Annotated in this window: 95 protein-coding genes (1 of these 95 cut by a window edge); 41 read left to right on the top strand and 54 right to left on the bottom strand. The window is 63.4% G+C overall.

What is annotated here, in order from left to right:
- Positions 1-384: 384 nt before the first annotated feature.
- Entirely contained in the window at positions 385-1,659 is a 1,275-nt protein-coding gene (locus tag NKJ35_RS01835) for an amidohydrolase family protein (RefSeq protein WP_352644553.1), read from the bottom strand.
- Between the two features lie 27 nt (positions 1,660-1,686).
- Positions 1,687-3,531, bottom strand: a complete 1,845-nt coding sequence (gene ilvD / locus NKJ35_RS01830) for a dihydroxy-acid dehydratase (RefSeq protein ID WP_352644551.1) — start codon at positions 3,529-3,531, stop codon at positions 1,687-1,689.
- Between the two features lie 288 nt (positions 3,532-3,819).
- Between ilvD and NKJ35_RS01825 the strand changes: the two genes are divergently transcribed.
- A complete protein-coding gene (locus NKJ35_RS01825; RefSeq protein WP_254816135.1) occupies positions 3,820-4,293 on the top strand; it encodes a VOC family protein in 474 nt (157 codons plus the stop codon).
- Positions 4,294-4,463: 170 nt separating this feature from the next.
- Here the strand turns inward: NKJ35_RS01825 and NKJ35_RS01820 are convergent, their stop codons facing one another.
- The 4 genes from NKJ35_RS01820 to NKJ35_RS01805 all read right to left on the bottom strand — a co-directional run bounded on the left by NKJ35_RS01820 (position 4,464) and on the right by NKJ35_RS01805 (position 7,446).
- A complete protein-coding gene (locus NKJ35_RS01820; protein ID WP_502904603.1) occupies positions 4,464-6,062 on the bottom strand; it encodes a peptide chain release factor 3 in 1,599 nt (532 codons plus the stop codon).
- Positions 6,063-6,221: 159 nt separating this feature from the next.
- Positions 6,222-6,524, bottom strand: a complete 303-nt coding sequence (locus NKJ35_RS01815; protein WP_352644547.1) for a DUF1127 domain-containing protein — start codon at positions 6,522-6,524, stop codon at positions 6,222-6,224.
- A 108-nt stretch (positions 6,525-6,632) separates the two neighbouring features.
- Positions 6,633-7,148, bottom strand: coding sequence for a hypothetical protein (locus NKJ35_RS01810; RefSeq protein ID WP_352479870.1), 516 nt, complete (start codon positions 7,146-7,148; stop codon positions 6,633-6,635).
- 16 nt (positions 7,149-7,164) lie between these two features.
- Positions 7,165-7,446, bottom strand: coding sequence for a DUF4242 domain-containing protein (locus NKJ35_RS01805; protein ID WP_254816139.1), 282 nt, complete (start codon positions 7,444-7,446; stop codon positions 7,165-7,167).
- A gap of 188 nt (positions 7,447-7,634) precedes the next feature.
- On the opposite strand from NKJ35_RS01805, the gene NKJ35_RS01800 reads away from it, so the two are divergent.
- Positions 7,635-9,452 (top strand): winged helix-turn-helix domain-containing protein, encoded by a 1,818-nt coding sequence (locus tag NKJ35_RS01800; protein ID WP_352644545.1) that lies wholly within the window; start codon positions 7,635-7,637, stop codon positions 9,450-9,452.
- 23 nt (positions 9,453-9,475) lie between these two features.
- Here the strand turns inward: NKJ35_RS01800 and NKJ35_RS01795 are convergent, their stop codons facing one another.
- Both NKJ35_RS01795 and NKJ35_RS01790 read right to left on the bottom strand, forming a co-directional pair.
- A complete protein-coding gene (locus tag NKJ35_RS01795; RefSeq protein WP_352644578.1) occupies positions 9,476-10,366 on the bottom strand; it encodes a haloalkane dehalogenase in 891 nt (296 codons plus the stop codon).
- A 31-nt stretch (positions 10,367-10,397) separates the two neighbouring features.
- Entirely contained in the window at positions 10,398-10,988 is a 591-nt protein-coding gene (locus NKJ35_RS01790; protein ID WP_352644543.1) for a TetR/AcrR family transcriptional regulator, read from the bottom strand.
- Positions 10,989-11,105: 117 nt separating this feature from the next.
- Between NKJ35_RS01790 and NKJ35_RS01785 the strand changes: the two genes are divergently transcribed.
- The gene (locus NKJ35_RS01785) at positions 11,106-12,182 is read left to right on the top strand and encodes an NAD(P)/FAD-dependent oxidoreductase (RefSeq protein WP_352644541.1); all 1,077 of its coding nucleotides are present in this window, start codon (positions 11,106-11,108) and stop codon (positions 12,180-12,182) included.
- On the opposite strand, the gene NKJ35_RS01780 is transcribed toward NKJ35_RS01785, so the two are convergent.
- Together NKJ35_RS01780 and NKJ35_RS01775 are read right to left on the bottom strand one after the other, a co-directional pair.
- The gene (locus NKJ35_RS01780; protein WP_352644576.1) at positions 12,176-13,549 is read right to left on the bottom strand and encodes an amidase; all 1,374 of its coding nucleotides are present in this window, start codon (positions 13,547-13,549) and stop codon (positions 12,176-12,178) included. The two genes, NKJ35_RS01785 and NKJ35_RS01780, sit on opposite strands and share 7 nt — an antisense overlap.
- A 173-nt stretch (positions 13,550-13,722) precedes the next feature.
- Entirely contained in the window at positions 13,723-13,938 is a 216-nt protein-coding gene (locus tag NKJ35_RS01775; protein ID WP_023717932.1) for a DUF6356 family protein, read from the bottom strand.
- Positions 13,939-14,053: 115 nt separating this feature from the next.
- Between NKJ35_RS01775 and NKJ35_RS01770 the strand changes: the two genes are divergently transcribed.
- The 3 genes from NKJ35_RS01770 to NKJ35_RS01760 all read left to right on the top strand — a co-directional run bounded on the left by NKJ35_RS01770 (position 14,054) and on the right by NKJ35_RS01760 (position 15,750).
- Positions 14,054-14,524, top strand: a complete 471-nt coding sequence (locus NKJ35_RS01770) for an Lrp/AsnC family transcriptional regulator (RefSeq protein ID WP_352644540.1) — start codon at positions 14,054-14,056, stop codon at positions 14,522-14,524.
- Positions 14,525-14,608: 84 nt separating this feature from the next.
- Entirely contained in the window at positions 14,609-15,094 is a 486-nt protein-coding gene (gene dut / locus NKJ35_RS01765; protein ID WP_352644538.1) for a dUTP diphosphatase, read from the top strand.
- Positions 15,094-15,750, top strand: a complete 657-nt coding sequence (locus NKJ35_RS01760) for an HAD family hydrolase (protein WP_352644535.1) — start codon at positions 15,094-15,096, stop codon at positions 15,748-15,750. The genes dut and NKJ35_RS01760 overlap by 1 nt, the downstream gene beginning before the upstream one ends.
- A gap of 33 nt (positions 15,751-15,783) precedes the next feature.
- On the opposite strand, the gene NKJ35_RS01755 is transcribed toward NKJ35_RS01760, so the two are convergent.
- The gene (locus NKJ35_RS01755; protein WP_352644534.1) at positions 15,784-16,368 is read right to left on the bottom strand and encodes a TetR/AcrR family transcriptional regulator; all 585 of its coding nucleotides are present in this window, start codon (positions 16,366-16,368) and stop codon (positions 15,784-15,786) included.
- 81 nt (positions 16,369-16,449) lie between these two features.
- On the opposite strand from NKJ35_RS01755, the gene NKJ35_RS01750 reads away from it, so the two are divergent.
- From NKJ35_RS01750 to NKJ35_RS01735, 4 genes are all read left to right on the top strand, one after another.
- Positions 16,450-16,860: an SRPBCC family protein gene (locus NKJ35_RS01750; protein WP_254816146.1), complete on the top strand. Its 411-nt coding sequence runs from the start codon at positions 16,450-16,452 to the stop codon at positions 16,858-16,860.
- A 221-nt stretch (positions 16,861-17,081) separates the two neighbouring features.
- Entirely contained in the window at positions 17,082-17,792 is a 711-nt protein-coding gene (locus NKJ35_RS01745) for a hypothetical protein (RefSeq protein ID WP_352644532.1), read from the top strand.
- A 77-nt stretch (positions 17,793-17,869) separates the two neighbouring features.
- Positions 17,870-18,673: an isocitrate lyase/PEP mutase family protein gene (locus NKJ35_RS01740; protein ID WP_352506934.1), complete on the top strand. Its 804-nt coding sequence runs from the start codon at positions 17,870-17,872 to the stop codon at positions 18,671-18,673.
- A 14-nt stretch (positions 18,674-18,687) separates the two neighbouring features.
- Positions 18,688-19,686 carry a proline racemase family protein gene (locus tag NKJ35_RS01735; RefSeq protein WP_352644531.1) on the top strand — a complete coding sequence of 333 codons (999 nt, stop codon included), beginning with the start codon at positions 18,688-18,690 and terminating at the stop codon, positions 19,684-19,686.
- On the opposite strand, the gene NKJ35_RS01730 is transcribed toward NKJ35_RS01735, so the two are convergent.
- Together NKJ35_RS01730 and NKJ35_RS01725 are read right to left on the bottom strand one after the other, a co-directional pair.
- A complete protein-coding gene (locus NKJ35_RS01730; RefSeq protein ID WP_352644530.1) occupies positions 19,683-20,378 on the bottom strand; it encodes a sulfate transporter family protein in 696 nt (231 codons plus the stop codon). The two genes, NKJ35_RS01735 and NKJ35_RS01730, sit on opposite strands and share 4 nt — an antisense overlap.
- A gap of 83 nt (positions 20,379-20,461) precedes the next feature.
- Positions 20,462-21,352, bottom strand: a complete 891-nt coding sequence (locus NKJ35_RS01725) for a DMT family transporter (protein ID WP_502899816.1) — start codon at positions 21,350-21,352, stop codon at positions 20,462-20,464.
- A 208-nt stretch (positions 21,353-21,560) separates the two neighbouring features.
- On the opposite strand from NKJ35_RS01725, the gene NKJ35_RS01720 reads away from it, so the two are divergent.
- Positions 21,561-22,553 (top strand): adenosine kinase, encoded by a 993-nt coding sequence (locus NKJ35_RS01720; RefSeq protein WP_352644526.1) that lies wholly within the window; start codon positions 21,561-21,563, stop codon positions 22,551-22,553.
- Between the two features lie 14 nt (positions 22,554-22,567).
- Here NKJ35_RS01720 and NKJ35_RS01715 read toward each other — a convergent pair whose 3' ends face one another.
- Complete coding sequence (locus NKJ35_RS01715; RefSeq protein ID WP_352476062.1) at positions 22,568-24,847, bottom strand: NADP-dependent malic enzyme; 2,280 nt, start codon at positions 24,845-24,847, stop codon at positions 22,568-22,570.
- 202 nt (positions 24,848-25,049) lie between these two features.
- On the opposite strand from NKJ35_RS01715, the gene mutS reads away from it, so the two are divergent.
- Positions 25,050-27,698 (top strand): DNA mismatch repair protein MutS, encoded by a 2,649-nt coding sequence (gene mutS / locus NKJ35_RS01710; RefSeq protein WP_352476081.1) that lies wholly within the window; start codon positions 25,050-25,052, stop codon positions 27,696-27,698.
- A gap of 84 nt (positions 27,699-27,782) precedes the next feature.
- On the opposite strand, the gene NKJ35_RS01705 is transcribed toward mutS, so the two are convergent.
- The 3 genes from NKJ35_RS01705 to NKJ35_RS01695 all read right to left on the bottom strand — a co-directional run bounded on the left by NKJ35_RS01705 (position 27,783) and on the right by NKJ35_RS01695 (position 31,671).
- Entirely contained in the window at positions 27,783-28,628 is an 846-nt protein-coding gene (locus tag NKJ35_RS01705; protein WP_352644524.1) for an aldo/keto reductase, read from the bottom strand.
- Between the two features lie 109 nt (positions 28,629-28,737).
- Entirely contained in the window at positions 28,738-29,124 is a 387-nt protein-coding gene (gene copM, locus NKJ35_RS01700) for a CopM family metallochaperone (protein ID WP_352455040.1), read from the bottom strand.
- A gap of 42 nt (positions 29,125-29,166) precedes the next feature.
- Positions 29,167-31,671: a heavy metal translocating P-type ATPase gene (locus NKJ35_RS01695; RefSeq protein WP_352644522.1), complete on the bottom strand. Its 2,505-nt coding sequence runs from the start codon at positions 31,669-31,671 to the stop codon at positions 29,167-29,169.
- Between the two features lie 228 nt (positions 31,672-31,899).
- Between NKJ35_RS01695 and NKJ35_RS01690 the strand changes: the two genes are divergently transcribed.
- From NKJ35_RS01690 to NKJ35_RS01670, 5 genes are all read left to right on the top strand, one after another.
- Positions 31,900-34,698 (top strand): [protein-PII] uridylyltransferase, encoded by a 2,799-nt coding sequence (locus NKJ35_RS01690; protein ID WP_352644520.1) that lies wholly within the window; start codon positions 31,900-31,902, stop codon positions 34,696-34,698.
- Between the two features lie 46 nt (positions 34,699-34,744).
- Entirely contained in the window at positions 34,745-36,343 is a 1,599-nt protein-coding gene (gene murJ / locus NKJ35_RS01685; protein WP_352644519.1) for a murein biosynthesis integral membrane protein MurJ, read from the top strand.
- A 281-nt stretch (positions 36,344-36,624) separates the two neighbouring features.
- The gene (gene trpS, locus NKJ35_RS01680; RefSeq protein ID WP_352644518.1) at positions 36,625-37,701 is read left to right on the top strand and encodes a tryptophan--tRNA ligase; all 1,077 of its coding nucleotides are present in this window, start codon (positions 36,625-36,627) and stop codon (positions 37,699-37,701) included.
- A 183-nt stretch (positions 37,702-37,884) separates the two neighbouring features.
- Positions 37,885-38,376 (top strand): universal stress protein, encoded by a 492-nt coding sequence (locus NKJ35_RS01675; protein WP_023717912.1) that lies wholly within the window; start codon positions 37,885-37,887, stop codon positions 38,374-38,376.
- Positions 38,377-38,654: 278 nt separating this feature from the next.
- Positions 38,655-39,224 (top strand): NifU family protein, encoded by a 570-nt coding sequence (locus NKJ35_RS01670; RefSeq protein WP_023676386.1) that lies wholly within the window; start codon positions 38,655-38,657, stop codon positions 39,222-39,224.
- 155 nt (positions 39,225-39,379) lie between these two features.
- On the opposite strand, the gene NKJ35_RS01665 is transcribed toward NKJ35_RS01670, so the two are convergent.
- The 4 genes from NKJ35_RS01665 to NKJ35_RS01650 all read right to left on the bottom strand — a co-directional run bounded on the left by NKJ35_RS01665 (position 39,380) and on the right by NKJ35_RS01650 (position 41,075).
- Positions 39,380-39,997 (bottom strand): L,D-transpeptidase, encoded by a 618-nt coding sequence (locus NKJ35_RS01665; RefSeq protein ID WP_254816165.1) that lies wholly within the window; start codon positions 39,995-39,997, stop codon positions 39,380-39,382.
- Between the two features lie 337 nt (positions 39,998-40,334).
- Positions 40,335-40,460, bottom strand: a complete 126-nt coding sequence (locus NKJ35_RS01660) for a hypothetical protein (RefSeq protein ID WP_352644516.1) — start codon at positions 40,458-40,460, stop codon at positions 40,335-40,337.
- A complete protein-coding gene (locus NKJ35_RS01655; RefSeq protein ID WP_352476055.1) occupies positions 40,461-40,589 on the bottom strand; it encodes a hypothetical protein in 129 nt (42 codons plus the stop codon).
- 159 nt (positions 40,590-40,748) lie between these two features.
- Positions 40,749-41,075, bottom strand: coding sequence for a GYD domain-containing protein (locus tag NKJ35_RS01650; RefSeq protein ID WP_352476054.1), 327 nt, complete (start codon positions 41,073-41,075; stop codon positions 40,749-40,751).
- 153 nt (positions 41,076-41,228) lie between these two features.
- Between NKJ35_RS01650 and NKJ35_RS01645 the strand changes: the two genes are divergently transcribed.
- Together NKJ35_RS01645 and NKJ35_RS01640 are read left to right on the top strand one after the other, a co-directional pair.
- Positions 41,229-41,528 (top strand): DUF1330 domain-containing protein, encoded by a 300-nt coding sequence (locus NKJ35_RS01645; protein WP_023717905.1) that lies wholly within the window; start codon positions 41,229-41,231, stop codon positions 41,526-41,528.
- A 201-nt stretch (positions 41,529-41,729) separates the two neighbouring features.
- The gene (locus NKJ35_RS01640; RefSeq protein ID WP_352644515.1) at positions 41,730-41,891 is read left to right on the top strand and encodes a hypothetical protein; all 162 of its coding nucleotides are present in this window, start codon (positions 41,730-41,732) and stop codon (positions 41,889-41,891) included.
- Between the two features lie 48 nt (positions 41,892-41,939).
- Here the strand turns inward: NKJ35_RS01640 and NKJ35_RS01635 are convergent, their stop codons facing one another.
- The gene (locus tag NKJ35_RS01635; protein WP_352644513.1) at positions 41,940-42,218 is read right to left on the bottom strand and encodes a hypothetical protein; all 279 of its coding nucleotides are present in this window, start codon (positions 42,216-42,218) and stop codon (positions 41,940-41,942) included.
- Positions 42,219-42,713: 495 nt separating this feature from the next.
- On the opposite strand from NKJ35_RS01635, the gene NKJ35_RS01630 reads away from it, so the two are divergent.
- Positions 42,714-43,973: a hypothetical protein gene (locus NKJ35_RS01630; protein WP_352644512.1), complete on the top strand. Its 1,260-nt coding sequence runs from the start codon at positions 42,714-42,716 to the stop codon at positions 43,971-43,973.
- 465 nt (positions 43,974-44,438) lie between these two features.
- On the opposite strand, the gene NKJ35_RS01625 is transcribed toward NKJ35_RS01630, so the two are convergent.
- Positions 44,439-44,864, bottom strand: coding sequence for a transposase (locus tag NKJ35_RS01625; RefSeq protein ID WP_352644511.1), 426 nt, complete (start codon positions 44,862-44,864; stop codon positions 44,439-44,441).
- 110 nt (positions 44,865-44,974) lie between these two features.
- On the opposite strand from NKJ35_RS01625, the gene NKJ35_RS01620 reads away from it, so the two are divergent.
- Positions 44,975-45,475 (top strand): MmcB family DNA repair protein, encoded by a 501-nt coding sequence (locus NKJ35_RS01620; protein WP_352476080.1) that lies wholly within the window; start codon positions 44,975-44,977, stop codon positions 45,473-45,475.
- A 268-nt stretch (positions 45,476-45,743) separates the two neighbouring features.
- On the opposite strand, the gene NKJ35_RS01615 is transcribed toward NKJ35_RS01620, so the two are convergent.
- From NKJ35_RS01615 to NKJ35_RS01575, 9 genes are all read right to left on the bottom strand, one after another.
- Positions 45,744-46,193 (bottom strand): nuclear transport factor 2 family protein, encoded by a 450-nt coding sequence (locus NKJ35_RS01615; protein WP_352644510.1) that lies wholly within the window; start codon positions 46,191-46,193, stop codon positions 45,744-45,746.
- Entirely contained in the window at positions 46,190-46,663 is a 474-nt protein-coding gene (locus NKJ35_RS01610) for a carboxymuconolactone decarboxylase family protein (protein ID WP_352476047.1), read from the bottom strand. The genes NKJ35_RS01615 and NKJ35_RS01610 overlap by 4 nt, the downstream gene beginning before the upstream one ends.
- 111 nt (positions 46,664-46,774) lie before the next feature.
- On the bottom strand, positions 46,775-48,289 hold the full coding sequence (locus tag NKJ35_RS01605) for an alpha/beta fold hydrolase (protein ID WP_352644509.1): 1,515 nt from the start codon (positions 48,287-48,289) through the stop codon (positions 46,775-46,777).
- A gap of 142 nt (positions 48,290-48,431) precedes the next feature.
- On the bottom strand, positions 48,432-48,737 hold the full coding sequence (locus NKJ35_RS01600) for a formate dehydrogenase subunit delta (protein WP_352644508.1): 306 nt from the start codon (positions 48,735-48,737) through the stop codon (positions 48,432-48,434).
- Positions 48,727-49,557, bottom strand: a complete 831-nt coding sequence (gene fdhD / locus NKJ35_RS01595) for a formate dehydrogenase accessory sulfurtransferase FdhD (protein ID WP_352644507.1) — start codon at positions 49,555-49,557, stop codon at positions 48,727-48,729. Before fdhD ends, NKJ35_RS01600 begins: the two co-directional genes overlap by 11 nt.
- Before the next feature lie 3 nt (positions 49,558-49,560).
- Positions 49,561-52,473, bottom strand: a complete 2,913-nt coding sequence (gene fdhF, locus NKJ35_RS01590) for a formate dehydrogenase subunit alpha (RefSeq protein ID WP_352644506.1) — start codon at positions 52,471-52,473, stop codon at positions 49,561-49,563.
- Positions 52,474-52,485: 12 nt separating this feature from the next.
- Positions 52,486-54,042 (bottom strand): formate dehydrogenase beta subunit, encoded by a 1,557-nt coding sequence (locus NKJ35_RS01585; RefSeq protein WP_352644504.1) that lies wholly within the window; start codon positions 54,040-54,042, stop codon positions 52,486-52,488.
- On the bottom strand, positions 54,039-54,518 hold the full coding sequence (locus NKJ35_RS01580; protein WP_352644503.1) for a formate dehydrogenase subunit gamma: 480 nt from the start codon (positions 54,516-54,518) through the stop codon (positions 54,039-54,041). Before NKJ35_RS01580 ends, NKJ35_RS01585 begins: the two co-directional genes overlap by 4 nt.
- Before the next feature lie 133 nt (positions 54,519-54,651).
- Positions 54,652-55,551: a LysR family transcriptional regulator gene (locus NKJ35_RS01575; RefSeq protein ID WP_254816176.1), complete on the bottom strand. Its 900-nt coding sequence runs from the start codon at positions 55,549-55,551 to the stop codon at positions 54,652-54,654.
- 193 nt (positions 55,552-55,744) lie between these two features.
- Between NKJ35_RS01575 and NKJ35_RS01570 the strand changes: the two genes are divergently transcribed.
- Positions 55,745-56,386: a DUF47 family protein gene (locus NKJ35_RS01570; RefSeq protein WP_352644501.1), complete on the top strand. Its 642-nt coding sequence runs from the start codon at positions 55,745-55,747 to the stop codon at positions 56,384-56,386.
- Positions 56,386-57,390, top strand: coding sequence for an inorganic phosphate transporter (locus tag NKJ35_RS01565; RefSeq protein ID WP_254816178.1), 1,005 nt, complete (start codon positions 56,386-56,388; stop codon positions 57,388-57,390). The genes NKJ35_RS01570 and NKJ35_RS01565 overlap by 1 nt, the downstream gene beginning before the upstream one ends.
- 38 nt (positions 57,391-57,428) lie before the next feature.
- Here NKJ35_RS01565 and NKJ35_RS01560 read toward each other — a convergent pair whose 3' ends face one another.
- Positions 57,429-57,806 (bottom strand): VOC family protein, encoded by a 378-nt coding sequence (locus NKJ35_RS01560; protein WP_352644573.1) that lies wholly within the window; start codon positions 57,804-57,806, stop codon positions 57,429-57,431.
- 195 nt (positions 57,807-58,001) lie between these two features.
- On the opposite strand from NKJ35_RS01560, the gene NKJ35_RS01555 reads away from it, so the two are divergent.
- The 4 genes from NKJ35_RS01555 to chrA all read left to right on the top strand — a co-directional run bounded on the left by NKJ35_RS01555 (position 58,002) and on the right by chrA (position 63,717).
- Entirely contained in the window at positions 58,002-59,186 is a 1,185-nt protein-coding gene (locus NKJ35_RS01555) for an Mrp/NBP35 family ATP-binding protein (RefSeq protein ID WP_352644499.1), read from the top strand.
- Positions 59,187-59,421: 235 nt separating this feature from the next.
- Entirely contained in the window at positions 59,422-61,227 is a 1,806-nt protein-coding gene (locus NKJ35_RS01550; protein ID WP_352506072.1) for an IlvD/Edd family dehydratase, read from the top strand.
- Positions 61,228-61,498: 271 nt separating this feature from the next.
- Positions 61,499-62,332 (top strand): chromate resistance protein ChrB domain-containing protein, encoded by an 834-nt coding sequence (locus NKJ35_RS01545; protein ID WP_352644497.1) that lies wholly within the window; start codon positions 61,499-61,501, stop codon positions 62,330-62,332.
- Positions 62,329-63,717, top strand: a complete 1,389-nt coding sequence (gene chrA, locus NKJ35_RS01540; protein ID WP_352644495.1) for a chromate efflux transporter — start codon at positions 62,329-62,331, stop codon at positions 63,715-63,717. Before NKJ35_RS01545 ends, chrA begins: the two co-directional genes overlap by 4 nt.
- Before the next feature lie 3 nt (positions 63,718-63,720).
- Here chrA and NKJ35_RS01535 read toward each other — a convergent pair whose 3' ends face one another.
- Together NKJ35_RS01535 and pdxR are read right to left on the bottom strand one after the other, a co-directional pair.
- Positions 63,721-65,310, bottom strand: a complete 1,590-nt coding sequence (locus tag NKJ35_RS01535; protein WP_352644494.1) for a trimethylamine methyltransferase family protein — start codon at positions 65,308-65,310, stop codon at positions 63,721-63,723.
- 192 nt (positions 65,311-65,502) lie between these two features.
- Positions 65,503-66,996, bottom strand: coding sequence for a MocR-like pyridoxine biosynthesis transcription factor PdxR (gene pdxR, locus NKJ35_RS01530; RefSeq protein ID WP_352644493.1), 1,494 nt, complete (start codon positions 66,994-66,996; stop codon positions 65,503-65,505).
- Positions 66,997-67,249: 253 nt separating this feature from the next.
- Between pdxR and pgi the strand changes: the two genes are divergently transcribed.
- Positions 67,250-68,893, top strand: a complete 1,644-nt coding sequence (gene pgi / locus NKJ35_RS01525; protein ID WP_352644492.1) for a glucose-6-phosphate isomerase — start codon at positions 67,250-67,252, stop codon at positions 68,891-68,893.
- A gap of 5 nt (positions 68,894-68,898) precedes the next feature.
- Positions 68,899-69,621 (top strand): HAD family hydrolase, encoded by a 723-nt coding sequence (locus NKJ35_RS01520; RefSeq protein WP_254816188.1) that lies wholly within the window; start codon positions 68,899-68,901, stop codon positions 69,619-69,621.
- On the opposite strand, the gene NKJ35_RS01515 is transcribed toward NKJ35_RS01520, so the two are convergent.
- A complete protein-coding gene (locus tag NKJ35_RS01515; protein ID WP_352644490.1) occupies positions 69,605-70,339 on the bottom strand; it encodes a class I SAM-dependent methyltransferase in 735 nt (244 codons plus the stop codon). The two genes, NKJ35_RS01520 and NKJ35_RS01515, sit on opposite strands and share 17 nt — an antisense overlap.
- A gap of 7 nt (positions 70,340-70,346) precedes the next feature.
- Positions 70,347-71,978: a long-chain-fatty-acid--CoA ligase gene (locus NKJ35_RS01510; RefSeq protein WP_352644488.1), complete on the bottom strand. Its 1,632-nt coding sequence runs from the start codon at positions 71,976-71,978 to the stop codon at positions 70,347-70,349.
- 16 nt (positions 71,979-71,994) lie between these two features.
- On the opposite strand from NKJ35_RS01510, the gene NKJ35_RS01505 reads away from it, so the two are divergent.
- The 6 genes from NKJ35_RS01505 to NKJ35_RS01480 are packed head-to-tail and all read left to right on the top strand — an operon-like array spanning position 71,995 to position 78,073.
- The gene (locus NKJ35_RS01505; RefSeq protein WP_352644486.1) at positions 71,995-72,792 is read left to right on the top strand and encodes a hypothetical protein; all 798 of its coding nucleotides are present in this window, start codon (positions 71,995-71,997) and stop codon (positions 72,790-72,792) included.
- Positions 72,789-74,381: an ABC transporter substrate-binding protein gene (locus tag NKJ35_RS01500; protein WP_352644484.1), complete on the top strand. Its 1,593-nt coding sequence runs from the start codon at positions 72,789-72,791 to the stop codon at positions 74,379-74,381. Before NKJ35_RS01505 ends, NKJ35_RS01500 begins: the two co-directional genes overlap by 4 nt.
- Before the next feature lie 58 nt (positions 74,382-74,439).
- A complete protein-coding gene (locus tag NKJ35_RS01495) occupies positions 74,440-75,447 on the top strand; it encodes an ABC transporter permease subunit (protein ID WP_352644483.1) in 1,008 nt (335 codons plus the stop codon).
- A 1-nt stretch (position 75,448) separates the two neighbouring features.
- Complete coding sequence (locus NKJ35_RS01490; RefSeq protein WP_352644482.1) at positions 75,449-76,366, top strand: ABC transporter permease subunit; 918 nt, start codon at positions 75,449-75,451, stop codon at positions 76,364-76,366.
- Positions 76,367-76,370: 4 nt separating this feature from the next.
- A complete protein-coding gene (locus NKJ35_RS01485) occupies positions 76,371-77,246 on the top strand; it encodes an ABC transporter ATP-binding protein (protein ID WP_352644480.1) in 876 nt (291 codons plus the stop codon).
- Complete coding sequence (locus NKJ35_RS01480; RefSeq protein ID WP_352644479.1) at positions 77,243-78,073, top strand: dipeptide ABC transporter ATP-binding protein; 831 nt, start codon at positions 77,243-77,245, stop codon at positions 78,071-78,073. Before NKJ35_RS01485 ends, NKJ35_RS01480 begins: the two co-directional genes overlap by 4 nt.
- A gap of 22 nt (positions 78,074-78,095) precedes the next feature.
- Here the strand turns inward: NKJ35_RS01480 and NKJ35_RS01475 are convergent, their stop codons facing one another.
- The gene (locus NKJ35_RS01475; RefSeq protein ID WP_352644478.1) at positions 78,096-79,016 is read right to left on the bottom strand and encodes a LysR family transcriptional regulator; all 921 of its coding nucleotides are present in this window, start codon (positions 79,014-79,016) and stop codon (positions 78,096-78,098) included.
- Positions 79,017-79,109: 93 nt separating this feature from the next.
- Here NKJ35_RS01475 and NKJ35_RS01470 point away from each other — a divergent pair, with 93 nt between their 5' ends.
- The gene (locus tag NKJ35_RS01470; protein WP_352644476.1) at positions 79,110-79,982 is read left to right on the top strand and encodes an NAD(P)H-dependent oxidoreductase; all 873 of its coding nucleotides are present in this window, start codon (positions 79,110-79,112) and stop codon (positions 79,980-79,982) included.
- Here the strand turns inward: NKJ35_RS01470 and NKJ35_RS01465 are convergent.
- The 16 genes from NKJ35_RS01465 to NKJ35_RS01390 all read right to left on the bottom strand — a co-directional run bounded on the left by NKJ35_RS01465 (position 79,913) and on the right by NKJ35_RS01390 (position 96,870).
- Entirely contained in the window at positions 79,913-81,205 is a 1,293-nt protein-coding gene (locus NKJ35_RS01465; protein WP_352644475.1) for a cysteine desulfurase-like protein, read from the bottom strand. The genes NKJ35_RS01470 and NKJ35_RS01465 overlap by 70 nt on opposite strands.
- A gap of 71 nt (positions 81,206-81,276) precedes the next feature.
- Positions 81,277-81,951, bottom strand: a complete 675-nt coding sequence (locus NKJ35_RS01460; protein WP_292656040.1) for an amino acid ABC transporter permease — start codon at positions 81,949-81,951, stop codon at positions 81,277-81,279.
- Positions 81,952-82,052: 101 nt separating this feature from the next.
- Positions 82,053-82,844 carry an ABC transporter substrate-binding protein gene (locus tag NKJ35_RS01455; RefSeq protein WP_352644474.1) on the bottom strand — a complete coding sequence of 264 codons (792 nt, stop codon included), beginning with the start codon at positions 82,842-82,844 and terminating at the stop codon, positions 82,053-82,055.
- 178 nt (positions 82,845-83,022) lie between these two features.
- The gene (locus NKJ35_RS01450) at positions 83,023-83,418 is read right to left on the bottom strand and encodes a RidA family protein (protein WP_254816235.1); all 396 of its coding nucleotides are present in this window, start codon (positions 83,416-83,418) and stop codon (positions 83,023-83,025) included.
- A gap of 73 nt (positions 83,419-83,491) precedes the next feature.
- The gene (locus tag NKJ35_RS01445) at positions 83,492-84,640 is read right to left on the bottom strand and encodes an acyl-CoA dehydrogenase family protein (protein WP_352644473.1); all 1,149 of its coding nucleotides are present in this window, start codon (positions 84,638-84,640) and stop codon (positions 83,492-83,494) included.
- A gap of 237 nt (positions 84,641-84,877) precedes the next feature.
- Entirely contained in the window at positions 84,878-85,690 is an 813-nt protein-coding gene (locus tag NKJ35_RS01440; protein WP_352644472.1) for an enoyl-CoA hydratase family protein, read from the bottom strand.
- On the bottom strand, positions 85,687-86,157 hold the full coding sequence (locus NKJ35_RS01435) for a MarR family winged helix-turn-helix transcriptional regulator (protein WP_254816232.1): 471 nt from the start codon (positions 86,155-86,157) through the stop codon (positions 85,687-85,689). Before NKJ35_RS01435 ends, NKJ35_RS01440 begins: the two co-directional genes overlap by 4 nt.
- Positions 86,151-86,924, bottom strand: coding sequence for an SDR family NAD(P)-dependent oxidoreductase (locus tag NKJ35_RS01430; RefSeq protein WP_352644471.1), 774 nt, complete (start codon positions 86,922-86,924; stop codon positions 86,151-86,153). Before NKJ35_RS01430 ends, NKJ35_RS01435 begins: the two co-directional genes overlap by 7 nt.
- Positions 86,921-89,215, bottom strand: a complete 2,295-nt coding sequence (locus NKJ35_RS01425) for a bifunctional salicylyl-CoA 5-hydroxylase/oxidoreductase (RefSeq protein WP_352644470.1) — start codon at positions 89,213-89,215, stop codon at positions 86,921-86,923. Before NKJ35_RS01425 ends, NKJ35_RS01430 begins: the two co-directional genes overlap by 4 nt.
- Before the next feature lie 143 nt (positions 89,216-89,358).
- Positions 89,359-89,958 (bottom strand): VOC family protein, encoded by a 600-nt coding sequence (locus tag NKJ35_RS01420; protein WP_352644469.1) that lies wholly within the window; start codon positions 89,956-89,958, stop codon positions 89,359-89,361.
- Positions 89,959-90,038: 80 nt separating this feature from the next.
- Complete coding sequence (locus tag NKJ35_RS01415) at positions 90,039-90,869, bottom strand: ATP-binding cassette domain-containing protein (RefSeq protein ID WP_352644468.1); 831 nt, start codon at positions 90,867-90,869, stop codon at positions 90,039-90,041.
- Entirely contained in the window at positions 90,862-91,752 is an 891-nt protein-coding gene (locus NKJ35_RS01410) for an ABC transporter ATP-binding protein (RefSeq protein WP_352644467.1), read from the bottom strand. The genes NKJ35_RS01415 and NKJ35_RS01410 overlap by 8 nt, the downstream gene beginning before the upstream one ends.
- A complete protein-coding gene (locus tag NKJ35_RS01405; RefSeq protein WP_352644466.1) occupies positions 91,749-92,597 on the bottom strand; it encodes an ABC transporter permease in 849 nt (282 codons plus the stop codon). The genes NKJ35_RS01410 and NKJ35_RS01405 overlap by 4 nt, the downstream gene beginning before the upstream one ends.
- Entirely contained in the window at positions 92,590-93,597 is a 1,008-nt protein-coding gene (locus NKJ35_RS01400; RefSeq protein WP_352644464.1) for an ABC transporter permease, read from the bottom strand. The genes NKJ35_RS01405 and NKJ35_RS01400 overlap by 8 nt, the downstream gene beginning before the upstream one ends.
- Positions 93,598-93,661: 64 nt before the next feature.
- Positions 93,662-95,188 carry an ABC transporter substrate-binding protein gene (locus tag NKJ35_RS01395; RefSeq protein ID WP_352644462.1) on the bottom strand — a complete coding sequence of 509 codons (1,527 nt, stop codon included), beginning with the start codon at positions 95,186-95,188 and terminating at the stop codon, positions 93,662-93,664.
- Positions 95,189-95,295: 107 nt separating this feature from the next.
- A complete protein-coding gene (locus tag NKJ35_RS01390; protein WP_352644460.1) occupies positions 95,296-96,870 on the bottom strand; it encodes a phytoene desaturase family protein in 1,575 nt (524 codons plus the stop codon).
- Positions 96,871-96,987: 117 nt separating this feature from the next.
- On the opposite strand from NKJ35_RS01390, the gene NKJ35_RS01385 reads away from it, so the two are divergent.
- The 5 genes from NKJ35_RS01385 to NKJ35_RS01365 all read left to right on the top strand — a co-directional run.
- Positions 96,988-97,779, top strand: coding sequence for a cyclase family protein (locus NKJ35_RS01385; protein WP_352644459.1), 792 nt, complete (start codon positions 96,988-96,990; stop codon positions 97,777-97,779).
- 303 nt (positions 97,780-98,082) lie between these two features.
- Positions 98,083-99,654: a phytoene desaturase family protein gene (locus NKJ35_RS01380; RefSeq protein WP_352644457.1), complete on the top strand. Its 1,572-nt coding sequence runs from the start codon at positions 98,083-98,085 to the stop codon at positions 99,652-99,654.
- A complete protein-coding gene (locus NKJ35_RS01375) occupies positions 99,654-100,133 on the top strand; it encodes a MarR family winged helix-turn-helix transcriptional regulator (protein ID WP_352493744.1) in 480 nt (159 codons plus the stop codon). The genes NKJ35_RS01380 and NKJ35_RS01375 overlap by 1 nt, the downstream gene beginning before the upstream one ends.
- A 45-nt stretch (positions 100,134-100,178) precedes the next feature.
- Entirely contained in the window at positions 100,179-102,332 is a 2,154-nt protein-coding gene (locus NKJ35_RS01370) for a thiamine pyrophosphate-dependent enzyme (RefSeq protein ID WP_352644456.1), read from the top strand.
- Positions 102,325-102,971, top strand: partial view of an indolepyruvate oxidoreductase subunit beta family protein gene (locus NKJ35_RS01365; protein WP_352644455.1) — the start only. 943 nt of this gene lie beyond the right edge of the window; only the first 647 of its 1,590 coding nucleotides appear in the window; it begins with the start codon at positions 102,325-102,327; its stop codon lies beyond the right edge, outside the window. Before NKJ35_RS01370 ends, NKJ35_RS01365 begins: the two co-directional genes overlap by 8 nt.

Here is a 102,971-nt window from a genome sequence, read left to right as displayed (position 1 = left end):
CCGTGTAACCTCGGAGCCGATCCAGCGCATCAGCGCCTTGTGGCCCTTGGCCGTGTTGTCGAAGCGGCGGCTCTCGCCGTCGGGAAAGCGAAAGGCGTCCAGCGCCTCTTTCGAGATGTCGACGCCAATGGTAATGTCTGTCATCTTTTGCCGTGCCTCTGCTTGTCATGCGCAGCTCAAACTGCGCGTATCCGTTCAGGCCTTCGGGAAAAGACGAGGGTGATCAAACTTTAGCTCGGCCCTCAAATGGCCAGCGCGTCGACGATCCATCCCTCGCCGCTGAGGAGAGAGCTGCTACTCTCTCCCAGCGATTCATTCTCGCCTCTTTGCAATGAAAGTCATAAGACAAGCGCGTCGCATGAGGCCGGTCGAGCGCGACGCGCTTTAAGCGTGGCGCCGGTTCACCGTGCCCGGCCTTCCGGCGATCGAAAGCCGCGTGTCCTGCCGGCTGCGCTCGGCCACCATCTTGCCCCTGGCAATGACGCAGAGACGCTCTGGGCGCAGCCGCAGCGCCTCGACCGGGTTGCCGGCATCGAGAACGACCAGGCTGGCGCGCTTGCCGACCACCAGGCCAAGGTGATCGAGGCCCATGATGGCGGCATTGACGTTGGTGACCATGTCGAAGCAGCTCGCCATCTCGGCCGGGCTCGACATCTGGGCGACGTGCAGGCCCATGAAGGCGACGTCGAGCATGTCTGCGGTGCCCAGCGAATACCAGGGGTCGAGCACGCAATCCTGGCCCCAGCCGACGCGGATGCCGTGCGCCAGCATCTCCTTGACCCGCGTCAGGCCGCGGCGCTTGGGAAAAGTGTCGTGGCGGCCCTGCAGCATGATGTTGATCAGCGGATTGGGGATCGCCGAAACGCCGGCCTCGGCAATCAGCGGCAATAGCTTCGAAACGTAGTAATTATCCATCGAATGCATCGATGTCAGGTGCGAGCCGGCCACTCTGCCCTGCAACCCGAGCCGCTGCGTCTCATAGGCAAGCTGCTCGATGTGGCGCGACAGCGGATCGTCAGTCTCGTCGCAATGCAGGTCGACCATCAGGCCGCGCTTGGCCGCGATCTCGCAGAGCTCGGTGACGGAGCGCGTGCCGTCGGCCATGGTGCGCTCGAAATGCGGGATGCCGCCGACGACATCGACGCCTATGTCGAGCGCCCGGATGGTGTTGCTGCGCGCCGTCGGCGAGCGATAGAAGCCGTCCTGCGGGAAGGCGACCAATTGCAGGTCGATATACGGCGCAACGGTCTTCTTCACGTCGAGCAGCGCTTCGACCGCCAGCAGGCGGTCGTCGCAAACATCGACATGGGTGCGGATGGCGAGCAGGCCCATCGACACCGCCCAGTCGCAATAGGCAAGCGCACGATCGCGCACCGCCTCGTGGGTCAGAAGCGGCTTCAGCTCGCCCCACAGCGAAATGCCTTCGAGCAACGTGCCAGAGACATTGATGCGCGGAATGCCGAGCGAGAGCGTTGCGTCCATATGGAAATGCGGATCGACGAAAGGCGGCGAGACCAGATTGCCACGGGCATCGATCGCCGTGCCGGCGCTGACGTTCAGCTCGGGCTCTATCGCTGCGATCGTTTCGCCGACGATGCCGATATCGGCGATCCTGCCGTCCGGCAGCGTGCCGCCGCGCACCACAAGGTCGAAATCCATCTATCGTTACCCCTTTGAAGAGTATGCCTATTCCGGCACATACCGCACCGCCCCCTTGGCGGCACTTGTCGCCATCGCCGCATAGGCGCGCAAGGCCGTCGTCACCTTGCGCTTGCGCTTTTCCTCGGGCTTCCAGGCAGTCGTTCCCCTGGCGTCCATCGCCGCGCGACGGGCGGTGAGCTCCGCGTCGCCGACAGCAAGCCTGATGGTGCGGTTGGGGATGTCGATCTCGATCGTGTCGCCTTCCCTGACCAGCCCGATCAGCCCGCCTTCAGCCGCTTCCGGCGAGACGTGGCCGATCGACAGGCCGGAGGTGCCGCCGGAAAAACGACCGTCGGTGATCAGTGCGCAGGCTTTGCCGAGGCCCTTCGATTTGAGATAGCTGGTCGGATAGAGCATTTCCTGCATGCCGGGGCCGCCGCGCGGGCCTTCATAACGGATAACGACGACATCGCCGGCCTTGATCTCGTTCGACAGGATTGCCTTGACGCTGGCGTCCTGGCTTTCGAACACTCTTGCCGGGCCGGTGAATTTCAGGATCGATTCATCGACGCCGGCCGTCTTCACGATGCAACCGTCGAGCGCGAGATTGCCTTTCAGCACGGCAAGGCCGCCATCCGTTGAGAAAGGATGTTCGGCCGAGCGGATGACGCCCGTCTTGCGGTCGAGATCGAGATCGTCCCAGCGGCGGTCCTGGCTGAAGGCGACCTGCGTCGGCACGCCGCCGGGTGCCGCCAGAAAGAAGTCGCGGACATTCTGGCTTGAGGTGCGGGAGATATCCCAATGATCGAGCGCTTCGCCGAGGCTTGCGGTGTGCACCGTCGGCAGGTCGCGGTTGATCAGCCCGGCGCTATCCAACTGGCCGAGGATCGCCATTATGCCGCCGGCGCGGTGGACGTCCTCCATGTGGACGTCGGCCTTGGCCGGAGCCACCTTGCACAGCACCGGCACCCGCCGCGACAGCCGGTCGATGTCCTCCATTGTGAAGTCGACCTCGCCCTCATGTGCTGCGGCGAGGATGTGCAGCACGGTGTTGGTCGAGCCGCCCATGGCGATATCGAGCGTCATGGCGTTCTCGAAAGCGCCTTTCGACGCGATGCTGCGCGGTAGCGCGGTGTCGTCGTCCTGCTCGTAATAGCGCTGGGCGAGATCGACGATCAGATGGCCGGCCTCGACGAACAGGCGCTTGCGGTCGGCATGCGTCGCCAGCGTCGAGCCGTTGCCGGGCAGCGACAGGCCGAGCGCCTCGGTCAGGCAGTTCATCGAATTGGCGGTGAACATGCCCGAGCACGAGCCGCAGGTCGGACAGGCCGATCGCTCGATGATCTTGACGTCCTCGTCGGACACCTTGTCGTCAGCGGCCGCGACCATGGCGTCGACCAGGTCAAGCGCCTGGCTTTTGCCGGCGAGCACCACCTTGCCGGCCTCCATCGGTCCGCCGGAGACGAAGACGGTCGGGATGTTGAGGCGCAGCGACGCCATCAGCATGCCCGGCGTGATCTTGTCGCAATTCGAGATGCAGACCATGGCGTCGGCGCAATGCGCGTTGACCATATATTCGACCGAGTCGGCGATCAATTCTCGCGACGGCAGCGAATAGAGCATGCCGTCATGGCCCATGGCGATGCCGTCGTCGACGGCTATGGTGTTGAATTCCTTGGCGACGCCGCCGGCCTTTTCGATCTCGCGGGCAACCAGCTGGCCTAGGTCCTTCAGATGGACATGGCCGGGCACGAACTGGGTGAAGGAATTGACCACGGCGATGATCGGCTTGCCGAAATCCGAATCCTTCATGCCGGTGGCGCGCCACAAGCCGCGGGCGCCGGCCATGTTGCGGCCATGGGTGGTGGTGCGGGAACGGTAGGCGGGCATTGAACTGTCCTTGCTGTCTGCTCGCGCCGCACAGGCGCGGAAAACCGGAATTGAGCCGCAGGCCTTATAGACGCCAAGCTCTGGTCTGGCCACAATTTTGCGCTGCGCCAGGGTGCGGAACGAGCGCCAGCCAGAGACGCAGCCGGTCCAGGCCGTAAAAAGTCAGAGGTGCTGTCGGATCGGGTTTTGCTCGAGCGTCCTTGGGCAGACGGCGGGGCCGGGCATCAATCGCCAGCCGGCCGTTTTGCGAGTGAAAACAAAGCCAAAACCAGTCCGAGGAGCAAGAGAATGCAAAAGATCACCCCCTGCCTGTGGTTCGACGACCAGGCCGAGGAGGCCATGAACCATTACATCTCCATCTTCAAGAATTCGAAGGTGCTGAGCGTGATGCGCTGGCCCAAAGGCAGCGGCGATAATGAGGGCAAGGTGCTGATGGTCTCATTCGAGCTCGACGGCGTTCAGTTCCAGGCGCTCAACGGCGGGCCGCAATTCAAGTTCACCCAGGCAGTCTCGCTCTCCATCGACTGCAAGACGCAGGAAGAGGTTGACTATTTCTGGGACAGGCTCATCGCGGGCGGTGGCGAACCCAGCCAGTGCAGCTGGCTGAAGGACAAGTTCGGCCTCTCCTGGCAGGTCGTTCCCGAGCAGTTGCCCAAGCTGCTGCTGGACCCCGACAGGGAAAAGGCCGGCCGGGTGATGCAGGCGATGATGCAGATGAGCAAAATCGACATCGCCAAGATCGAAGAGGCAGCCAGGGGGTGAACGAACGCGGTCTTGCCTTCCCCCTGTGGGAGAAGGTGGATCGGCGCGAAGCGCCGAGACGGTTGAGGGATGTTGGACGGAATGAGACGTTGGTGTTTCCTGGAACACCCCTTATCCGTCGCCCTCGGCGACACCTTCTCCCACAAGAAGGGGACAAGGGAAGGGGCGCATCAGGCCGCTTTGTCGCGGACCTGATAATCCTTTACCGCCGCAAAGCGGATCGCCTTCCAGCGTTCAGCCTCGTAATTGAGCGAGAAGGCGTGCTGGGCGAGGAACACCGGATCGTTGTCGAGATCGCGAGCAATGTCGCCGCGATGCGCCTCGATGAAGCGCTGGAGCTCGGCCTTGTCGTCGGCCGAGATCCAGCGGCAGACCGAAAAGCGCGACATCTCGAAATCGACCGGCAATGTGTATTCGAAGTTCAGCCGTTCTTTCAGGACATCGAGCTGCAGGGCGCCGACGACGCCGACGATGGCCGGCGAGCCGTCCTCCGGCGAGAACAATTGCACGACGCCTTCCTCGGCCATCTGGTGCAGCGCCTCCTTGAGCTTCTTGGCCTTCATCGCGTCGCCGAGGCGGACGCGGCGCAGGATTTCCGGCGCGAAATTCGGCACGCCGCGAAACAGGATCTCCTCGCCTTCGGTCAGCGTGTCGCCGATGCGCAGCGTGCCGTGGTTGGGAATACCGACGACGTCGCCGGCAAACGCCTCGTCGGCGGTGACGCGGGTGCGGGCGAAGAAGAATTGCGGCGCCGACAGGCTCATCGGCTTTCCTGTGCGCACCAGCTTGGCCTTCATGCCGCGCTCGAGCTTGCCGGAGCAGACGCGGACGAAGGCGATGCGGTCGCGGTGGTTGGGGTCCATATTGGCCTGGATCTTGAAGACGAAGGAGGTCATCTTGTCCTCGGTCGCGTCGACCTTGCGCGTGTCGGCTTCCTGCGCGCGCGGCGGCGGCCCATAGGCGCCGAGCGCCTCGATCAGGTCGCGCACGCCGTAATTGCGCAGCGCCGAGCCGAAATAGACCGGTGTCAGATGGCCTTCGCGGAAGGCTTCCAGATCGAGCGGGCGGCAGGCCGCGCGTGCCAGCTCCAGCTCCTCGATGAAGGCCTCCCGGTCGTTCTCCGGCAAGAGACCGGCGACACGGTTGGAATCGGGGCCGTTGACCGGCGTGCGCTCCTTTTCGGCGTCGCCCTTGCGAACCGCGTTCAGCGCCAGATGGTAGGTCCCGGAAAAGGTCTTGGCGCGGCCGATCGGCCAGGTGATCGGTGCGGTATCAAGCGCCAGCTTCTGCTCGATCTCATCGAGGATGTCGAACGGGTCGCGGCTTTCTCGGTCCATCTTGTTGACGAAGGTGATGATCGGGATATCGCGCAGCCGGCAGACCTCGAACAGTTTCAACGTGCGCGGCTCGATGCCCTTGGCGGCGTCGATGACCATCACCGCGCTGTCGACCGCCGACAGCGTGCGATAAGTGTCGTCGGCGAAATCCTCGTGGCCGGGCGTGTCGAGCAGGTTGAAGACAGTGCCCTCATATTCGAAGGTCATCACCGAGGTGACCACCGAAATGCCGCGCTCGCGTTCGATCTTCATCCAGTCGGACCGGGTCTGGATGCGGTCCTTCTTGGCCTTGACCTCGCCGGCAAGCTGGATCGCACCGCCGAACAAAAGCAGCTTTTCGGTGAGCGTTGTCTTGCCGGCGTCGGGGTGGGCAATGATCGCGAAAGTGCGGCGGCGCGATACCGCTTGTTCGATGTATTCAGCCAATTTCATGGAATCCTGTCTGTGGCGCGGGCTTTTAGCAGCGCTTTCTCCGCCTGTCGACGGTTTTGGGCTAATGGGCTCGGCCGAAGGGACATGCCGGTTTGTCGTTGCGACCGAATGGACGATAGGACCCTGTCCTAACGAGCCAACGGCACAGATTGCGGCTGTTCAGATGAGAAGATACTCTCCCGCTATGTCCACGCTACCATGATTTGCTTCTGGTAAGGGTGGCTGGTGGCCGACGCCCCTGCCGCCGAGCCAGGTAATCGACTGGATCTCCGAGCGGTTTATGCCGATGTCGCGCAACAGGTAGTCCGGCAGTTCGTAAAGCAATGCGCGGTCACGCCGGATGCGGATGATGCGGGCTAAGGCGCGTGGAACGGCGAGCCACATTTCGACGATTGCGGCGACGAACCGCGAACTATCGGGATGATCGGCGATTAAATCCGGCTCTGTATGTCCGATCAGCATGGCAATATTTCCTGTGGTTCGAGGGATGGGAGACACGGTTCCGAGATGTCGGCCGCGGAATGTTGGGAGAGCCATGCAATGGCCCTCCTGGGCGCTGCGTAACACCAGTCAAGACATGTCGTGTTCGCAGCTCACATAAGGGTTCCAGTCGGCGAACATGCCGGCCGGATTGTGCCGCCAGTGCCAGACGTGAAGCTCGTAGTAGGGGTCCACGGGATGAACGCCCACCGTCGTCTTGCGCTGGAGAGTGCGTCCGAGAAACTCGGGAACACCCTTGCCCTTCCAGTCCTTCTCGAAGACTATATATTCCATGCCAACGAGCTGCATGGAGCCGTCGGGCTCAGGTTCGTAGGTCAGCACGTCCGGCTCGCCGAGCACCAGCTTGCCGTCACCGGCACGACCGGGATGAATGAAGTGCACACCCATCGTGCCGTGCTCGTCATGTGTCGTGCATTCGAACAACTGCTGGTAACCGTCGGCTTTGGCGACCTCGATGCTGAGGTATTTGGCCGCCATCTCCCGCGACCGGTTGAGGACCGGGTCAGGTATGTCATGGGCATCCGCCGCGCCGCAGAAGAATGCCGAGATTGCCACGGCAAGCACAATATCTGAAAAGAGCTTCACGATCCGTCCCTCCCTGCTAGGCCTGCGCGTAGGCGGTCGTTGGATCGAACAGGCGCTTCACCTGCGTGATCTTTGTGGCCGGGAAGCCGCTCATCTTGGCATGGCGTTGGATGATCGCTTCGTCCTTCGCGAGGTAGACGCAGAACGTTTTGTCATCCGCAACGAACGACTCCACCCACTGGATTTCCGGGCCGAGTTCGGCAAGAACAGCGTTCGAAGCCTTGGATGCCTCGCGAAGCTGCTCTCGCTCGAAAGTGCCGACCTTCGGAATGTCCCTTTCAATGATGTACTTATGCATTTTCCTAGTTTCCTTGTGTTGGGTTCAAATGTCGCCGGACGGCGATCGCTGCCGATGACATCCCCGGGGCTGCTGAGCTAAAATGCTCCTTGGCCGGCCAGGCACATGAAGAATGACAGGAGGGGCGGCCAACAGTCCTTACGCCGCTCTTATCTTCTTCTGATCCTTTGCCCATTGTCGTAGGAGGAATGCTGCCGATGGGGATGTATTGCTTCGGTGACTTCGAGCTGAACGAGGAAGCTCGCGGTCTTCGCCTCGCCGGCAGGGAGATCGAGGCGCAACCTCTGGTCTTCGATTTCCTCGCCATTCTTCTGCGCCATCGGAGCCGGGCTTTGAGCAAGGAAGAGTTGCTCGAAACCCTGTGGCCGGGCGTCACGGTGACCGAAGCCTCGCTGCAGCGTGTTGCCAGCCTGGCTCGCAGCATTCTTCGCCAGGGCGGCATGGAAACGGCACTGCGCAACCTGCCGCGGTTCGGCTACCGGATGTGTCTCGATCCGCCAGCCGTTTCGGAACGAGCGCCGACTCTCCCTGATCCGTCGACTGCGCATTCGAGCGCTAGCTTGCAGATCTTGGCCGCGCGGGCGGCTGCTTCGGCCAGGAAATGGTATGAGGCCGCGGCTTTGTTCGCCGAAGCGGACACTGCCGACGAGCTGGTCACCGCCGATCTCGAGGAATGGGCGCTGGCTCTGGAATGCATGGGGCGGCCGGCCGAAGCCATCCCGCCGCTGACGCGTGCCGTGCGGGCATACAGCATTGCTGGGCAAGGTTCGAGGGGCGCTGCTCCGGCAATCACACTTGCGCGGATCCACCTAGAGCGAGGAGAGCTTGCCGTCGCCAAGGGCTGGCATCAGCGCGCGGCAGCATTGATCGGCACCGCCACCGATAGCCGGGAGCACGGCCTTTGGTGTTGGATGGGGTCGCGGATCAAGGCAGCGGACGCGGAACCGGAACAGGCGCTGGCGTTTGCCGAGCAGGCCTGCGTCGTCGGCAAACATCTGGAAGATCCGGTCGTGGAGTCGCTCGGCCTTGTCTATCGCGGTTTTTTCAAGCTTTGCCTTGGCGACACCCAATCCGGACTGGAAGATCAGGACGCCGCCGCCGCCCTCGGTTTGTCCAGCGACGTCGATCCGGTGGTCGGCGGAATTCTCTATTGCAACGTCCTTTGGGCCTGCCGAAATTTCGGCGACTGGTCGAGAGCAAACCAGTGGACCCTCGGTTACGAGAATTGGTGCAGGGGCCACGGGCTAGAGGATCTGTCGGGCTCGTGCCGGTTGCATCGGGCCGAGGTGCTCGGCGTGCACGGCACGCTGAAGGAAGCGGAAGCATTGGTGCGCACCGCCCTCAACCAACTTGCGCTCGATGCGCCTTGGGCGATGGGCGACGCGTTGCGTGTGTTAGGCGACATCCATCTTGCCGCAGGGGACCTCACCGAGGCGGAAGCTGCGTATCGTGGCGCCCATGCGGTCGGCTGGGACCCTCAGCCGGGCCTTGCATTGCTGCAGCTCGAGCAAGGACAGGCAGAAGCCGCGTTCAGCGCTCTCGAGCGGTCCCTGATCGGGTCCGCCTGGCCGACCTTGCAGCGCCGGGGTTTGATTCTCGCCACTCTGGCAAAGGTGGCGGCACGAACGGATCGACTGGAGCGCGCGAAGCAGGTCATCGCCGAACTGGAAACCCAGCCACAGCGCTGGCCGATGGCATCTATCCGGGCGCTCACCTCGGAAGCCAAGGCCGAGCTTTTCATACGGGAAGGCCGCTTGGCCGAGGCCATTGGAGAACTGCAAGTTGCATACTCGCGCTGGAATGAGATCGGTTCGGCGGTTAATGCCGCCGACGCCCGGCTCTCGCTTGCGGCTTTGCTCATTCAACTGGGTGATCGCACCGGCGCAGAATTGGAACTTGGCACCGTGCTGACGGTCGCAAGGAAAGTCGATTCGTCACGGCTTATGCGCCGATACGAAACCTTGAAGGCGCTGCTCGGCGGCACAAATAGAGAGGCACCCGCGTAAGAAGCTGCGGCGGCGTGATAACGTCACGCCGGTTCGGCGGCATGGCTCTCGAAGGCTATCTCGGGAATCCACTCGGCAATGGCGGTACCGATCCTGTCGGCATGGTCCTCCTGCAGATAATGCGCGCCGGGTCCGAGATCGATCAACCGGCAGTTCTTTAGGCCGGCTGCGAATTCCCGTGCCGCCTGCGGCGAGACGAGGGCGCCCGGATCGCCTGAGAAAAGCAGCTTCGGGTAGGAGGAAGCCCGGAGCGCCCGATGGTCGTTCTCACTGATGGCGGCGACGTCGGCAGGCTGGCCTTCGATCGGCAGGTCCCGCGGCAGCCGCAGAATCGGCTTGCGCGATCGTGGCGTCGGGAACGGCGCCCGGTAGGCGGCCATTTCTTCATCGCTCATGGTGCGCAGCACAGCGGCCGGCAGCACTTTTTCGACGAAGACGTTGTCTTCCAGGACAAGCTTTTCACCGATGCCAGGCGTGCGCATTGCCTTGAACAATTCGCGCGCCTGCGGACGCTGGTGGAAATCGTCCCAGCTCTCGAAGGGGCGGATGAATTCCATGAAGGCGAGGCCGAGGATCCGCTGCGGCCGCCGGGCGGCGAGATGGAAGGCAAGGGCGGTACCCCAGTCCTGCGCGACGACCACCATGTCGGTGATGCCAAGCGTCTCGATGAAAGCGTCGAGATGGCGGACGTGGTCGAAGAAGCGATAGTCGATGTCCGGCTTGCCGGATTGGCCATAGCCGATCAGGTCGGGCGCTATGCAGCGGCCGAACGGCGCTACATGCGGGATGATGTCGCGCCAGATGTAGGACGACGTCGGGTTGCCGTGCAGGAAGAGTACTGTCGGGCCAGCCGTGCCTGCCTCGGCATAGGAAATGGTGGAATCGAGTACCGCGACTTGCGAGCGCGGCAACATTCTGCGCTTTTCGAGTTTCGGGTTCACCGGATCAGCTCCTTTTTGCGAAGACTGTTTTGAAGACGATGTTCTTGAAACGCTCGAGCGGTTCGGGACTGCGCTCCATCTTCATGCGCAGCATCGCGCCTTGCCAGGAACTCAAAAGGAAGTCGGCGAGATCCTCGGCATCGAACGCGTCGGTGATATCGCCGGCCGCCTGGCCCTCGGCGATGCATTCGGCAAAGGGCTTGCGCCAGCGTTCGAAAATGGCGACGAGTTGCAGCCTCAGCGCCTCACTGTGAGCTGCCGTCTCGAGGCTGAGATTACCGATCATGCAGCCCCGTGCCCAATCATGCGCCTCCAGTTTCGACGTGATGATTTCGAGATAGCGGCGCAAGCGCCCGACCGGAGGCGTGCCGTCCCGGGCGAGGGCCTGCTCCACCAAACCGCTCACATAGGCGAAATAGCGGTCCAGCACCTCGCCGGTGAACGCCTCCTTGGAGGCAAAATGATTGGTGAAGGACCCCGGGCGGGCATCGGCCGCGGCGACGATGTCGCGTACGCCGGCGGCCGAATAGCCGGAACTCCAGATGGTCTTGAAACCGGCGTCGAGAAGTTTTTCGCGAAGTGAATGTCTAGCCATGCCGGTATAATACGTACGTACGTATTAAAGTCAAGAAGCATATTTTATACCGCGCGCTCTTGGCAGAACCCACGGGCAATGGCATCGCAGTGGTGGTGTTGGAACGAGGAGTGAAGCATGGCAGCGGCGAGACAAGTCATCGTCATCGGCGCCGGCATCATCGGCGCCTCCATCGCCTGGCACCTGACCAGAGCCGGAGCAAAGGTGACGGTCATTGCCGGCAGCGGCACCGGCGGCGTTGCGACACCGAATTCCTTTGCCTGGATCAATGCCAGCTGGGGCAATCCAGAGCTGTACTTCCGGCTGCGCGTTCGCGCTATGGCCGAATGGACGCGGCTGGCGAACGAGGTGCCCGGCATCCCGTTGCAATGGTGCGGTGGCCTGTGCTGGGACCTGCCCGCGGCCGAACTGGAAGCCTATGCCGCCGAACATTCCTCATGGGGCTATGGCATCGAGCGTGTCGACCGTGCCGGAGCGGCCCGCATCGAGCCCAATCTGGCCGAACTTCCCGACTTCGCCCTTCATGTCGCCAAGGAAGGTGTCGCCGAGCCGGTCGCCGCCACGCAAGCACTGCTGGCCGACGCCGGACGGCGCGACGCGCGGCTGCTGACGGGAGTTACCGCGACCGCGCTTGTGCAGGCCAACGGCAGGATTGCCGGCGTCGATACATCCGGCGGGCGGATTGCTGCCGACGAGGTGGTGATCGCGGCCGGAGCCGGCTCTCCGGCACTAGCGGCAACAGCCGGGATAGAACTGCCGATCGAGACGCCACCCGGCTTGATCGTGCACTCGCGCCCCTACGAAAAGCTGCTCAACGGGCTGGTGATCGGCGACCGCCTGCATATGCGCCAGACAGCGGAAGGCCGCGTCATCGCCGGCTCGGATTTCGGCGGCGCCGATCCCGGCATGGATGCCGCGGCCACCGCCCGCGACCTGTTTGCGGCGATGAAGGCGATGCTGCGCGGCGCGGATGGGCTGGAACTCGATTTCCACACCATTGGCTACCGGCCGACGCCGGTCGATGGCTTTCCCATCATAGGCCGCGCCGAAGGCACGGGCGGCGTCTACGTCGCCGTTATGCATTCCGGCATCACGCTGGCGCCGGCCGTCGGCCTGTTCGCCGCCCGCGAAATCCTCGACGGCGAGCGCGATCCGCTGCTTGATCCCTACGGACTGGCGCGGTTTACTCAATAACCGGGTGGGCGGCGAAAGCCGCCGGCCAGCGGCTCGATGGCCCTGGCGATCCCGAGCAGGCGCGACTCCGACCAGCGTTTGCCAACAAGCTGTAGTCCTACGGGCAAGCCGTCGCGATCCTGTCCGCAGGGCAGCGACAGTGCCGGATGGCCGCTGTAGTTGAACACCGCGCCATAGGCCGGCAGCATCCAGTAGCTTTGCTTCTCGCCGTCGACCTCGATCGGCGTTCCCGGCTCGCAATGCGGGAAGGCGGTGACCATGGCGACCGGGCACAGCAAGGCGTCGCAACGGTCGAAGAACCGTTCCCACGCCAGGATGGAGCGGTCGCGGCGGGCGAGCGCCTCGAACCAGCGCGAGACCGGCGTCGGATTCTCCGGCGGTTCGGGCTGCGCCGCCTCCAGCATCATGCCGATCAGGACGCCGCCCTGCTTCAGATCGTCGTGCAGGTCGAGCTCCGGCAATTCGGCTTCCTCGACGATGGCGCCCGCAGCCTGAAGCTCTTTTGCCAGACTTTCGACCGCCGCGCTGATCTCGCCGGCCACTGGAAAGCCCGGAAAGGACGGCGCGACGGCAATGCGCAAATTTTTGAGGTCCAGCTCCGGCATGGTTTCGACCGGTACCGGCGCAAGGTCGGTATCGCTTCCATCCGGGCCGGCAATGAGGCCGTAGATGAGCGCCAGGTCCTCGACGCTGCGCGCCAGCGGTCCGAGGCAGGACATCAGCCGCACGCTGCGCGGCGCCCCGCCTGGATCGGGGAAGGCGCCGGCGAGCGAGACGCGGTGCTCGGTCGGCTTGAGGCCGTAGACGCCACAAAAGGCGGCCGGCAGCCGGATCGAATCCTGCATGTCGGTGCCGACCTCGAACGGCGTCATACCGGTGCTGAGCGCCGCCGCCGCACCGCCGCTGGAGCCGCCGGCGGTGCGCTGGAGATCCCAGGGATTGCCGGTGCGGCCGAATAGCGGATTGCTCGACTGCCAGTCACCGAGCATTGTCGCCACGTTCGTCTTGCCCACCAGTATGCCGCCTGCCGCCTTTAGCCGGGCAACGACCGAACTGTCTGCCCTCGGGGCATAGTCGGCGAAGGCCGGGAAGCCGACGGTGGTTCTCATGCCAGCGGTTTCGTGCGTGTCCTTCAGTGTGAACGGCAGGCCATGCAGCGGCCCAAGTGCCTCGCCGCGCGCCTGCGCTTCGTCGGCTTTCTGCGCTCGAGCGCGAGCCCCCTCCCTGTCGAGCGTGACGACAGCATTGGCCGCCTCATTGTGCCTGTCGATCTGCGCCAGATGCTCGTCCAGCACTTCTATTGCGGAAACCGTACGGTCGCGGATGGCCGCGGCCAGTTTGGTGGTCGAGGAAAAGACGATATCCATCATGACTGCTCCGGGCTATCGCGCCGCGCTCCTCAAAATGGCGGATTGCGGCGCGGCTTCAAGCCTGGCTCGGTATTTCGACGACGGCGGCGCTTGATCGGGATTGCGCTGCCGGGATCCGTTGAGCGTCGGCGCTGTCCAGCAGGCCTCGCCGCGATCGGCACCTCTACGGCTTACCGTCCTCTGTTATGCGTCCGTTCGTAGAGCTCACGGATGATGCCGCTTGCCGTGGTCTCGAACAGAAACGGCAAGAAAGCATGAATGAGCGCGGCAAAGGCCGCCATGAACAATCGCGACGAGAACCATGCGGCGAAAGCCATATGGCCGAAATAGCTCTCGCCGACCGCGGCCGGGTGAGAGGTGAAAAGTCTTGCGAGCCGTGCTGTCATGTCGATCCCTCCTGCCGGCATGAAGAGCCAGCGATCAATATCCTGCCACGGCTATCAGGTTCGTAGGTCTCAAATTGTCCTTGTCTAAAGCCACATTTTGGGACAAACATCCCACATGAGGGCGGAAATCGACGAAATAGACCGGAGATTGCTGGCCGAGCTGCAACGCGACGGCACGCTGTCCGTCGACCAGCTCTCGGCAAGAATATCGCTGTCGCGCAATGCCTGCTGGCGCCGGGTCAAGCGGCTGGAGGAAGACGGCATCATTACCGGTCGGGTGGCGCTGGTCGACGCCGACAAGCTCGGACTCGGCCTTTCGGTGTTCATCCTGATCCGCACCTCGAACCACGATCCCGACTGGCTGCAAAGATTCCGGGCGGCGGTGACCGGCTTTGCCGAGATCACCGGCGCCTACCGCATGTCCGGCGATCTCGACTATGTGCTGCGCGCCCGCGTCGCCGACGTGAAGGCCTATGACCGGCTCTACCAGCGGCTGATCGCCAAGGTGGCGCTGTCGGACGTTTCGGCCTCTTTCGTCATGGAGGAGATCAAGGAGACCACGGTCGTTCCGATGGAACTGCGCTGAGGCGGAACTGCGCTGAAAGAAAGCCGTTGATAGCATTGCCGCCGAGTTGACTGAACCAGCGTTCGCGACGATAGGATCAGCCTTATGCGCGCAGCACCTTATCCTACCTCCGTCATCGGTCCGGCTGTCGGTTTCGTCAGGCTGCCGCATGGCGAGGGCTTGCCGCTTCCCGCCTATGAGAGCTCGGGCGCCGCCGGCATGGACCTGCGCGCCGCCGTCCCCGACGACAGGCCGCTTTTGATCCTGCCGGGAAAGCGCGCGCTGGTGCCGACCGGGCTGGTCCTGGAAATTCCGGAGGGCGTCGAAGGCCAGGTCCGGCCGCGTTCGGGCCTCGCTTTCAAGCACGGGCTCACCTGCCTCAACACGCCGGGCACCATCGACAGCGACTATCGCGGCGAGGTCAAGGTGCTACTGATCAATCTCGGCGACGAAGATTTCGCGGTGACGCGCGGCATGCGGATCGCCCAGATCGTCTTCGCCCCGGTAACGCGGGCGACCGTCGAGGAGCGCACATTGGCCGGCGGCACGGCGCGCGGCTCGGGCGGCTTCGGATCGACCGGCACCGCTTGATGAAAATACCCAAACTCGTCATCTTCGATTGCGACGGGGTTCTGGTCGATACCGAGAACCTCGCCAATCGGCGCCTCGCCGAATGGTTGACTGCGGCAGGCTTTCCGGCCAGCTTCGAATATTGCCGCAAGAATTTCTCCGGCCGCAGCATGGTTTCGGTGCAGAAGGAAGTCGAGGCGACCGGCGTCAGCCTTGGCGCCGATTTTGTCGAGCGCTGGAACGCCGGCCTGCCGGACCTGTTCGCACATGGCGTTGAGGCCATCCCGTACGTTCGCGAGTTCATCGAAACCGTGCACGCCGCCGGCATCGCCACCTGCGTCGCCTCGTCGGCACGGGTACCGAAAATGCACATCACACTCGGCCAGACCGGGCTGCTGCCGCTGTTCGAGCATGCGCTGTTCAGCTCGACCATGGTCTCGCGCGGCAAGCCGTTCCCCGACCTCTTCCTGCATGCGGCAGCGACGATGGGCTTCGCGCCCGGCGACTGCATCGTCATTGAGGACAGCGTCGCCGGGACGACAGCCGGCATCGCCGCCGGCATGCGCGTCTATTCCTACCACGGCGACCCGCTTTCCGACCGCGATGGACTGATCGAAGCTGGCGGCATCCTGTTCGACGACATGCGTGAACTGGCCGGGCTGGTGCCGATCCACTGATCGCCTTTGCGCAAGCTGCATGCGCATCCGGTCTCAGACCGGGCGTGGGGCTCCAAGTACTCGGTCGACCGTGTCGCGTATGAGGCTGCGCAGATTGGCCGGCCTGTCGAGATGACTGACGACAAGGAGGCCGTCGGCCGCCACCGTTAGCGCGTCCGCTGTGCGGTCCGGATCGGGATTTGCGTCCGCGATCAGCAGATCCCTGAGGATACCCCACTTCCAGTGACGATGCTTATCGATCGCCTGGCGAACCGGGCTGCTGGGGTCGGGATATTCAGCGGCGGCGTTCTGAAACGGGCAGCCGCGGTAGCCCGGCTGATCTGCCGCATCAGCGATGAGATCGAATATCACAAGGATCATCGGGCGAGGTGGCCGCCGGCCAAGGCGCGCGATTGCCGCCCGTCCTCCCTTGCTGAGCTCCTCGATGTAGGCGCGGACGAGATCGTCCTTGGCTGCGAAATGATGATAGAACGTCGCCTTGGCAACGCCGGCCTCGGCGATGATGCGGTCGATGCCGACTGCGCGCACCCCCTCCAGAGAAAACAGCGCGGTCGCCGTATCGAGGATGCGACGGCGCGCAAGACTTTCGGGACGATCGTTGATTCGGGCTGCGGACATGCCTTGACTATATAGCAGACAGGTCTGTATACATCCATATGTAGACAGACAGGTCTACCTACTAATGAAGGAAAGGCGAACATGGCTTCGATAGTCAGGGAAATCATCGTAGATGCTTCACCGGAAAGCGTATGGGCGACGGTCGGCGACTTCGCCGGCGGCGCCCAACGGATAGCCCCAGGCGTTTTCGTCGACTGCAGGGTGGATGAGGACGACGTACGGGCCCTTACTTTCGCCGACGGCAAGATTGTGCGAGAGCGGCTCATCGCCCGCGACGAGCAGAGCCGGCGCATCGTGTGGGGATGGCTCGGCGATGAGGTCACCCACGATAACACCTCCATGCAGGTCTTTGCCGAGGGCGAGGGCCGGAGCCGCCTGGTCTGGATCCATGACACTCTGCCAGACGAACTCGGCGCGTGGCTCGCAGCCGCCATGGATCAGCTGGTGCCTGTTTTCCAGCAGACCTTGGCGACCGAAGCCAAACCAACATAGCGGGGTAACGCCAGGTGTTTCCTCTTGGCCGCAAAATGCTCTAGCTTGCGCGCGCCCGACATAACGAGCGCGCGCATGGCCTTCTGCTGGTTCGTTTCATCCTTGCCTGCCTGCTGCTGCCTTGTCTTTGGACGACGGCCAGCGCCGAGGCCGTCAGTTTCCCGGAGCTCGGCAGCGCTGTCCCCGGCCACGGCGATGTCACCTATCTCGACCTCGCCAGGATGGTCATTCCCGATCTGGCCGCGGACAAGGACGGCTTTTTCCGGGGTTCGACGCCGATCGAGATGCGCCACATCGCTGGTCCGGACTACGGCGGCTCCCCGCCGGCGACGTCGGGTCTTTCCAACGCCGGCGTGCTCGGCATCAAGGCCGGCGGCAAGGAGCGGCTAGCCATGCTGTTCGACCTTGGCGACTCGCCTGACAGTGCCGAGGGCTATGCCGTGCTGGCACTCTACGACATCACCGGCAAGCCGGCGCTGCTCGACGCGGTCAATGTCGCCGTCGACCGCATCACCTATCTTCGCGATCCGGGCAAGCTGGCAATCGGGCCTGGTGACGACGCTATCATCAGCATGAGCATGCATTTCAATTCGAGCCAGGGCTATGGGATCACGCCGCTGATCATGGTCCGCAACGACAGGTTCGAGCTGATCGACATGATCTACACGTTCGACGAAAACCTCTGCACTCATAGGAGGACACAGACTGCGGCGTTCCAGGTGATCGCCGACGGCCAGCCTTATGCAGCCATCAAGGTCACAGTGACCGACGCGACGCTACCGGGAGAAGAAAGCTGCGACGGCCAGCCGCCGCCAGAGGCGTCTTCGCGCGACATTTCCGTCACCTATCATTGGAACAAAAATGCTTCGCGCTACGTCAAGGATTCCGATGCGCTGGACCGATTGGCAGATGACAACGCCAAACGCTTCTGAGCCAACCGCATTTGTTTGCCCGGCGCCTTCCGCCGGGCTAGAATTTGCCTCACATTCTGTACTGGAGGGGAGCATCCATGGACAAAGGTAAGATTTTTCGCGACCTGCATGCCTCGATCTTCGTCATGGCCAATTCCTGGGACGTCGGGACGACCAAGCTCTTGGCTTCGTTCGGCTTCAAGGCGCTGGCCACGACCAGCGCCGGCTTTGCCTTTTCGCGCGGCCTGCCCGATGGTGCGGTGACGTTCGAGGCGATGATCCATCATTGCCGTGAAGTGTCGGCGGCGACCGGGCTGCCAGTTTCGGCCGATCTCGAAAAGGGCAAGGGCGACAGCGCAACAAGTGCCGGCGAGACCATCTTCGCCGCCGAGGCGGCTGGCCTCGCCGGCTGCTCGATCGAGGACCATACTGGCGAGCCCGACAAGCCGATCTATGATTTTGCGCATGCCGTCGAGCGCGTCGCGGCGGCTGCAGAAGCGGCACGGGCACTGAAACGCGATTTCGTCTTCACCGCGCGGGCCGAGAATTTCCTGTGGGGCAAGCCCGATCTTGACGATACGATCAAGCGGCTGCAGGCCTTCGAGAAGGCCGGCGCCGACGTGCTCTATGCACCGGGGCTGGGCGACATCGAGATGGTTCGAACCGTCTGCTCGGCGCTGACCAAGCCGGTCAACGTCATGGCCAGGCCCGGCTTCACCATCGCCGACCTGGCCACGGCGGGGGTAAAGCGGGTCTCGCTCGGTCCATGGCTCACCAATTTCGCCTTCGGCATGCTGGAGACCGCGGCGCGCGAGATCCAGCAGGATGGCACCTTCGGCTTCACCCGCGCCGCCATGCCGTTCGGCAAGCTGCAGGCGCTGTTTGCCAAATCTTCAGCCTAGGTCGGGCCCGGCGAATGACCCTCACCGTCGTCGACATGCACACCGGCGGCGAGCCGCTGCGGATCGTCACCGGCGGCTACCCCGACATCCCCAAGGGCACGATCCTCGAAAAGCGTGCCTATGTGCGCGACCATCTCGATCATCTCAGAAAGGTCCTGATGTTCGAGCCGCGCGGCCATTACGACATGTATGGCGCGCTGCTGGTGGAGCCCGACCTGCCGGGCGCCGACCTCGCGGTGCTGTTCATGCACAATGAGGGCTATTCGACGATGTGCGGCCACGCCATCGTCGCGCTCGGCCGCTACGCCGTCGACGAGCGGCTGGTGGCGCCACGCGAGCCGTTGACGACCGTAAACATCGAGGCGCCGTGCGGGCTGATCTCGGCTGCAGTCGAGGTGAGGGATGGCAAGGCCGGTGCGGTGTCCTTCGAAAGCGTGCCGGCGTTTCTGTTCGCCCGCGACCGCCGGATCGAGCTGCCGGGCTATGGTCCGGTCGGCTTTGACATCGCCTATGGCGGCGCCTTCTATGCGCTCGCCGACTGCCGCCAGTTCGGGCTGGAATTCGGCAGGAACCGGGTGCGCGATTTCGTCGATGCAGCGACCGCGTTGACCAATAAGCTCAAGGCCGAATTGCCGCTGTCGCATCCCGACCATGCCGATCTCGCCTTTCTCTACGGCACCATCCTGACCGACGGCCAGGATGCGTTCTCCGATACGCCGACCAAAAACATCTGCGTTTTCGCCGAAGCCGAGGTCGACCGTTCGCCGACCGGCTCGGGCGTCACCGCGCGGCTGGCGGCAATGCATGCCAAGGGGCAAATCGAGATTGGCCGGACGCGGCTGTTCGAGAGCATCGCCGGCTCGCGCTTTTCCGGCGCGGTCGCACGCACGGCCACAGCCGGGCCGCATGATGCCATCATCGCCCGCGTCGGCGGCCGCGCCTATTACTCAGGACGTGCCGAATTCATCGTCGAGGACGATGATGAACTGGGCAGGGGTTTCCTGCTGCGCTAGCTCCCTTCCCGCGCCGAGATCGCCTTGTGCAGATGCACCATCATGGCGGCGGCGAACAGCGGCGTCAAAAGATTGAGCAGCGGCACGGCCAGGAAAGCGGCGACGACCAGCCCGGCCAGGAATACGGTGACCGCATGCTTTCTGCGCAGCGCCCTGGCCTCGGCCTCCGGGCGAAAGCGCATGGTGGCGAACTCGAAGAACTCGCGCCCGAGCAGATAACCGTTAACGATGAAAAAGGCGGCGATGTTGATGCCCGGCACCAGCAGAAGCAGCAGAGCGATGATGTTGCCGAGGATGACGACGCCGAAGAACCTGATCGCCAGCACCAGCGAGCGCAGCGCCGGCACGGCGCGGCCGGGCGGATCGTTGGGATAGTCGGTGCGCTCGACCACTTCGGCGACGTCGTCAAGGAACAGGCCGGCGATGATCGCCGTCACCGGCGCGATAAAAAGCGCCAGCCCCAGCGCAAGGCCGACGCCGGCGACGAAGGCGCCCAGCCATCCGGCCCAGGAGGGAAGGGCGGGCAGCCATGCATCGATCCACGGCCAGGCCAGCCATTCGAACAGGCTCTTTATCCCGAACCACAGCGCCGCCAGCGCCAGCAAGGTCAGCCCCAGCGTCTTCACGAACACGGAACGGAATTCGGGCGAGAACAGCCGGCTCAAGGCGGCGCGGGCGGCGTCGAGGATCACGGCGTTTCCAATTCCATGTCAAACATGCCCGTGGCTGATATCTCCGAATAGGCGGAGACCGCCCGAGTCGCAAGCGTGGCTTCCTAGCGCGCGACCTTCGCCTGGGGAATGGTCATCGCCGCCACGCCGACGACGACCAGGGCCATTCCCCACCACGCGCTCGGACCAAGGCTTTCGCCAAGGAACACGGCTCCGATAGCAACGCCGATCGGCACCCGCAGATAGGCTTGCGAGGTGGTGCCGACGGAGCCCAGCGTATGGAGGAGGCGGAAATAGATCGAGAAGGCCAGCGCGGTCGAAAACACCGAAAGCCCGAGCAGCGCAAGGACCGAAGTTGTCGATGGCGCCAGGGTCCATGGCCGGTCGAACGCAAGGCTCAACGGGATCAGCATCGCGGCGCCGCAGAGCATGGAACCGGCGGCCGGCACCATCGGGTCGAGCCCCCTGAAGCCGCGGCCGAAAACGGCGGCGCCGGCGTAGCAGATCGTCGCTGCGACCACGGCAAGTTGCGGCAATAATTGCTGTCCGAGGCCGCCTAGCGCCGGGGCGCCGACAACGAGGCATATTCCGGCGATTCCCGCCGCGACACCGAACAGCTTGCGCATGGTTGCCGGTTCATGGCGGGTGATGAGGGCGGTCAGCAAGAAGGTGAAGATCGGCGAGGTCGCATTCAGGATCGTGGCCAGCCCGGCATCCAGCGAGCGCTCGGCCCAAGCGATCAGCGTGAACGGCACGACGCTGTTCAGGCATGCCTGGAATGCAAACCGGCGCCAGCTTGCGGCATCACCCGGCAAGGCCAGCCCGCGCCAGCGGATCAGGGCGAACAGGATGCCACCCGCGACCAGGGTTCGCGCGGCGATCAGCGTTACCGGCGGGATCGTCGCGACGCCGATCTTGATGAAGCTGTAGGATGCGCCCCACAGCAGCGCCAATACGACGAGCAGCAGCAGTTCGATCCTCGTGTCGGTTTTCATGGACATGGCCGGCTGGAACCTCTGGGCATCGCTCATCTCAGCGATGCTTGTAAGCCAGGCACGCGGGAAATGCTTCGGCCGCCATCCAACGATGGTCGCTATGCTGACATTCGTCGGATCGCCGCTAGGCAAAGCCGCATCAAACCGCTAGACCCGCCCGCGCCCGGCGTGGCAGAAAGCCGGTGGCTTTTGTCGGAGACATGAATTGATGCCGGACTATGACGTGCTTTGTATCGGAAATGCCATCGTCGACATCATCGCCCAGTGCGACGAGGCGTTCCTGGAGACCAACGGCATCATCAAGGGCGCGATGAATTTGATCGACACAAGGCGCGCCGAACTGCTCTACAGCCGCATGGGCCCGGCCATCGAAGCCTCGGGCGGCAGCGCCGGCAACACGGCGGCGGGCATTGCCTCCTTCGGCGGCCGCGCCGCCTTCTTCGGCAAGGTCTCCAACGACGCGCTCGGCGAAATCTACGCGCATGACATCCATGCCCAGGGCGTCGCCTTCGACACAAAGCCGCTCAACGGCGAACCGCCGACGGCGCGCTCGATGATCTTCGTCACGCCGGACGGCGAGCGCTCGATGAACACCTATCTCGGCGCTTGCGTCGAGCTCGGCCCGGAGGACGTCGAGGCCGACAAGGCGTCGGGCGCCGCCGTCACCTATTTCGAGGGCTATCTGTGGGACCCGCCGCGCGCCAAGGAAGCGATCCGGCAGACGGCGAAACTCGCCCACGCCGCCGGGCGCGAAGTGTCGATGACCCTGTCGGACTCGTTCTGCGTCGACCGCTACCGCGACGAGTTCCTCGATCTGATGCGCTCCGGCACCGTCGACATCGTCTTTGCCAACAGCCACGAGATCAAGTCGCTCTACCAGACATCGTCCTTCGACGAGGCGCTGGCGCAGATCCGCAAGGACTGCAAGATCGCCGCCGTCACCCGCTCGGAAAAGGGCTCGGTGATCGTGCGCGGCGACGAGACCGTCACCATCGAGGCGACCAGGATCCGCGAGCTGGTCGACACCACCGGCGCCGGCGACCTCTACGCCGCCGGCTTCCTCTACGGCTATACGCAAGGCCGCAGCCTCAAGGATTGCGGCGATCTCGGCTCGCTGGCCGCCGGACTGGTCATCCAGCAGATCGGCCCAAGGCCAAGGCAGAATTTGCGCCGAGAGGCCGAGCAGGCGGGGTTGTTGTAGCCGCTACGCGCTCCTCAAGCTCCCGCGCTATACGCCGCGATCGCCGCCATATTGACGATGTCTGAGTCCTTGGCATTGAGCGAGACGATCTGAACCGGCTTGTTCAGGCCGACCAGCAGCGGGCCGATGACGGTCGAGCCGCCGAGCTCCTGCAGCATCTTGGTCGAGATCGAGGCCGAGTGGAAAGCCGGCATGATCAGCACATTGGCCGGACCGGTGAGGCGGATGAACGGATATTGCGCCATGGCGCGGGCGTTGAGCGCCACGTCGGCGGCCATTTCGCCGTCATACTCGAAATCGACGCGGCGCTTGTCGAGGATGCGCACCGCTTCCTGGACGCGCTCGGAGCGCTCGCCCTGCGGATGGCCGAAGGTCGAATAAGCGAGCATGGCGAGCCTCGGCTCGTAGCCCATGCGGCGGGCAAAGCCGGCGGCCTCCTCGGCGATGTCGGCGATCTGTTCAGCATTCGGCATGTCGTGCACGGCGGTGTCGGCAACGAGGACGGTGCGGCCCCGCGCCAGCACGATCGACACGCCGATAACGCAGTGCCCGGGCCTTGCGTCGATGACGCGGCGGATGTCATCGAGGGCCGTCGAATAGTTGCGGGTGACGCCGGTGACGATGCCGTCGGCATCGCCCAGCGCCACCATGCAGGCGGCGAAATGGTTGCGGTCGTTGTTGATCAGCCGCTGGCAGTCGCGGAACAGGAAGCCTTTGCGCTGCATGCGCTCGTAGAGATAGTCGGCGTAGACCGAGTTGCGCCGCGACAGCCGCGCATTGATGATCTCGATGCCTTGCTTGCCGAGGTCGATGCCGGCGTTGCGCGCGTTTTCCTTGATGATGTCGTCGCGGCCGAGCAGGATGGCGGTGCCGAGCCGCTGGTTCACATAGGAGACGGCGGCGCGCATCACCTGCTCCTCCTCGCCCTCGGCAAAGACGATGCGCTTGGGCTGGCGGCGCACCCGGTCGTAGATGCGCTGCAGCGTCGATGCGATCGGGTCGCGGCGGGCGGAAAGCTCCTGCGCGTAGCGGTCCAGATCGAGGATCGGCTTGCGGGCGACGCCGGAGTCCATCGCCGCCTTGGCGACCGCGATCGGGATCGCCGAGATCAGGCGCGGATCGAACGGCACCGGGATGATGTAGTTTGGACCAAATTTCGGCCGCATGCCCTGATAGGCGGCGGCGACGTCGTCGGGCACGTCCTGGCGCGCCAGTTCGGCGAGCGCTTTGGCCGCGGCGATCTTCATGTCGTCGTTGATGGTGGTTGCCCGCACATCGAGCGCGCCGCGGAAGATGTAGGGGAAGCCAAGCACGTTGTTGACCTGGTTGGGATAGTCGGACCGCCCCGTCGCCATGATGGCGTCGGTGCGGATCTCGGCGACCTCCTCCGGCGTGATCTCGGGGTCGGGATTGGCCATGGCGAAGATGATCGGGTTCTTGGCCATCGACTGCACCATCCTGGTGGTCAGCGTGCCCTTGGCCGAGAGGCCGAGGAACACGTCGGCGCCGTCCAGCGCTTCGGCCAGCGAGCGCGCACCGGTTTTCACGGCGTGCGCCGATTTCCACTGGTTCATGCCTTCGGTGCGACCCTGGAAGACCACGCCCTTGGTGTCGCATAGGATGATATTTTCTGGCGCAAAGCCCATCGCCTTCATCAGTTCGATGCAGGCGATGCCGGCAGCGCCGGCGCCGTTGCAGACCATTTTCGTGGTCTTCATGTCGCGGCCGGTGATTTCCAGCGCATTGATCAGGCCGGCGGCCGAAATGATGGCGGTGCCGTGCTGGTCGTCATGGAAGACCGGTATGTCCATCAGCTCGCGCAGCCGCTGCTCGATGATGAAACACTCCGGCGCTTTGATGTCCTCAAGGTTGATGCCGCCGAAGGAGGGGCCGAGAAAACGCACGCAGTTGATGAATTCGTCGGCATCCTCGGTGTCGACCTCGAGATCGATGGAATCGACGTCGGCGAAGCGCTTGAACAGCACCGCCTTGCCTTCCATCACTGGCTTCGAAGCAAGCGCGCCGAGATTGCCGAGGCCAAGGATGGCGGTACCGTTGGAGATGACGGCGACCATGTTGCCGCGAACCGTATAGTCGAAGGCGCGGCTCGGATCCTCGGCGATGGCGAGAACCGGCACGGCAACGCCCGGCGAATAGGCGAGGCTGAGATCGCGCTGCGTCGCCATCGGTTTTGTTGCGACGATCTCCAGCTTGCCCGGACGTCCCATGGCATGGAATTCCAATGCCTCCTGGGCGCTGACGGAGGGCCCGTTGCTTTCGGATTTCTTGGCCATAATGCTTTCGGTTCCTCGCCCGTACGGCACCGCTTGAGATGGGTGCGCATGCTTTCTTTTGTGGAAGGTTCGGGATTAAGGCTACACTTCGCCGCTGTAAACCGCCAAGCATGGCCTGGAAAATTTTGGAAGCAGCTTCTTGAACGACGAGACGCCCATTCGAAGCGACAATGCCACGCCGGCCTTCGCGCCGGCGACGCCGATGATGGAGCAGTATATCGAGATCAAGGCGGCGAACCCGGATTCGCTGCTGTTCTACCGCATGGGCGATTTCTACGAGCTGTTCTTCGACGACGCCGAGAAAGCAAGCCGGGCGCTCGGCATCGTGCTGACCAAGCGCGGCAAGCACCAGGGGCTCGACATCCCGATGTGCGGCGTGCCGGTGCATGCCGCCGACGATTATCTGCAGAAGCTGATCGGCCAGGGGTTCCGCGTCGCCGTCTGCGAGCAGATCGAGGATCCGGCGGAGGCCAGGAAGCGCGGCGGCAAATCGGTGGTGCGCCGCGACGTGGTGCGGCTGGTAACGCCCGGCACCATCACCGAAGACAAATTGCTGGCGCCGTCGGAATCGAGTTTTCTGATGGCGCTGGGACGGGTCAAGGGCGGGGTCGAGCATTCCTTTGCCTTGGCTTGGATCGAGATCTCGACCGGTGTCTTCCGCGTCGCCGAGACCACCGCCGACCGGCTGCTCGCCGATGTCTTCCGCGTCGACCCGCGCGAGCTGATCGTCGCCGAGCCGGTGTTTTACGACCCGGAGCTGAAACCGGTCTTCGACGTGCTCGGCCGCGTCGCCAGCCCGCAGCCGCCGTCGCTGTTCGATTCGGCTTCGGCCGCCGGCCGCATCGCCCGCTTCTTCGAGGTGGCGACCCCCGACAGTTTCGGCTCGTTTTCGCGCGCCGAGCTGTCGGCGATCTCTGGCGTCATCGCCTATGTCGAAAAGACGCAGAAAGCCGAGCGGCCGCCGCTGTCGCGACCGGAGCGCGAGGAGCAGGGCTCGACGCTGTTCATCGACCCGGCGACGCGCGCCAACCTGGAACTGCTGCACACGCTGTCCGGCAGCCGCGACGGATCGCTGTTCAAGGCGATCGACCGCACGGTGACCGGCGGCGGTGCAAGGCTGCTCGCCGACCGGCTGATGGCGCCGCTGACCGATCCGGCGGCAATCGCTGCAAGGCTGGACTCGGTGTCGTTCTTCCGCTCCGAGACGCGCCTTTGCCAGGCGGTGCGGGCAAGCCTGAAAAGCGTTGCCGACATGCCGCGCGCGCTGTCCAGGCTGGCGCTCAACCGCGGCGGCCCGCGCGACCTCGGCGCGCTGCGCGCCGGTTTCGAAGCGGCCGGCGCCATCGCCGAACTGTTCGGCCAAATCGCCTTGCCGGGCGAACTGGCCGCGGCGTTGGGAGCTATCAAGACGCTGCCCAATGAACTGGCGGCGCATCTGGCGCAGGCGCTGAGCGACGAGCTGCCGTTGCTCAAGCGCGACGGCGGCTTCGTCCGCGGCGGCTACCACGCCGAACTCGACGAGATGCGGGCGTTGCGCGACGAGTCGCGAAAAGTGATCGCCGGGCTGGAGCGCTCGCTGATCGACGAGACCGGCATCCGCTCGCTGAAGATCAGGCACAACAATGTGCTGGGCTATTATATCGAAGTCACCGCCAATCATCATGCGCTGATGACCGGCAGCGACGGCGCCAGGGCGCGCTTCATCCATCGCCAGACCATGGCCAACGCCATGCGCTTCACCACCACCGAACTCGCCGAGCTGGAAACCAAGATCGCCAATGCGGCCGACCGGGCGCTGGCGATCGAGCTTGCCGCTTTCGAGGCGCTGACGGCGCAAGTGGTCGGCCACGCCGACAGGATCCGTGCCGGCGCCGAAGCGCTCGCCGTGCTCGACGTTTCGGCCGCACTTGCCTTGCTTTCCGAGAGCGAGGCCTGGTGCCGGCCGTTGGTCGATGCGAGCCTTGCCTTCGAGATTTCGGGCGGACGCCACCCGGTGGTCGAACAGGCGCTGCGACGTTCCGGCGAAGGCCCGTTCGTCGCCAATGATTGCGATCTGTCGCCGCAAGGCGATGCCAAGACCGGCGCGATCTGGCTGCTGACCGGCCCCAATATGGGCGGCAAGTCGACCTTCCTCAGGCAAAACGCGCTGATTGCCATCCTTGCCCAGACCGGCTCTTTCGTGCCCGCGGCATCAGCCCATATCGGCGTCGTCGATCGGTTGTTTTCGCGGGTCGGCGCCTCCGACGACCTGGCGCGCGGCCGCTCGACTTTCATGGTCGAGATGGTCGAGACGGCGGCGATCCTCAACCAGGCAGGCGAGCGCGCACTGGTCATCCTCGACGAGATCGGCCGCGGCACCGCCACTTTCGACGGCCTGTCGATTGCCTGGGCGGCGGTCGAATATCTGCACGAGAAGAACCGCTGCCGGGCGATCTTCGCCACGCATTTCCACGAAATGACGGCGCTGGCCGGGAAACTTGCACGGCTCCACAACGTCACCATGCGGGTCAAGGAATGGGAAGGCGACGTGGTTTTCCTGCACGAGGTCGGCAAGGGTGCGGCCGACCGTTCCTACGGCGTCCAGGTGGCGCGGCTGGCCGGCCTGCCGGAAGCCGTCGTCGGCCGGGCCAAGGAAGTGCTGCACCAGCTCGAAGCCGGCGAGGTCTCGGGCAAGGCCAACCGTCTGGTCGACGACCTGCCGCTGTTTTCGGTGGCGGCGCAGCGGGAAGCGTCGAAGCCGGCGAAGAGTGATGGGCTGGGTTTGGCGCTAGCGGAGATCAATCCCGACGAGATGACGCCAAGGGAGGCGCTGGAGGCGCTGTACAGATTGAAGGGGATGCTGGCGAAGTAGGGCTTCTGCAATCGGAGCGGCGTCGGCGAAACCGCCAATCTCCCCCTCGAGGGACCCACGAGGGGGAGATTGGCAGCTTCACCCTCAAATCATCGCCAAGCCCGACTTCCGCCTCGGCGGTGGGAAGGCGCGGTCGATTTCGGCGAAATCTTCGCTCGTGAGCTCGATGTCCAACGCCGCGACATTCTGCCGGACATGCTCCGGGCGGCTGGCCTTCGGAATGGCGATCACGCCCTCCTGCGCCATCACCCATGCAAGTGCGATCTGCGCCGGCGTCGCACCGTGGCGGGCGGCGATGGCATCTAACCTGGCGTTGCGCGCCAATACCCCCTGATCGACCGGCGAATAGGCCATCAGCGGCATGCCGCGTTGCCGGCTCCACGGGGCGAGGTCGAACTCGACGCCGCGCTGCGACAGATTGTAGAGCACCTGATTGATCTGGACGTTGCCGCCGGCCGGCAACCGAACCAGCTCTTCCATCTCATCGGTATCGAAATTGCTGACGCCCCAATGGCGGATCTTGCCGGCCGCCTTCAACGCTTCGAACGCCTCTACCGTTTCCATCAAAGGAACGCTGCCCGGCCAATGCAAGAGATAGAGATCGATGCGGTCGGTGGCGAGATGCCTCAGCCTGTTCTCGCAGGCCCGTTTCACGCCGGCGCGCGAGGCATTGGACGGCAGCACTTTGGAGACCAGGAAAACCTCGTCGCGGTGCCCGGCGATGGCCTCCGCCACCACCTGCTCGGCACCGCCGCTGGCATACATTTCGGCGGTGTCGATCAGCGTCATGCCGAGATCCAGCCCGAGCTTCAGGGCATTGGCCTCGTCGGCGCGGCGGCGGCCGTCCTCGCCCATCTTCCAGGTGCCCTGGCCGAGCACCGGCACGGCTTCGCCGCAGGGCAGGGTGGTCGTTCTTATCGTCGATGCCATGGCATGCTCCAGTCCGAGGCCCGGATAGCACCATAGCCGCCAAGGGAAATCCAGGTGAAGCAGAAATCCAGGTGAAGCCTCTCGCCCGGATTCCCCGACAGCGTGACGCCTACTTCACCGGATGGGCGGCGAGCCAGTCCTGCATCTGCTTGATCTCGGCTTGCTGCGCGGCGATCACTGCTTCCGCCAGCTTGCGGATTTCCGGATCCTTGCCATTGGCGAGCTCGATCTTGGCCATATCGATGGCCGCCTGGTGATGCGGGATCATGCCGCGGGCGAAATCGACATCGGCATTGCCGGAATATTCGATTGCCATCATGTCGGTATGCATCTTGTCCATCGCCGCCTTGTAGCCCTCGGTCGAGGGGCTCTGCGCGCCCATTGCGCCCATGTCGTGCTTCATCTCCTCGGCTTGTGCCGGAACGCTTTCGAGGAAAACAGCAAGCAGCATTCCCGCCGCCATCATCAGCAGCACGATCTTCTTGGCCAAGGTCATTCATCGTCTCCTTTTTGAACAGGGTCTATCTGGAAGTTTTACTCAGAGTTTCAACGTCCTGAGCCGCAATGCGTTGGCGATGACCGAAACCGAAGACAGGCTCATCGCCGCCGCCGCGAGCATCGGCGACAACAGCGTGCCGGTGAGCGGATAGAGCACGCCGGCAGCGACCGGCACGCCAAGCACATTGTAGAGGAAAGCGAAAAACAGGTTCTGGCGGATGTTGCGGATCGTCGCGCGGGCCAGCGTCCTGGCCCTGACGATGCCGTTGAGATCGCCCTTGACCAGCGTTATTCCCGCGCTTTCGACCGCAACATCGGCGCCTGTGCCCATCGCGATGCCGACATCGGCGGCGGCAAGTGCGGGCGCATCGTTGACGCCATCGCCGGCCATGGCGACGCCCGCACCGCCGGCACGCAATTCCTCGACCAGCGCGTTCTTCTGTTCGGGCAAAAGCCCGGCACGCACCGCGTCGATGCCGAGCTTGGCGGCGATGGCCTTGGCGGTGCGCTCATTGTCGCCGGTCGCCATGACGATCTTCAGCCCGCTGTCATGCAGGGCCCTGATCGCCTCGGCGGTGGTCGCCTTGATCGGATCGGCGACGGCAACGAGGCCGGCGAGCTTGCCTGCGACAGCGACGAACATCGCGGTCTTGCCGTCGGCCTGCAGCGCCTCGGCGCTGGCCAGGACCGAAGCCGTCTCGATGCCGAGATCGGCCATCATCGCGGCATTGCCGAGCGCCACTTTCTGTCCCGAGACCGTGCCGGAAACGCCCTTGCCGGTGACGGCCTCGAAACCGCTCGCGTCGGGGACCTTCACGTCGCGTTCGTGGGCGCCGTCGACGATAGCCTCGGCCAGCGGATGCTCCGAGCCTTTTTCCAGCCCGGCGGCGAGCGCCAGCAGCTCGTCCTGTGCCATACCCTCGACGGCGACGACGTCGGTCAGTCGCGGCCGGCCTTCGGTCAGCGTTCCCGTCTTGTCGACGATCAGCGTATCGACCGAGGCAAAGCGTTCGAGCGCCGCCGCTTCCTTGATCAGCACGCCGGCATGCGCGCCGCGTCCGGTGGCGGTCATGATCGACATGGGCGTGGCAAGGCCGAGCGCACACGGACAGGCAATGATCAGCACCGAGACTGCCGCGACGATGGCAAAGACCAGGCTGGGTTGCGGTCCGATGATCGCCCAGGCGACGAACGCAATGATCGCGACCAGCACGACGGCCGGGACGAAGTAGAACGAGACGCGGTCGGCCAGCCCCTGGATCGGTGCGCGTGAACGCTGCGCCTTGGCGACCAACTCGACGATGCGTGCCAGCGTCGTCTCGGCGCCGATCTTATCGGCGCGCATGACCAGCGAGCCGTTCTTGTTGAGCGTGCCGCCGGTGAGGTTGTCGCCCTCGGTCTTTTCGACCGGCAGCGGCTCGCCCGTGATCATCGATTCGTCGATGGAAGAGCGCCCTTCGAGCACGATGCCGTCGACCGGCACGGCGTCACCTGGGCGGATGCGCAGGCGGTCGCCGGCCTTGACCGTATCGAGCGGCACGTCGTTTTCGGAACCGTCCGCGCCGATCAGCCGCGCCGTCGTCGGCGCCAGGTCGAGCAGCGCCCGGATCGCCGAGCCGGTTTTCTCGCGGGCGCGCAATTCCAGCACCTGGCCGAGGAACACCAGCGCGACGATTACCGCCGCCGCCTCGAAATAGACCGGCACGGTGCCGTCATGGCCGCGGAACTGGTGTGGAAAGAGGCCCGGAAACAGTGTGGCGACGATGCTGTAGAGATAGGCGGCGCCGACGCCGAGCGAAATCAGCGTCCACATATTGGGGCTGCGGTTGAGGATCGAATCCCAGCCGCGGTGGAAGAACGGGAATGCCGCCCACAGCACCACCGGGCTGGCCAGCGCCAGTTCCAGCCAGACCTTCGCGCGGTCGTCGATGAAGGCCTGGAACGTCAGGCCGAGCATCGGTGCCATGGCGATGACCAGCAACGGCACGGACAGCACTGCGCTCACCCAGAAGCGCCTGGTGAAGTCGACCAGTTCCGGGTTCGGACCCTCGTCGCCGTTAGGCACCCCTATCGGCTCCAGCGCCATGCCGCAGATCGGGCAGGAGCCGGGCTTGTCGCGGATGATCTCCGGGTGCATCGGGCAGGTGTATTGCGTACCCTTGGGCATCGCCTGCGGCGCCGGCCTGTCGCCGAGATACTTTGCCGGCTCGGCCTCGAACTTCGCCTGGCAAGCGGCGGAGCAGAAATAAAAACCCTGGCCCTCGTGCCGCAAAAAGTACCTGGCCGTGGCGCGGTCGACGCTCATGCCGCAGACGGGATCGTTGGCCGTCAGGTATTTTTCCGGCTCGGCGATGAATTTCGAGCGGCAGCTTTCGCTGCAGAAATGATAGCGATGGCCGTCATGCTCGGCGGTCGGCTTGCCGGCAGCCGGATCTACGGTCATGCCGCAGACCGGATCGCGGACGACGGCGTCCGCAGCAGAGGTGGCGCCTTTTGCCGAGCAACAGCTGCCATGGGCGTGATGATGGTGGTCGGAATGCGTCATGCCGAAAGCCCCTGTATTTCGATGTTGCGGCGGAGGTAGTGCTTCCAGTAACTGGAAGGTCAAGGGCCGATTTTCGATTTTTCGCAGCCAATCCCAAACCGAACCGGCTGCGGGCACGAGACGATCGTCCAGTTCCACCGCTGCGGAGAACGCGTCCGTCAGCCCCATACCCAGCGCCGCGAAAACGCGCTATAGACGCCGCCGAAACGGCGAGGCCGAACGGCATCTATGGCAAGAATATCACTGAAGCTCGAGGAATTGGTCGACGGCGAGGCCTTGCGTCGCGAGATGACCGAAGTGACCGCGGCCACGGCAGGCGACGGTTCGGGCAAGGCCGCGCGCAGCGGTGTTCTCAAGCTCCTCAAAAGCCAACTCGCCGACGGCCGCACGGTCGCCGAACGCATGCTGATGGACGACGGCAGCGGCACCGCCTGCGCCGCCCGGCTGTCGCATCTGATGGACGAGATCATCCGCGCGCTCTACGATTTCGCCGCCACCCACGTCTATCGCGTGAAAAACCCGTCATCCGCCGAGCGCATGGCGGTCGTCGCCGTCGGCGGCTACGGCCGCGGCACGCTGGCGCCGGGCTCCGACATCGATCTCCTGTTCCTGCTGCCCTACAAGCAGACGCCGTGGGGCGAGCAGATTGTCGAATACATGCTCTACATGCTGTGGGATCTGGGGCTGAAGGTCGGCCACGCCACGCGCAACATCGACGAATGCCTCAGGCTGTCGCGCACCGACGTCACCATCCGCACCTCGATCCTGGAAGCGCGTTTCCTATGGGGCGAGCAAAAACTCTATGACGAGCTTTTGCAGCGCTTCGACCACGAAGTGGTGCGCACCACCGGCCCCGAATATGTCCAGGCCAAGCTCGCCGAACGCGACGAGCGCCACGCCAAGGCCGGCGAGAGCCGCTATCTGGTCGAACCGAACGTCAAGGACGGAAAGGGCGGCCTGCGCGACCTGCAGACGCTGTTCTGGATCGGCAAATATTTCTACCGGGTGCGCACCGGCGAGGAACTGGTCGACAAGGGTGTCTTCACCGACGCCGAATACAGGGAATTCCAGAAGGCCGAGGACTTCCTGTGGGCGGTGCGCTGCCACATGCATTTCCTCACCGGCAAGGCCGAGGAGCGGCTGCATTTCGACATCCAGCGCGACATTGCCGAGCGGCTCGGCTACACCACCCATCCCGGCCTGTCGGCGGTCGAGCGCTTCATGAAGCACTACTTCCTCGTCGCCAAGGACGTCGGTGACCTGACCCGCATTTTCTGCGCCGCGCTCGAGGAGGAGCAGGCCAAGCATGTGCCGGGCTTCAACCGCATTTTCCTCACCTTCTCGCGGCGCAAACGCAAGCTCGCCGGCACGGCCGACTTCATCGTCGACAATCACCGCATCAACATTGCCGACGACGAGGTGTTCGAGCGCGATCCGGTCAACCTGCTCAGGCTGTTCTGGTTTGCCGACAGGCACGGCCTGGAATTCCACCCCGATGCGCTGAAGCTTCTCACCCGTTCGCTCGGCCTCGTCGGCAAGGCGCTCAGGCGCGACGAGGAGGCCAACCGGCTGTTCCTCGATATCTTGACCTCGGACCGCAACGCCGAGCTCAACTTGCGGCGCATGAACGAGGCCGGATTGCTTGCTAAGCTAATCCCGGACTTCGGCAAGATCGTCGCCATGATGCAGTTCTCGATGTACCACCACTACACGGTGGACGAGCATTTGATCCGCTGCATCGGCGTGCTGGCCGAGATCGAACGCGGTGACGGCGAAAAGGTCCATCCGCTCTCCCACTCGCTGATGCCGGGGCTGAAGAAGAGCCGCGAGGCGCTCTATGTCGCCGTGCTGCTGCATGACGTCGCCAAGGGCAGGCCGGAGGACCATTCGCAAGCCGGCGCCAGGATCGCCCGGCGCATCTGCCCGCATATGGGGCTCTCGCCGGCCGACACCGAAACGGTCGCCTGGCTGGTCGAGAACCACCTCGTCATGTCGATGACGGCGCAGACCCGCGATCTCAACGACCGCAAGACGATCGAGGATTTTGCCGCCATCGTGCAGTCGGTCGAACGGCTGAAGATGCTTTTGGTGCTTACCGTTTGCGATATTCGTGGCGTCGGGCCTGGGGTCTGGAACGGCTGGAAGGGCCAGTTGCTGCGCACGCTCTACTACGAGACCGAGCTTTTGTTGACCGGCGGGTTTTCGGAGGTGTCGCGCGCCAAACGGACGGCGGCGGCGCGCGAACAACTCGCCGAAGCGCTTGCCGACTGGCCGGAAAAGGCCCGCAAGCGTTATGTCGGCCAGCACTACGAGAACTATCTGCTGGCGGTCGATCTTCCCGACCAGCTCCGCCATGCCGAATTCATCCGCGAAGCCGACCATGCCGGCAAGAAGCTCGCCACCATGGTGAAAACCCACCAGTTCGAGGCGGTGACCGAGATCACCGTGCTGGCGCAGGACCATCCGCGCCTGCTCTCGGTGATTGCCGGCGCCTGTGCTGCGGCCGGCGGCAACATCGTCGACGCGCAGATCTTCACCACCTCGGATGGTCGGGCGCTCGACACCATCCTGATCTCGAGGGAGTTCGACCGCGACGAGGATGAGCGCCGCCGTGCCGAGCGCGTCGGCCGGCTGATCGAGGACGTGCTGTCGGGCAAGAGCTGGCTGCCTGAAATGATCGAGAAGCGCACCAAGCCGCGGCGCGGCGCCAAGGTTTTCCGTATCCCGCCACGTGCCGAGATCCGCAACACCCTGTCGAACCGGTTCTCGGTGATCGAGGTCGAGGGGCTGGATAGGCCGGGCCTTCTGTCGGAGATCACCGGCATGTTGTCGGACCTGTCGCTCGACATCGCCTCGGCCCACATCACCACCTTCGGCGAAAAGGTTATCGACACGTTCTACGTCACCGATCTCACCGGCCAGAAGATCGACAGCCCGTCGCGTACGGCGACCATCCGCAACAGGCTGATCGCGGTGCTCGAGGGCACGGCGTCCGAGCGCGGCAAGACCAAAACGGCCGCCGAGTGACTGTCACCTTCCATTTGCCCCAATTCCACAGGCAGTCTTCAAGCGCATGAGCCTTGTCAAGAAATTCGCCACGGTCGCTTCCGGCACGCTGATGAGCCGGGCCCTCGGCTTCGGCCGCGAGATGCTGATGGCCGCCGCACTCGGCACCGGGCCGATCGCCGACGCCTTCAACGCCGCCTTCCAGTTCCCCAACACCTTTCGCCGGCTGTTCGCCGAAGGCGCCTTCAACGCCGCCTTCGTGCCGCTGTTCGCCAAGGAGATCGAGACGCACGGCACCGACGGCGCCAAGCGTTTTTCCGAAGAGGTGTTCGGCGTCTTGTTCACGGCGCTTCTGGCGCTGACCATTGCCATGGAACTGGCGATGCCGCTGATCGTGCGCTACCTGGTGGCGCCGGGCTTTGCCGACACGCCGGGAAAATTCGAAACTACGGTGGCACTGGCGACCGTCATGTTCCCCTACCTGATCTGCATGTCGCTCGGCGCCATGATGGCCGGCATGCTGAATTCGCTGCGCCGCTATTTCGCCGCCGCGGTGGCGCCGGTGTTCCTCAACGTCATCCTCATCGCCGTGCTAGCCTATGCCTGGTACAAGGGTTCGGACGCCCGCACCGTTGGTTTCGGCCTGGCCTGGGGTGTGCTGGCGGCCGGCCTGGTGCAACTGGCGATCGTCTGGGCGGCGGTGCGCCATGCCGGCATCTCGATCGGCTTCCGCCGGCCGAAGATGACGCCGAACGTCAAGCGGCTGCTGATCCTGGCGCTGCCGGCGGCGATCACCGGCGGCATCACCCAGATCAACCAGCTGATCGGCACCGCGATCGCGTCGGCGCAGGACAGCGCGGTGTCGTCGCTGGCCTATGCCGACCGCGTTTACCAGCTGCCGTTGGGCGTCGTCGGCGTCGCCGTCGCCATCGTGCTTCTGCCGGAACTGTCGCGGGCGCTGAAGTCAGGCAATCTGGGCGAAGCCGCCAATCTGCAGAACCGCTCGGTCGAGTTCACCTTGTTCATGACCTTGCCGGCGGCGGCCGCCCTGCTGGTCATGTCCGAGCCGATCGTGCGGCTGGTCTATGAGCGCGGCGCCTTCGCCGCCAACAATTCGACGCCGACGGTCGCGGCAATACTGGCGATCTTCGGCCTTGGCCTGCCGGCCTTCGTGCTGATCAAGGCGTTCACCCCAGGCTATTTCGCCCGCGAGGACACGCGCACACCGATGATTTTTGCCGCCATCTCGGTGGCGGTTAACATTACGACGGCGCTGACGCTGTTTCCGACGATGGGCGCGCCCGGCATTGCCGTTGCCTCCGCCGTCGCCGGCTGGGTCAATGCGGCGATGCTGCTCGCCGTGCTGATCCGGCGCGGCCATTGGGGCCGCGACGTGCCGCTCATGAAACGCATCCCGCGGCTGGTGCTGTCGGCGGCGGTGATGGCCGCGGCGCTCTATTTTGCCGAACACTGGTTCGCCGCAAGTCTCGGCTCCGGCTCGCCGCTGGTGATCAAGGCGGTAACCCTGCTTGCGCTCGTCGCCGGCGGGGCGCTGCTTTACTTCGTCACCGCCTTCGCCACCGGCGGCGCCGATTTCGGCATGATCCGCCGCAATATCGGGAGGAAGGCGTCCCAGCCGGTCAAGGAGCAATCTCCGGATCCGTGAGGGGGAAAATTCATCAGCGCCAATTTTGTTCTTGCTTTGTGCCGGCAGCTATGCTACTAATCTCTGTATGGTGCTAATTGGCTCCAACGACCCGCCCACCGAGGCGGGTTTTTATTTCTGGTCGGCGCCATCCCTCAAACAGCCTTCTGTTCGGCCGACGTCAAAGCCTGCGCGCCCTGGCCAACGCCCCTCTTGATCGTCTCCTCGCTCTCGTCCATAAGCGCGCCGTCGCAAGACTTTCGCCGCGCGCGAAACGGCCCTCCACAAGCCAGGGAAACACCATGACCGATCAGCCCGCCTTCAAACCGCTCGTCTTTTCCGGCGTCCAGCCAACCGGCAATCTGCATCTCGGCAATTATCTCGGCGCCATCAAGAAATTCGTCGCCCTGCAGGACACCTCCGACTGCATCTACTGCGTCGTCGACCTGCATTCGCTGACCGCACAGCTCGTCCATGAGGATCTGCAGGACCAGACGCGGTCGATCACCGCGGCGTTTCTCGCCTCCGGCATCGACCCGACCAAGCACATCGTCTTCAACCAGTCGCGGGTGATGCAGCACGCCGAGCTTGCCTGGATCTTCAACTGCGTGGCGCGCATCGGTTGGATGAACCGCATGACGCAGTTCAAGGACAAGGCCGGCAAGGACCGCGAGAACGCCTCGCTCGGCCTGCTCGCCTACCCCTCCCTGATGGCCGCCGACATCCTCGTCTACCGCGCCACCCACGTGCCGGTCGGCGACGACCAGAAGCAGCATCTGGAGCTGACCCGCGACATCGCGCAGAAATTCAACAACGACTTTTCGGACCGCATCGCAGCGCTTGGCGTCGGCGTCGAGATGCAGGTCGGCGAAGAGAGGGTGAACGGCTATTTCCCGCTGACCGAGCCGGTCATCGGCGGCCCGGCGGCACGCATCATGTCGCTGCGCGACGGTTCGAAGAAGATGTCGAAGTCCGACCCGTCGGACCTGTCGCGCATCAACCTGACCGACGATGCCGACGCCATCTCGAAGAAGATCCGCAAGGCCAAGACCGACCCGGAGGCTTTGCCCGGCGAACTGGACGGCCTTGCCGGCCGGCCGGAAGCGGAGAACCTCGTCGGCATCTATGCCGGCCTCGCCGAAATATCGAAAGAGGCGGTGCTGCAAGAGTTCGGCGGCCAGCAGTTTTCGGTGTTCAAGCCGGCGCTTGCCGATCTCGCCGTGGAAAAGCTGGCGCCGATCGCCGGTGAGATGCGCCGCATCTCCGGCGACCGCGCCTATGTCGACGCGGTGCTGCGGGATGGCGGCGAGCGTGCCGGCACATTGGCCGAAGCGACCATGAAGACCGTGCGCGACATTATCGGCCTGCTGCAAGGCTGATGCATGTCGCGCAAAGTGTGTAGCGGTTTGCGATAACGACATGCATAAAACAAGAACCTGAAGCGCGTCGCTGGTCGAACGCGACGCGCTTCAAGCCGCACCAATATCGCCACCGCCGCCTGTCGCTTGCGGGCGGGCTGTGGCGGTGGCAGATTGCGACCGAAACCATCGAACAGGGTGAATATGGTCTCCAAACGCCTCAGCCGCGAAGCCGGTCATCGCCGTAAGTTCCTGGCGATCATCGACGACACGCCGGAATGCGAGCGCGCCGTCGCCTATGCCTCGAAGCGGGCGCAAAGCACGGGCGGCGTGCTGGTGCTGCTCTATGTCATCGAGCCGGATGATTTCCAGCACTGGCTGGGCGTCGAGAAGATCATGCGCGAGGAGGCGACCGCCACGGCGCGTGCCGCACTCGACAGCTATGCCAACAAGGTGCGCCAGAAGCTCGGCATCGAGCCGGAACTGGTGGTGCGCGAAGGCAAGCCGACCGAAGAGATTCACAAGCTGATCGAGGAAGACCAGGACATCGCCATCCTGGTGCTGGCGGCAGGCGCCGGCAAGGAGGGGCCGGGGCCGCTGGTCGGCGCGGTCGCCGGCAAGGGCGCCGCCTTTCCGATTCCCGTCACGGTGGTGCCGCAGAACCTGTCGGACGAAGAGATCGACAGCCTCGCCTGAGATGCGCTGATATTCAGGTGAGGCCGGCCTGCAATTGGCGGCTTCCTGCGCTTCCGGTGCTCACGTACCAAAAGTACGCTCCGCTCCGGTTCTCGGAACCCATCATTTTCGGCTCGGCCTGACCTGAATCTCAACACATCTCCAAGCGTTTCAGGGCGCTAGCAAAACATTCCGCCAGCCAGCCGTTCCCGGCGATGGCTTTCGCTTGAATGTCGGGCGGATAAAGCCTAATTAGAACTATTCCAAACTAGCTGCCCGAAACGGGCACGGAGACGGCCATGTTCATCCAGACCGAGTCGACGCCAAACCCGGCGACGCTGAAATTCCTGCCCGGCAAGGAAGTGCTGCAAGAAGGCACCGCCGATTTCCGCGATGCCGACAGTGCCGCGACGGCTTCGCCGCTGGCCGGCCGGCTGTTCGAGATTCCCGGCGTCACCGGCGTCTTCTTCGGCTATGATTTTATCACCGTGACCAAGGACGGCCCCGACTGGCAGCATCTGAAGCCGGCTATCCTCGGCGCCATTATGGAGCATTTCATGTCCGGCGCCCCGGTGATGGCCAAGGCCGGCCCCGCCGCCGAGACCAGCCAGACCGGCGAATTCTACGACAAGGCCGACGAGGAGCTGGTCGTCACCATCAAGGAGCTGCTCGACACGCGGGTGCGCCCGGCCGTGGCCCAGGATGGCGGCGACATCACCTTCCGTGGCTTCGAGAACGGCACAGTGTTCCTGCACATGAAGGGCGCCTGCGCCGGCTGCCCGTCGTCGACGGCGACGCTGAAGCACGGCATCCAGAACCTGCTCCGGCACTTTGTGCCGGAAGTGCAGCACGTCGAACAGGTCTCCTGATGCGCCGTTCCATTGTCAACATCGATAGACAACAAAAAACCGGGCAAAAGTGCCCGGTTTTCTGTTTGCGACGTCTGTGTGTTGCCTAGACGGTCCGCGTATAAAGCTCTTCTTGTCTGACCATGGTCTTGTCCGAAATCCCACTGATCATGGTCTTACAGAACGATGACCTTGGCGCCGACCGAGGTGCGGTCGTAGAGGTCGATAATGTCCTGGTTCATTAGCCGGATGCAGCCCGACGACATCGCCTTGCCGATCGAATTCCATTCCGGGCTGCCATGCAGGCGGTAGCCCATGTCGCCGCCCTTGTTGAACAGGTACATGGCGCGCGCGCCGAGCGGGTTCTTCAACCCCGGCTCCATGCCGCCGGCGAACTTGGCCAACTCCGGCTGCCGCTTGATCATCTGCGAAGGCGGTGTCCAGGTCGGCCATTCGCGCTTCAGCGCGATACGGGCGGTGCCGTGCCATTCGAAACCCTCACGGCCGACGCCGATGCCGTAGCGCATCGCCTGGCCGTCGCCCATGACGAAGTAGAGAAACTTGTTCTGCGTATCGACGATGATGGTGCCCGGCTTTTCCTTGGTGTCGTAGTCGACGATCTGCCGGCGGTATTTGAACGGCACCTTTTCGATCGGAACGCGCGGCAGGTGATAGCCGGCATCGGTCACCGCGCCGTAATTGTTAGTGAAGATCTGCGAGCCGATGGTGCTGCAACCGGCGACAGCCGTCGACAGCGCCAGGGCCGCGACGATTGCAAGTGACTTCATGCGCATGAAAAGGTCCGATGCCCTGCCCAAACTACAGCGGCTCGAGTCGGCCGCTTTTTCATCTTCATTCATGCTGGCATTTGCTTTGCTTGCCAAGCGGGCGATGCCTATATCCTTGGGCTTGCGTGCTGGTAAACCTGCGACTATGGTATTTCGGCAACAGCCCCCGCAGGATTATGTTGCAAAATCAATGGGCCAAGAACAAGAACCAGGAGACGAGGACATCACCGTGAATGTCGGTGACGCTGCCTGGCGCTCCGGCCTGCGGCCAAGACCATACGTTGCTACGAGGAGATCGGCCTGAGACGCGGCCGCCGCAGGAGATAATCCTGACGGGCCGGGTTCAATAAAGGACGCCGCGAAGCACGGTCCAAGCCAGAAGCCCGAACGTGCCAATCACCACCAATGCGCCAAGGACCGTGCCGATCTTTTCAGGCAGTCCATCGGGGCGACCAGGATTGTCGGCCATTCAACTATCGATCATGACGTAGGCGGCACCAAACACGGCAACGATGATTGCCCCAAGCACCGCCCATCCTCTGATGGCTGAGCGGATTTCCTCCGGCGTCGCTGATTTCCGGACGTCATCTTCCGTCATCTAATGCTCCTCGTAGAATCCATGGTCGACATTGAAAGCGCAAGCTGCCGGCGCTGCCAAGAGCCGCAGCGGACTGTTTTGCGCAAAAGTTTAGGAACGTGCGCCGTTCGCGAGCAAGCGTTACCTAGCCTTCCACATTCCGCAAAGCGCGGGCGGCGGTCACGATCCCGGTGGGCGATACCGGATCGACTTCGCTTTCCCAAGCGCCTCCATCGTCTCTTCGACACTTAGCAGCACGGTGGTCTCGTACGAGCTGAGTGCGCCGCCGGCGCCAATGGCAAGCATGACCGATGCCATCGACACGTTGTCCGGCGCCTCCCACAGGTTCCAGCCATCGTACTCTCCGAAGGCATACCAGAACCCGTGCAGCTTTCCGCCGACCGACTCGATGTAGGACCGGGCAGCCTCGCGTCTATCCTCGGGATTATCCATCAAGCGCGCCCAGGTTTCGGGCCTGTAGCTGAATCGCGTGAGATACATCGGCATGGTTCGTCTCCTCCCAGAGCTGCCCCCACGAGGATAGTTAAGCGCCGCAATCCGGGAGAAGGCGAGTCGTTTCCGAGGCGTAGTACCGCTGGCTTAGTTGCGGGGCCGCTAATAGACCTGTTTCAATTGCCTTTCCCAAGGGGAGTAAGGTCAATGGCCGCATATCTTATTGCCGATGTCGACATAACCGACGCCGCCGTTTTCGAGGAATACCGCCGGGATGTGCCGGCAACCGAAGCCCGCTATGGGGGGAGGTACATCGCTCGCGGCGGAGCCACCAAAGTTCTGGAAGGCGATTGGGAACCTCATCGCCTCGTCATTGTCGAGTTCCCTGACATGGCTTCCCTCCTGGCATGGTACGACTCTCCAGAATACGGCCGCCTCAAAGCCATCCGCGAACGCTGCGCGAAAACCAGGATCATTGCTCTCGAGGGCATGATGCCGGTTAGCTGAGGGCCGGGTTTCAATGAGGTAATCGCCCTCAAAAGGCGATTATATATTTGATAGACCCGGCATCTTGTAGGAATATAATCCGTAAATCCGGTATCCGACTAAAGGACCGAGGAGATGGGAATTACCTGTGTCCGGCAGGGCAGCCGAACGGAAAAGACTAGCGATGCTGTTGAGGGCAGGATTCGCCGAGCTGGACCTGTTGTGACCATTACCTTTGATACCAGCGGTATGGAGCGGGGAACACACTGGTCCGTCCAAATCGATGCCGAAAGCTTTGAGAAATTGGCCTTGGCAATGGCGAAGGCCGCACCGGACGTGGCAGCCAAAGCTTTTGAAACGGCACTGGGCGCTACCCACCCTTAGGGGAATGGCGGGCGGCAACTCAAAGAGCCGCCGCTCGTTGTCAATTTGTTAGGCGACGTTTGCCCATGCTTTGACAAGGGCATTTCCATCGACAAGGAATTTCGTCCATGCCGCACTCTTGGCTTCGATCACCATTAGAAGGTCCTCGGGACCGAGAATGGTTTTCACCCGATCACGAAGCTCCGCAGCCGTACCGCGATAATCAACCCACCATACTGTTTCGAGGATTCGGCCCCGGTTTGCGACCAGCGCCTTCAGGAAATCGTCCATCTCCTTGTGAGACGGACGAGGGCCGTTCACGTCATACGTAATAACGAAGTTCGCCATTCCAAAAGTTCCTTTGTCTGGAGCCTTTGGGCGGGTTGACAGCGAATCGCTGGAGAGGCATTTTGCCCCTGTGTCGCCGATCTGCCACAAACCCGACCAAAGGTTTTGCGGTTATCGACACGGAGCCGGGGTGCCAGCCCCGGCTTTGTCGTATCGAGAATCAGCATTTGCTGATCTATCGGAAACTAAAGGCGACTCGTTTTCTGCCGTCAACGCCAAGATGTCAGGATTGTTCAGTATGGAGCCATATCCTGACTCGCCGACATGAATCTTGGGGAAAAGCGGCTACTAGGCGGGCTTGTTCTTTGGTTTGTCGTCCTTCGGCAGCAGCGGCGCCTTGCCGTCCTTAGGATGCGCCCCCTTCTCCACTTTCTTCAACACGCGGTCGAAGGCTTCCTCTGACAGTCAGTTTCCAGTTCGCGGGCCGCTTCTTTGAATTTCTCCAATTGACTTTGTTTTGTAGCTGCCATTGTTTACGTCTCCGGGGGGGGCAGGATGCAAGAAATTGAAGCTCAACAAAAGCTCAAACCATTTTTGGATAGTAACCCAAAATCGGGAGTGAAGAAACTAACACTGTCCGGCGAGGACGTTCTCGCGGTTGTCAATCCGTGGGGAGACCCCGCGCTAATTATCAGTCTTGAGGACGACGACGACGCAATTATTCCGGCGCTTAACAGCCTTGTTTTCCCGGAGCGGCTTTCCGCGATTTTCCATGTCGGAAGCAAGCAACTTGAGGTTCTTTGGACCGCTTTTGCGCTAAGCCAGAATAATAGTCAGGTATTTGGTCGTTCGTTCGAATTTTACTATAACAATAAGACGTATAATTGCGGCTTCCGAAAAGCCAGCGACGAATTGTTGACTATCTCTGGTGCAATGAAGCCGATTGGCGCGTCCGAAAACGGATATCGAAACACTCTATCGTTTATCAATTATCGCATGTCTCTGGAACTTGATGAAGAATTGGACAAGCGTTTCGGCACGCCGTCATGTTTTTACATAGATGGAATTGATTACTCAGAAGATACGATAGTTGAGTTCTTGAATTGCCTGAATTTCTATATGTCTTACTATGATGCATTGACCCCCCGCGTCATAATCCACCCGCCGCAGCTGCCAAAAGCCCTTAGTGAAGTAGGGATTCGATATCGTTACGACAAATTCCCTGCGCTGATTTCGGCCCGCCCCTTGGATCCAGAATTGCTTCAATTCTGGGGCGCAACGGACAATGCGGAGCCGGCACGTAAGTTTCTTTATGCCTACCGCATCATAGAGCATTCTGCTTTTTTCTTCGTCGAAAGCGCTCCTAAAATCGCCGTCAGAAAAGCGCTGATGATGCCTCACGCACTCGACGATATCAGCGGTACGGCTGACCGCGTGCTGGCGGCAGTCAGGTCTTCAACGATAAATGAGTATCAGCGTTTCGAATCCGTCATGGCGAAGGCTGTAGACCCGCAGATTCTTTGGAAGTTCATCGAAGTCAACGTTGAAATGTTCTCCAAGACCGAGACGTTTGACGGCGGTTTTGAGATCGGCGCCCTTATCGCAGGCACCCAGAGCAAAGACGATTTTATGAACAATGGTGTTCGGAATATCTGCAATTCGGCCCGCAAAATACGAAACGCCCTTGCCCACGGTCGCGAAGACAAGAACGCAACGGTCATTCTCCCCACTAGATCGAATTATGAGAAACTTCGCCCATGGTCCAACCTGATTGTTAGGGCGGCCGGAGAAATTATTCTATACGAGCACGCCTAGCGGGAATACGGTTTCAATTCGTTAACCTATTTGCAAAGGGTTTTCTTGTATGGCATGGTCTCAGCAACTATGTTGAGGGCAACTTAGTTTCGCTCCGAAGGGCAATACGGAGAACACGTCAATGACCATTGGTGGTTAAAGAAACCCGCCCCTCACAAGGGCGGGTTTCGCGTTTCATGGCCGCTTCCTTTTCGCCTTTTGGTATTTCCAGAGGCGAAGGCTCAGTTGACAGGCTTGCGATAGTGTTCCTTCTTGGCCTCAAGCAGGTTGCCGGTACGCAAGGCGCTTGCCCTTGGCACCCTTCAAGGCAATGAGCGAGCGAATGTTGTCCTCAATGCTCATGGCCGAACAGTTCGAATAGCGGAAATCGAAACTCTGCCAGCGTAACCACGGTGTTCTTGTGGGCGCCGCCGCCACGCTTCACCGGGGTGTCAGTCAAGCGACCGATATAAGGTCTCGTCCACTTCAACAAACTTGCCGTTGCGGCCCAAGCGGGGTGAAGTCATCCGAGCGCATGGCTTCGCGAATGCGGTGCGACAAGGAACCAAGCCGCCTTGTAGGTGCATTCGAGAACGCGGTGCAACTGGAAATGCCCTTCATTGACGAACACATGAGGTGGATGGCCTGCAACCACTTGTGCAGGGGCAGGTGGCTTTCCTCGAAGATCGTGCCCATGCGAACTGTGAACTGGCCACGGCAAGCCGAGCACTGTACAGGCTCAACGCCGTTCGGGTTCTTCTTGGAAGACTTGGAGCGGACGCCGGCCAGCTTGTAATGCTTGTCCATTGATCCGCAGTGATGGCAGACGGAACCCTGCGGCCACAGCATACCCTCTACATGCTCAAATGCGGCGGCTTCGTCGTAGAAGTAGGGGCGGGACAAAACGGACATGGCGATAACTTCTTGGATTCGTTATCGCTCATCCCGTTGGGGTTTGTCGAATATATAACCGCCGCAAAAACCGGGTTCAAACCGTGAACAAAATCTGGCATGGTGCGGCCATGCCGATCATCTCACCGATTCCCCTCAACCCGCTCATCGACGGCCGCCAGTCGGAGCGTGCCATGCTGGTCAGGCGTGGCGTGCAGCGTCTGCTCAAGGACATGGGCGCGCATGTCTTGCCCGAACTGTCGCTGGCCACCGGGCGGCGCGCCGACCTCGTGGCGCTGACCCGCCAGGGCGACATCTGGATCATCGAGATCAAATCCTCGCTCGAGGATTTCAGGGTCGACCGCAAATGGCCGGACTACCGGGTGCATTCCGACCGCTTGTTCTTCGCCACCCATCCCGGCGTACCCCAGGAAATCTTTCCGGAAGAATGCGGCTTCATTCTCTCCGACGGCTATGGTGCCGAGATTTTGCGCGATGCGCCCGAGCACCGCATGGCGGCGGCAACACGCAAGGCGCTGATGCTGAGGATCGCGCGCGCCGGTGCCGCGCGGCTGCTGGCGGCGGAACTTGCGGGTGTGTCGGTGCCGGCGCTGGAGGGTGAAAGCGAGTAGGATTTCGTTCGCCGTAATGGAGGGTTGCGCTACCCGGCTGCCGCAACCTGCTCCCGTGCACCGCAGCGGATTCTTGCGACGAAGACCCCCACCCCTAGCCCCTCCCCACAAGGGGGAGGGGAACTTCGCAGCGGCAGCGCCACTTAGCATTAACTTCGACAATTCTAGCCGAAACAGCAGCGGCATCGTCTCCCTCCCCCTTGTGGGGAGGGGTTAGGGGTGGGGTACGCGGCCTGGCAAATGCCATCTGGTACCGAACATGGCCGCCTCACTCGTCCCACGCCTGCACGACGGTCTGCCGCGCGATCTGGCCGTTCTTCAGCTCCAGCATCGCCGCGCAGAACACCTTGGTCCCGTCCGGATAAGCGCACGCCTGGGTGAAGGCGAGATTGTTGCCGTCGGCGATGGTGGTGTCGACCTTGTGGGTCATCGCCCGGCTGCAGATGTCATCCCAGAACGTGGTGATCGCCGCGCGCCCGCGGATCTCGCGCGGCTTGCTCGGCGGGTTGTTGCGGTCGATCACCCGCACCAATGCGTCGTCGGCATAGAAGCTCGCCAGCAATTTTCCATCACGGCCCTCGATTGCCTTCTTGATCGCCGCGCCGTCTACCGCCTGTGTCTTGGTCAGCATTTTGTCCTCCATGGGCCCGTCTTGACGATCGGGCGGTTGCTTGATCAGCCGCTGCCCGGCGCTCGCCGCCGGGCAGCGGTTTTTCACTGCGACTTCGCCTTGACGGCCGCGAACACCTCATCGGACTGCTTCTTGAAGGTGGCGAGATCGATCTGGCTGCCGTTGAGCATCGTCGACCAGTGGCGCACGATCGCGGCCATCGCCACCGCCTCCTTGATTTCCTCGTCGCTGGCGCCATTGAGCTTGGCCGCCTGCGTGTGGAAATAGATGCAGTACTGGCAGGGGATCTGCGAGGCGACGGCGAGGCCCATCAATTCCTTGGTCTTGCCGTCGAGCGCGGTTTTCGGGTTGAGCTGCACGCCCTTGATCTCGGCCCAGGCGCCGGCGACAGCGACGTCCGGCAGCGTCTTGAACATGTCCGGCACCGAGCCGAGCGTTGCCTGGATGTCCTTGTAGGCGGCCGTCGCCGAGGCGTCCTCGGCCTTGGCAGGAACTATCGCCAGCAGCGCGCCAACGCCTGCCGCCAGCACCAGCGATTTGAGTGTCGACTTCAGCATTTTATTTCTCCCTTCGCAGCGCCTTTCCCGGCGATATCCGCCTGGCCTGCATGGGACGAAGTGATAGCGCTCAGGCATGCCCAGCCGCTTCGCCCGAAAGCGCCATGGCTGCTATGGCCCGTGCGGGCCAGCGTGCCGGGCCGAGAACGCCGCCGCCGCCGCCCGCGACGGCAGGTCCAGCTTGAGCAGAATATTGGCGACGTGGCGCTTGACCGTGTGTTCGCTCAGCCCGAGTTCGGCGGCGATCGCGGCATTGCTCTTGCCGTCGGCAATGAGGTTCACCACCTCGCTTTCGCGCGCCGTCAGTGCGGCCGGCTCGGCAGCCTTGGCCTTCGGCCGGAAGGTCGGCTCCAGATGCTGTTCCGAGGTCGCCTGCACCAGCGCCAGCGGCTCATCCAGCTCGTCAAGTGCGATGCGCCCGGCGTTATTGAAATGAAGGCCTGAACCGGCAGCGAGGTCGGCGACCAGCCGCGATGCGATTATGTCGCCGCGCCCGGCATGCGCGGCAAGCTGCATCGTCACGCGCGCAATCAATCCCGTTGGCGGCCCACGCAACTCGACCTCGCCGACATGCACGCCCTGCGCGTTGGCGACGCCGATTTCCTGCGCCGCATCGCGCAGCGCCGCCGCGCAGCGTACGGCCCGCGCCGGGCCGTCGAAGCACGCCATCATCAGCTCGCCATGCGTGCCGGCCGGGCGGCCGCCATGGCGCCCGACCAGCAGGCGCCATGTTTCCTGAAAACGCTGGCTGCGCTCGCTCCACATGCGGTCGCCAAGCCGCGCCGTGTCGTAGATCCGGGTGACCAGAAGTGCTGCCAGCACTCGTTCCACCTCGGCAACGGCGCGCGCTCCGGTCAGGAATTCCTCGATCACATCAGCCACCCGGTCGACATCGCCGGTCCAGATCGGGTGGTCGCGCCCGGGTACCTCGACCAATCGCGAATTCGGGATCTTCCTTGCCAGGAAGCGGCTGGCCTCCGGGTCGACGCGTGCATCGTTTCGGCGGTGGACCAGCAGCGTCGGCGCGCTGATCGCCGCCAGCACGCCGCGCACGTCGATTGCTGCATTCATGCGGGCCAGGGCGATAGCCGCCGTCGGGCTCGCCGACAGCCGCTCGAAGCGCGCCCACCATGTGGCGAAACGCGGATCGTCGACGCGACCGGGCGCGAAATGCGGCAGGGTGGCGCCGGTGCCCCATGCGGTCTCCGCCGTCGCGATGAAGGCCTCGAGGCGTTCCGGCGGCATCACCCATTTGTGGAAATGCGCATAGCCGCCATAAAGCGCCAGCGCCCGCGTCCGCTCCGGGTAGGTGGCGGCGAACAGCATTGCCATCGGCGCACCTTCCGAAGCGCCGAGCAAGGCGGCGCGGCCGCTGCCGGTCGCATCCATCACGGCGCGCACATCGTCCATGCGGGTTTCGAGGCTGGGCAGGTGGTGGACATCGACGCGGTCGGACAGGCCGGTGCCGCGCTTGTCGAACAGGATCAGCCGTGAGAACGCGGAAAGCCGCTTCAGCAGCCGGCTGTAGCCCTCGTCTTCCCAGTGCAGGTCGAGATTGGAAATGAAACCCGGCACGAAGACGAGATCGAGCGATCCCTGGCCGACCACCTGATAGGCGATCCGCACGTCGCCACTGAGCGTATCGAGTTTCGATCGGCCTCACGAATTGTCCGCCCGACCCGACGATTTCTTATCGCCGGATCATAGCAGAGCCGCGCAGCTTGCGGCAGATGAAACTTTAGCGCGAGTGAATGTGGGCCGGCGACGCCTACTTCTGTGACGCGGCGGTCTCGATGTTCGCTCCGCCGACGCTAAAACCTGCGCCCTCCGGCGCGCCCGGCCGCTTGATGTGTGGCGCGGCCGCGACGACAAGCTCGTTGAAACCTTCGCCGCCGCTGTCAAGCATCTCGAACAATTGCCGGCGCATTCTAGGCTCCCAGAACTTGTTGATGTGCTCGGCGACGCCGGCAATGCCTTGCTCGCGCGGCTTGGAGTGGAAAAAGGCGGCGATCTGGTTGGCCATGCGAACCAGCTTTTCGCTGGTGCTCATGAGATGGCCTTCGTCATGCGACATGCTTGGCAACTCCGGAAACCACGCGGTCAGGATGGGTGAAAATATCGAAATCATCGCCGCGCACCAGCGCCACCAGCGTCATGCCGGCGTCGTCCGCGGTGCGGATGGCAAGTGCGGTCGGCGCCGAGACGGCGATGATGACGGCAGCACCGATTGCCGCCGTCTTCTGCACCATCTCGACCGAAACGCGCGAGGTGACGACGACGGCACCGCTGGCACCGTCGATACCGGCCCTGGCCAGCGCGCCGGCCAGCTTGTCCAGCGCATTGTGGCGGCCGACATCCTCGCGGGCCATGACGACGCCCCTGTCGGGAACGTAAAAACCGGCGGCGTGGACGGCACCAGTTTCGGCGTGCAGCGGCTGCACCTTCGACAGCAGCTTGACCGAACGGACGATGTCGTTGGCCTGAAGCGTAAGTGTTGACGCACCGACCGAGTTTACCGAGCGCATCGCCTCCTCGATCGATTCGATGCCGCACAACCCGCAGCCGACCGGGCCGGCCAGCCGTCTGCGCCGCGCTTCGAAGCGGGTGTTGGCCTGGTCCTTCAGCCGGATCTGGATGTCGATGCCGGCGCCGTGATCCTCGACCTCAATGGCTTCGATCTCGTCCGGCAAGGCAATGATGCCTTCGGTCAGCGAGAAGCCGAGCGCGAAATCCTCGAAATCGGCCGGGCTTGCCATCATCACCGCATGCGTGGTGCCGGCAAAGGAGAACGCCACCGGCGTCTCTTCCGGCACCATCCGGTTGGCGGCCGCGGTGCCGCCCGCGCGGCGCGCCAGCCGCGAGATCTGCGCAATGGCTTTGCGGCGCGCGGTCAAGGACTACTCCGCCGCTTCCAACTTCGCGATACGGCGGCTTTGCTTTGCCTGCTCGTCATAGTCGCGCTGCCATTCCGACGGGCCGTTGGACGCGCCCACCTGCACCGCGGTCACCTTGTATTCCGGGCAGTTGGTCGCCCAGTCGGAGAAGTCGGTGGTGATGACGTTGGCCTGGGTGTCGGGATGGTGGAAGGTCGTATAGACGACGCCTGGCGACACCCGCTCGGTGATCAGCGCGCGCAGCGTCGTCTCGCCGGAGCGGCTGGTCAGCCGCACCCAGTCGCCGTCGCGCAGGCCGCGATTTTCGGCGTCGTGCGGATGGATCTCCAGCCGGTCCTCGCTATGCCAGACCACGTTCTCGGTACGCCGGGTCTGCGCGCCGACATTGTATTGCGACAGGATGCGGCCGGTGGTCAGCAGCAGCGGGAAGCGCGGCCCGGTCTTCTCATCGGTCGCGACGTATTCGGTGCGGATGAACTTGCCCTTGCCGCGCACGAAGCCGCCAATATGCATGATCGGCGTGCCCTCCGGCGACTTCTCGTTGCAGGGCCACTGCACCGAGCCCACTCTGTCGAGGAGGTCGAAGGAAACGCCGGCGAAGCTCGGCGTCGTCTTGGCGATCTCGTCCATGATCTGCGACGGATGCGTGTAGGTCCAGCCGAGGCCGAGCGCCTTGGCGAGTTCCTGCGTCGTTTCCCAGTCGGCATAGCCGCATTTCGGCTCCATCACCTTGCGCACCATGTTGATACGGCGCTCGGCATTGGTGAAGGTGCCATCCTTCTCGAGGAAGGTCGAGCCGGGCAGGAAGACATGCGCGTAGTTGGCCGTCTCGTTGAGGAAGAGGTCGTGCACGACCACGCATTCCATCGCGGCAAGGCCGGCGGCGACATGCTTGGTGTCGGGGTCCGACTGCAGGATGTCCTCGCCCTGCACATAGAGCCCCTTGAACGAGCCGTCGACGGCGGCGTCCAGCATGTTGGGGATGCGCAGGCCGGGCTCGTCGTCGAGCTTGACGCCCCACAGGCTCTCATAGATCGCGCGCACGGCGTCGCCTGAAATGTGGCGATAGCCGGGAAGCTCGTGCGGGAACGAGCCCATGTCGCAGGAGCCCTGCACATTGTTCTGGCCGCGCAGCGGGTTCACGCCGACGCCCGGCCGGCCGATATTGCCGGTCGCCATGGCGAGGTTGGCAATGGCGATGACGGTGGTCGAGCCCTGGCTGTGCTCGGTCACGCCGAGGCCATAATAGATCGCGCCGTTGCCGCCGCGGGCGTAGAGCCGCGCCGCGCCGCGTATGTCGTCGGGATCGACATTGGCAAGCTGGCCGACGACCTCCGGGCTGTTTTCCGACAGTGCCACGAACGACGCCCAGTCCTGGAACTCGTCCCAGTCGCAGCGCTCGCGGATGAAGGCCTCGTCGAACAGGCCTTCGGTGACGATGACATGGGCAAGTGCCGTCAGCATGGCGACGTTAGTGCCCGGCTTCAGCGGCAGATGGTACTGAGCCTCGACATGGGCCGAGCGCACGATGTCGGTGCGGCGCGGATCGAGCACGATCAGCTTGGCGCCCTGTCGCATGCGCTTTTTCATGCGCGAAGCGAACACCGGATGCGCATCGGTCGGATTGGCGCCGATCAGCAGGATGACGTCCGTCTGCTCGATCGAATCGAAGTCCTGCGTGCCGGCTGAGGTGCCGAAGGTCTGGCCGAGACCATAGCCGGTCGGCGAATGGCAGACCCGGGCGCAGGTGTCGACATTGTTGTTGCGGAAGCCCTGCCGGACAAGCTTCTGGACGAGGTAGGTCTCCTCGTTGGTGCAGCGCGAGGAGGTGATGCCGCCGATCGAGGTGCGGCCGTACTGGTATTGGATGCGGCGGAATTCATTCGCCGTGTGGGTGAGCGCCTCTTCCCACGAAACTTCGCGCCACGGATCACTGACCCGCTCGCGGATCATCGGCTTCAGGATACGGTCCTTGTGCGTCGCATAGCCATAGGCGAAGCGGCCCTTGACGCAGGAGTGGCCGTGGTTGGCCTTGCCTGCCTTGTAGGGCATCATGCGGATGACCTCGTCGCCCTTGACCTCGGCCTTGAACGAGCAGCCGACGCCGCAATAGGCGCAGGTGGTGACGGTCGAGCGCTCGGGCAGGCCTTTCGCCAGCACGGTCTTTTCCCTCAGCGCATCGGTCGGGCAGGCCTGCACGCAGGCCCCGCACGACACGCATTCGGAATCGACGAACGCCTCGTGCATCCCGGCCGAGACCCTGGATTCGAAGCCGCGGCCCTCGATGGTCAGCGCGAACGTGCCCTGCACCTCCTCACAGGCGCGCACGCAGCGCGAACAGACGATGCACTGTGCCGGATCGTAGGTGAAATAGGGGTTTGATTCATCGCGGGCGATGTAGTCGATCGTCAGCGAGCCATGCCCGGGCGCCACGCCGTTTTCCTGCTTCACGTGGTTGCGGCCGTCCACGCCGTAGCGGTTCTCGGTCAGGCCGACCGTCCTGGCGACCTTGTCGAACTCGCTGGCGCCGGTGCCGGCCTTCTCGCCCCACGCCACCGGGTGGTCAGAGACGTAGAGTTCCATCACCCCGCGGCGAATGGCGTTCAGCCGGTCGCTCTGTGTGTGCACGACCATGCCTTCGCTGACCGGCGTCGTGCACGAGGCCGGCGTGCCGCCGCGCCCGTCGATCTCGACCAGGCAGACCCGGCAGGAGCCAAACGAATCCAGCATGTCGGTCGCGCACAGCTTCGGGATTTCAACGCCCGCTTCCATCGAAGCGCGCATGATCGAGGTGCCCGCCGGCACCGTCACCGACTTGCCGTCGACTGTCAGCGTTACCTGCTGTTCGGCTTCGGAGGCGGGTGTGCCGTAGTCGATTTCCTGGACCAGCGATTTGATGTCGAATGCCGCGTTCATGCCTGTCCGCTCCTATTCCGCTGCTTCGGCGACCGGCGTCGGCCGAAAGTCGTCCGGGAAATGGTTGAGTGCACTCATCACTGGATATGGGGTGAAGCCGCCGAGAGCGCAAAGCGAGCCGAACTTCATCGTGTTGCAAAGGTCGGTGACCAGTGCGATCTGCTTTTCCGGTTCGATGTTCTGGGCGAGCCGGTCCAGCACCTCGACGCCGCGCGTCGAGCCGATGCGGCACGGCGTGCACTTGCCGCAGCTTTCGATAGCGCAGAATTCCATGGCAAAGCGTGCCTGCTTCAGCATGTCGGCGCTGTCGTCGAAAACGACGATGCCGGCATGGCCGATCAGCCCGTCCTTGGCGGCAAACGCTTCGTAGTCGAATGGCGTGTCGAACAGGGCGCGCGGGAAATAGGCGCCGAGCGGGCCACCCACTTGCACAGCCTTGACCGGACGCCCGGTCGCCGTGCCGCCGCCGATATCGTCGACGATCTCACCCAGCGTCATGCCGAACGCCGCCTCATAGAGACCGGGATATTTGACGTTGCCGGCAATCTGGATCGGGATGGTGCCGCGCGAACGGCCCATGCCGAAATCCTTGTAGAAGGCGGCGCCCTTGTCCATGATCACCGGCACCGAGGCCAGCGAGATGACGTTGTTGATCACCGTCGGCTTGCCGAACAGGCCCTTATGCGCCGGCAGTGGCGGTTTGGCCCGCACCTGTCCGCGCTTGCCTTCGAGGCTGTCGAGCAGCGCCGTCTCCTCGCCGCAAACATAGGCGCCGGCGCCGACGCGGACTTCCATGTCGAATGAATTGGCCGAGCCGAGCACATTGACGCCGAGCACGCCGGCCTTGCGGGCGATCTCGACGGCCTTCTGCATCACCACCACCACATGCGGATATTCGGAGCGGATATAGATGAACCCCTTCGTCGCGCCGGTGGCGATGCCGGCGATCGCCATGCCCTCGATCAGCACGAAAGGATCGCCTTCCATGATCATGCGGTCGGCGAACGTGCCGGAATCGCCTTCATCGGCATTGCAGACGATGTATTTGCGCTCGGCCGACGTATCGAGCACCGTCTTCCATTTGATGCCGGTCGGGAAGCCGGCGCCGCCACGACCGCGCAGCCCGGACTCGGTCACCTGCTTGACGATGTCGGCAGGCTTCATCGCCACTGCATTCTGCAGGCCGTTCAGCCCGCCATGCGCCTTGTAGTGATCGAGCGACAGCGGATCGGTGACGCCGCAGCGCGCAAAGGTCAGCCGCGTCTGCCTGGCCAGGAACGGGATCTTGTCGGGAGCGCCGAGCCAGCGCTTGTGGTGGCCGCCGGTGAGGAAGCCGCAGTCGAACAGGCTTTTGACGTCGGATGGCTTCACCGGCCCATAGGCGACACGGCCATTGGCCGTTGCCACCTCGACCATCGGCTCGAGGAAATAGGCACCGCGCGAGCCGTTACGCACGATCTTGGCCTCGATGCCGCGCTCGGCCAATTCCGCCCGAACCGCCTTGGCGACCTTTTCCGCACCCAGCGCCAGCGCGCCCGAATCGCCGGGAATATAGATACGCGGGATCATGAGCGCACCTCGGCAACGATTTCATTGAGCTTTTCGTCGTCGAGCCGCCCGATCACCTCGCCGTCCAGCATCGCCGACGGCGAGCAGGCGCAAAGGCCGAGGCAATAGACCGGCTCCAGCGTCACCGAACCGTCGCGGGTTGTCTCGTGGAAGCCTATGCCCAGCAATGATTTGAGCCTGGCGGCAATCGCATCCGAACCCATCGACTGGCAGGCTTCCGCCTGGCAGAGCTTCAGCACATGCCGGCCGGCCGGCTGGCTGCGATAATCGTGATAAAAGGTGACGACGCCATGCACCTCGGCCCTGGAGATGTTCAGCGCCTCGGCGATGACCGGCAGCGCATCCTGCGGCACATAGCCGAACTCTTCCTGTATGCCGTGCAGGATCGGCAACAGCGGGCCTTCGAGGCCTTTCAACTCGTGGATGATCGCCGCGGTGCGCGATGCGATCTCGGTACTTGCAGGCTGCATCGACATGCAGCGCCCTCCCTGGTCGTGGCGGTCTTCCGCTAAGTGCTTAGGAAATCAGAGGAAACCCGCTAAATCAATAAAGCCGATCCGTTGCTCGATAGAAATTTTCTATCGTTCGCGATCACCAGCATTGTCTAGCCTAGCGACGGGTGCGGAAATCGTCCGCCAGCGCCATTGCCTCGTCCAACAGCGCCGAGACTAGCGGCGTGTGCGGTTCGCGCGGCGCCGCCACCAGCCCGACGGTGTGGCTGGCATCCGGCTCGACGATCGGGATAGCCCGGATCGGCTCGGAAAAGCCGAACGTTTCCGCAAGGTTAAGCGGCATGATGGAAGACCATTTGCCGGTGCGGATATGCGAGAACAGCACGATCATCGAGTTGGATTCCAATGTCGGCCGCACCTGCACGCCGGCTTCGGCCAGATGCTGGTCGATGATGCGGCGGTTCTGCATGTCCGGCGTCAGCAGGCAGAGCGGCAGCTGACTGAGCTCGGCCCATGTCACTTTGTCGCGGTCGAAATACGGGTTCCCGACGGCGGTGATCAGCTGATAGCGCTCGTCGTAGAGCGGCACGCTGGTGACGCGTCCGAGCGGCTCGTTGTCGAGATAGGTGATGCCGGCGTCGATATCGAAATTGCCGAGCAGCGACAGCACCTCGATCGAGGTCCGCGACAGCACCGAGAAGGTGACGCCGGGGTGTTTTGCCCGAAACGGCGTCGTCAATCGCGCCACCATGGCCAGCGCCGTCGGGATCGCCGCGATGCGGATACGCCCTGACAGGCCGTGACGCGCCGCCCGCATCTCCTCGCGCATGGTCCTGCTGTCGCCGACGATGCGGCGCGCCCACACCAGCACCTGTTTGCCTTCGGGCGTCAGCCCCTGGAAGCGCGAGCCGCGCAGCACCAGCATCACGCCGAGCTGGCCCTCCAGCTGCTTGATGCCGGCCGAAAGTGTCGGCTGGGTGACGCCGCATACTTCGGCCGCCCGGCCGAAATGCTCTTCCTTGGCAAGTGCTATGAAGAATTCCAGCTTGTCGATCATGCCGTCGGGAGCCTGTCACGGACGATGTGTCCTGTCGTAGCGCGCAAGGTCGTGGAAATCGCCTTCGGCCGCAAGCCGCCTGTGTAAATCGTCCGCATCCACATCTTTCAGCCGGCTTACTGTTTCCCGCAATGGAATGCGGCGCTATGTGGATCAGACGGGGTCGTGGACTGGACACGACGGGAGACCGAACATGCTGGGCTGGTTCCGCAAGCTTTTGCCGCGCGAAGATCGCTTCTTCGACCTGTTCGAGCGGCATTCCCGCACCGTGGTTGGTGGCGCCGAGGCACTGCAGCAGCTTTTGCAGGGCAACGACATCGACCGCTGGTGTCAGACGATCATCGATCTCGAGGACGAAGCCGATCAGATCACCGCGGAGGTGCTGCTTGCGGTGCGGCGCTCCTTCATCACGCCCTTCGATCGCGGCGACATCAAGGACCTGATCCAGTCGATGGATGATGCCATCGATATGATGCACAAGACCGTCAAGACGGTAAGGCTGTTCGAGAAGAAGGAATTCGACCCGCTGATGCAGGAAATGGGAGGCGTCATCGTCGAGGCCGCCAATTTGGTGGCCGAGGCGATCCCGCTGCTCGGCAAGGTCGGGGCGCACACGGTGCGCCTCAATGCCATCGCCGAGGAGGTCATGCGCGCCGAAGGCCGGGCCGACGACCTGCACGAGCAAGGCCTGAAGGACCTGTTCAAGCGGCATGGCCGCAGCGACCCGATGGCCTATCTGATCGGCAGCGAGATCTACGGCCAGCTGGAGAAGGTGGTCGACCGCTTCGAGGACGTTGCCAACGAAATCAGCGGCATCGTCATCGAGAACGTATAGTGGAAGCCGCGATAGCCTTTCCCGTGCTGGTCGGCCTTGTCGTCGTCGCGCTGTTCTTCGATTTCCTCAATGGCCTGCACGATGCCGCCAACTCGATCGCCACCATCGTCTCCACCCGGGTGCTGCGGCCGCATTATGCGGTGTTCTGGGCGGCCTTCTTCAATTTCATCGCCTTCATGTTCTTCGGTCTCCACGTGGCGGAGACGCTGGGAACCGGCATCATCGACGCCAGCATCGTCACGCCGGCAGTGATCTTCGCAGCACTTGTCGGCGCCATCGTCTGGAACATCGTCACCTGGCTCGTCGGCATCCCGTCCAGCAGTTCGCACGCGCTGATCGGCGGTCTGGTCGGCGCCGGCGTCGCCAAGGCAGGCACCGGCGCCATCGTCTGGGCCGGGTTGGGCAAGACCACGGCGGCCATCGTGCTATCGCCGGCGGCAGGCTTTCTGCTGGCGCTCGTCCTGATCCTCGCGGTCTCCTGGCTGTTCCTGCGGCAGACACCGTTTGCCGTCGACAGCACCTTCCGCGTCATGCAGTTCTTTTCCGCCTCGCTCTATTCGCTCGGCCATGGCGGCAACGACGCGCAGAAGACCATGGGCATCATCGCCGTGCTCCTCTATTCGCAAGGCATGCTCGGCGCGAATTTTTACGTGCCGCTGTGGGTCGTCATCACCTGTCAGTCGGCGCTGGCGCTGGGCACATTGTTCGGCGGCTGGCGCATCGTCCACACCATGGGCTCCAAGATCACCCGGCTGAACCCGATGCAGGGTTTCTGCGCCGAGACCGGCGGTGCGATTACCCTGTTCGCCGCCACCTGGCTCGGTATTCCTGTATCGACCACGCACACGATCACCGGCGCCATCATCGGCGTCGGCGCCGCCCGCCGCGTCTCCGCCGTTCGCTGGGGCATTGCCGGCAACATCGTGGTGGCATGGATCGTCACCTTGCCGGCAACCGCGGCCATCGCGGCTCTCACCTACCTCGCGGTCGGCCTGGCATGGTGACAGCACCGTAGCACTGCGCGGCAGGCGATGCGCCGTATCTACCTATCCACAAGGTTCAGGATGTTGCCGTCCGGATCCTTGAACCATGCGACCTTCATGCCCTGGCCGACATGGACATCGCCCTCAAGCGTCAGGCCTGGCATGTCGTAATGCTCGAAGGCGACGCCCTTCGATTTCAATGCCTCAACGATTTTGCCGAGTTCATCGCCGACCGTCCAGGTCACAGCTGTGGCCTTGTTGGTCCCAGCGAAGTTCGAACGGTAGACGTTGATGGCGGTATCGCCGCTTTCATAGACGATCAGTTCACCACCCTCATTGTTCACTTCTTTCAGGCCGAGGACCCCTTCGTAGAATGCCCTGGCCTTGGCCAGGTCCTTCACAGCGAGATTGGCCGTTGCGTTGCTGTTTGCGAGCATGATTCGTCTCCTTCCCTGGCGGTCATTCCATGTCCACTGAAATAGGTTGCGTTGACGATTTGGCGACGGCCACTCCCGCTGGAAATGCTGTCGTATGGTCGCTTCCTCCCCGATACGCCGCTGCAACTGTTGGTCCATCGCTTGGTTCTGTTCCGGAAGTGCATTATCTGGAGCGGAAAAGTAGAGGAAAAACTCATGCCCGCCGCCCATGAAAACGTGACCAAGGAAATGGTTATCGAGCGCCTGAAGACGGTCAATGGGCCGGATTTCACCGGCAATATCGTCGACCTCGGCATGGTTTCCGAGATTTTCATTGCCGATGCCAAGGTGTTCTTCTCGATCACCGTTCCCGCTGCCCGTGCCCAGGAGATGGAGCCGCTGCGTGCGGCGGCCGAACGTGTCGTCAAGGCGATCCCCGGTGTTGCCGGCGCCGTGGTCGCGCTGACGGCGGAAAAGAAGGGTGGCGGCATGGAGGCCCCGGTTCCGCAAAGACCGGCTCAGAGGCCCGCTCCGCCGGCCGCACCTGCACGTCCCGCGCCGCAGGCGCCCGCCTCGCACAGCCAGGGCAAGCGCGGCGTACCCGGCATCGAAGCGATTATCGCCGTCGCTTCCGGCAAGGGCGGCGTCGGCAAGTCGACCACCGCCGTCAATATCGCCCTTGGGCTTGCCGCCAACGGGCTGCGGGTCGGCGTGCTCGATGCCGATATTTATGGCCCTTCCATGCCGCGTCTGCTCAACATTCGTGGCAGGCCGCAGACCGTCGACGGCAAGATCCTGAAACCGATGCAGAATTATGGCCTCAAGGTCATGTCGATGGGCTTTCTCGTCGATGAGGAGACGCCGATGATCTGGCGCGGGCCGATGGTGATGTCGGCATTGACGCAGATGCTGCGCGAGGTCGAATGGGGACCGCTCGATGTGCTCGTCGTCGACATGCCGCCCGGCACCGGCGACGCCCAGCTGACCATGGCCCAACAGGTGCCGCTGGCCGGCGCCGTCATCGTCTCGACGCCACAGGACCTGGCCCTGATCGATGCGCGCAAAGGCCTCAACATGTTCAGAAAGGTCGACGTGCCGCTATTGGGTATCGTCGAAAATATGAGCTATTTTCTCGCCCCCGATACGGGAAAACGCTACGACATCTTCGGCCATGGCGGCGCGCGCCGCGAGGCCGAGCGTCTCGGGGTCACCTTCCTTGGCGAAGTGCCGCTCGAGATGGGCATCCGCGAAAGCTCGGATGCTGGCACGCCGGTGGTGGTCTCGAAACCCGATGGCGCCGAGGCGAAAATCTACCGCGACATCGCCGCCAAGGTTTGGAACCGCGTCAATGAAGAGCGCGGCGCGGCCGAGGCTGCAGTCCCGAGCATCGTGTTCGAGTGATGCGGATGTCCTCCCCCAAGTGGGACCTTGAGGGGAGGGCGGCCGGAACGGCCGGGTAGGTCCGCGGCGACACGTTCCAGCTTTTCCGGGATAGCGGGCTGACAAACCACGATCCCGTCTAGCGCGGAGGCAGATGTGTGTCTATCGCACCAAAGTGCGGATTCGGATGGCGCGTGCCCCTTGCCTGCTCCCGCGCGTTGTCATATCGATTTGTCATACAAATACGGAGACCACGATGGCAGGCGCCCCAACCAGCAAGAAAAAATTTCGCTCGCAGGAGTGGTTCGACAATCCCGACAATCCGGGCATGACGGCACTCTATCTGGAACGTTACCTGAATTACGGGCTGACGCGGGCCGAACTGATGTCCGGCAAGCCGCTGATCGGCATCGCGCAGACCGGCTCGGACCTGTCGCCCTGCAACCGCCACCACATCGAACTGGCCAAGCGCGTGCGCGAAGGCATTGTCTCGATGGGTGGCATCCCTTTCGAGTTCCCTTGCCACCCGATCCAGGAGACCGGCAAACGGCCGACTGCTGCACTTGATCGCAATCTTGCCTATCTCAGCCTGGTGGAGGTGCTCTACGGCTATCCGCTCGACGGTGTGGTGCTCACCATCGGCTGCGACAAGACGACGCCGGCCATGCTGATGGCCGCGGCCACCGTCAACATCCCGGCTATCGCGCTTTCGGTCGGGCCGATGCTCAACGGCTGGCACAAGGGCAAGCGCACCGGCTCCGGCACTATCGTCTGGGAATCGCGCCAGCGCCTGTCGGCCGGCGAGATTGGCTATGACGAGTTCATGGATATCGTTGCCTCCTCGGCGCCGTCGACCGGCTATTGCAACACGATGGGCACCGCCACCACGATGAATTCGCTGGCCGAGGCGCTCGGCATGCAATTGCCGGGCTCGGCCGCTATCCCCGCCCCCTATCGCGAACGCGGCCAGATCGCCTACGAGACCGGAAAGCGCATCGTCGACATGGTGCATGAGGATCTGAAGCCCTCCGACATCATGACCCGTAAGGCCTTCGAGAACGCCATCGTCGTCAACTCGGCGATCGGCGGCTCGACCAATGCGCCGATCCACCTCAACGCCATCGCCCGCCATCTCGGCGTGCCGCTCGACAATGACGATTGGCAGAAGGTCGGCCTCAACATACCGCTCATCGTCAATCTGCAGCCGACGGGCGAATATCTCGGAGAGGACTATCACCATGCCGGCGGCGTGCCGGCCGTGATCGCCGAACTGATGAAGGGCGGTCTGCTGCCCTATCCGGAAGCCACGACCGCTAACGGCAAGACCATCGGCGACAATTGCCGCGGCGCCGTTAACGAGAACCTCGACGTCATCCGCACGGTTGCCGAGCCGCTGAAAGCCAATGCCGGCTTCATCAATCTCAAGGGCAATCTGTTCGATTCGGCGATCATGAAGACCAGCGGCATCTCGCCCGAGTTCCGCGAGCGCTATCTGTCGAACCCGAAGGACCCCGAAGCCTTCGAGGGCAACGCCATGGTCTTCGACGGCCCCGAGGACTATCACGCCCGCATCGACGACCCGGCACAGGGCATCGACGAGCACACCATCCTGTTCATGCGCGGCGCCGGTCCGATCGGCTATCCCGGCGGCGCCGAAGTCGTCAACATGCAGCCGCCTGCCTATCTGATCAAAAAGGGCATCCACGCGCTGGCCTGTATCGGCGACGGTCGTCAGTCGGGCACGTCGGGCTCGCCGTCGATCCTCAACGCCTCGCCGGAAGCCGCCATCGGCGGCGGCCTGGCGCTGCTGAAGACCGGCGACCGCGTCCGCATCGACCTGCGCAAGGGCACCGCCGACATCCTCGTCAGCGACGACGAGATCGCGCGGCGCCGCGCCGAGCTGCAGAACAATGGCGGCTATCACTATCCGAAGCACCAGACGCCCTGGCAGGAAATCCAGCGCGGCATGGTCGACCAGTTTTCCGAAGGCATGGTGCTGAAGCCGGCGGTGAAATACCAGGATGTGGCTCATACAAGCGGCGTGCCGAGGGACAATCACTGACCAGGGTCCATCGCACGGGCCAGCCGTCAGGTCGCCGGTGTTGCGGTCTCCTCATTTCTCCCCGTTAACAGCCCGCTAACGGGGAGAAATGCCCGGCACAGAGTTGGACGCGATCGTTTGTCAAAAACGATTGTCCTGCGACAGCAGGGACAAATGCTTGACAAGCGAGCGTGACAAATCCACGATCATCGCAAGGGGTGCATCGCGACGACCCCGTGAGGCGTCAGCCCAACGTTCGCGTCCAAGCTTCTCTTTCAAGGAGGTGGACGCCATGCCGTCAACAACCGCTATCACCGTATCGCAACTATCCCGTCTGATTGGGCTGCCGGGTGCGCCCGCAGTCATCGACGTCCGCATCGATGATGACTACAACGCCGATCCGCGCCTGCTGCCGGGGTCGGATCGGCGTGATTTCAGGACTGTCTCGAACTGGGCTGCCGACTTCGCCGGCAGGCAAGTGACAGTCGTCTGCCAGCAGGGGAAAAAGCTCTCGCAAGGCGTGGCCGCATGGCTGCGGCACGAGGGCATAGCCGCCGAATCGCTCGACGGCGGGTTTGAAGCATGGCGCGATGCCAAGGGCCTTCTCGTTCACGCCGACAAGATACCGCCCGCCGACGCCAAGGGCCGCACCGTTTGGGTGACGCGTACGCGCCCGAAGGTCGACCGCATCGCCTGCCCTTGGCTGATCCGGCGCTTCATCGATCCTCACGCGGTCTTTCTCTTCGTCGAGCCGGCTGAAGTGTCGGCCGTCGCCGATCGCTTTCAGGCCGTGCCTTTCGACATCGAGAACGTGTTCTGGAGCCACCGCGGCGAACGCTGCACCTTCGACACCATGATCGAGGAGTTCGGGCTTAAATACGAAGCGCTCGATCGCCTGGCCACGATCATACGCGCTGCCGATACTGCGAGCCTCGATCTTGTTCCACAGGCGGCCGGCTTCCTGGCCGCCTCGCTTGGCCTGTCACGGATGTTTCGCAACGATCTGGAGCAGCTCGAGGCCGGCATGCTGCTCTATGATATGTTCTTCCGCTGGTGCCGCGATGCCACCGAGGAGACGCATAACTGGCCGGCCGCCGGCGCAGTCAGCGCGGGCAAACCATCGTGAGCGCCGTCCTTTCGAAAAAGCCGGCGGAGATCCAGGATCCCGCTGTGCCGAGCTTCCGGCAGGCCGTGAAGGTCTGGGCGAAAATCGGGGTGCTCAGCTTCGGCGGCCCGGCCGGGCAGATCGCGCTCATGCACAAGGAACTGGTCGAGGACCGGCGCTGGATCGGCGAACAGCGCTTCCTGCATGCGTTGAACTACTGCATGCTGCTGCCTGGTCCCGAGGCCCAGCAGCTTGCCATCTATATCGGCTGGTTGCTGCACAAAACGGTCGGTGGCCTTGTTGCCGGCATTCTCTTCGTCGTGCCGGGCGCGCTTGTCATGCTCGTCCTGAGCAGCCTCTATGCGCTCTATGGCGATCTACCACTCGTCGCGGCGCTGTTTTTCGGGGTCAAGGCAACGGTGCTCGCCATTGTCATCGAGGCGGTGATCCGGATCGGCAGACGCGCGCTGAAGAACCCCGTCATGGTGTCGATCGCACTCGCCGCCTTCATCGCCATCTACGCGTTGAACGTGCCGTTTCCGCTGATCGTCCTGCTTGCCGGCCTGGCAGGCTGGATCGGCAACCGTAGTGCGCCGGCATTTTTTTCAGGGGCACCACAGGGCAAGGGCGATGTTCCCGACGTCAAAGGCGCGGTCGATCTGATGTTCGAGCGCGGCGAACTGACCCACGTCAGGCCGACGCGATGGCATGCGCCGCGCATTTTGGCGATCTGGCTGCCGATCTGGCTCGGGCCTGTTCTGCTCGTCTGGGCTGTCACCGGCCCTGCCAGCGTTTGGACGCAAATCGGTGGCTTCTTCAGTGTCATGGCGGTCGTCACCTTTGGCGGCGCCTACGCCGTCCTTGCCTACGTCGCGCAGGCAGCGGTCGAGTCCTTCGGCTGGCTGGCACCGGGTGAAATGGTCGACGGCCTCGGACTTGCCGAAACCACGCCGGGTCCGCTCATCCTGGTGTTGCAGTTTGTCGGCTTCGTCGCCGCCTTCCGCCACTCCGGCGCGCTCGCGCCGCTTCTTGCCGGATTGTTTGGAGCGCTGCTTACGCTGTGGGCGACGTTTACGCCGTGCTTCTTGTGGATATTCCTTGGCGCGCCCTACATCGAAGCGCTGCGCGGCAACAAGGCGCTGTCGGCGGCGCTCGGCGCAATCACCGCCGCCGTCGTCGGCGTCATCATGAATCTCGCTCTATGGTTCGGCTTGCACGTCATCTTCGGCGAAGTGCGCAATGTCGGGCTTGGAATGGACGTGCCGGTGCTTTCATCGATAGACTGGCGCGCGGCGCTGCTTTCCTGTGCCTCGATGATCGCCATCCTGAAGCTGAAGATCGGCATGCTGCCGACGCTTGTCGGATCGGCGCTGGCCGGCGTGTTGTTGCTGGCGGCGAGCGGGTAACGCTCAGCCGCCCATTCTGTCGCGCGGCAGCTTGATCATATCGCCGAAGCGGGCGCGCAATTTGTCGTCGACCGGTTTTGGCACATGGCGCGGGAAGCGTTCGGCAAGCACGCGTTTCTTCTCGATGATCGCCCGTTGCAGGATATCGGGCCTGCCTTTCTCATTCCATTCCTTCGGCGAAAAGCGGTCGCCGACGGCCGGATAGAAATATTCGGTCTGCATCAGCCGCAGCGTCTGCTCGTTGCCCAGATAATGGCCCGGCCCTTTCAGGCACACATCGGCAATGGTGTCGATCGACAGCGACTCGTCCGTCACTTCGATGCCGCGCACGCAGCGCAGGCAGTGGCCGAGCATGTCATTGTCGATGATCAGGCTCTCAAGGCAAAAGCCGAGCAGCGAGGCATGCATGCCGGCCGACTCATAGACCAGGTTGAGGCCGGCGAGACCGGCCATCACGTCGGTTATGCCCTTTTCGTAGCCGGACTGAATGTCAGGCAGTTTCGAATCTGTCATGCCGGCGGCCGAACCGCCCGGCAGGTCGTAGAATTGCGCCATCTGCGCGCAGGCCGCGGTCAGCACCGCCTGCTCGGCCGAACCGCCCGACATGGCGCCGGTCCTGAGATCCGAGACAAACGGCCAGGTGCCGAAGATCGCTGGATGGCCGGGCTTGATGGCGTTGACGTAGATGAGGCCGACGAGCACTTCGGCGACCGCCTGCACCACGGCGCCGGCAATCGCCGCCGGTGCCGTCGCACCCGCCTGTCCTGCCGACAGCAGCAGGATCGGAATGCCGCCCTCGACACAGGCTTCGAGAACGCCGCAGGCGTCCTCGGCAAATTTCATCGGCGGCACGACGAAGCAGTTCGAATTGGAGACGAAAGGCCGGGCGCGAAAATTCGCTTCGCCGCCCGCGATCGCATAGAGCATGTCGAGCGCCGGCTTGACGTTCTCGCGCACGGTAAACGAGGTCCCGACATGCTTCGACGTGCCCATGACGCAGGCGTAGAGCGTGTTGAAATCCATATCGAGCGGGTCGGGAATGTCGCGCGGCACCATTGGCCGCTGGAAGAAATGGATGTTGTCGAGCCCTTCGACCAGGCGCGCGGCATCGTAAATGTCCTGCAGCAGCGACTCGCGATACTCACGCTTTTCGACATCGACAAGATGCACCGCAGCACCAGCCGTGCCGTAATGCACACGCTTGCCCTGGATCACCATGTCGTGCTTCGGATACTGGCCGTGCAGGGTGAAATGCCGCGCCGCTTTCTTGATGGTGTCGAGCACAAGGCCGCGAGGAAAGCGCAGGCGGCCGTCCTCACCGAGGGTCGCACCCGCCTTGGTCAGTGCCTCGATGCAGGAGGGGATGGCATTAGCGAAGCCGACCGTCTCCAGAAGGGTAAGCACGGCCTCGTGGATACGTTCGCAATCATTGCCGCTGAGCGGGCTGTAGCTCCCGCCTTCGAGGCCGGCGCGCACCGGCTTGACGTCGTCGGCAAGCGGTGCCGCCCGCATGGCGCGGCGCGCCTCGCGCCCGCCGGACCGCCGCGAACGCTGGTCTGCGGACACGTCCTGCTTCTCATGGGCCATTGGCATGAAGGCACTCCAACTTTAGCTGCGGAGCGGGCGCGGCGGTTGGTCCACCATCTGCCTGCTTCGTCCCCTATACTCCGACTATGCCGCCGGCATTGGCACAGCCTATGTGCCAGCCGATCCCGTCGCATATGCCAAGGAGCTAAAGAACCGGAGCCGCACTACATGCGCCAGGCTCCGGTCGGGGAAGGGAGATCAGGCCGCTGCCGGCCTGCGTCCAGCTGCCGTCGCCAGTTCGCGGATGCCGGGTTCGATGTGCTGCAACGCGATCGAGGAAATGCCCAAGCGCATGAAACGCGATGGCTTTTCGGTACGATCGAAGAAGCGGTCGCCGGGCTCGATGATGACGCTGCGCGAGGCTGCGGCCTCCGCCAGTCCGCGCGAATCGGTGCCGCGCGGCCCCTCGAGCCAGAGCGACGTACCGCCGGCCGAATCGGTCGAGCGCCATTCAGGCAGGAAGGCGGAAATCGCATGGACCAGACGCTTGCGCCTCTCGTCGAAGGCGCTCGACAGCCGTCGCACTAGCGCCTCGTGATGGCCGAGCGACAGGAAGAGCGCCACGGCGCGCTGGTTGTTGGCCGGCGGATGGCGCAGCATGAAGCGGCGCAGCGCCCGAAGCTCGGAGATCAGCCCGGCCGAGGCGACGATGTAGCCGAGCCTGAGGCCGGGAGCCAGCGTCTTCGACATCGAGCCGACGTAGACGACGCGGCCGGACCGATCGAGGCTCTTCAGCGCCTGCTGCGGCGCCTCGTCCAGGAGCTGGCTGTCATAGCCGTCCTCGATGATGATCTGGTTGTGCCGGTTGGCGCGCGCCAGAAGATCCTGCCGCCGCTCCGCCGACAGCGGCACCATGGTCGGGCAATGGTGGCTGGGCGTGACGAAGGCGAAGCCGGAATCAGTGGGAATGGCAGAGGTTACGATGCCGGAGTGGTCGACTGGAACCGGCTGGATATCGGCGCCGGCCAGCCGGAAGATCGAGCGTGCATCGGGATAGCCGGGGTCTTCCATCGCCACCTTGGAGCCCTTGGTCATCAACAGCGTGGCCAGCATGTAAAGCGCGTTCTGCGCGCCCAGCGTCACGATGATCTCGTCCGGATTGGCGAAGATGCCGCGCCGCGGCAGCAGCCGGGCCTGGATCTGCTCGATCAGGAGCGGATCGTCGCGGTCGACCATGTCGGATGCCCAGTTGCGGATTTCGAGCACCGCCAGCGCCATGCGGTTGCACTCGCGCCATTCGGCGGTCGGGAACAGCGCCGGGTCGAACTGGCCGTAGACGAAGGGGTAGGACGACTTGATCCAGTTGTCGTGCTTGGCCGGCGGCGGCATGTCGCTCGCCGCGATCTGCCGGCGCGCCTTCCAGTCGATCTCGTTGGCCTGGTCGGGCGCTTTCTGGTGCGGCTTGGCCGGCGTCGCCAGCACCTCGGGATTGACAAAGTGGCCGCGGCGCTCGCGCGCCACCAGAAAGCCCTGGTCGACCAGCTGCTGGAACGCCAGCACCACGGTGCCGCGCGCTACGCCGAGTTTTTCCGCAAGAATCCGGCAGGACGGAAGCGGCATCGAAGCCGCGATCTGCCGGTCGAGGATGGCGGCGACGATCGCCTGGCGGATCTGCGCCTGCAGGGTCTGACCGGAGTCCGCCGAAATCCGGAACAGGCCGGACCATATGGCCGTGTCGTTTCGCTGTGGCATGGGAGATGTTCCTCGATGGCCAGCTTTTTCACTTGGCTGGACCAGTCGAATGTACCGGTGGCACAAGGTGTTGCGCCAATCAATTTTTCTGATCGCTGGGATTTATGCCAGTGATCCTTTGCGCCGGCCCGCGCTGCGCTGCGGCATCGCTGCGCATTGAAACAGATGGAATTCGACCCGATAGTTTGCCGCGACGACACGCGCCGGAAACATCCGGCCTGATAAGATGCACCTCAAGAACCGGAGCGAGGCAGTGGATCAACCGTCCTTTCAAAAGCAGCTCGGCGCGTTGCGCGATCATCGTGCGGCCAAATCGGGCTCGATGCGCGAGGCTTTCGCCGCCGATCCGCAGCGCTTCGAGAAATTCTCCGCCAGCGACGACGACGTGCTGCTCGACTGGTCGAAATGTGCGGTCGATGTGCGGACGATGGAGTTGCTGGAGAAGCTGGCTGAGGCCGCCGACCTCGAAGGCCGGCGCGACGCGATGTTTGCCGGCAAGAAGATCAATGTCACCGAAGGCCGCGCCGTGCTGCACACGGCGCTGCGCAACCTGACCGGCAAAGGCATCGTGCTCGACGGCCAGGACGTGAAGGCGGAAGTCCTTGCCGTACTCGACGCGATGGGTGCCTTCGCCGACGCGGTGCGTTCCGGCAAGGCAGCCGGCGCGACCGGCAAGAAGATCACCGACATCGTCAACATCGGCATCGGCGGCTCCGATCTCGGCCCTGCCATGGCGACGCTGGCGCTGGCGCCCTATCATGACGGGCCGCGCGCGCATTACGTATCCAATATCGACGGTGCGCATATCCACGACACGCTGAAGGGACTTTCCGCCGAAACCACCTTGTTCATCATCGCCTCCAAGACCTTCACCACGGTCGAGACTATGACCAATGCCGAGACCGCGCGCGGATGGGTCGAGAAGGCGCTCGGCAAGGAAGCGGTCGGCAAGCACTTCGCCGCCGTCTCGACGGCGCTCGACCTGGTCGCCAAGTTCGGCATCGCGCCCGATCGCGTCTTCGGCTTCTGGGACTGGGTCGGCGGCCGCTATTCCGTCTGGGGTGCGATCGGCCTGCCGGTGATGATCGCCGTCGGCCCGCGGAATTTTCGCGCCTTTCTCGACGGCGCCCATGAGATGGACGAGCATTTCCGCACCGCGCCGCTGGCGAGGAACCTGCCGGCGCTGATGGGGCTGATCGGCTGGTGGCACCGCGTGATCTGCAAATACCCCGCTCGCGCCGTCATCCCTTACGATCAGCGTCTGTCCAGGCTCCCGGCCTATCTGCAGCAGCTCGACATGGAATCGAACGGCAAGAGCGTGACCCTGGACGGCGGCGCTGTGACGACGCCGACCGGCCCGCTGGTCTGGGGTGAGCCCGGCACCAATGGCCAGCACGCCTTCTTCCAGCTTCTGCATCAGGGCACCGATTTCATTCCCGTCGAATTCCTCGCCGCTGCCGTCGGCCACGAGCCGGAACTGAAGCATCACCACGACCTTCTGCTTGCCAATTGCCTGGCGCAGTCGGAAGCTTTCATGAAGGGCCGCACGCTTGAGGAAGCCCGCGCACAGATGCTGGCGAAAGGCATGAAGCCGGCTGATGTCGACAGGATTGCTCCGCACCGCGTCTTCTCCGGCGACCGCCCCTCGGTGACGATCCTCTACAGAAAGCTCGACCCCCACACGTTCGGACGGCTGATTGCGCTCTACGAGCACCGCGTCTTCGTCGAAGGCACGCTGTTCAACATCAACTCCTTCGACCAATGGGGCGTCGAACTCGGCAAGGAACTGGCGACCGGGCTGCTGCCCGTCGTTGAAGGCAAGGAGAACGCCGCAAAGCGGGACGCCTCGACTGCCGGACTGGTGGAATACATCCACCGCTTGCGCGGCCTGGAGTGAAAAGCTTGGCGGACATCAAGGGAATATTGTTCGACAAGGACGGCACGCTCGTAGATTTCAACGCGACATGGCTGGGCATCGCCGACTTCATGGCGATGGATGCGGCCGAAGGCGATCGCTGGAAAGCAGACAGGCTGCTTGCGGCGGCGGGCTTCGACTTTGCCGCCAAGCGCTTCAAGCCGGATTCGATTTTTGCCTCTGGTACCAACATGGACGTCGTCGAGCTGTGGTTTCCACGGCTGTCCGACGAGGACCAGATGCTTGCCGTCGCCCGCTTCAACGCCATCACTTCGGCGCAGGGATCGGCAATGGCGGTGGCGCTACCGGGCGTGGTCGAGACGCTTGGCCTGCTTCACAGAAAATCCTACCGGCTTGGCGTCGCCACCAACGACTCGACCAGCGGCGCGGAAAAGACCTTGGTCACTCTCGGCGTCGCGCAGCTTTTCGACGCCGCCTATGGTTACGATGCGGTGGCCAATCCAAAACCGGCGCCGGATACGATCCTTGCCTTCTCGGATCTGACAGGGCTCAGGCCGGCGACGATCGCAATGGTCGGCGACAATCGCCACGATCTGGAGATGGCGCGGGCCGGCGGCTGTGGCCTGGCGATCGGCGTGCTGTCCGGCACCGGCACACGGGAATCGCTGTCGCAGATCGCCGACGTCATCCTCGATTCAGTTGCCGATCTGCCCGATTTTCTTGCGGCCCGAGTCAGCGAGACGGTCTAGCCTCGCAGCTAAACTGTCCGAACGAGAACACGCCACTCGGTTTCATTGCCGCATTCCTGCCTTCGCCGACATCCGGCACCTCGTATTCGGCCAGCAGGCGAAGCCGCGAGCGGGGCAGATAGGCGCGGCCCGGATCGCCGACCAGCACCTCGATGCCGGCAGCGAGGGAGCGGTCGAGGAAGGGAACGACCCGGCCGGCAAGATCATGGGCGTAAAACAGGTCGCCGACCACCACGACATCCACCGGTGGCGGCGGACCGCTGGTTATGTCCCCGCCGATCGTCGCAATCACAACGCCGTTCGCCATCGCATTGAGGCCGATCGCGGCAACGCCGTTGCGGTCGATCTCGGCCGCGATCACCGCGCTTGCGCCGGCTTTTGCCGCTGCGATGCCGACGAGGCCCGAGCCGGCGCCGAGGTCGAGCACGCGACGGCCGGTCACGGTCTCCGGCCGGTCGAAAATATAGCGGGCGAGCACCGCGCCGCCGGCCCAGACATAGGCCCAATACGGTGGCTCCGGTTCAGGTCCGTCTTCTTCGGTAGCGTGTTGGTTCCACTCGACAAGCCGCCTGAGCCCGCTTCCCGGATGGGCGGTGTAAAGCCGAATTTCGGGAATCGCAGGTACTGCCGCGATCCGCATGTTCGCCCGGATGAACTCTGCCGGATCTGGGCGCGAGCCTATACCCACCGCATTGGCGCCGGCGATGCAATCGCTCAAGCTGCGCCTAGCCCCGCAACGCCCGTCGCAGGATCTTGCCGACCGGTGTCTTGGGCAGCTCGGTGCGGAACTCGATATGCCTGGGGCGTTTGTAGCCGGTCAGGTTCTCTTTGCAATAAGCCGCCAGCGCTTCGGCGGTCAGCCCAGGGTCCTTCTTGACGACGAACAGCTTCGGCACTTCACCCGAATGCTCGTCCGGCACGCCGATCGCCGCCACTTCGAGTACGCCCGGATGCTGCGCCACCACTTCCTCGAGTTCGTTCGGATAGACGTTGAAGCCGGAAACCAGGATCATGTCCTTCTTGCGGTCGACGATCTTGGTGTAGCCAAGCTCGTCCATGAAGCCCATGTCGCCCGATTTGAAGAAGCCGTCCTCTGTCATCACCTTGGCGGTCTCGTCCGGCCGGTTCCAGTAGCCGGCCATCACTTGCGGTCCGCGGATGCAGATTTCGCCGACTTCGCCGAGCGGCAAATTGTTGCCGTCGTCGTCGCGGATGGCGATCTCGGTCGAGGGCAGCGGCAGGCCGATCGTGCCGGTGTAAACGCCGTCGCTGAATTTGTTGATGGTTGTCCCCGGTGAGGTTTCGGTAAGCCCGTAGGCCTCGCTGATCGGGCAGCCGGTCAGCGCCTTCCAGCGTTCGGCGATGGCCCTCTGCACCGGCATGCCGCCACCCAGCGTCAGGATCAGCGGCTTGAAATCGAGCTTGCGAAAATCCTCATTGTTGAGCAGCGCATTGAACAGCGTGTTGAGGCCCGGAAAGATGTGGATCGGGTATTTCTGCAGCTCTTTGACGAAGCCGGGAATGTCGCGCGGATTGGGGATGAGGACATTCTGTGCGCCTTGCTGCATGCCTACCAGCACGTTCGCCGTCAGCGCAAAAATGTGATAGAGCGGCAGCGCGCAGAGGAAGTTCAGATGCGCCGGCTTAGGCTTGACGGTAAAGGCGTCTTCAGCCCACAGCGCGTTCTGCGCGACGTTCGCCAAAATGTTGCTGTGCAAAAGCATCGCGCCCTTGGAGATGCCGGTCGTGCCGCCTGTGTATTGCAGGAAGGCGATGTCGTCGGCCGCGACCTTTGCGGGCCTGAAGGCCATGCCGGCGCCTGCCTTCAGCGCGGCGCTGAATTTGACATGGCCGGGCAGCGACCATGCCGGGACCATCTTTTTGACGCGGCGTACAACGAAGTTGACGATCGTTCCCTTGAGCCCGCCTAGCATGTCGCCCATCGAGGCGACCACGATATGCTTGACTGCGGTCCTGGCGATCACCGCCTGCAGGGTGCAGGCGAAATTTTCGAGGATGACAATGGCTTGAGCGCCGGAATCCTTGAGCTGGTGCTCCAGCTCGCGCGGCGTGTAGAGCGGATTGATATTGACCACGACATAGCCGGCGCGAAGCACTGCCATGATCGCCACCGGATATTGCAGCACATTCGGCATCATCAGTGCGACGCGCGCGCCCTTCTGCAGCCCCGTTGATTGCAGATAGGCGCCGAAGGCGGCCGACTGTCGCTCGAGGTCGGCATAGGTGATCGATTTGCCCATGCAGACGAAGGCCGGCCGATTCGCAAACTGCTTGCACACGGCGACGAGAAAGTCGCCGATCGAGCTGGCGGGCAGGGCGCCGATCTCGGCCGGCACGATCTTTGGATAACTCTTGAGCCACGGTTTTTCCGGCAGGCCGGCGGCCAGCGACGTGATCGCCTTTGGTAATCTCTTGGCCGGACCTGCCGACGGTCGGGGCGCTGTCGGCACTGCCTTCGCCGCCGGCTTGGCGGCAGACTTTGCAGCAGGCGCCGTCTTGCGGGTTGCCGGTTTAGCAGCCGTTCCAGCCGTGGTCTTCGCCGCCGGCTTCGCGCTTGCCTTCGCGGTAGCCGCCGGCTTGGCGTCGGCCGCTTTTGACTTGACTGCTTTCGATGTTGCCTCGGCCTTTGCTTTCGCCGCGCTGGTTGTCTTTGCCGGTTTTGCCACCTGTCGCTCCCTCAATCGTTCTTATTGTTTCGGCATGCTTGCGCGCCACCACCGCCCTGATCAACAAAGATATCCCAACGCTTGCCGCAATGCCCGAAACCCGGGAAAATCCGGCACGCTGCCCATCTATCTATGTATTGCCACAAGCGGCGGCCATGCAAGCCTTCGCCACCAGGAGTGCGGTAAGACTTGCCGTCAAACCTCTCGGCCGCGACCGGTTTTCGGACGCGGGTCTCTTGAACCGAAAGGCTCGATTCCCACAATTGGCGGCATCGCCGATCAACAAAAAATTGAAGTCGCTAATAATGTCGTGATCTGCGGATTTCGGCTCGTTTTTTCCACAATTTGCCGTGTGCCGGAATTTTTTTCTGCTTCCCGTGGGTTAGGCAAACAAGCAGTTCCAAAGCTAGAAAAACGGTGCTTATATGCGGCCTTCGCGAGCCTGATAGAGGGGCTTGGAAGAACATCAGGGAGTGCTCAATGAAAAAGAAACTGACTTTTGCAGCCGCGTTGCTGGCTGCAAGCGTCCTCGGCGGCATGGCCAACGCAAAACAACTGGTCTATTGCTCGGAGGCTTCGCCGGCCGGCTTCGACCCGTCGCCATGGAGCGGCGGCAACGACTTCGACGCCTCGTCGCGCACCATCTATTCGCGCCTGGTCGAGTTCGAGCATGGCAAGACCACCATCTCCCCCGGCCTGGCAGACAGCTGGACGGTTTCCGACGACGGTCTCGAATACACCTTCAAGCTTCGCCCTGGTGTGAAATTCCAGACGACCGATTATTTCACGCCGACGCGCGACCTCAACGCCGACGACGTGATCTTTTCCTTCGAACGCCAGTGGAAGAAAGAAAGCCCGTGGTACAGCTATCTGGAAGGCACCGGCTGGGAATATTTCACCGGCATGGGCTTCCCCGATCTCCTGAAGGAAATCGTCAAGGTCGACGACCTGACGGTGAAATTCGTGCTGAACAAGCCTGAAGTCGCGTTCCTGCCGGACCTCGGCATGGATTTCGCCTCGATCGTTTCCAAAGAGTATGCCGACCAGCTCGACAAGGCCGGCACCAGGCAGCAGTTCACCCAGAAGCCGGTCGGCACCGGTCCGTTCCAGTTCGTCGACTACCAGGTCGACGCGGTCATCCGCTACGCGGCATGGGACGGCTACTATGGCGGCCGCCAGAAGATCGACGATCTGATCTTCGCCATCACGCCCGATCCCGCCGTGCGCGCGCAGAAGCTGAAGGCGGGCGAATGCGATATCATGTCGTACCCGGCGCCAGCCGACATTGCCGGACTGCAGGCCGACACGAACCTCAAGGTCGATGAGCAGGAAGGCCTGAATATCGGCTACATGGCCTATAACACAACGCAGCCGCCCTTCGATAAGGTCGAGGTCCGCAAGGCCCTCAACATGGCGGTGAACAAGAAGGCAATCATCGACGCGGTCTATCAGGGTGCCGGCACGCCGGCCATCAACCCGATCCCGCCGACCATGTGGTCCTATAACAAGGACATCAAGGACGATCCCTACGATCCGGAGGCGGCCAAGAAGATGCTGGCCGACGCCGGCGTCAAGGATCTGTCGATGAAGATCTGGGCTATGCCGGTCAGCCGCCCCTACAACCCGAACGCCCAGCGCGTCGCCGAGTTGATCCAGGCCGACTATGCCGCCGTCGGCGTCAAGGCGGAGATCGTCAGCTACGAATGGACCGAGTATCGCCAGCGCGGCAAAGCCAAGGACCGCGACGGCGCCTTCCAACTGGGCTGGACCGGTGACAATGGCGATCCGGACAACTTCTTTTTCCTGCTCGGTTGCGATGCCATCGGCCAGTCCAATTATGCGATCTGGTGCAACCAGGAATTCGAAGCCCTGCTGAAAAAAGGCAAGGCAACGACGGACGTCGCCGAGCGCACCAAAATCTACGAGGAAGCTCAGGTGGTATTCAAGCGTGAGGCTCCGTGGCTGACCATCGCCCACTCCAAGGTCTTCATGCCGATGAACAAGAAGGTGTCGGGCTTCGTTATGGACCCGCTCGGCATTCATCGGTTTGACGGCGTCGACGTCACCGAATAAGTCCTGAGAAATTGAACGGCGGCGCTGGACTTCCCGCGCCGCCGTTCTATGAAGCAAGATGCTCCGTTATCTCCTCCACAAGCTCGCTTTGATCATCCCGACCGTGTTCGGCATATCGCTGGCGGCGTTCGCTTTCGTCCGGCTTCTGCCCGGCGATCCCATCCTGGCCCTGGCTGGCGAGCGCGGCGTCAGCCCCGAACGCTACGCCCAGCTCATCGAGCAGTTTGGCTACAACCGGCCCTATGTCATCCAGTACCTGGAATATATCGGCAGGGTCCTCACCGGCGATTTCGGCATATCCATTGCCACCAAGCGGCCAGTGCTCGGCGAATTCCAGGCGCTGTTTCCGGCCACGCTGGAACTGGCGACGGTGGCGTTGATCATCGCCATCCTGCTTGGCATTCCTGCCGGCATTTTCGCTGCGGTCAAGCGGGGCTCCTGGTTCGACCAGGCGACGATGGGTGTCGCGCTGACCGGCTATTCGATGCCGATCTTCTGGTGGGGGCTGCTGCTCATTATCTTCTTCTCCGGCTATCTCGGCTGGACGCCGGTTTCCGGCCGGATCGGCTTGCAATATTTCTTCAGGCCCACGACCGGATTCATGCTCATCGACAGCCTGATCTCCGGCAGGAGCGGCGCCTTCAAATCCGCCGTCAGCCATTTGATCCTGCCATCGATCGTGCTGGCGACGATCCCGCTCGCCGTCATAGCGCGCCAGACGCGCTCGGCGATGCTCGAGGTGCTGGGCGAGGACTATGTCCGCACCGCGCGTGCCAAGGGCCTGGCGCCTAGCCGTGTCATCGGGCTGCATGCTTTTCGCAACGCGCTGATCCCAGTGGTCACCACCATTGGACTGCAGGTCGGCACGTTGATGGCAGGCGCCATTCTGACCGAAACCATTTTTTCCTGGCCAGGCATCGGCAAATGGATGATCGACGCCATCGGCAAGCGCGACTATGTCGTCGTGCAGAGCGGATTGCTGATCATCGCGCTGATCGTCATGGCGGTGAACCTGATCGTCGACGTGCTCTACGCGGTCATCAATCCGCGCATCCGGGTGCAGTGAGATGACCGACGAATCCGCCGCCGAAGCCACTGCTGCCTCCATCCCGACAGGCGGCAGGCAAAGGGCGTTTGCCGAGTTCTGGCATTACTTCTCGATGAACACCGGGGCCGTCATCGGTCTTGTCGTGTTTTCGGCGCTGGTGCTGGTGGCGATCTGTGCGCCGTTCGTCGCCCCGCATTCGCCCGACGAGCAGTTTCGCGATGCACTGCTGGCGCCTCCTGCCTGGCAGGAAGGCGGCAAATCGATGTTCCTGCTCGGCACCGATGCCGTCGGCCGCGACATGCTTTCGCGGTTGATCTTCGGGGCACGTTTTTCGCTGTTCATCGGCCTGGTGGTCGTCGTCTTCTCACTCACCAGCGGCATCGTGCTTGGCGTGCTCGCAGGCTATTTCCGCGGCTGGGTCGACACGCTGATCATGCGCATCATGGATATCATCCTGGCCTTCCCGTCGCTGCTTCTGGCGCTGGTGCTGGTGGCGATCCTCGGCCCGGGCCTGTTCAATGCCATGTTGGCGATCGCACTGGTGCTGCAGCCGCATTTCGCACGCCTCACCCGCGCCGCCGTGATGGCCGAAAAGAACCGCGAATATGTGATCTCCGCCAAAGTGGCCGGCGCCGGTCATCTTCGCTTGATGCTGAGGACGATCTTGCCGAACTGCCTGGCACCGCTGATCGTGCAGGCCACGCTGTCCTTCTCCAACGCTATTCTCGAGGCTGCGGCGCTCGGCTTCCTTGGTGTCGGTGCGCAGCCGCCGACGCCGGAATGGGGAACGATGCTCGCTTCGGCGCGCGAATTCATCCTGCGCGCGCCTTGGGTGGTGACCTTCCCCGGCCTTGCCATCCTGATCACTGTGCTTGCAATCAATCTGATCGGCGACGGCCTGCGCGATGCCTTCGACCCCAAGCTGAAGAGGTCATGATCCAATGCCTCTTCTCGAGATCAAGAACCTGACCGTTTCCTTCGACACCGCCGCCGGACCATTCATGGCGGTACAAGGCATCGACCTGTCGGTCGAACCGCGCGAGGTGCTGGCGATCGTCGGCGAATCCGGTTCCGGAAAATCGGTGGCGATGCTGGCGGTGATGGGGCTCTTGCCCAACACGGCGACGGTGAGGGCCGACCGCATGGTCTTCGACGGCATCGACCTGCTAAAGCTCGGCCCATCCGAGCGGCGCAAGATCGTCGGCAAGGACATTTCGATGATCTTCCAGGAACCAGTCGCCAGCCTCAACCCATGCTTCACCGTCGGCTTCCAGATCGAGGAGGTGCTGCGTTTTCATATGGGCATGGACCGCGCTCAGCGCCGGGCGCGCGCCATTGAACTAATGAAGCTCGTCGGCATCGCCGACCCTGAGGAACGGCTGGGCTCCTTCCCGCACCAGATGTCGGGCGGCCAGTGCCAGCGCGTCATGATCGCCATCGCCATCGCCTGCAATCCCAAGCTTTTGATAGCCGACGAGCCAACCACGGCACTCGACGTCACCATTCAGAAGCAGATCCTCGATCTGCTGGTCGGCCTGCAGGCCAAATACGGCATGGGCCTGATCATGATCACCCACAACATGGGGGTCGTTGCCGAGACCGCCGACCGTGTCATCGTCCAGTACAAGGGCCGCAAGATGGAAGAGGCCGACGTGCTGTCGCTGTTCGAATCCCCCAAGAGCAATTACACGCGCGCGCTCCTGTCGGCGCTGCCGGAAAACGCCGTCGGCGACCGGTTGCCTACTGTTTCCGACATGTTGTTCGAGCCGGCCCCATCTGTAGTCGCAGCCCGGTCCGCAGGAGGAACCGCCTCATGAGCGTGACGGTAGTCGAAGGCAAGAACATCGTGCGCGACTATCATGTCGGCGGCGGGCTTTTCCGCCCTTCCCGTACGGTTCATGCGGTCAAGGGTGTTTCGTTCAGCGTCAACAAAGGCAAGACGCTGGCCATCGTCGGCGAGAGCGGCTGCGGCAAGTCAACACTTGCCCGCATCATCACCCTGATCGATCCGGCGACCTCCGGCGAGCTTTTCATCGACGGCAAGAAGGTGGACATCGCCAGGGACGGCCTGTCGAAGGAAATGCGTCGCAAGGTGCAGATCGTCTTCCAGAACCCCTATGGTTCGCTCAATCCACGCCAGAAGGTCGGCGACGTGCTTGGCGAGCCGCTGCTCATCAACACCGACAGCACGGCCGACGAGCGGCGCGATCTTGCCATGAAGATGCTGAAGAAGGTCGGTCTCGGCCCCGAGCACTATAATCGCTACCCGCATATGTTTTCGGGCGGCCAGCGCCAGCGGATCGCCATCGCCCGCGCGCTGATGCTCAACCCCAGCCTCCTGGTGCTGGACGAGCCGGTCTCGGCGCTTGACCTGTCGGTGCAGGCGCAGGTGCTGAACCTGCTCGCCGACCTGCAGGACGAGTTTCAGCTGACCTATGTTTTCATCAGCCACGACCTGTCGGTGGTGCGCTACATCGCCGACGACGTGATGGTGATGTATTTCGGCGAAGCGGTCGAATACGGCTCGCGCGACGAGGTCTTCGCCGACCCCAAGCACAGCTACACCAGGACGCTGTTCGCCGCGACGCCGCGTGCCGACGTTGCCAGCATCAAGGCAAGGTTGGCGAAAAAGAAGGCCGCCTGATCCGGCGAGGTTTGCCGGCCGGCTACCGCTTCTCGATCCCCGGAATGCCGGAGATCTGCTCGACGAGAAAGTCGACCAGCAGCCGCACCCGGGCGATGCCGGCGCGTTCCGGGACGATCAGCATGCTCAGCGGGACGGGGGGCGGAAAACAGCCCGGCAGGACCACTTCCAGCCGGCCGGCCGTCAGGAGATCGTCGACAAGCCAATGGTGGGCGGGTGCGATGCCGCGTCCGGCGACAAGGGCTTCGCGCGCGGCAAGCCCATGGTCGACTCGAAATCGACCGCCAAAGGGCACCGCAAAGGTCTCGCCGCCCGGCCCCTGCAGGGCGAGTGTGTCGCTTCCCGCGATGTTCGACATCCGGATGCCTTCATGGCCAGGCAGACCCTGCGGGACAGCCGGTCTGCCCCGCGCCGCCAGATATGCCGGTGCCGCCACCAGCAGACGCCGGGATTGTCCGAGCGCCCGCAGTTTCATCGAGCTGTCGGTGAGCGGACCTAGGCGAAGCGCAATATCGACGCCCTCCCGCACAAGGTCGATGCGCTCGTCGGTGAGGCTAAGATCGATGCCGATATCGGGATAGCGGTCCTGAAAGGCGAAGATCAGCCGGCTGACGTGCAAGACCCCGAGCGCCGCCGTGCAGGATATTCGGATCGTGCCGGCCGACGCGCCGCGCGTGCCCCGGGCCTCATCACCGGCCTGCTCAACGAGGCGCAGGATCTGGACGCTGTCGGCATAGTAACGGCTGCCTTCATCGGTCATCGTCACACGCCGGGTGGTCCTGCTGAGCAAGGGCACGCCGACGGCCTCCTCGAGTTCTCGCAAATGCCGTGTGACCGTCGACTGCCCAACTCCGAGCTCGCGCGCCACCGCCGAGAGGCTGCCGCGCTCGGCGACGCGAACGAAGGTGCGCATGCGCTCGAGAGTGACGTCCGATCTATCCATTATTCGGCATAATCTTATACATTTCATACATATAGTGGATCAGCCCGCGGCTGGCTACCTTTGGTGTCTATCGTCCTTCTTCGGAGTAGACCCATGAAAGTCCTGCTTGTTTTTGCTCATCCTGAACCGCGTTCGCTCAACGGCGCGCTGCGTGACGTCGCCATCAGGGAACTCGAGGCCCAAGGCCACGAGGTGCGGGTGTCGGACCTCTATGCCGACGGCTGGAAAGCCGAGGTGGACCGTGCCGACTTTCCGGCGTGGCCGGCCGAAGCACGCTTCCTGCCGGCCGGCGCCTCCAAAAAGGCTTTCGCGACCAACACTCTGACCGATGACGTCAAAGCCGAGATCGACAAGCTGCTATGGGCCGACACCCTGATCCTCCAGTTCCCGCTGTGGTGGTACGCCATGCCGGCGATCCTCAAGGGCTGGGTCGATCGCGTGTACGCCTACGGCTTCGCCTATGGCGTTGGCGAGCACAGCGACAAGCGGTGGGGTGACCGCTTTGGTGAGGGAACGCTCGCCGGCAAGCGCGCAATGCTGATCGTGACCACCGGCGGCTGGAAGGAGCATTATTCTGCCCGCGGCGTCAACGGCCCGATCGACGACCTGCTGTTCCCGATCAATCACGGAATTCTCTATTATCCGGGCTACGACGTGCTTCCGCCGTTCGTGGTTTACAGGGTGGACCGTTTTGGGGAAGCCGATTTCGAGCCTGTCGCGGAGCGGCTGCGCGAGAGGATGCGGACGCTCGAGACAATCCGGCCCATTCCTTATCGGCAGCAGAATGGCGGCGATTACCTGATCCCAAGCATGCAGTTGCGCCCCGGCTTGGAGAGCCCGGGTGCAACCGCCTTCGCGCTCCACCAGAACGGCGCAAGCGCAGCCGGACAGCCCGATCAGGACAGCCGGGCGATGATGGTACGCAGCGCCTCGCCGAAACGCCGAACTTCCTCGATCGTATTGTAATGCACCAGCGAGGCGCGGACGGCGCCGCTGTCCATGCTTAAGTTGAGCCGCTTCATCAGGCGCGGCGCATACATATGGCCGTCGCGAATGCCGATCTGCATCTCGGCCATTTCCTCGACGATCCTCTGCGGCGACAGCGTGCCGATGTTGAAACAGAAAGTCGGCACGCGCTCGCTGAGGCGTGCTTCGTCGGCGACACCATAGATCGTCGCGCCGCAACCCTTGAGCACCGCCAGCATTTCGCGCGCCAGCACCTGCTCGTAATCGCGGATGGCATTCATGCCGGCGACGATGTTGTCGCGACGCGACCGGTTATTCTCGGACAAGAAATTGCGGCCGATCGACTCGAGATAGCGCACCGCGGCATCCATGCCGGAGACGTTCTCGTAGATGAAGGTACCGGCCTCGATCTTATAAGGCGGCTCGTCGGGGATGAAATCCTCGCGGAAGGTCGGCAAGCGCTTCAGTGTTTCGAAGCGGCCCCACAGGAAGCCCATATGAGGCGAGAAATTCTTGTAGCCGGAGCAGACCAGATAATCGCAATCCCAGGCCTGCACATCGATCAACCCGTGCGGGCCGTAATGCACGCAGTCGAGGAACACTTCGGCGCCTGCCGCATGCGCAATCCCAGCCACGGAAGCAACGTCGACAATCGAGCCGATCGAATGCGCCGTCACCGTGCAGGCGACGAGCCGGGTGCGCTCTGAGACCAGCGGGCGCAAATCGTCGACATGCAGATTGCCGTCCTCGCGCATCCGCCACCATTTGAACTTGGCACCAGCGGGCGCCAGCGCCAGCCACGTCGCGATATTAGCGTCGTGATCCATGTCGGTGATGACGATCTCGTCACGCCCCCCGTTTGGGCGCTCGGAAAGCATCTGGCCGATGCCGAGGCTGACCAGGCGGATGAACGAAGTGGCGTTCATGCCGAAGCAGATCTCCGCCGGGTTGGTAGCGTTGATCAGCAAGGCCACGCTTTCACGCGCGCCGGCCACGGCTTGATCGACGGTGACGCTGCGGCCATAGCGGCCGCCGCGCTGCACATTATGCGCGACCAAATGGTTGGTGACCGCATCGAGCACGCTTTGCGGGATCTGCGCGCCGGCGGCATTATCCATGAAGACGAAGTCTCCGGCTTGCTGCAAGGCGGGAAACATGGCGCGGATCGTCTCGACCGGGAAAGCTGCGGCATCGCCGGTTTTCGAAATCTGATGCTGGTTCAAGCTCGTCTCCTGCGAAGTGCCTAACGGAAGTTGATATTCGGGGAATTGGCGGACGGAAATCGTTGGCGGCCTCAGCGGGTCTTTTCGGTCTGGAAGCGGCGTTCCAGGAGGCTGACGAGTCGGACCATCGGCCAGAGAAAGATCAGATAGACCAGCGCCGCGCCGATCAGCGGTGAAGGATTGGCATAGAGCGATTGCGCGTTGGTCGCTTCCTTCAGCAGTTCAGGCAATGCTACCGTGGAGGCGAGCGAAGTATCCTTGAACATCGAAACGCAATTGCTGGTCATTGGCGGAATGACGACGCGGATCGCCTGCGGCAGCACTACCTTGCGCAAGGTCAGCAAGAACGGCAGACCGAGCGCCTGCGCCGCCTCGAACTGGCCGCGCGGAATGCTCTCTATGCCGGAGCGGAACACCTCGGCCGAATAGGCCGCCATGATGATGGCGAACGCCATCACCGCGGACGTCCACGATGACAGGCGAATGCCGAGGAACGGCAGCGCATAGTAGATCAGGATCAGCACCACCAGCACTGGCATCGCCCGGAAAATGTCGATGTAGCCGACAGCCAGCAGCCGAAGCGGCTTTGGCGCATAGAGCCGCACCAGGCTGATCGCGAGGCCGACGGGAATACCGATGCCGATGCTCATGATTCCGAGCAGCAGCGTGTTCAGGAAACCGCGCAGCAGCGCCGGCAGGCTGGAGACCATGACGTCGGCGTTGAAGAAGGTGTCCAGCAGCGACATCGCAGCATTTCCGAAACGTTTGGCGTCCCGCGACGCTCGAGCCCCAGCCCGAAATCGTGCCGGTACGAAAGCCGGCACAAAATTTAAGCGCGAACTGCCGCTCAGGCCTTCGGCATAGGCATTTCCTTGACGGTCGAGGAATCGGCCGGTGCGTCGCTGCCGAACCACTTCTTGTGGATCGCGGCCAGCGTGCCGTCCTTCTTCATCGCGGTCAGCGCGTCGTTCAGCTTGCCGAGCAGCGGGTGGTCCTTGGTCATCATCAGGCCGTACTGCTCGCCGGTCTTGATGCGCTCTTTCACGGCGAGATCCCTCATCCTGGTGAAGGAATATTCCAGGCCCGGAATATCGCTGACCGCTGCATCGACGCGGCCGGAGCTGAGATCGAGCAGCAAATTCTGCTGCGTGTCGTAGCCTTTGACGTCACTGAACCCGTCCGCCTCCTGGTGGGCCTTCACCCAGGCTTCGCCGGTCGAGCCGGACAGCACGCCGACGATCTTGCCCTTGAGGTCGGCCTCGGCCTTGATTGGGCTGTCGGCCTTCGCGGCGATGCCCATGTCGGAATCATAGTAGGGCTGCGTGAACGACTGAGACTTCAGCCGCTCCGGCGTGATGGTGATCGACGAGATGGCGACGTCGATGCGCTTCGAGGTGGTGGCGGCGAACAGCGCCTGGAAACCGAGGTCGGCGATATCAGTGGTCATGCCGATACGCTTTGCCGCCTCATTGATGATGTCGACTTCGAAACCCTCGAACGTGCCGCTCTCGTTCTTGTATTCAAAAGGCGGATTGGTCGGATAGGCGCCGACATTCAGCGTGCCTTCGGCAGAGGCCGGGCCGCCGGCGATGCCGATGGCGGCAGCAAGAAGCAGCAGGTTGCGACGGGTGAAGTTCATTTTCGTTCCCTCTGGTTGTGATCGGGCGGGTTTGGCCCCCGCACGGTTTTGATGCGCCAAGTGACGGGACTGCCGGAAAGCCCTCCCGGCACGGCAGTCGTAAGACATCGGATGCTATCCAAAGTACCGCGCTTTTCAAGGCGAAAGTTTAAGCTTAAAAAATTGCCGCGTGTTGCCGTCACTCCGGAATAACCGCCGTGGCCTGGATCTCAACCTTGGCGCGATCCTCGACCAGCGCCATCACCTGCATGGCGGCCATCGCCGGAAAATGCCGGCCGATCACCTCGCGATAGACCTCGCCGATCCCCTTGAGATTGGCCAGATATTCCGCCTTGTCGGTAAAGTACCAGGTCATCGAGGTGATATGCTGCGGCTTGGCGCCGGCCTCGGCGAGCACGGCGACAATATTGGCCAGCGTTTGCCGCACCTGACCGACAAGATCATCGGTCTCGAAGCAGCCCTGTCCGTTCCAGCCGACCTGCCCGCCGACGAAGACAAGCTGCCCGCGCGCGGCGACGCCGTTGGCGTAGCCGACGGGTTTCGCCCAGCCTTCCGGCTGCAGGATGGTGTGCATGTCAAAACCTCCCAATGCTCAAATCCGGTCGCTCAAAACTCGAGGACAATCAATTTTTACGCAAACTCCTGTCTCAGCCCGCTCCCATCACTTGGCGTGCAATCACCACTTTCTGCACGTCGGAGGCTCCCTCGTAGATGCGCAGTGCCCGGATCTCGCGATACAGTCTTTCGACGATATGGCCCTTGCGGACGCCGTCGCCGCCATGCAGCTGCACAGCCTTGTCGATCACCTCTTGCGCTTTGTCGGTAGCGAACAGCTTGGCCATGGCGGCTTCGCGGGTAACCCGAGCCGCGCCCATGTCCTTGGTCCAGGCGGCGCGGTAGACCAGCAAGGCGGCGGCATCGACATCCAGCGCCATGTCGGCGATATGGCCCTGCACCATCTGCAGCTCGGCCATCGGTGCACCGAACAGCTTGCGCTCGGCCACTCTTGTGATGCTTTCGTCCAGCGCGCGCCGGGCAAGGCCGAGCGCCGCTGCGCCGACAGTCGAACGGAACACGTCGAGCACCGACATGGCGATGCGAAAACCGTCACCGGGTTTGCCGATCAGCGCCGAGGCTGGGACGCGTGCATTGTCGAAAGATAGCCGGGCGAGCGGGTGCGGCGCGATCACCTCCAGCCGCTCGGCGATGGTCAGCCCCTCGGCCTCGGAAGGCACGACGAAGGCGGAAAGCCCCTTGGCGCCGGGCGCCTCGCCGGTACGGGCAAAGACAACATAAAAGTCAGCGATACCGCCGTTGGAGATCCAGGTCTTTTCGCCGGATAGGTGATAGCTGTCGCCGTCACGCGCGGCGGTCATTTCCATATTGGCAACGTCCGAGCCCGAACGCGGCTCCGAAAGCGCGAAAGCCGAAATCGCCTTGCCGGCCCGTGTCTTTGCCAGCCAGTGCTGCTGGTCTGGCGTGCCGAACAGGCTGAGCGCGCCAGTGCCGAGCCCTTGCATGGCGAAGGCGAAATCGGCGAGCCCATCATGCCGGGCCAGCGTCTCGCGCGTGAGGCAGAGCGCGCGCACGTCGAGCGGCCCGGGGCTTTCCGTGTCGAGCGCCGTTGGTTTCAGCCAGCCGTCTTGGCCGAGCTTAGCCACCAGCTCGCGGCAGGCGGCGTCGACATCGTCATGCGCGACCGGCAGGTTTTTCCCGCACCAGGCATCCAGCTCTTCGGCGAGTGCGCGGTGTCGGTCCTCGAAGAACGGCCAGTTGAGGAAGGACCGATCAGACATTTCTGCCTCCGCTATGCTTCGGGCCTCGCGCTCTACAGCGCCCCCCTCTGTCCTGCCGGACACCTCCCCCACTTGGGGGGAGATTGGCAGCTTGGCCAGCAGCGCCTTTCCTGCGACGCTGGCGAATGGCGAAACCGGCGGTGACATCCGATCTCCCCCCAAATGGGGGAGATGTCCGGCAGGACAGAGGGGGGCGCTGTCCCGCGAACCTGTCGGTCTTTATCGAAGAAAACATCCTCAATTCCCCTCGAACACCGGCTTTTCCTCGGCGACGAAAGCCTCGTACGCCCGTTCGAAATCGCGTGTCTGCATGCAGATCGCCTGCGCCTGCGCTTCCGATTCGATAGCCTGGTCAAGCCCCATCGACCATTCCTGATTCAGCTGCGTCTTGGTCATGCCATGGGCGAAGGTCGGGCCCGAAACGACGCGCGCGGCCATGTCGAGCGCGTCGGCCTCTAGCGTTGCGGCATCGACCAGCCGGTTGTAGAAGCCCCAGCGCTCGCCTTCCTCGGCGCTCATCGTGCGGCCCGTATAGAGCAGCTCGGCGGCGCGGCCCTGGCCAATGATGCGCGGCAGGATCGCGCAGGCGCCCATGTCGCAGCCGGCAAGGCCGACGCGGGTGAACAGGAAGGCCGTTTTGGCCTGTGGCGTGGCGATGCGGATATCGGACGCCATGGCGATGATTGCGCCGGCGCCGACCGCCACGCCGTCGACCGCAGCAATAATCGGCTTGCCGCAATTCAGCATCGCCTTGACGAAATCGCCGGTCATGCGGGTGAAGGCGAGCAGCGCCTTCATGTCCATCTTGACCAGTGGGCCGATGATCTCGTGGACATCGCCGCCCGAGCAGAAATTGCCGCCATTGGGAAGGAACACCACCGCATCGACATCGTCGGCATAGACGAGATCGCGAAAAGTGTCGCGCAATTCGGCATAGCTGTCGAAGGTCAGCGGGTTCTTGCGCTCCGGCCGATCGAGCCGGATTTTTGCGATCTTGCCTTCGACCTGCCAGAGGAAATGCTTCGGCTTGCGGCCAGCCATCTTCGTCATTCCCGTCCCTCCCAATTGCTGCGGAAGGAGGTCAGCATGCCGGTCAGCCGGCGCGCCTCGTCCTCGCTCACATTGCCCAGCAACTCGCCGACCCATTTTTCATGCGCGGCGGCGATCACAGCGAAAGTCTTCGATCCCTCTTCCGTCAGCCGCACCATCGAAGTGCGGCGGTCGCCATTGCGTCGGGCCCGCATCACCAGCCCTTCCGAGACCAGCCGGTCGATGATGCCGGTGACATTGCCGTTGGACACCAGCAGGAAGCGCGAAAGATCGCTCATCAGCATGCCTTCCGGCGCGCGGTAGAGCGCGGCCATCACGTCGAAGCGTGGCAGCGTCGTGTTGAACTCTTGCCGCAGGCGTTCGCGCAGCTCGGCCTCGATGGTGCGCGAGGCGCGCAGCAGGCGAATCCACAGCCGCAGGCGGTCCTTGCCGGGTCCGGACGGGGCGGGTAGGGGACCGGCTACCATGTCTCACCTCCGGAGATCGACATCGTCTGCCCGGTAATCGACCGGGCGGCGTCGCCACACAGATAAAGTACCGCGGCCGCAATTTCCTCCGGCTGGATGAAGCGGTCTTGCGGGTTGGTCGCGGCAAGGCTTGCCCGTGCCCGCTCGGACGAGCGGCCGGTCGCTTCGACGATGCGCTGGACGGCGCTCTCCAGCATCTCGGTTTCGACAAACCCTGGGCACACGGCATTCACTGTTATGCCGGACTTGGCGCTCTCGACGGCGAGTGCCCGCATCAGGCCGACGACGCCATGCTTGGCGGCAACGTAAGCTGAGACATAGGGATAGCCTTTCAGTCCGGCGGTGGAGGCGACGAAGATGATACGGCCAGTCTTGCGCCCTGCCATGCCGGCCAACGCCGGCTTCACCGTCAGGAACGCACCGGTCAAGTTGACGTCGAGCGTGCGCTGCCAGTCTGCCAGCGAGGTCCGCTGCGCCGGAGCACTGCCGGACATGCCGGCATTGGCAACGACGATGTCGAACGCTCCGTGCGCCGCTTCCGCGGCCTCGTAGAGCGCCGTCATCGATGCCTCGTCGGTGACGTCGGCGGCAACTGCGAAGATGCGCTTGTTCTCGGCGGCAACCTCGGCAAGCGGCTCCACGCGCCGGCCGCAGATGGTCACGTTAATGCCCGCGCCGGCCAGCGCCAGCGCGATTGCGCGGCCGACGCCGGAGCCGCCGCCGGTGACCAGCGCATGACGCCCCGAAATCGTCGCGGCGGCACTCATACTTTCAACCCCGCCGCCGCTTCGCGTTCGGCCAGCCGGTAGAGCTGGTCGCGGCCGGGCAGATAGGGATCCGGCCATTTGACGCCGCGATCGCCAAGCGTGACGGCCGCGTGCAGCGTCCAGTACGGATCGGCAAGATGCGGCCTAGCCAGTGCGACGAGATCGGCGCGGCCCGCCATCAGGATCGAGTTGACGTGGTCCGGCTCATAGATATTGCCGACCGCCATCGTCGCCATGCCGACCTCGTTGCGGATGCGATCGGAAAACGGCGTTTGGAACATGCGGCCATAGACCGGTCTTGCCACGGCCGAAGTCTGGCCGGCCGATACGTCGCAGATGTCTACGCCGGCCTCATGCAGCAGCCGCGCGATCTCTACGGCATCGGCCGGCGTCACGCCTTCGATGCCCAGCCAGTCATTGGCGGAGATGCGCATCGAGATCGGCTTCTCGGCCGGCCATGCGGCGCGCACCGCATGAAAGATTTCCAAGGGATAGCGCATGCGGTTTTCCAGCGAGCCGCCATAGGAGTCGGTGCGCCGGTTGGTCAAGGGCGTGATGAAGGAGGACAGGAGGTAGCCGTGCGCGGCGTGGATTTCGAGCATGTCGAAGCCGCAGCGCGCCGCCATCTCGGCCGAAGCGACAAACTGGTCGCGCACCATATCCATGTCGGCGCGGTCCATCGCCTTCGGCACCTGGTTTTCCGGCGACCACGGCACGGAAGAGGCTGCCATGACCGGCCAATTGCCTGAGGGCAGCGGCACGTCGGTTCCCTGCCAGCCGAGCCTGGTCGACCCTTTGGCACCGGAATGGCCGATCTGGGCGCAGATCTTGGCCTCGGTCTCGGCATGGACGAACTCGACCAGCCGCTTCCAGGCGACCTCATGCTCGGGCGCATAGAAACCGGGGCAGCCAGGCGTGATGCGGCCCTCCGCGCTGACGCAGGTCATCTCGATGTAGAGGAGACCGGCGCCGCCCTTGGCCCGTTCGGCGTAATGGGCGAAATGCCAGTCAGTCGGACAGCCGTCGACCGCTTTGTACTGCGCCATCGGCGAGACGACGACGCGGTTCTGCAGCGCCATGCCGCGCAGCCGGAACGGCGCGAACATCGGCGCGCGACGCAGACTGTTGCCGCCGGCACCGGCCTGACGCTGGAACCATTCCTCGGCGCCGGCCAGCCATTCGGCATCGCGCAACCGCAAATTCTCGTGACTGATGCGCTGCGAACGCGTCAGCAGCGAATAGTTGAACTGCACCGGATCGAGGCCAAGATAGCGCTCGACCTCTTCGAACCATTCGAGCGAATTGCGCGCCGCCGACTGCAGCTTCAGCACTTCGGTGCGGCGGGCGTCCTCATATTTGCGGAAGGCTGCTTCGAGGTCCGGTTCGGACTCGACATAGTCGGCCAGCGCCACCGCGCTTTCCAGCGCCAGCTTGGTGCCGGAACCGATCGAGAAATGCGCGCTCGCCGCCGCGTCGCCCATCAGCGCCAGGTTCTTGTAGGACCAGCGTTCGCACAAGACGCGCGGGAAATTGATCCACGCCGAGCCGCGGATATGATTGGCGTTGGTCATCAGCGCGTGGCCGCCGAGATGACGGGCAAAGATGCGCTCGCAGACGGCAATTGATTCCTGCTGCGACATCGCGCCGAAGCCGAAGCGCTGCCAGGTCTGCTCGCTGCATTCTACGATGAAGGTCGCGGTATCGCTGTCGAACTGGTAGGCATGCGCCCACACCCAGCCATGCTCGGTTTTCTCGAAGATGAACGTGAAGGCGTCGTCGAATTTCTGGTGGGTGCCGAGCCAAACGAACTTGCATTTACGGATGTCGATATCGGGCTTGAACACGTCGACGAAGGTGCCCCGCGCTTTCGAGTTCAGCCCGTCGGCGGCGACAACCAGGTCGTGCGTCTCCATAAACGGCTTTGGATCGGCGATGTCGGATTCGAAGACCAGCTTGACGCCGAGCTCGCGCGCCCGCCGTTGCAGCAGGGTGAGCAGCCGCTTGCGGCCGATGCCGCAAAAGCCATGACCGGTCGAGACCGTTCGCACGCCGTCATGGATGACGGCGATGTCGTCCCAATAGGCGAAATGCTTGCGGATCCAGACGGCGCTGACCGGGTCGTTTTTGGTCAGGTTCTCCAGCGTTTCGGCCGACAGCACGACGCCCCAGCCGAATGTATCATCGGCACGGTTGCGCTCGAATACCGTGACCTCATGCACGGCATCCCTGAGCTTCAGCGAGATTGCAAAGTAGAGCCCGGCTGGTCCGCCGCCGAGAACCGCAACTTTCATCGTGCGATCTCCTCTTCGCTTCTGTCAGTCGAGTTTACGCCTGAAGCAGATTAATTCAAGCTTGAAGTTTCAGGATTGAAACAATCCGCCTCAGAAACCAAGCTTGCCGGCAGTCGGCTTGCGCTGGCCAGGGAAGCTCCGGGCTATTTCTCCGGGTTCTTCGGGCTCCACAGCACCGTCTCCGCATCTTTTTCATAGGCCATGCCATTGGGATAGCTGATCGCTTCCAACTGCAAGCCCCACGGCGCCTGGAAGTAAAGGATGGTCTGGCCGGCGGCCGGGCCTTCGGTAACCGGCAGCGGCCCCATCCGCGTCTTGACGCCTTTGCCGTCAAGATAGGCTTTTGCGGCGGCGATGTCGTCGACATAGAAGGCGATGTGGAAGCCGCCTATGTCGCTGTTGCGAGGCGTCAGGTCCTTCTGGTCCGGCGCGGTGTATTTGAACAGCTCGATGTTCGACCCGTGTCCGCAGCGGACCAGGGTGATCTCCTCGATCACTGCCTTGGGATCGACGCCCAGCAGATCCTGCATGAACGTGCCCTTGTCGTCGGCGAACGGGCCGAACGACATCGCCTTCTTGCAGCCGACCACCTCGGTAAAAAACTCGACGGCCTGCTGCATGTCGGGGACGGTGACGCCGGTGTGGTCGTGGCCACGCATGCCAGGTATCGAATCAGCCGAGGCTGCTCCCATCGAGCCGGCCAGAGCGGCCGCAAGCATTGTGTTTCTGATTGCGTATTGCATTCCAGTTCTCCTCCGTTTCGCGAGCTGACTTGTCGGCGCACGTCCGAGGCCCGCTCTTCGGTGTGCGAGTAGGAATGTGTTCATGACGGCGCCTTTGCGGGGGGAAGCAGCCAGACGTCATCGATCTCGGGCAGCGGAATGGCGGCGAGGAGGTCGCGCGTGTAAGCCTGCTGCGGCTTCTCGAACAAAGTATCCGTCGCACTGGCTTCGACGATCGCGCCTTCGCGCATGACGATCACTTGCCGGCAGAGCCGCCGGATCACCGACAGGTCATGGCTGATGAAGGCAACGGTCAGGCCCATGTCGGCGGCGAGTTCTTCCAGCAGCGTCAGGATCTGTGCCTGCGTCGACACGTCGAGGCCTGAGACGATTTCGTCGGCCAGCACGAATTTCGGCGACAGCGCCAGCGCGCGGGCAATACCGACGCGCTGGCGCTGGCCGCCCGACAATTCATGACGATAGCGGCTGGCGAAGCCTTGCGGCAGGCCGACGCGCTGAAGCGCTTCGGCAACTCGGGCTTTCAGATTGTCGCCGAGGCCATTCTGTTTGAGTGGTGCGGCGATGATGCTGGCGATGGTGCGGCGTGGGTTAAGCGACGACATCGGGTCCTGGAAGATCATCTGCAGATTGCGGCGTACGGGCCGCAGCTCCGCCTCAGGCAGATGCGTGATGTCGCGGCCGTCGAAGCTGACGCTGCCGGCGCTGGGCTCCAGCAGACGCACCAGCGCGCGGCCGAGCGTCGATTTCCCCGACCCGGATTCGCCGACGATGCCGGTCACCGATCCCCTGGGCAGATCGAAGTCCAGGCCTTTCAGGATCTCGGCCAGCGGAGCGCGGCCAAACAACGGCTTGCGCGTCATGTCGGGTAAGGCAACCTTCAGCCCGCGCACGGAAAACAGTGGCTCAGCCATGCGGGTGCCTCCAGGCCTGATCGGAGGCGGCAATCTCCGCGGCCAGCCCGGCCAGTACCGCCTCGTCCACGGGTTTCAGCGAAGTGAGGTGATCGGTGTAGCGCGGCGTCGCGGCCATCAGCGCCCGCGTATAGGGGTGCTGCGGGGCAGCGAAGAGAGCAGCCGTCTCGGCCTCCTCCACCACCTTGCCGGCATAGAGCACCGAAACTTTCTGGCTGATCTTGGCAACGACGCCGAGATCATGGGTGACGAACAGGATCGCCGTGCCATGCTCGCGCTGCAACGCAGCGATCAAGCGCAGGATCTGTTTCTGTACGGTGACGTCGAGCGCCGTCGTCGGCTCGTCGGCGACGATCAGTCTTGGCTCGGCGGCGAAGGCGGCGGCGATCAGCACGCGCTGGCGCATGCCGCCGGACAGCTCGTGCGGATAGCATTTGAGGACACGCTCGGGGTCGCGGATCTGCACCTCGTCCAGCAATTGGCGGATGCGTGTATCGGCCTTCTCACCGCTCCAGCCGAGGATGCGCACCAGCCGGTCGGTCATCTGTGGGCCGATTCGCCGTGACGGATTGAGCGCGGTCAGCGGGTCCTGCGGGACCAGCGCGGTGCGCGCGCCGATCAGCGTGCGCCTTGCCTTCGGCTGAAGCTTGCCGAGGTCCTCGCCCTCGAGCAGCATGTCGCCTTCGACAATGCGCACGCTGGCTGGCAGCACACCGAGCACCGCCTTGCCGATCATCGTCTTGCCGGCGCCGCTCTCGCCGACCAGCGCGCGGACCTCGCCGGGTTGAACGGAAAGCGATACCGAGCGCAACACGCGCAAGCCATTAGGCAGCACCGCGCTAAGGTCGCGTATGTCGAGGCAGGATTTCGCCAGCGCGTTCATCGCAGCACCGGATCGAAACGTGCCCTGAGACCTTCGCCGAACTGGCTGAACGACAGCACCGTGAGGATCAGGGTGACCAGCGGGAACACCAGCACCCACCAGGCCTGATGGATCGATAGGCGACCCTCTGCGATGATGCCGCCCCAGGTCGGGTCGTCGGTCGAGATCGATAGATTGACGAAGGACAGGATCGCCTCGACGATGACGGCAATGCCCATCTCCAGCGACAGCAGTGCCACGATCGACGGCACCACATTGGGCAGCACTTCGCGCAGCATGATGCCGATGCGGCCGTAGCCGGCGATGCGGGCGCTCTCGACATAGTCCATGCGCGACTGGCCCATCGTCTCGGCGCGGATCACCCGGCAGAAGCGCGTCCAGTCGATGACGGCAATGGCAATGATAACCGAGCTCAAGCCGGTGCCGAGCACAGCGACCAGAAGGATGGCAAACAGCACCGGGGGAAACGCCATCCAGACATCGACGATACGCGAGATGATGCGGTCGGCCCAGCCGCCGAAATAGCCGGCGATCAGCCCCAGCGTCGAGCCGACCAGGCAGGCGGCAAGGGCTGCCGCGAAGGCGACGATGAAGGCGATGCGGGCACCGAAGATCAGCCGTGATAGAAGATCGCGGCCGAGGCTGTCGGTGCCGAGCCAGTAGCCGGGCTCAGCACCGCTCAGCCAGAACGGCGGCAGCCGCTCCAGCATCAAATCCTGCGCCAGTGGGTCCTGCGGCGCGACCAACGGCGCAAAAATCGCGGCCAGCAGCGCAATCAGCAGCCAGCCGCCGGCCAGCCACAGGCGTGCCCGCGAGCCATGTCTTGAAATGCGGGCCTCATCCATGGCGCAGCCTCGGATTAAGCAGCGCATACATCATGTCCACGCTGAGGTTGATCAGCACGAACAACAGCGCGAACACCAGCACGATGCCCTGGATCAGCGGCAGGTCGCGGTTGATGACGGCATCGATCGCCATGTTGCCGAGACCCTCATAGGAAAATAGCCGCTCGACGATGACCGTGCCGCCGATCAGGAAGGTGAACTGCACGCCGACCAGAGTGAGCGTCGGCAGGGCGGCGTTTTTCAACGCTTCGCGTAGGATGACCTGCGTTTCCGAAAAGCCCTTTACCCGCGCCAGCAGGACATAGTCGAGGTCGAGCACTTCCTTCAGCGATTGTTTCAGCAGCTGCGAGATGATCGCGGCGAGTGGCAGCGCCAGAGCCACGGCCGGCATCAGCACATGCGCCAGCAGATCCTTGGTCAGGTCGAAGCGCAGCCGCACGATGCTCTCGAACAAATAGAACTGCGTGACGAAGGGCAGATCGAGTTGCGGCGACACTCGGCCGGAAATGTCGAAAACCGGCACCAGCACGCCGAACAAAAGGATCAGCACCAAACCCCACAGGAAATCGGGAATCGAGAGCGCCGCACCGCTGGCGATGTCGATGCCAGCCTCGACCGCGGTGCCGCGTTCGCGCGCGCCGAGGATCGCCGTCGTGCCGCCGATCGCCAGCGCCATCAAGAGCGCGACGATCGCGAGTTCCAGCGTCGCCGGCAGGCGGTTGAAGACCAGGCCCAGAACATCCTGCCGGAGCGAAATCGAAGTGCCGAAATCGCCCCTGACGACACCTGCCAGCCAGATGAAAAATTGGTGGACGATGGTCTTGTCCAGCCCGTAAAGCGCGCGCAGACGCGCGATGTCGGCATCGGTTGCACCGGGCGGCAGCATCATCGCGATCGGATCGCCTGGCGCGACACGAATGACGACGAAGACGACGACGGCCACGCCGAACAGCGTGATCGCCATCGTCAGAAGACGGATCAGGAATCTTTGCAGCAGCATGGTCGCCCGTGACAGAAAATGCGCGCCGTCATTCCGGACGGCGCGCGGCAAGCCGAAGGCTGTCTCAGGCCGGGCTCATCAGCGCCGGCAACAGCGCGCCCGACACATGCTGCACGACATTGACGCCCTTGGCATGCACGATCGGCTGCGCATACTGGATCAGCGGCAGTACATAGGCCTGCTCGGCAATGTACTTGTCGACGGCCTTCCAGCCGGCAATGCGCTTGGCCTCGTCCTTCTCGCCCCACAGCGGGTTGATCATGTCGATCAGATCCTGACTGTCCCACACCGAATGCGGGCTCGGGCCATACATGGCAAAGCCGGTCGAGGTGGTCGGGTCACCGATGGCGTTGCCCCAATTGTAGAAGGCGGCCGGCGCCAGCTTGTCGGCGGCGCGCAACTCATAATGCTTGGCGATCTCGTAGACCTCGATCGTCGCCTCGATGCCGACCTTGCGCCACATGCCGACGATCGCCTGGATCATCTCGTAGTCCTTGGGCTTGAAGCCCTTGGTCGTCTGTATCGTGAACTTGACCGGCTTTTCCGGCGAATAGCCGGAGGCGGCCAGCAATTCCTTGGCCTTTTCCGGGTTATGCTCCACCTTGATCGACGCATCGTAGGCGGCGTATTCCGGCGTCTCCAGCGTATCGATGGGCTGGCCGTAACCGCGCAGCAGCCGGTCGACCAAAAGCTTTTTATCGACCGCCATCACCGCCGCCTGGCGCACGTTCTTGTCCAGCATCACGTCGATGTCGTTGAAGAAGATCATGCCGATGTCGGAAACATTCTTGCATGAGCCGGCAAGTCCGTCCTTGGCGATCAGGCGGTCATATTCCTCATAGGGGATTTCGAGAGTCACCTGCGAGGAGCCGGACTCGATCTCGGCGACGCGGCTCGCCGCATCGGTGACGAACTTGATGGTTACGCTTTCGAAGGCCGGCTTGCCGCCCCAGTAGTTCGGGTTGGCCTTGAGCCGCAGGAAGGCGTTGCGCTCGAATTTGTCGACCATATAGGGCCCGGTGCCGATCGGGGCTTTCTCAAAACCCTCGGCGCCGACCTTTTCGTAATAGGCCTTTGGCATGATGTAGCCGGTGAGGAACGACATCCATTTGAAATACACCGGGTCGAATTGCACGACGTCGCCGGTGATCTTGTTGCCGTCGATCTTGAAGTTGTTGACGTTCTTCCAGACGAACTGGATCGGGTTGCCGGTCTTTTCATCGCCCGCCCGCTGCAGCGACCAGACCACGTCTTCGGCCGCGAATGGCGAACCGTCATGCCAGGTGACGCCCTCGCGCACCGTCATCATGATCTTACTGCGATCCTCGTTCCAGCCCCATTCGGTGAGCAAGCCGGGCGCGAAAGAAAGATCCGGCTTCTGCGGGATGAACTGGTCGAACACCGATTGGTAGAGACCCTGGATGGTCGGGTTGACCGCCGAAGGCCCGGTGGTCGGGTCCCAGGACGGCAGGTTGACGTTGTAGGCGATAGTCAGTTCGCCGGCAGCCTTGGCGATTTGCGGCAGGCCGAGCGCCGTGGCGCCAAGTGCGGCCGCGCCGTATCCGAGCAATTCTCTTCTGTTGATTGTCATGGTCGTTCCCCTGTTGCTTTTATGCGCGGTGTCGTTGTCAATCGGTGGGTTCAGGCTCCTTGGGCAACCGCGCCTTGTCCTCCTTCACCCTGGATGAAAAATGGAGCCTACCTCCCGCCAAGTTGTTGTGCGAGCATGAAGCCCGACGCCGCCCCGGTGCCGGCGCCCGGCCATGTTGCCGCCCCGGTCAGGTGCAGATTGCCGATCGGCGTGTTCCAGCCGGCGTAACCGCGCGCCGGGCGGAATAGGAAATTCTGCACCAGATGATGGCTGCCGCAGACCTGGTCGCCGCCGACCAGGTTGGGGTTCTCGCGTTCGAGGTCGATGGGCGAGAACACGGCGCGGCCGAGGATCTTCCGGCGAAGGCCGGGCGCATAGCGCTCGATAATGTCGAGGACGCGCTCGGCGTAGTGCTCCCTAGCCTCGTCCCAGTGGGCCGGCGCGATCATGCCCGCCGCATCGCCCACAATCTCGGCCGGCAGCATGCGCACCTGCACCCAGAGCACATGCTTGCCGTCCGGCGCGCGCGACGGATCGACCGCCGTCGGCTGGCCGACGACCAGCACCGGCTCGTCCGGCAGCATGCCTGCCATCGCCTGCTGATAGGTTCGCGACATGGCGTCGAGCGACGGCGAGAGATGCACATAGGCGAACTGCCGAAGCTCGGCGCCGGCGCGCCAGTCCGGCAAATCGTCGAGTGCCAGATGGATCATCATCGTGCCCGGCGCGTGGCGGAATTTTTTCATGGCCGTGTCGAAGCCGGCGTCGCCCGATCCATTGGGCAACAGTTTCCCGGTCAGCGCCTTGGGCGCGACACCGGCGATGACGGCCCTGGTGGCGGTGTGGGTCTCGCCGGAAGCGAGCCGCACGCCGGTCGCCTTGCCGGCCGAAACCGTGATCTCGGCGACATCAGCCCCAGTGACGATCTTGCCGCCGGCGGCCGTGAGCATGCCCGACAAAGCGCGGATGATCGTGTCGGCGCCGCCTCTGCCGAGCAGCATGCCGAAGCACTGGTTGGCCATGGATTCGAGGTAAGGAAATACCGCGCCGCCAGCGATGTCAGGCGCGAAATCGAGATGCATGCCCCAGGTGGCCAGCGTCGCCCTGACATGCGGTGACTCGAAAGTCTGCTCGAGCCACGCGCGGGGTGAGGAAAGCAGTAATCGGCCGGTATCGAGCGCGCCGCCAATACCCTTCTTGCGCCAGAGCTTCCAGGCCGTGCCGGCGAGCGCACGCCCACTCATCGGCGAGCCCAGCAGCCGGAACAGATGCTCGGCCTCGGCCGGGAATGCCGCAACCAGACGGCGCCATGTGGCTACGTCGGTCGCAGAGAAGGCGGTCATCCGTCCAGTGGTCTTCTCCAGGTCGCTGCTGACGCCGAACCAGCGACCGTCGGGGAAGGCGCTGGCAAAACAGTCGGCCACCGGCACGAATTCCAGCCCCTGGGCTTTCAATTCATTTGCATATTTCTTGTGAAAGGCCGAGCCGGCGAACAGGCCCAGATTCATTGCACCGAAATCGTGCCGGAAGCCTGGAAGCGTGAATTCACGCGTCTGGACGGCGCCGCCGATCGTTGGATTGCGGTCGAAAACCGCTGTTTTCCAGCCTTTGAGCGCCAGATGCGCGGCGCATGCCAGACTGTTGTGGCCTGCCCCGACAAATATGGCGTCGAACTCGCTCACGCCCCGTCCCATTTCCTTTATGCTTAAAGATAATTGCAGATGCATATGTTTTCGTCTAGTAGGATATTAAGGGCCGCGAGAGCCTTCAGCACCATTGAGAAAGAGGGAACAGAGACCATGGACACACAACAACTCCTCGGCGACGTCGCCGGCCAGCTTCTTTCAGGCGCCATCCAGGTGGTCGACCTGACGGCGCCGCTCGGGCCCAACACGCCGCTGATCAAGCTGCCGCCGGAGCTGGCGGTGGACACGCCGAAGGTCGAGATCCACGCCATCTCCCACTATGACAAGAACGGTCCGTGGTGGGCCTGGAACTGGCTGAAGCTCGGCGAACACTCGGGCACGCATTTCGACGCGCCGCAGCACTGGATCACCGGCAAGGATTATCCGGACGGTGCCACCGACACCATTCCGGTTCAGAATTTCGTCGGCCCGGTCAATGTCATCGACTGCTCGAAGCAAGCCGCCGCCGATCACGACTTCCTGCTCACCGTCGACCACATCAAGGCCTGGGAAGCCGAACATGGCGCTATCAACGCGGGCGAATGGGTGGTGATGCGCACCGACTGGTACAAGCGCAACGGCTCGGAAGCCGAGTTCCTCAACGCCAATGAGACCGGACCGCACACGCCCGGACCGACGGCCGAGGCCATCCAGTATCTGATCAGCAAGGACATCAAGGGCTGGGGCAGCGAGACGATCGGCACGGATGCTGGCAAAGCAGGGGGAATGGAGCCGCCATTCCCGGCGCACAGCCTGATGCACAAGGCCAACCGCTATGGGCTCGCCAGCCTGTGCAACCTCGACCGGCTGCCGCCGAAGGGCGCGATCCTGATCGGCGCACCGCTCAAGATCGAGCACGGCACCGGCAGCCCGATCCGCGCACTGGCGCTCGTGCCGAGACAATAGGGCAACTGGCGGTCTTCGGGAGAAGATCATGCTTGCAGGCAATGTTGTGGTGACGGGTTGGGAGCGGCAGTCTTGCAAGGCTGCTCTACGGCGCCCTCCCCTGTCCTGCCGGACATCTCCCTCATTTGGGGGGAGATTGGCAGTTTCGGCGCCCCGCTCATTCCTGCGACGTAGGAGAGTGGCGAAGGCCGCGGTGACAGCCGATCTTCCCCCAAGTGCGGGAGATGTCCGGCAGGACAAAGGGGGGCGCCGTAGAGCGCCAATCTCTGCAATTGGACTCCTGCCGGTTAGGAGCAACCCTCGATGAGCGATATCGATCACATCATCGTCGGAAGCGGCATCAACGCGCTGGTTTGCGCGGCGATGCTTGGCGGCAAGGGAGCGAAGGTGCTGGTGCTCGAGCGCAACGACCGCATCGGCGGTTGCATGCGCACCGAAGAGATCACCGAGCCCGGCTTCATCCACGACGTGATGGCGACGACCTTCGTCCTGTTCATCACCTCACCGGCCTATGCGGCGCTGGGCAAGGATCTGGCGCGGCACGGCCTGGAGTTTTGCAACACCTCCACGCCGACCGGCGTGCTGCGCCCGGACGGCAGCCACGCCATCCTGCGCACCGATCGTATCGCCAATGTCACGGCGGCCAATGCGCTTGCCGCGGGTGACGGCGACCGGCACGCAAACGATGTCGGCGAGATCGAGCGCAACGCCGGTCTGCTGTTCGGTCTGCTCGGCGGCAGCCTGTGGTCCTACCCGACGGCCAGGCTGCTGGCGGGCGAAGCCTGGCGGCGCGGCCCGCGTGGCCTTGCCGCCTTTCTCGGCAGCGCGCTGGTGCCGGCGCGCAGTTGGCTGGAAAGCACCTACCGGTCGGAAACGATGCGCGCGCTGTGGGCGCCCTGGGTGCTGCATGCCGGCCTCGGGCCTGAGGACGCGTTCTCCGGCCAGATCGCCAAGGTCATCGCCTTCGCGCTTGAAGCGGCCGGCGCGCCGATCGTCAAGGGCGGTGCCAGGAATCTGCTGTCTGCCTTCGAAGCCCTGATCAGGGAACGTGGCGGCGAAATCCGCACCGGCACCGACGTCACGGCTATTGTCCAAAGCGGAGGCCGCGCCGCCGGCGTGCGGCTGGCTTCGGGCGAAACGATCAGCGTGAACAAGAGCGTCATCTGCTCGGTCACGCCGACCCAGCTCTACGAGCGGCTGCTCGGCGACGCGGCGCCGAAAGCCGACGTCGAGGCAGCGCAAAAATACCGCTATGGCAAGGGCAATTTCCAGATCCACTATGCCTTGGACAAGCCGCCGGCATGGCGCGGCGAGAGCCTGGACAAGGTCGCGCTGCTGCATCTGACACCGGGGCTCGACGGCGTCTCGAAGGCCTGCAACGAAGCCGTGCGCGGCATGCTGCCGGAGGTGCCGACCATCTGCGTCGGCCAGCCGCACGCGCTCGACCCATCGCGCTGCCCGGACGGCAAGGCGGTCCTGTGGCTGCAACTGCCCGAGGCGCCACGCCATATCAAGGGCGATGCCGCCGGCAAACTGCAAACACCGGCAGACGGTCGCTGGACCGAGGCGCTGCGCGATGCCTATGCCGACCGTGCCGAAGCGATCCTCGCCAGCCATATCGATGGGTTCAAGGACAGCGTCATCACACGCCGCGCCTGTTCGCCGGCCGATCTGGAAGCGATGAACATCAATCTGGTCGGCGGCGACCCCTATGGCGGTTCCTCGGCCATCGACCAGTCGTTTCTGTGGCGGCCGCTTAAGACGAGCCGCAATCACGGAACCGGGGTCAGGGGTCTCTACCACATCGGTGCCTCGACCCATCCGGGTGCTGGCCTGGGCGGCGGCTCCGGCTTTCTCCTGGCGGGGAGGCTGTGATGGAACAGAAGGTTGAAAAACGCCAGCGCATCTCGACTTTGGGCCAGATCGGCCTGCAGCAGTTCGCGCCCTATCTGATGAACCGCATCATGGGCCGCTACAACGCCACGCTGCGCGACAATTTCCGCAAGCAAGGCCTGACCATTCCGCAGGTGCGCACGCTGGCCGTATTGTCGGTCACCGATGGCGTCACCGTCAACGATCTCTCGGTCTATACCGTCATCGAGCAGTCGACCTTGAGCCGCACGCTCGACACGCTGGAGGGACAAGGGTTTGTTCGGCGCGAGCAGGGGGTCACAGACAGCCGGATCCGCCATGTGTTCCTGACCGACGATGGCCGCGCCGAGTTCGCGCGCGCCTGGCCGGCCATGCACGACGCTTTCGAGACGATGTTCGACGACATCGACGATGCCGAATACGCGGCGCTGATCGCGACGCTGCAAAAAATGCTGAAGAACATTCGCAAGCACGACATCTGACGATCTTACGCGCCGCCATCGGGACGGTAACGGAAGGAGCAAAAAATGGCCGAACGGTCTTTTGCCAAGGAAGTCGAAAAGCTCAGGCTCGGCGCCGGCGAGGAGTTTTCCGGCGAAGGCATTCTCGCCATCACCAAGGCGCTGCTGCAATGCGGCGTCGGCTATGTCGGCGGCTATCAGGGTGCACCGATCAGCCATTTGATGGACGTGCTGGCCGACGCGCAGGATATTCTGGGCGAGCTCGGCGTGCATTTCGAGGCAAGCGCCTCGGAAGCCACCGCCACCGCCATGCTGGCGGCATCGGTGCACTATCCGATCCGTGGCGCGGCCACCTTCAAGTCGACGGTCGGCACCAATGTCGCCTCCGACGCGCTCGCCAATCTCGCTTCCGGCGGCGTCACCGGCGGTGCATTGATCATCGTCGGCGAGGATTACGGCGAAGGCTCCTCGATCATGCAGGAGCGCAGCCACGCCTTCGCCATGAAGAGTCAGGTCTGGCTGCTCGACCCGCGCCCGAACCTGCCGTCGATCGTCAAGGCGGTGGAGGACGGCTTCGAGCTGTCCGAGGTTTCCAACACGCCGGTCATGCTGCAGGTCCGCATTCGCTGCTGCCATGTCCACGGCCATTTCATCGCCAAGGACAACAAGCGCCCGGCAATGACAGTGGCCGATGCGCTCGAGGCGCCGCGCCGCGACACCGGCCGCATCGTGCTGCCGCCCGCGTCCTTCCTGCACGAGAAGGAAAAGGTGCAGAAACGCTGGCCGGCGGCGGTCGACTTCATCCGCACCAACAAGATCAACGAGTTTTTCGGCCCGGAGCACGGCTCGGTCGGCATCGTCATGCAGGGCGGCATGTACAATTCGGTCATCCGGGCGCTGCAGCGGCTCGGCCTCGCCGACACCTATGGCGACACCGACGTGCCGCTCTATGTGCTGAACGCCGTCTACCCGCTGGTCGATGACGAATTCCTGTCCTTCTGCGAAGGCAAGGACGCCGTGCTCGTCGTCGAGGAAGGCCAGCCCAACTACATCGAACAGGCCTTTGCCGCGATGCTGCACAAGGCCGGCCGCGGCACCAAGCTCGTTGGCAAGGAACATCTGCCTATGGCCGGCGAATATACCGGCCAGGTGATGCTCGACGGCATCGGATCGTTCCTGCGTGCCACCATCCCGCATCTGCTGCCAAGCGAGGTCCGCGCGCCCAACAAGATCGGCGACGGGCTCGACACCGCCGACCTGATCAACGTCGTCCCGGGCCGGCCGCCCGGCTTCTGCGTCGGCTGCCCGGAGCGGCCGATCTTCGCCGCCACCAAGCTGGTCGAGCAGGAGCTGGGCAAGCACCACATCGCCTCCGACATCGGCTGTCATTTGTTCTCGATCATGCCGCCTTTCGAGCTAGGTGCCACCACCATGGGCTACGGGCTGGGGCCGGCCTCGGCCTCGGCGTTCAACTCGCCCGATGCCAAGCGCCGCTCGATCTCCTTCGTCGGCGACGGCGGCTTCTGGCACAACGGCCTGACGTCCTCGATCGGCAATGCCGTGTTCAACAAGAACGATGGCGTCATCGTCATCGTCGATAATTTCTATTCGGCGGCGACGGGAGGGCAGGATATCCTTTCCTCCCGCGCCGGCAACAAGACCAAGTCGACCAAGCATCCGATCACCGAGGCGGTGAAAGGCATGGGCGTCAAATGGCTGCGCCACATCGACCGCACCTATGATGTGACCAGGATGCAGGACACGCTGCGCGAGGCGCTGACGACGGACGAGAAGGGCCCGAAAGTCATCGTCGCCTCGTCCGAATGCATGCTCAACCGCCAGCGTCGCGAGAAGCCTTTGGTCGACAAGGCGATCAAGGGCGGTGAGCGGGTCGTCAAGCCGAAATTCGGCGTCGACGAGGACATCTGCACCGGCGACCATGCCTGCATGCGGCTCTCCGGCTGTCCGTCGCTGTCGGTGAAGTCGCTCGATGACCCGCTGCGCGACGATCCGGTGGCGCATATCGACCAGAGCTGCGTCGGCTGCGGCAATTGCGGCGAGGTTGCCGATGCGGCGCTGCTGTGCCCATCCTTCTACAGAGCCGACGTGGTGCATAATCCAAGCCGCTGGGACCGTTTGCTTGAAGCCGCGCGGCGCGCCACGATCCGCCTCTTGCAGCGCCGCCGTGAAAGCCGGCGGCTGATATTTGCCGATGCTTGACGCCGTCCCATCAACCCGTTCCAAGGCCGGCGCGCTGGACGACGGGCGCGTCATAAAGCTTGCCGTGCTGGCGGTCGGCGGCCAGGGCGGCGGCGTGCTGGCCGACTGGATCACCGACGTCGCCGAGCGCAACGGCTACGTCGCCCAATCGACCTCGGTTGCCGGCGTCGCCCAGCGCACCGGCGCCACCATCTACTATGTCGAAATGTGCCGCGACACCGGCCGGCTGCCGGTCTTCGCGCTGTCGCCGTCGCAGGGCGACGTCGATATATTGATCGCCGCCGAACTGATGGAGGCCGGCCGCGCCATCATCCGCGGGTTCGTCACGCCGGAGCGCACCACGCTGATCGCCTCGTCGCACCGCATCGCAGCGGTCTCCGAGAAGATCGAGCCGGGCGACGGCCGCGCATCGTCCTCGAAGGTGCATGCCACGGCTGAAGCCGCGGCCAAGCGCTTCATCGCCTTCGACATGGAGAAGATCGCCGTCGATAACGGCTCGATGATCTCGGCCAGCCTGCTCGGCGCGCTGGCCGGGTCCGATGCCTTGCCGTTCACACGCGAGAGCTATGAGCGGGCCATCGGCGCCGGCGGCCGCGGCGTCAAGGCAAGCCTCGCCGCCTTCGCCGCCGCCTACGATCG

Source organism: Mesorhizobium sp. M0136 (assembly GCF_040322515.1).
Classification (GTDB): domain Bacteria; phylum Pseudomonadota; class Alphaproteobacteria; order Rhizobiales; family Rhizobiaceae; genus Mesorhizobium.
This window is presented reverse-complemented; position numbering and strand designations above follow the sequence as displayed.

What these genes read in the sequence shown, in the direction of transcription:
- NKJ35_RS01835 (WP_352644553.1), bottom strand. Translation starts at nt 1,659, where the DNA reads ATGGATTTCGACCTTGTGGTGCGCGGCGGCACGCTGCCGGACGGCAGG.
- ilvD (WP_352644551.1), bottom strand. Translation starts at nt 3,531, where the DNA reads ATGCCCGCCTACCGTTCCCGCACCACCACCCATGGCCGCAACATGGCC.
- NKJ35_RS01825 (WP_254816135.1), top strand. Translation starts at nt 3,820, where the DNA reads ATGCAAAAGATCACCCCCTGCCTGTGGTTCGACGACCAGGCCGAGGAG.
- NKJ35_RS01820 (WP_502904603.1), bottom strand. Translation starts at nt 6,062, where the DNA reads ATGAAATTGGCTGAATACATCGAACAAGCGGTATCGCGCCGCCGCACT.
- NKJ35_RS01815 (WP_352644547.1), bottom strand. Translation starts at nt 6,524, where the DNA reads ATGCTGATCGGACATACAGAGCCGGATTTAATCGCCGATCATCCCGAT.
- NKJ35_RS01805 (WP_254816139.1), bottom strand. Translation starts at nt 7,446, where the DNA reads ATGCATAAGTACATCATTGAAAGGGACATTCCGAAGGTCGGCACTTTC.
- NKJ35_RS01800 (WP_352644545.1), top strand. Translation starts at nt 7,635, where the DNA reads ATGCTGCCGATGGGGATGTATTGCTTCGGTGACTTCGAGCTGAACGAG.
- NKJ35_RS01795 (WP_352644578.1), bottom strand. Translation starts at nt 10,366, where the DNA reads ATGTTGCCGCGCTCGCAAGTCGCGGTACTCGATTCCACCATTTCCTAT.
- NKJ35_RS01790 (WP_352644543.1), bottom strand. Translation starts at nt 10,988, where the DNA reads ATGGCTAGACATTCACTTCGCGAAAAACTTCTCGACGCCGGTTTCAAG.
- NKJ35_RS01785 (WP_352644541.1), top strand. Translation starts at nt 11,106, where the DNA reads ATGGCAGCGGCGAGACAAGTCATCGTCATCGGCGCCGGCATCATCGGC.
- NKJ35_RS01780 (WP_352644576.1), bottom strand. Translation starts at nt 13,549, where the DNA reads ATGGATATCGTCTTTTCCTCGACCACCAAACTGGCCGCGGCCATCCGC.
- NKJ35_RS01775 (WP_023717932.1), bottom strand. Translation starts at nt 13,938, where the DNA reads ATGACAGCACGGCTCGCAAGACTTTTCACCTCTCACCCGGCCGCGGTC.
- NKJ35_RS01770 (WP_352644540.1), top strand. Translation starts at nt 14,054, where the DNA reads ATGAGGGCGGAAATCGACGAAATAGACCGGAGATTGCTGGCCGAGCTG.
- dut (WP_352644538.1), top strand. Translation starts at nt 14,609, where the DNA reads ATGCGCGCAGCACCTTATCCTACCTCCGTCATCGGTCCGGCTGTCGGT.
- NKJ35_RS01760 (WP_352644535.1), top strand. Translation starts at nt 15,094, where the DNA reads ATGAAAATACCCAAACTCGTCATCTTCGATTGCGACGGGGTTCTGGTC.
- NKJ35_RS01755 (WP_352644534.1), bottom strand. Translation starts at nt 16,368, where the DNA reads ATGTCCGCAGCCCGAATCAACGATCGTCCCGAAAGTCTTGCGCGCCGT.
- NKJ35_RS01750 (WP_254816146.1), top strand. Translation starts at nt 16,450, where the DNA reads ATGGCTTCGATAGTCAGGGAAATCATCGTAGATGCTTCACCGGAAAGC.
- NKJ35_RS01745 (WP_352644532.1), top strand. Translation starts at nt 17,082, where the DNA reads ATGGTCATTCCCGATCTGGCCGCGGACAAGGACGGCTTTTTCCGGGGT.
- NKJ35_RS01740 (WP_352506934.1), top strand. Translation starts at nt 17,870, where the DNA reads ATGGACAAAGGTAAGATTTTTCGCGACCTGCATGCCTCGATCTTCGTC.
- NKJ35_RS01735 (WP_352644531.1), top strand. Translation starts at nt 18,688, where the DNA reads ATGACCCTCACCGTCGTCGACATGCACACCGGCGGCGAGCCGCTGCGG.
- NKJ35_RS01725 (WP_502899816.1), bottom strand. Translation starts at nt 21,352, where the DNA reads ATGAAAACCGACACGAGGATCGAACTGCTGCTGCTCGTCGTATTGGCG.
- NKJ35_RS01720 (WP_352644526.1), top strand. Translation starts at nt 21,561, where the DNA reads ATGCCGGACTATGACGTGCTTTGTATCGGAAATGCCATCGTCGACATC.
- NKJ35_RS01715 (WP_352476062.1), bottom strand. Translation starts at nt 24,847, where the DNA reads ATGGCCAAGAAATCCGAAAGCAACGGGCCCTCCGTCAGCGCCCAGGAG.
- mutS (WP_352476081.1), top strand. Translation starts at nt 25,050, where the DNA reads ATGATGGAGCAGTATATCGAGATCAAGGCGGCGAACCCGGATTCGCTG.
- NKJ35_RS01705 (WP_352644524.1), bottom strand. Translation starts at nt 28,628, where the DNA reads ATGGCATCGACGATAAGAACGACCACCCTGCCCTGCGGCGAAGCCGTG.
- copM (WP_352455040.1), bottom strand. Translation starts at nt 29,124, where the DNA reads ATGACCTTGGCCAAGAAGATCGTGCTGCTGATGATGGCGGCGGGAATG.
- NKJ35_RS01695 (WP_352644522.1), bottom strand. Translation starts at nt 31,671, where the DNA reads ATGACGCATTCCGACCACCATCATCACGCCCATGGCAGCTGTTGCTCG.
- NKJ35_RS01690 (WP_352644520.1), top strand. Translation starts at nt 31,900, where the DNA reads ATGGCAAGAATATCACTGAAGCTCGAGGAATTGGTCGACGGCGAGGCC.
- murJ (WP_352644519.1), top strand. Translation starts at nt 34,745, where the DNA reads ATGAGCCTTGTCAAGAAATTCGCCACGGTCGCTTCCGGCACGCTGATG.
- trpS (WP_352644518.1), top strand. Translation starts at nt 36,625, where the DNA reads ATGACCGATCAGCCCGCCTTCAAACCGCTCGTCTTTTCCGGCGTCCAG.
- NKJ35_RS01675 (WP_023717912.1), top strand. Translation starts at nt 37,885, where the DNA reads ATGGTCTCCAAACGCCTCAGCCGCGAAGCCGGTCATCGCCGTAAGTTC.
- NKJ35_RS01670 (WP_023676386.1), top strand. Translation starts at nt 38,655, where the DNA reads ATGTTCATCCAGACCGAGTCGACGCCAAACCCGGCGACGCTGAAATTC.
- NKJ35_RS01665 (WP_254816165.1), bottom strand. Translation starts at nt 39,997, where the DNA reads ATGCGCATGAAGTCACTTGCAATCGTCGCGGCCCTGGCGCTGTCGACG.
- NKJ35_RS01660 (WP_352644516.1), bottom strand. Translation starts at nt 40,460, where the DNA reads ATGGCCGACAATCCTGGTCGCCCCGATGGACTGCCTGAAAAGATCGGC.
- NKJ35_RS01655 (WP_352476055.1), bottom strand. Translation starts at nt 40,589, where the DNA reads ATGACGGAAGATGACGTCCGGAAATCAGCGACGCCGGAGGAAATCCGC.
- NKJ35_RS01650 (WP_352476054.1), bottom strand. Translation starts at nt 41,075, where the DNA reads ATGCCGATGTATCTCACGCGATTCAGCTACAGGCCCGAAACCTGGGCG.
- NKJ35_RS01645 (WP_023717905.1), top strand. Translation starts at nt 41,229, where the DNA reads ATGGCCGCATATCTTATTGCCGATGTCGACATAACCGACGCCGCCGTT.
- NKJ35_RS01635 (WP_352644513.1), bottom strand. Translation starts at nt 42,218, where the DNA reads ATGGCGAACTTCGTTATTACGTATGACGTGAACGGCCCTCGTCCGTCT.
- NKJ35_RS01630 (WP_352644512.1), top strand. Translation starts at nt 42,714, where the DNA reads ATGCAAGAAATTGAAGCTCAACAAAAGCTCAAACCATTTTTGGATAGT.
- NKJ35_RS01625 (WP_352644511.1), bottom strand. Translation starts at nt 44,864, where the DNA reads ATGTCCGTTTTGTCCCGCCCCTACTTCTACGACGAAGCCGCCGCATTT.
- NKJ35_RS01620 (WP_352476080.1), top strand. Translation starts at nt 44,975, where the DNA reads ATGCCGATCATCTCACCGATTCCCCTCAACCCGCTCATCGACGGCCGC.
- NKJ35_RS01610 (WP_352476047.1), bottom strand. Translation starts at nt 46,663, where the DNA reads ATGCTGAAGTCGACACTCAAATCGCTGGTGCTGGCGGCAGGCGTTGGC.
- NKJ35_RS01600 (WP_352644508.1), bottom strand. Translation starts at nt 48,737, where the DNA reads ATGTCGCATGACGAAGGCCATCTCATGAGCACCAGCGAAAAGCTGGTT.
- fdhF (WP_352644506.1), bottom strand. Translation starts at nt 52,473, where the DNA reads ATGAACGCGGCATTCGACATCAAATCGCTGGTCCAGGAAATCGACTAC.
- NKJ35_RS01585 (WP_352644504.1), bottom strand. Translation starts at nt 54,042, where the DNA reads ATGATCCCGCGTATCTATATTCCCGGCGATTCGGGCGCGCTGGCGCTG.
- NKJ35_RS01580 (WP_352644503.1), bottom strand. Translation starts at nt 54,518, where the DNA reads ATGTCGATGCAGCCTGCAAGTACCGAGATCGCATCGCGCACCGCGGCG.
- NKJ35_RS01575 (WP_254816176.1), bottom strand. Translation starts at nt 55,551, where the DNA reads ATGATCGACAAGCTGGAATTCTTCATAGCACTTGCCAAGGAAGAGCAT.
- NKJ35_RS01570 (WP_352644501.1), top strand. Translation starts at nt 55,745, where the DNA reads ATGCTGGGCTGGTTCCGCAAGCTTTTGCCGCGCGAAGATCGCTTCTTC.
- NKJ35_RS01560 (WP_352644573.1), bottom strand. Translation starts at nt 57,806, where the DNA reads ATGCTCGCAAACAGCAACGCAACGGCCAATCTCGCTGTGAAGGACCTG.
- NKJ35_RS01555 (WP_352644499.1), top strand. Translation starts at nt 58,002, where the DNA reads ATGCCCGCCGCCCATGAAAACGTGACCAAGGAAATGGTTATCGAGCGC.
- NKJ35_RS01550 (WP_352506072.1), top strand. Translation starts at nt 59,422, where the DNA reads ATGGCAGGCGCCCCAACCAGCAAGAAAAAATTTCGCTCGCAGGAGTGG.
- NKJ35_RS01545 (WP_352644497.1), top strand. Translation starts at nt 61,499, where the DNA reads ATGCCGTCAACAACCGCTATCACCGTATCGCAACTATCCCGTCTGATT.
- NKJ35_RS01535 (WP_352644494.1), bottom strand. Translation starts at nt 65,310, where the DNA reads ATGCCAATGGCCCATGAGAAGCAGGACGTGTCCGCAGACCAGCGTTCG.
- pdxR (WP_352644493.1), bottom strand. Translation starts at nt 66,996, where the DNA reads ATGCCACAGCGAAACGACACGGCCATATGGTCCGGCCTGTTCCGGATT.
- NKJ35_RS01500 (WP_352644484.1), top strand. Translation starts at nt 72,789, where the DNA reads ATGAAAAAGAAACTGACTTTTGCAGCCGCGTTGCTGGCTGCAAGCGTC.
- NKJ35_RS01495 (WP_352644483.1), top strand. Translation starts at nt 74,440, where the DNA reads ATGCTCCGTTATCTCCTCCACAAGCTCGCTTTGATCATCCCGACCGTG.
- NKJ35_RS01490 (WP_352644482.1), top strand. Translation starts at nt 75,449, where the DNA reads ATGACCGACGAATCCGCCGCCGAAGCCACTGCTGCCTCCATCCCGACA.
- NKJ35_RS01485 (WP_352644480.1), top strand. Translation starts at nt 76,371, where the DNA reads ATGCCTCTTCTCGAGATCAAGAACCTGACCGTTTCCTTCGACACCGCC.
- NKJ35_RS01480 (WP_352644479.1), top strand. Translation starts at nt 77,243, where the DNA reads ATGAGCGTGACGGTAGTCGAAGGCAAGAACATCGTGCGCGACTATCAT.
- NKJ35_RS01475 (WP_352644478.1), bottom strand. Translation starts at nt 79,016, where the DNA reads ATGGATAGATCGGACGTCACTCTCGAGCGCATGCGCACCTTCGTTCGC.
- NKJ35_RS01470 (WP_352644476.1), top strand. Translation starts at nt 79,110, where the DNA reads ATGAAAGTCCTGCTTGTTTTTGCTCATCCTGAACCGCGTTCGCTCAAC.
- NKJ35_RS01460 (WP_292656040.1), bottom strand. Translation starts at nt 81,951, where the DNA reads ATGTCGCTGCTGGACACCTTCTTCAACGCCGACGTCATGGTCTCCAGC.
- NKJ35_RS01455 (WP_352644474.1), bottom strand. Translation starts at nt 82,844, where the DNA reads ATGAACTTCACCCGTCGCAACCTGCTGCTTCTTGCTGCCGCCATCGGC.
- NKJ35_RS01450 (WP_254816235.1), bottom strand. Translation starts at nt 83,418, where the DNA reads ATGCACACCATCCTGCAGCCGGAAGGCTGGGCGAAACCCGTCGGCTAC.
- NKJ35_RS01445 (WP_352644473.1), bottom strand. Translation starts at nt 84,640, where the DNA reads ATGTCTGATCGGTCCTTCCTCAACTGGCCGTTCTTCGAGGACCGACAC.
- NKJ35_RS01440 (WP_352644472.1), bottom strand. Translation starts at nt 85,690, where the DNA reads ATGACGAAGATGGCTGGCCGCAAGCCGAAGCATTTCCTCTGGCAGGTC.
- NKJ35_RS01435 (WP_254816232.1), bottom strand. Translation starts at nt 86,157, where the DNA reads ATGGTAGCCGGTCCCCTACCCGCCCCGTCCGGACCCGGCAAGGACCGC.
- NKJ35_RS01430 (WP_352644471.1), bottom strand. Translation starts at nt 86,924, where the DNA reads ATGAGTGCCGCCGCGACGATTTCGGGGCGTCATGCGCTGGTCACCGGC.
- NKJ35_RS01425 (WP_352644470.1), bottom strand. Translation starts at nt 89,215, where the DNA reads ATGAAAGTTGCGGTTCTCGGCGGCGGACCAGCCGGGCTCTACTTTGCA.
- NKJ35_RS01420 (WP_352644469.1), bottom strand. Translation starts at nt 89,958, where the DNA reads ATGCAATACGCAATCAGAAACACAATGCTTGCGGCCGCTCTGGCCGGC.
- NKJ35_RS01415 (WP_352644468.1), bottom strand. Translation starts at nt 90,869, where the DNA reads ATGGCTGAGCCACTGTTTTCCGTGCGCGGGCTGAAGGTTGCCTTACCC.
- NKJ35_RS01410 (WP_352644467.1), bottom strand. Translation starts at nt 91,752, where the DNA reads ATGAACGCGCTGGCGAAATCCTGCCTCGACATACGCGACCTTAGCGCG.
- NKJ35_RS01405 (WP_352644466.1), bottom strand. Translation starts at nt 92,597, where the DNA reads ATGGATGAGGCCCGCATTTCAAGACATGGCTCGCGGGCACGCCTGTGG.
- NKJ35_RS01400 (WP_352644464.1), bottom strand. Translation starts at nt 93,597, where the DNA reads ATGCTGCTGCAAAGATTCCTGATCCGTCTTCTGACGATGGCGATCACG.
- NKJ35_RS01395 (WP_352644462.1), bottom strand. Translation starts at nt 95,188, where the DNA reads ATGACAATCAACAGAAGAGAATTGCTCGGATACGGCGCGGCCGCACTT.
- NKJ35_RS01385 (WP_352644459.1), top strand. Translation starts at nt 96,988, where the DNA reads ATGGACACACAACAACTCCTCGGCGACGTCGCCGGCCAGCTTCTTTCA.
- NKJ35_RS01380 (WP_352644457.1), top strand. Translation starts at nt 98,083, where the DNA reads ATGAGCGATATCGATCACATCATCGTCGGAAGCGGCATCAACGCGCTG.
- NKJ35_RS01375 (WP_352493744.1), top strand. Translation starts at nt 99,654, where the DNA reads ATGGAACAGAAGGTTGAAAAACGCCAGCGCATCTCGACTTTGGGCCAG.
- NKJ35_RS01370 (WP_352644456.1), top strand. Translation starts at nt 100,179, where the DNA reads ATGGCCGAACGGTCTTTTGCCAAGGAAGTCGAAAAGCTCAGGCTCGGC.